This window comes from Streptomyces sp. NPDC019396 (assembly GCF_040632375.1).
GTDB lineage: Bacteria > Actinomycetota > Actinomycetes > Streptomycetales > Streptomycetaceae > Streptomyces.
Window position 1 is genome coordinate 1 of the sequence record NZ_JBEYBS010000018.1, and the last position, 112373, is coordinate 112373.

General features: G+C 70.8%; 110 protein-coding genes, 7 tRNA genes and 1 pseudogene (1 of these 118 running past the window's edge). 82 read left to right on the forward strand and 36 right to left on the reverse strand.

Going from position 1 to position 112373, the window contains the following annotated elements:
- Positions 1–154: 154 nt before the first annotated feature.
- Complete coding sequence (locus ABZ532_RS20810; RefSeq protein WP_361285526.1) at positions 155–826, reverse strand: response regulator transcription factor; 672 nt, start codon at positions 824–826, stop codon at positions 155–157.
- A 94-nt stretch (positions 827–920) separates the two neighbouring features.
- A complete protein-coding gene (locus ABZ532_RS20815) occupies positions 921–1892 on the reverse strand; it encodes a RecB family exonuclease (RefSeq protein ID WP_361285529.1) in 972 nt (323 codons plus the stop codon).
- A 148-nt stretch (positions 1893–2040) separates the two neighbouring features.
- Between ABZ532_RS20815 and ABZ532_RS20820 the strand changes: the two genes are divergently transcribed.
- The 3 genes from ABZ532_RS20820 to ABZ532_RS20830 all read left to right on the forward strand — a co-directional run bounded on the left by ABZ532_RS20820 (position 2041) and on the right by ABZ532_RS20830 (position 5006).
- Positions 2041–3324 (forward strand): site-2 protease family protein, encoded by a 1284-nt coding sequence (locus ABZ532_RS20820; RefSeq protein ID WP_361285945.1) that lies wholly within the window; start codon positions 2041–2043, stop codon positions 3322–3324.
- A gap of 23 nt (positions 3325–3347) precedes the next feature.
- Positions 3348–4235: a tRNA (adenine-N1)-methyltransferase gene (locus tag ABZ532_RS20825; protein WP_361285532.1), complete on the forward strand. Its 888-nt coding sequence runs from the start codon at positions 3348–3350 to the stop codon at positions 4233–4235.
- A 189-nt stretch (positions 4236–4424) separates the two neighbouring features.
- Positions 4425–5006 carry a hypothetical protein gene (locus ABZ532_RS20830; protein ID WP_361285535.1) on the forward strand — a complete coding sequence of 194 codons (582 nt, stop codon included), beginning with the start codon at positions 4425–4427 and terminating at the stop codon, positions 5004–5006.
- 27 nt (positions 5007–5033) lie between these two features.
- On the opposite strand, the gene ABZ532_RS20835 is transcribed toward ABZ532_RS20830, so the two are convergent.
- Positions 5034–5312 (reverse strand): ferredoxin, encoded by a 279-nt coding sequence (locus ABZ532_RS20835; protein ID WP_361285538.1) that lies wholly within the window; start codon positions 5310–5312, stop codon positions 5034–5036.
- A 242-nt stretch (positions 5313–5554) separates the two neighbouring features.
- Between ABZ532_RS20835 and arc the strand changes: the two genes are divergently transcribed.
- The 5 genes from arc to prcA all read left to right on the forward strand — a co-directional run bounded on the left by arc (position 5555) and on the right by prcA (position 11270).
- Positions 5555–7321, forward strand: a complete 1767-nt coding sequence (gene arc / locus ABZ532_RS20840; RefSeq protein ID WP_361285541.1) for a proteasome ATPase — start codon at positions 5555–5557, stop codon at positions 7319–7321.
- A gap of 271 nt (positions 7322–7592) precedes the next feature.
- Positions 7593–9104 (forward strand): depupylase/deamidase Dop, encoded by a 1512-nt coding sequence (dop, locus tag ABZ532_RS20845; protein WP_361285544.1) that lies wholly within the window; start codon positions 7593–7595, stop codon positions 9102–9104.
- 134 nt (positions 9105–9238) lie between these two features.
- Positions 9239–9457 carry a ubiquitin-like protein Pup gene (locus ABZ532_RS20850; protein ID WP_093657191.1) on the forward strand — a complete coding sequence of 73 codons (219 nt, stop codon included), beginning with the start codon at positions 9239–9241 and terminating at the stop codon, positions 9455–9457.
- 170 nt (positions 9458–9627) lie between these two features.
- Positions 9628–10473, forward strand: coding sequence for a proteasome subunit beta (gene prcB / locus ABZ532_RS20855; RefSeq protein ID WP_361285547.1), 846 nt, complete (start codon positions 9628–9630; stop codon positions 10471–10473).
- A 35-nt stretch (positions 10474–10508) separates the two neighbouring features.
- A complete protein-coding gene (gene prcA / locus ABZ532_RS20860; RefSeq protein WP_361285550.1) occupies positions 10509–11270 on the forward strand; it encodes a proteasome subunit alpha in 762 nt (253 codons plus the stop codon).
- A gap of 129 nt (positions 11271–11399) precedes the next feature.
- Here prcA and ABZ532_RS20865 read toward each other — a convergent pair whose 3' ends face one another.
- On the reverse strand, positions 11400–12458 hold the full coding sequence (locus ABZ532_RS20865) for a LacI family DNA-binding transcriptional regulator (RefSeq protein ID WP_361285553.1): 1059 nt from the start codon (positions 12456–12458) through the stop codon (positions 11400–11402).
- A 57-nt stretch (positions 12459–12515) separates the two neighbouring features.
- Here ABZ532_RS20865 and ABZ532_RS20870 point away from each other — a divergent pair, with 57 nt between their 5' ends.
- From ABZ532_RS20870 to ABZ532_RS20920, 11 genes are all read left to right on the forward strand, one after another.
- Complete coding sequence (locus tag ABZ532_RS20870) at positions 12516–13787, forward strand: MFS transporter (RefSeq protein ID WP_361285557.1); 1272 nt, start codon at positions 12516–12518, stop codon at positions 13785–13787.
- Between the two features lie 9 nt (positions 13788–13796).
- On the forward strand, positions 13797–15158 hold the full coding sequence (gene pafA / locus ABZ532_RS20875; protein WP_361285560.1) for a Pup--protein ligase: 1362 nt from the start codon (positions 13797–13799) through the stop codon (positions 15156–15158).
- 154 nt (positions 15159–15312) lie between these two features.
- Complete coding sequence (locus tag ABZ532_RS20880) at positions 15313–16284, forward strand: FKBP-type peptidyl-prolyl cis-trans isomerase (RefSeq protein WP_361285562.1); 972 nt, start codon at positions 15313–15315, stop codon at positions 16282–16284.
- Positions 16285–16353: 69 nt separating this feature from the next.
- Positions 16354–16728, forward strand: a complete 375-nt coding sequence (locus ABZ532_RS20885) for an FKBP-type peptidyl-prolyl cis-trans isomerase (protein WP_361285565.1) — start codon at positions 16354–16356, stop codon at positions 16726–16728.
- Between the two features lie 146 nt (positions 16729–16874).
- Entirely contained in the window at positions 16875–17834 is a 960-nt protein-coding gene (locus tag ABZ532_RS20890) for a WYL domain-containing protein (protein ID WP_361285568.1), read from the forward strand.
- Positions 17835–17851: 17 nt separating this feature from the next.
- Positions 17852–18856, forward strand: coding sequence for a WYL domain-containing protein (locus ABZ532_RS20895; protein ID WP_361285570.1), 1005 nt, complete (start codon positions 17852–17854; stop codon positions 18854–18856).
- A 44-nt stretch (positions 18857–18900) separates the two neighbouring features.
- Positions 18901–19167, forward strand: coding sequence for a hypothetical protein (locus tag ABZ532_RS20900; RefSeq protein WP_361285572.1), 267 nt, complete (start codon positions 18901–18903; stop codon positions 19165–19167).
- A 28-nt stretch (positions 19168–19195) separates the two neighbouring features.
- Positions 19196–19393 (forward strand): hypothetical protein, encoded by a 198-nt coding sequence (locus ABZ532_RS20905; protein ID WP_361285575.1) that lies wholly within the window; start codon positions 19196–19198, stop codon positions 19391–19393.
- Positions 19394–19599: 206 nt separating this feature from the next.
- A complete protein-coding gene (gene tatA / locus ABZ532_RS20910; protein WP_361285578.1) occupies positions 19600–19887 on the forward strand; it encodes a Sec-independent protein translocase subunit TatA in 288 nt (95 codons plus the stop codon).
- 67 nt (positions 19888–19954) lie between these two features.
- Positions 19955–20917, forward strand: coding sequence for a twin-arginine translocase subunit TatC (tatC, locus tag ABZ532_RS20915; RefSeq protein ID WP_361285581.1), 963 nt, complete (start codon positions 19955–19957; stop codon positions 20915–20917).
- 85 nt (positions 20918–21002) lie between these two features.
- Positions 21003–23834, forward strand: coding sequence for a DEAD/DEAH box helicase (locus ABZ532_RS20920; protein ID WP_361285584.1), 2832 nt, complete (start codon positions 21003–21005; stop codon positions 23832–23834).
- Between the two features lie 135 nt (positions 23835–23969).
- Here ABZ532_RS20920 and ABZ532_RS20925 read toward each other — a convergent pair whose 3' ends face one another.
- The 4 genes from ABZ532_RS20925 to ABZ532_RS20940 form a co-directional block, all read right to left on the reverse strand.
- Positions 23970–24821: an anti-sigma factor gene (locus ABZ532_RS20925; RefSeq protein WP_361285587.1), complete on the reverse strand. Its 852-nt coding sequence runs from the start codon at positions 24819–24821 to the stop codon at positions 23970–23972.
- Positions 24818–25402: a sigma-70 family RNA polymerase sigma factor gene (locus tag ABZ532_RS20930; RefSeq protein ID WP_361285590.1), complete on the reverse strand. Its 585-nt coding sequence runs from the start codon at positions 25400–25402 to the stop codon at positions 24818–24820. Before ABZ532_RS20930 ends, ABZ532_RS20925 begins: the two co-directional genes overlap by 4 nt.
- A gap of 116 nt (positions 25403–25518) precedes the next feature.
- Positions 25519–26367, reverse strand: coding sequence for a siderophore-interacting protein (locus tag ABZ532_RS20935; RefSeq protein ID WP_361285593.1), 849 nt, complete (start codon positions 26365–26367; stop codon positions 25519–25521).
- A gap of 91 nt (positions 26368–26458) precedes the next feature.
- The gene (locus tag ABZ532_RS20940; protein WP_361285948.1) at positions 26459–27364 is read right to left on the reverse strand and encodes a 5'-3' exonuclease; all 906 of its coding nucleotides are present in this window, start codon (positions 27362–27364) and stop codon (positions 26459–26461) included.
- Between the two features lie 284 nt (positions 27365–27648).
- On the opposite strand from ABZ532_RS20940, the gene ABZ532_RS20945 reads away from it, so the two are divergent.
- From ABZ532_RS20945 to ABZ532_RS20960, 4 genes are all read left to right on the forward strand, one after another.
- Positions 27649–28785, forward strand: coding sequence for a glycine betaine/L-proline ABC transporter ATP-binding protein (locus ABZ532_RS20945; protein WP_361285596.1), 1137 nt, complete (start codon positions 27649–27651; stop codon positions 28783–28785).
- Complete coding sequence (locus tag ABZ532_RS20950) at positions 28778–30574, forward strand: ABC transporter permease/substrate binding protein (RefSeq protein WP_361285599.1); 1797 nt, start codon at positions 28778–28780, stop codon at positions 30572–30574. The genes ABZ532_RS20945 and ABZ532_RS20950 overlap by 8 nt, the downstream gene beginning before the upstream one ends.
- 135 nt (positions 30575–30709) lie before the next feature.
- The gene (locus ABZ532_RS20955; RefSeq protein WP_361285602.1) at positions 30710–31258 is read left to right on the forward strand and encodes a cupin domain-containing protein; all 549 of its coding nucleotides are present in this window, start codon (positions 30710–30712) and stop codon (positions 31256–31258) included.
- Positions 31255–31968, forward strand: coding sequence for a helical backbone metal receptor (locus ABZ532_RS20960; protein WP_361285605.1), 714 nt, complete (start codon positions 31255–31257; stop codon positions 31966–31968). Before ABZ532_RS20955 ends, ABZ532_RS20960 begins: the two co-directional genes overlap by 4 nt.
- A gap of 231 nt (positions 31969–32199) precedes the next feature.
- Here ABZ532_RS20960 and ABZ532_RS20965 read toward each other — a convergent pair whose 3' ends face one another.
- From ABZ532_RS20965 to ABZ532_RS20975, 3 genes are all read right to left on the reverse strand, one after another.
- Positions 32200–32883 carry a gamma-glutamyl-gamma-aminobutyrate hydrolase family protein gene (locus ABZ532_RS20965; RefSeq protein WP_361285608.1) on the reverse strand — a complete coding sequence of 228 codons (684 nt, stop codon included), beginning with the start codon at positions 32881–32883 and terminating at the stop codon, positions 32200–32202.
- A 30-nt stretch (positions 32884–32913) separates the two neighbouring features.
- Positions 32914–34362 carry an ethanolamine permease gene (gene eat, locus ABZ532_RS20970; RefSeq protein ID WP_361285611.1) on the reverse strand — a complete coding sequence of 483 codons (1449 nt, stop codon included), beginning with the start codon at positions 34360–34362 and terminating at the stop codon, positions 32914–32916.
- Positions 34363–34478: 116 nt separating this feature from the next.
- Positions 34479–35216 (reverse strand): FCD domain-containing protein, encoded by a 738-nt coding sequence (locus ABZ532_RS20975; RefSeq protein WP_361285614.1) that lies wholly within the window; start codon positions 35214–35216, stop codon positions 34479–34481.
- A 77-nt stretch (positions 35217–35293) separates the two neighbouring features.
- Here ABZ532_RS20975 and ABZ532_RS20980 point away from each other — a divergent pair, with 77 nt between their 5' ends.
- The 3 genes from ABZ532_RS20980 to ABZ532_RS20990 are packed head-to-tail and all read left to right on the forward strand — an operon-like array spanning position 35294 to position 38840.
- Positions 35294–36673 (forward strand): glutamine synthetase family protein, encoded by a 1380-nt coding sequence (locus ABZ532_RS20980; protein ID WP_361285617.1) that lies wholly within the window; start codon positions 35294–35296, stop codon positions 36671–36673.
- A gap of 8 nt (positions 36674–36681) precedes the next feature.
- Positions 36682–38052 carry an aldehyde dehydrogenase family protein gene (locus tag ABZ532_RS20985; RefSeq protein ID WP_361285620.1) on the forward strand — a complete coding sequence of 457 codons (1371 nt, stop codon included), beginning with the start codon at positions 36682–36684 and terminating at the stop codon, positions 38050–38052.
- A 5-nt stretch (positions 38053–38057) separates the two neighbouring features.
- The gene (locus ABZ532_RS20990) at positions 38058–38840 is read left to right on the forward strand and encodes a 3-oxoacyl-ACP reductase (RefSeq protein WP_361285623.1); all 783 of its coding nucleotides are present in this window, start codon (positions 38058–38060) and stop codon (positions 38838–38840) included.
- Positions 38841–38914: 74 nt separating this feature from the next.
- Here the strand turns inward: ABZ532_RS20990 and ABZ532_RS20995 are convergent, their stop codons facing one another.
- Complete coding sequence (locus ABZ532_RS20995) at positions 38915–40117, reverse strand: amino acid deaminase/aldolase (RefSeq protein WP_361285626.1); 1203 nt, start codon at positions 40115–40117, stop codon at positions 38915–38917.
- Between the two features lie 402 nt (positions 40118–40519).
- On the opposite strand from ABZ532_RS20995, the gene ABZ532_RS21000 reads away from it, so the two are divergent.
- The 17 genes and pseudogenes from ABZ532_RS21000 to ABZ532_RS21080 all read left to right on the forward strand — a co-directional run bounded on the left by ABZ532_RS21000 (position 40520) and on the right by ABZ532_RS21080 (position 56360).
- Positions 40520–41419: a hypothetical protein gene (locus tag ABZ532_RS21000; RefSeq protein WP_361285629.1), complete on the forward strand. Its 900-nt coding sequence runs from the start codon at positions 40520–40522 to the stop codon at positions 41417–41419.
- Positions 41416–42621 (forward strand): type VII secretion-associated serine protease mycosin, encoded by a 1206-nt coding sequence (mycP, locus tag ABZ532_RS21005; RefSeq protein WP_361285632.1) that lies wholly within the window; start codon positions 41416–41418, stop codon positions 42619–42621. The genes ABZ532_RS21000 and mycP overlap by 4 nt, the downstream gene beginning before the upstream one ends.
- A gap of 82 nt (positions 42622–42703) precedes the next feature.
- Positions 42704–42895, forward strand: a pseudogene (locus ABZ532_RS21010) (response regulator); the annotation flags it as partial.
- Between the two features lies 1 nt (position 42896).
- The gene (locus ABZ532_RS21015) at positions 42897–43418 is read left to right on the forward strand and encodes a response regulator transcription factor (protein WP_361285635.1); all 522 of its coding nucleotides are present in this window, start codon (positions 42897–42899) and stop codon (positions 43416–43418) included.
- Positions 43419–43421: 3 nt separating this feature from the next.
- Positions 43422–44321 (forward strand): HAMP domain-containing protein, encoded by a 900-nt coding sequence (locus ABZ532_RS21020; protein WP_361285639.1) that lies wholly within the window; start codon positions 43422–43424, stop codon positions 44319–44321.
- A gap of 19 nt (positions 44322–44340) precedes the next feature.
- On the forward strand, positions 44341–44874 hold the full coding sequence (locus tag ABZ532_RS21025; protein ID WP_361285642.1) for a YHYH protein: 534 nt from the start codon (positions 44341–44343) through the stop codon (positions 44872–44874).
- A gap of 98 nt (positions 44875–44972) precedes the next feature.
- Entirely contained in the window at positions 44973–45704 is a 732-nt protein-coding gene (locus tag ABZ532_RS21030) for an SseB family protein (protein WP_361285645.1), read from the forward strand.
- Between the two features lie 24 nt (positions 45705–45728).
- The gene (locus ABZ532_RS21035) at positions 45729–46124 is read left to right on the forward strand and encodes a DUF1844 domain-containing protein (RefSeq protein WP_361285649.1); all 396 of its coding nucleotides are present in this window, start codon (positions 45729–45731) and stop codon (positions 46122–46124) included.
- A 344-nt stretch (positions 46125–46468) separates the two neighbouring features.
- Positions 46469–47155, forward strand: coding sequence for a translation initiation factor IF-3 (gene infC / locus ABZ532_RS21040; protein ID WP_361285653.1), 687 nt, complete (start codon positions 46469–46471; stop codon positions 47153–47155).
- Between the two features lie 105 nt (positions 47156–47260).
- Positions 47261–47455 (forward strand): 50S ribosomal protein L35, encoded by a 195-nt coding sequence (gene rpmI / locus ABZ532_RS21045; protein ID WP_017945471.1) that lies wholly within the window; start codon positions 47261–47263, stop codon positions 47453–47455.
- Positions 47456–47562: 107 nt separating this feature from the next.
- Entirely contained in the window at positions 47563–47955 is a 393-nt protein-coding gene (gene rplT / locus ABZ532_RS21050; protein WP_361285657.1) for a 50S ribosomal protein L20, read from the forward strand.
- A gap of 172 nt (positions 47956–48127) precedes the next feature.
- Positions 48128–48976 (forward strand): RNA methyltransferase, encoded by an 849-nt coding sequence (locus ABZ532_RS21055; protein WP_361285660.1) that lies wholly within the window; start codon positions 48128–48130, stop codon positions 48974–48976.
- A gap of 107 nt (positions 48977–49083) precedes the next feature.
- Positions 49084–50274, forward strand: coding sequence for an ATP-binding protein (locus tag ABZ532_RS21060; RefSeq protein WP_361285663.1), 1191 nt, complete (start codon positions 49084–49086; stop codon positions 50272–50274).
- A 138-nt stretch (positions 50275–50412) separates the two neighbouring features.
- Positions 50413–51555, forward strand: a complete 1143-nt coding sequence (gene pheS / locus ABZ532_RS21065) for a phenylalanine--tRNA ligase subunit alpha (RefSeq protein ID WP_361285666.1) — start codon at positions 50413–50415, stop codon at positions 51553–51555.
- Positions 51555–54089 (forward strand): phenylalanine--tRNA ligase subunit beta, encoded by a 2535-nt coding sequence (pheT, locus tag ABZ532_RS21070; RefSeq protein ID WP_361285670.1) that lies wholly within the window; start codon positions 51555–51557, stop codon positions 54087–54089. The genes pheS and pheT overlap by 1 nt, the downstream gene beginning before the upstream one ends.
- Before the next feature lie 341 nt (positions 54090–54430).
- Positions 54431–55774, forward strand: coding sequence for a transcriptional regulator (locus ABZ532_RS21075; protein ID WP_361285673.1), 1344 nt, complete (start codon positions 54431–54433; stop codon positions 55772–55774).
- 55 nt (positions 55775–55829) lie between these two features.
- Positions 55830–56360: an NUDIX hydrolase gene (locus ABZ532_RS21080; RefSeq protein WP_361285676.1), complete on the forward strand. Its 531-nt coding sequence runs from the start codon at positions 55830–55832 to the stop codon at positions 56358–56360.
- A gap of 79 nt (positions 56361–56439) precedes the next feature.
- Here the strand turns inward: ABZ532_RS21080 and ABZ532_RS21085 are convergent, their stop codons facing one another.
- Entirely contained in the window at positions 56440–57300 is an 861-nt protein-coding gene (locus ABZ532_RS21085) for a 3-hydroxybutyryl-CoA dehydrogenase (RefSeq protein WP_361285951.1), read from the reverse strand.
- A gap of 199 nt (positions 57301–57499) precedes the next feature.
- Here ABZ532_RS21085 and ABZ532_RS21090 point away from each other — a divergent pair, with 199 nt between their 5' ends.
- Complete coding sequence (locus ABZ532_RS21090) at positions 57500–58759, forward strand: family 10 glycosylhydrolase (RefSeq protein ID WP_361285679.1); 1260 nt, start codon at positions 57500–57502, stop codon at positions 58757–58759.
- An 8-nt stretch (positions 58760–58767) separates the two neighbouring features.
- Here ABZ532_RS21090 and ABZ532_RS21095 read toward each other — a convergent pair whose 3' ends face one another.
- Positions 58768–58959: a DUF1918 domain-containing protein gene (locus ABZ532_RS21095; protein WP_361285682.1), complete on the reverse strand. Its 192-nt coding sequence runs from the start codon at positions 58957–58959 to the stop codon at positions 58768–58770.
- 233 nt (positions 58960–59192) lie between these two features.
- Here ABZ532_RS21095 and ABZ532_RS21100 point away from each other — a divergent pair, with 233 nt between their 5' ends.
- Positions 59193–59768 carry a histidine phosphatase family protein gene (locus ABZ532_RS21100; RefSeq protein ID WP_361285685.1) on the forward strand — a complete coding sequence of 192 codons (576 nt, stop codon included), beginning with the start codon at positions 59193–59195 and terminating at the stop codon, positions 59766–59768.
- On the opposite strand, the gene ABZ532_RS21105 is transcribed toward ABZ532_RS21100, so the two are convergent.
- On the reverse strand, positions 59745–60767 hold the full coding sequence (locus tag ABZ532_RS21105) for a pyridoxal-phosphate dependent enzyme (RefSeq protein WP_361285688.1): 1023 nt from the start codon (positions 60765–60767) through the stop codon (positions 59745–59747). The genes ABZ532_RS21100 and ABZ532_RS21105 overlap by 24 nt on opposite strands.
- Positions 60768–60900: 133 nt before the next feature.
- On the opposite strand from ABZ532_RS21105, the gene ABZ532_RS21110 reads away from it, so the two are divergent.
- Both ABZ532_RS21110 and ABZ532_RS21115 read left to right on the forward strand, forming a co-directional pair.
- Positions 60901–61398, forward strand: coding sequence for a DUF2975 domain-containing protein (locus ABZ532_RS21110; RefSeq protein WP_361285691.1), 498 nt, complete (start codon positions 60901–60903; stop codon positions 61396–61398).
- Positions 61398–61619 carry a helix-turn-helix transcriptional regulator gene (locus tag ABZ532_RS21115; RefSeq protein WP_361285694.1) on the forward strand — a complete coding sequence of 74 codons (222 nt, stop codon included), beginning with the start codon at positions 61398–61400 and terminating at the stop codon, positions 61617–61619. The genes ABZ532_RS21110 and ABZ532_RS21115 overlap by 1 nt, the downstream gene beginning before the upstream one ends.
- A 111-nt stretch (positions 61620–61730) precedes the next feature.
- On the opposite strand, the gene ABZ532_RS21120 is transcribed toward ABZ532_RS21115, so the two are convergent.
- A complete protein-coding gene (locus ABZ532_RS21120) occupies positions 61731–62204 on the reverse strand; it encodes a carboxymuconolactone decarboxylase family protein (protein WP_361285697.1) in 474 nt (157 codons plus the stop codon).
- A 164-nt stretch (positions 62205–62368) separates the two neighbouring features.
- Here ABZ532_RS21120 and argC point away from each other — a divergent pair, with 164 nt between their 5' ends.
- The 6 genes from argC to ABZ532_RS21150 all read left to right on the forward strand — a co-directional run bounded on the left by argC (position 62369) and on the right by ABZ532_RS21150 (position 68446).
- Positions 62369–63397: an N-acetyl-gamma-glutamyl-phosphate reductase gene (gene argC / locus ABZ532_RS21125; RefSeq protein WP_361285700.1), complete on the forward strand. Its 1029-nt coding sequence runs from the start codon at positions 62369–62371 to the stop codon at positions 63395–63397.
- Positions 63394–64548, forward strand: coding sequence for a bifunctional glutamate N-acetyltransferase/amino-acid acetyltransferase ArgJ (argJ, locus tag ABZ532_RS21130; RefSeq protein ID WP_361285703.1), 1155 nt, complete (start codon positions 63394–63396; stop codon positions 64546–64548). Before argC ends, argJ begins: the two co-directional genes overlap by 4 nt.
- Positions 64549–64568: 20 nt before the next feature.
- Positions 64569–65498: an acetylglutamate kinase gene (argB, locus tag ABZ532_RS21135; RefSeq protein ID WP_361285706.1), complete on the forward strand. Its 930-nt coding sequence runs from the start codon at positions 64569–64571 to the stop codon at positions 65496–65498.
- The gene (locus ABZ532_RS21140; RefSeq protein WP_361285709.1) at positions 65495–66712 is read left to right on the forward strand and encodes an acetylornithine transaminase; all 1218 of its coding nucleotides are present in this window, start codon (positions 65495–65497) and stop codon (positions 66710–66712) included. The genes argB and ABZ532_RS21140 overlap by 4 nt, the downstream gene beginning before the upstream one ends.
- Positions 66713–66719: 7 nt before the next feature.
- The gene (locus tag ABZ532_RS21145) at positions 66720–67283 is read left to right on the forward strand and encodes an arginine repressor (protein WP_361285712.1); all 564 of its coding nucleotides are present in this window, start codon (positions 66720–66722) and stop codon (positions 67281–67283) included.
- Positions 67284–67678: 395 nt separating this feature from the next.
- Positions 67679–68446, forward strand: a complete 768-nt coding sequence (locus ABZ532_RS21150) for an alpha/beta fold hydrolase (RefSeq protein ID WP_361285715.1) — start codon at positions 67679–67681, stop codon at positions 68444–68446.
- Between the two features lie 12 nt (positions 68447–68458).
- Here the strand turns inward: ABZ532_RS21150 and ABZ532_RS21155 are convergent, their stop codons facing one another.
- From ABZ532_RS21155 to ABZ532_RS21175, 5 genes are all read right to left on the reverse strand, one after another.
- On the reverse strand, positions 68459–69214 hold the full coding sequence (locus tag ABZ532_RS21155) for an FAD:protein FMN transferase (RefSeq protein ID WP_361285954.1): 756 nt from the start codon (positions 69212–69214) through the stop codon (positions 68459–68461).
- 41 nt (positions 69215–69255) lie between these two features.
- Positions 69256–70038 carry an FMN-binding protein gene (locus ABZ532_RS21160; protein WP_361285957.1) on the reverse strand — a complete coding sequence of 261 codons (783 nt, stop codon included), beginning with the start codon at positions 70036–70038 and terminating at the stop codon, positions 69256–69258.
- A gap of 38 nt (positions 70039–70076) precedes the next feature.
- On the reverse strand, positions 70077–71444 hold the full coding sequence (locus tag ABZ532_RS21165; protein WP_361285960.1) for a ferredoxin reductase family protein: 1368 nt from the start codon (positions 71442–71444) through the stop codon (positions 70077–70079).
- Between the two features lie 132 nt (positions 71445–71576).
- A complete protein-coding gene (locus tag ABZ532_RS21170; protein WP_361285718.1) occupies positions 71577–72158 on the reverse strand; it encodes a pyridoxamine 5'-phosphate oxidase family protein in 582 nt (193 codons plus the stop codon).
- A gap of 347 nt (positions 72159–72505) precedes the next feature.
- Positions 72506–73072 (reverse strand): hypothetical protein, encoded by a 567-nt coding sequence (locus ABZ532_RS21175; RefSeq protein ID WP_361285721.1) that lies wholly within the window; start codon positions 73070–73072, stop codon positions 72506–72508.
- A gap of 130 nt (positions 73073–73202) precedes the next feature.
- Here ABZ532_RS21175 and ABZ532_RS21180 point away from each other — a divergent pair, with 130 nt between their 5' ends.
- From ABZ532_RS21180 to ABZ532_RS21190, 3 genes are all read left to right on the forward strand, one after another.
- The gene (locus tag ABZ532_RS21180; protein WP_361285724.1) at positions 73203–74396 is read left to right on the forward strand and encodes an argininosuccinate synthase; all 1194 of its coding nucleotides are present in this window, start codon (positions 73203–73205) and stop codon (positions 74394–74396) included.
- Positions 74397–74500: 104 nt separating this feature from the next.
- The gene (gene argH, locus ABZ532_RS21185; protein ID WP_361285727.1) at positions 74501–75928 is read left to right on the forward strand and encodes an argininosuccinate lyase; all 1428 of its coding nucleotides are present in this window, start codon (positions 74501–74503) and stop codon (positions 75926–75928) included.
- A 162-nt stretch (positions 75929–76090) separates the two neighbouring features.
- Positions 76091–78310 carry an NADP-dependent isocitrate dehydrogenase gene (locus tag ABZ532_RS21190; RefSeq protein ID WP_361285730.1) on the forward strand — a complete coding sequence of 740 codons (2220 nt, stop codon included), beginning with the start codon at positions 76091–76093 and terminating at the stop codon, positions 78308–78310.
- Positions 78311–78395: 85 nt separating this feature from the next.
- On the opposite strand, the gene ABZ532_RS21195 is transcribed toward ABZ532_RS21190, so the two are convergent.
- Positions 78396–78902, reverse strand: coding sequence for a hypothetical protein (locus ABZ532_RS21195; RefSeq protein WP_361285733.1), 507 nt, complete (start codon positions 78900–78902; stop codon positions 78396–78398).
- An 84-nt stretch (positions 78903–78986) separates the two neighbouring features.
- On the opposite strand from ABZ532_RS21195, the gene ABZ532_RS21200 reads away from it, so the two are divergent.
- Both ABZ532_RS21200 and ABZ532_RS21205 read left to right on the forward strand, forming a co-directional pair.
- Positions 78987–79538, forward strand: coding sequence for a helix-turn-helix domain-containing protein (locus tag ABZ532_RS21200; RefSeq protein ID WP_361285736.1), 552 nt, complete (start codon positions 78987–78989; stop codon positions 79536–79538).
- On the forward strand, positions 79535–81082 hold the full coding sequence (locus ABZ532_RS21205) for an MFS transporter (RefSeq protein WP_361285739.1): 1548 nt from the start codon (positions 79535–79537) through the stop codon (positions 81080–81082). The genes ABZ532_RS21200 and ABZ532_RS21205 overlap by 4 nt, the downstream gene beginning before the upstream one ends.
- Before the next feature lie 184 nt (positions 81083–81266).
- Here ABZ532_RS21205 and ABZ532_RS21210 read toward each other — a convergent pair whose 3' ends face one another.
- The gene (locus tag ABZ532_RS21210) at positions 81267–82001 is read right to left on the reverse strand and encodes a lysophospholipid acyltransferase family protein (RefSeq protein ID WP_361285963.1); all 735 of its coding nucleotides are present in this window, start codon (positions 81999–82001) and stop codon (positions 81267–81269) included.
- A 174-nt stretch (positions 82002–82175) separates the two neighbouring features.
- Between ABZ532_RS21210 and ABZ532_RS21215 the strand changes: the two genes are divergently transcribed.
- From ABZ532_RS21215 to ABZ532_RS21225, 3 genes are all read left to right on the forward strand, one after another.
- Positions 82176–83339, forward strand: a complete 1164-nt coding sequence (locus tag ABZ532_RS21215; RefSeq protein ID WP_361285742.1) for a glycerophosphodiester phosphodiesterase — start codon at positions 82176–82178, stop codon at positions 83337–83339.
- Between the two features lie 75 nt (positions 83340–83414).
- The gene (locus ABZ532_RS21220; RefSeq protein WP_361285745.1) at positions 83415–83960 is read left to right on the forward strand and encodes a sigma-70 family RNA polymerase sigma factor; all 546 of its coding nucleotides are present in this window, start codon (positions 83415–83417) and stop codon (positions 83958–83960) included.
- Between the two features lie 35 nt (positions 83961–83995).
- Positions 83996–84526, forward strand: coding sequence for a GNAT family N-acetyltransferase (locus ABZ532_RS21225; protein WP_361285748.1), 531 nt, complete (start codon positions 83996–83998; stop codon positions 84524–84526).
- Positions 84527–84554: 28 nt separating this feature from the next.
- Here ABZ532_RS21225 and ABZ532_RS21230 read toward each other — a convergent pair whose 3' ends face one another.
- Together ABZ532_RS21230 and ABZ532_RS21235 are read right to left on the reverse strand one after the other, a co-directional pair.
- Positions 84555–85019: a hypothetical protein gene (locus ABZ532_RS21230; protein WP_361285752.1), complete on the reverse strand. Its 465-nt coding sequence runs from the start codon at positions 85017–85019 to the stop codon at positions 84555–84557.
- 2 nt (positions 85020–85021) lie between these two features.
- The gene (locus tag ABZ532_RS21235; RefSeq protein ID WP_361285755.1) at positions 85022–85381 is read right to left on the reverse strand and encodes a hypothetical protein; all 360 of its coding nucleotides are present in this window, start codon (positions 85379–85381) and stop codon (positions 85022–85024) included.
- Between the two features lie 562 nt (positions 85382–85943).
- Here ABZ532_RS21235 and ABZ532_RS21240 point away from each other — a divergent pair.
- The 8 genes from ABZ532_RS21240 (at position 85944) to ABZ532_RS21275 (ending at position 97106) form a co-directional block, all read left to right on the forward strand.
- Positions 85944–87011, forward strand: coding sequence for an ATP-binding cassette domain-containing protein (locus ABZ532_RS21240; RefSeq protein WP_361285966.1), 1068 nt, complete (start codon positions 85944–85946; stop codon positions 87009–87011).
- The gene (locus ABZ532_RS21245; RefSeq protein ID WP_361285758.1) at positions 87008–87676 is read left to right on the forward strand and encodes a methionine ABC transporter permease; all 669 of its coding nucleotides are present in this window, start codon (positions 87008–87010) and stop codon (positions 87674–87676) included. The genes ABZ532_RS21240 and ABZ532_RS21245 overlap by 4 nt, the downstream gene beginning before the upstream one ends.
- 111 nt (positions 87677–87787) lie before the next feature.
- A complete protein-coding gene (locus ABZ532_RS21250; protein ID WP_361285761.1) occupies positions 87788–88660 on the forward strand; it encodes a MetQ/NlpA family ABC transporter substrate-binding protein in 873 nt (290 codons plus the stop codon).
- Between the two features lie 234 nt (positions 88661–88894).
- Positions 88895–89530: a GNAT family N-acetyltransferase gene (locus tag ABZ532_RS21255; RefSeq protein WP_361285764.1), complete on the forward strand. Its 636-nt coding sequence runs from the start codon at positions 88895–88897 to the stop codon at positions 89528–89530.
- 135 nt (positions 89531–89665) lie between these two features.
- A complete protein-coding gene (gene cbiE / locus ABZ532_RS21260) occupies positions 89666–90928 on the forward strand; it encodes a precorrin-6y C5,15-methyltransferase (decarboxylating) subunit CbiE (RefSeq protein ID WP_361285768.1) in 1263 nt (420 codons plus the stop codon).
- A gap of 439 nt (positions 90929–91367) precedes the next feature.
- Positions 91368–94730, forward strand: coding sequence for a nicotinate-nucleotide--dimethylbenzimidazole phosphoribosyltransferase (cobT, locus tag ABZ532_RS21265; protein WP_361285771.1), 3363 nt, complete (start codon positions 91368–91370; stop codon positions 94728–94730).
- A 164-nt stretch (positions 94731–94894) separates the two neighbouring features.
- A complete protein-coding gene (cobA, locus tag ABZ532_RS21270) occupies positions 94895–96190 on the forward strand; it encodes a uroporphyrinogen-III C-methyltransferase (protein WP_361285774.1) in 1296 nt (431 codons plus the stop codon).
- A 97-nt stretch (positions 96191–96287) separates the two neighbouring features.
- Positions 96288–97106, forward strand: coding sequence for an RNA methyltransferase (locus ABZ532_RS21275; protein ID WP_361285778.1), 819 nt, complete (start codon positions 96288–96290; stop codon positions 97104–97106).
- Positions 97107–97140: 34 nt separating this feature from the next.
- Here ABZ532_RS21275 and ABZ532_RS21280 read toward each other — a convergent pair whose 3' ends face one another.
- The gene (locus ABZ532_RS21280) at positions 97141–98400 is read right to left on the reverse strand and encodes a serine/threonine-protein kinase (RefSeq protein WP_361285969.1); all 1260 of its coding nucleotides are present in this window, start codon (positions 98398–98400) and stop codon (positions 97141–97143) included.
- Between the two features lie 631 nt (positions 98401–99031).
- On the opposite strand from ABZ532_RS21280, the gene ABZ532_RS21285 reads away from it, so the two are divergent.
- The 3 genes from ABZ532_RS21285 (at position 99032) to ABZ532_RS21295 (ending at position 100731) form a co-directional block, all read left to right on the forward strand.
- Positions 99032–99238, forward strand: a complete 207-nt coding sequence (locus ABZ532_RS21285) for a hypothetical protein (RefSeq protein ID WP_361285781.1) — start codon at positions 99032–99034, stop codon at positions 99236–99238.
- A gap of 246 nt (positions 99239–99484) precedes the next feature.
- The gene (locus ABZ532_RS21290) at positions 99485–100399 is read left to right on the forward strand and encodes an aminoglycoside phosphotransferase family protein (protein WP_361285972.1); all 915 of its coding nucleotides are present in this window, start codon (positions 99485–99487) and stop codon (positions 100397–100399) included.
- 50 nt (positions 100400–100449) lie between these two features.
- Positions 100450–100731 (forward strand): zf-TFIIB domain-containing protein, encoded by a 282-nt coding sequence (locus ABZ532_RS21295; protein WP_361285784.1) that lies wholly within the window; start codon positions 100450–100452, stop codon positions 100729–100731.
- Positions 100732–100826: 95 nt separating this feature from the next.
- On the opposite strand, the gene ABZ532_RS21300 is transcribed toward ABZ532_RS21295, so the two are convergent.
- From ABZ532_RS21300 to ABZ532_RS21320, 5 genes are all read right to left on the reverse strand, one after another.
- Positions 100827–100898: transfer RNA gene (locus ABZ532_RS21300), tRNA-Val, on the reverse strand.
- A 37-nt stretch (positions 100899–100935) separates the two neighbouring features.
- Positions 100936–101007, reverse strand: a tRNA-Val gene (locus tag ABZ532_RS21305).
- Positions 101008–101044: 37 nt separating this feature from the next.
- Positions 101045–101116 (reverse strand) — tRNA-Val (locus ABZ532_RS21310).
- Position 101117: 1 nt separating this feature from the next.
- Positions 101118–101191: transfer RNA gene (locus ABZ532_RS21315), tRNA-Cys, on the reverse strand.
- A 34-nt stretch (positions 101192–101225) separates the two neighbouring features.
- Positions 101226–101298, reverse strand: a tRNA-Gly gene (locus tag ABZ532_RS21320).
- Between the two features lie 290 nt (positions 101299–101588).
- On the opposite strand from ABZ532_RS21320, the gene ABZ532_RS21325 reads away from it, so the two are divergent.
- The 3 genes from ABZ532_RS21325 to ABZ532_RS21335 all read left to right on the forward strand — a co-directional run bounded on the left by ABZ532_RS21325 (position 101589) and on the right by ABZ532_RS21335 (position 104397).
- Positions 101589–102638, forward strand: a complete 1050-nt coding sequence (locus ABZ532_RS21325) for a chorismate-binding protein (protein WP_361285787.1) — start codon at positions 101589–101591, stop codon at positions 102636–102638.
- Entirely contained in the window at positions 102635–103465 is an 831-nt protein-coding gene (locus ABZ532_RS21330) for an aminodeoxychorismate lyase (RefSeq protein ID WP_361285790.1), read from the forward strand. The genes ABZ532_RS21325 and ABZ532_RS21330 overlap by 4 nt, the downstream gene beginning before the upstream one ends.
- Before the next feature lie 86 nt (positions 103466–103551).
- Complete coding sequence (locus ABZ532_RS21335) at positions 103552–104397, forward strand: GNAT family N-acetyltransferase (protein WP_361285793.1); 846 nt, start codon at positions 103552–103554, stop codon at positions 104395–104397.
- Here ABZ532_RS21335 and ABZ532_RS21340 read toward each other — a convergent pair.
- Positions 104394–104930 (reverse strand): DsbA family protein, encoded by a 537-nt coding sequence (locus ABZ532_RS21340; protein WP_361285796.1) that lies wholly within the window; start codon positions 104928–104930, stop codon positions 104394–104396. The two genes, ABZ532_RS21335 and ABZ532_RS21340, sit on opposite strands and share 4 nt — an antisense overlap.
- Before the next feature lie 207 nt (positions 104931–105137).
- Between ABZ532_RS21340 and ABZ532_RS21345 the strand changes: the two genes are divergently transcribed.
- Both ABZ532_RS21345 and ABZ532_RS21350 read left to right on the forward strand, forming a co-directional pair.
- Positions 105138–105581 carry a hypothetical protein gene (locus ABZ532_RS21345; protein ID WP_361285975.1) on the forward strand — a complete coding sequence of 148 codons (444 nt, stop codon included), beginning with the start codon at positions 105138–105140 and terminating at the stop codon, positions 105579–105581.
- Positions 105582–105695: 114 nt separating this feature from the next.
- Positions 105696–105854 (forward strand): hypothetical protein, encoded by a 159-nt coding sequence (locus ABZ532_RS21350; protein ID WP_361285799.1) that lies wholly within the window; start codon positions 105696–105698, stop codon positions 105852–105854.
- Between the two features lie 9 nt (positions 105855–105863).
- Here the strand turns inward: ABZ532_RS21350 and ABZ532_RS21355 are convergent, their stop codons facing one another.
- Both ABZ532_RS21355 and ABZ532_RS21360 read right to left on the reverse strand, forming a co-directional pair.
- On the reverse strand, positions 105864–106421 hold the full coding sequence (locus ABZ532_RS21355; RefSeq protein WP_361285802.1) for a CGNR zinc finger domain-containing protein: 558 nt from the start codon (positions 106419–106421) through the stop codon (positions 105864–105866).
- 190 nt (positions 106422–106611) lie between these two features.
- Entirely contained in the window at positions 106612–107025 is a 414-nt protein-coding gene (locus tag ABZ532_RS21360) for an SsgA family sporulation/cell division regulator (RefSeq protein WP_003959770.1), read from the reverse strand.
- Between the two features lie 189 nt (positions 107026–107214).
- Between ABZ532_RS21360 and ABZ532_RS21365 the strand changes: the two genes are divergently transcribed.
- Both ABZ532_RS21365 and ABZ532_RS21370 read left to right on the forward strand, forming a co-directional pair.
- Entirely contained in the window at positions 107215–107694 is a 480-nt protein-coding gene (locus ABZ532_RS21365; RefSeq protein ID WP_361285805.1) for a TIGR02611 family protein, read from the forward strand.
- Between the two features lie 108 nt (positions 107695–107802).
- Positions 107803–107877 (forward strand) — tRNA-Val (locus ABZ532_RS21370).
- A 92-nt stretch (positions 107878–107969) separates the two neighbouring features.
- Here the strand turns inward: ABZ532_RS21370 and ABZ532_RS21375 are convergent.
- The gene (locus ABZ532_RS21375) at positions 107970–110438 is read right to left on the reverse strand and encodes a hypothetical protein (RefSeq protein WP_361285807.1); all 2469 of its coding nucleotides are present in this window, start codon (positions 110436–110438) and stop codon (positions 107970–107972) included.
- Between the two features lie 104 nt (positions 110439–110542).
- On the opposite strand from ABZ532_RS21375, the gene ABZ532_RS21380 reads away from it, so the two are divergent.
- Together ABZ532_RS21380 and ABZ532_RS21385 are read left to right on the forward strand one after the other, a co-directional pair.
- Positions 110543–111004 carry an SRPBCC family protein gene (locus ABZ532_RS21380; RefSeq protein WP_361285809.1) on the forward strand — a complete coding sequence of 154 codons (462 nt, stop codon included), beginning with the start codon at positions 110543–110545 and terminating at the stop codon, positions 111002–111004.
- Between the two features lie 39 nt (positions 111005–111043).
- Positions 111044–111115, forward strand: a tRNA-Val gene (locus ABZ532_RS21385).
- 79 nt (positions 111116–111194) lie between these two features.
- Here ABZ532_RS21385 and ABZ532_RS21390 read toward each other — a convergent pair.
- Positions 111195–111923: a 3'-5' exonuclease gene (locus tag ABZ532_RS21390; protein WP_361285811.1), complete on the reverse strand. Its 729-nt coding sequence runs from the start codon at positions 111921–111923 to the stop codon at positions 111195–111197.
- Between the two features lie 240 nt (positions 111924–112163).
- On the opposite strand from ABZ532_RS21390, the gene ABZ532_RS21395 reads away from it, so the two are divergent.
- Positions 112164–112373 carry the 5' end (the start) of a DUF4365 domain-containing protein gene (locus tag ABZ532_RS21395; protein WP_361285814.1) on the forward strand. Its footprint extends 354 nt past the window's final position, so only the first 210 of its 564 coding nucleotides appear in the window; the start codon lies at positions 112164–112166; the stop codon falls past the right edge of the window.

Here is a 112373-nt window from a genome sequence, read left to right on the forward strand (position 1 = left end):
CCCGGGTCGGCCCCCCCCCCCGCCCCCCGTTTCTCCGTTTTCGGTCAAAACAACCCGGGGTGCGGGCCTCCGCCCCCCCCCCCGGGGGAGGGGCTCGGACCGCGCGGTCCGAGCCCCTCCCCAGTGGCCGTCCGTGTGCCAGCCTGGCCGAAAACTACTGCGCGCCCGGGCGCACCAGACCGCTTTCGTAGGCGTACACCGCGGCCTGCACCCGGTCCCGCAGGCCCAGTTTCGTCAGCACATGGCCCACGTGGGTCTTGACCGTCGTCTCACTGACGAACAGATCCGCGGCGATCTCCGCGTTCGACAGGCCCCGGGCGACCAGCTTCAGCACCTCGACCTCGCGCTCGGTCAGTGTGTGCAGGGTGTCCGATACGGGCTCCTCGCCCGATGGCAGATGCCCCGCGTACTTGTCCAGCAGCCGGCGCGTGATGCTCGGCGCGAGCATCGCCTCACCCGCCGCGACCACCCGGATCGCCTGCACCAGCTCGTTCGCGGGCGCGTCCTTCAGCAGAAAGCCGCTCGCCCCCGCCTTCAGCGCCTCCACCACGTACTCGTCCAGGTCGAACGTGGTCAGCACCAGCACCTTCGCCGGGCCGTCCCGTCCGGGACCGGTGATCTGCCGCGTGGCCTCGACTCCGTCCATCCGCGGCATACGGATGTCCATCAGCACCACATCGGGCTGGAGCGCCCGCACCTGATCCAGCGCCTGAAGACCGTCCCCGGCCTCGCCGACCACCGCGAGGTCCTGCTCCGCCTCCAGGATCATCCGGAAGCCGGTGCGCAGCAGCGGTTGATCATCGACCAGTAGGACGCGGATAGCCACGGGATCTCCTTCGCTAGACCGGCCCCATTCTGCCCTGCTCGCCGGACGAGCAGGGCTTCGGGCACTTTCCGGCCATCTTCGGGAGCCGTACCGGCTAGGCCTCTCCACCGGGCGAGGGCTGAGGCGGCACCAGCGGCAGCGGGTAGACGGGCGGGGTGCCGCCGAACTCCGGGCACAGTGCCTGGTGGTCGCACCACCCGCACAGCTTCGACGGCCGCGGCCTCCAGTCACCGGATTCCGTGGCCCGGACGATCGCGTCCCACAGAGCCAGCAGCTTGCGCTCCACCCGCTCCAGGTCCGCCGCGACCGGGTCGTAGGTCAGCACCTCACCGCTGCCCAGATACACCAGCTGGAGCCGCCGCGGCACGACGTGCTTCAGCCGCCACACCACCAGCGCGTAGAACTTCATCTGGAACAGCGCGCCCTCGCTGTACTCGGGCCGGGGCGCCTTGCCCGTCTTGTAGTCGACGATCCGCACCTCGCCCGTCGGAGCCACATCGACCCGGTCGATCACCCCGCGCAGCCGCAGCCCCGAATCCAGCTCCGCCTCGACGAACAGCTCGCGCTCCGCCGGCTCGAGCCGCGTCGGATCCTCCAGCGAGAACCAGCGCTCCACCAGCCGCTCGGCATCCGACATCCAGCGCGCCAGCCGCTCGCCGTCCGGATCGTCGGCGAACAGCCCGCCGAGCTCAGGACGCGACTCCAGCAGCCGGTCCCACTGCCCCGGGATCAGGGATTTCGCCCTCGGCGGTGTGCGCTCGGCGGCCGGCGCGTCGAACAGCCGCTCAAGGACGGCATGCACCAGGGTGCCCCGGGTCGCCGCCTCGCTGGGCTTCTCCGGCAGCCTGTCGATCACCCGGAAGCGGTACAGCAGCGGGCACTGCATGAAATCGCTCGCCCGCGAGGGCGACAGCGAGGCAGGCGGCCGGCTCTCGGGCACCGAAGGGCCGGAATCCGGCGGCGACGGGTGGCCGTCCGCCGCCGGCGGCTGGTCCTCCAGGACAGGCGCGGGAGCCTGCTGGGCGGGCGGTGGCCCTTCCGGAACGGGCGGCTGACTCGTACTCATGACGAAGACCCTACGGCTCGCCACTGACAGCGAGCGGCATACCATCGACGGCAGACCTTCTCGCCCCGCATGATCGGGTGAGCGACGGCAACACCTGCAACGCCCGCAACGACTGTCACGACCGTAACGAAGGGACCCCGTGAACCCCGTGAACAGGGACGACGAGAGCGGCGAGCACACGCGCCCGCGGTCCGGCACGGGGAAAGCCGGAGAAGCCGGGGGAGCGGGGCGGGCCGACGGGGCTGCCCCCACGGGGAAGGGGCAGCGGCGCTCCGAGGAGCCCGGAGGCGGCATCCTCATGGGCCGCCCCTTCGGCGTGCCCGTCTACGTCGCCCCCAGCTGGTTCCTGGTCGCGGCCCTCATCACCTGGGTCTTCGGCGGCCAACTGGAGCGCGTGCTGCCCGAACTGGGCAACACACGCTACCTCGTCTCACTGTTCTTCGCCGTCGCCTTCTACGCCTCCGTGCTCGTCCACGAGCTGGCCCACACCGTCGTCGCGCTCCGCTACAAACTGCCGGTGCGCCGTATCCAGCTCCAGTTCTTCGGCGGTGTCTCCGAGATCGAGAAGGAGTCCGAGACACCCGGCCGGGAGTTCGTGCTCGCCTTCGTCGGCCCGCTGCTCTCGCTGGTGCTCGCCGGGATCTTCTACGCCGCCGTCCGGGCCGTGCAGCCCGGCACCGTCCCGGGAGTGCTGCTCGCCGGGCTGATGATCTCCAACCTGATCGTCGCCGCCTTCAACCTGCTGCCCGGGCTCCCCCTGGACGGCGGCCGGATGCTGCGCGCGGTCGTCTGGAAGATCACCGGAAAGCCGATGAGCGGCACCATCGCCGCCGCCTGGGTCGGCCGGGCGCTCGCCATCGCGGTGCTGGTCGGTCTCCCGTTGCTCACCCACACGGGAGCCCTCGGCAACCCCACCGAGGACATCGGCGGCATGGAGACCGTCACAGACGCCCTGCTGGCCGCCATCCTGGCCGCCATCATCTGGACCGGGGCAGGCAACAGCCTGCGCATGGCCCGGCTCCGCGAGCACCTGCCCGAGCTGAGCGCCCGCACCCTCACCCGCCGCGCGGTCCCGGTCGAGTCCGGCACCCCGCTGTCCGAGGCGCTCCGCCGCGCCAACGAGGCCGGAGCCCGTGCCCTGGTGGTCGTCGACGGTCACGGCAACCCCACCGCCCTGGTCCGCGAGACCGCGATCGTCGGCGTCCCCCAGCACCGCCGGCCCTGGGTTGCCGTCAGCAGCCTGGCCCAGGACCTCACCGACGGCATGCGGGTCCCCGCCGAACTCGCCGGCGAGGCCCTCCTCGACCGCCTCCGCGCGGCGCCCGCCACCGAGTACCTCGTGGTGGAGGTGAGCGGCGAGATCTACGGCGTCCTCTCCACGGCGGACGTCGAACGCGCTTTCGTCAAGGCGATGGCCCGTCCATCCGGCTGAGAAACAGCCGGTAGTCTTGTTACATGTCCGAACCGACCGGTGCCGCCCGCCGTCGCGGGCCCTTCAAGGTCGGGGACCAGGTCCAGCTCACCGATCCCAAGGGACGCCACTACACGTTCACGCTCGAGGCTGGGAAGAATTTCCACACCCACAAGGGTTCCTTCCCACATGACGAGCTGATCGGCGCCCCCGAGGGCAGTGTCGTCCGTACCACGGGAAACGTCGCCTATCTGGCGCTGCGCCCCCTGCTCCCCGACTACGTCCTGTCCATGCCCCGCGGCGCCGCCGTGGTCTACCCCAAGGACGCGGGGCAGATCCTGGCGTTCGCCGACATCTTCCCCGGCGCACGCGTCGTCGAGGCCGGTGTGGGCTCAGGCTCACTGAGCAGCTTCCTGCTGCGGGCCATCGGCGACGAGGGCATGCTGCACTCGTACGAGCGCCGGGAGGACTTCGCCGAGATCGCCCAGGCGAACGTCGAGCGCTACTTCGGGGGGCCCCACCCCGCCTGGACGCTCACCGTCGGCGACCTCCAGGACAACCTCTCGGACGCGGACGTCGACCGCGTGATCCTGGACATGCTGGCGCCCTGGGAGTGCCTGGAGGCCGTCTCCAAGGCCCTCGTCCCGGGCGGCATCCTGTGCTGCTACGTGGCCACGACCACCCAGCTCGCCAGGACCGTGGAGTCCATCCGCGAGATCGGCTGCTACGCCGAGCCGCAGCCGTGGGAGTCCATGATCCGCAACTGGCACGTGGAGGGCCTCGCGGTGCGTCCGGACCACCGGATGATCGGCCACACCGGCTTCCTGGTGACCGCCCGCCGGCTCGCGGACGGGGTGGAGCCCCCGATGCGCCGCCGTCGCCCCGCCAAGGGTGCGTACGGCGAGGACTACGAAGGCCCCAACAAGGGCTGAAACCACCCGCAACGCACGGCCGCCGCCGTCGAGTTCCCGACCGCCCGGGAGAACTCGACGGTGGCGGCTTTACGTTGGCATTGCCTGCCCCGATGTTCCCGGCCCCTGTGACGTGTGGCACGATGCGTACGCCTCCCCGTGCCGGTTCGCACCGGCACAGCCCGTACAGCCGCTCAGGAGACACCTCGCGTGCAGCCCTCCGCGACGCTTCCGGACCTCGCGCACACCGCCACCCGCCCGGTGCACTGGCTCGCCACAGCGACGGCGATGGCCGCTGTGGTCGCGGGTGCGGGCCTGCTCGAGCCGGGCACCGCGAAAGCGAACCAGTCCGGCACGGAGACGATCACCGCCGCGGCGCCTGCCGCGGCGCCTGACCCTGGCATGGTGGACCTGCCTCTCGAGTGCGGCGGAGCGGGTGCGGCAGTCGTGCGGAAGGCGTCGGGGGATCTCGACGGCGACGGCGGCCCCGAGACCGCCGTGGTGGCCCGCTGTGAAGCGGGCTCGGGCACCCCGCCGAGCGGTGTCTACGTCATCGCACGGTCGTCCACCGGTGCCCCACGCGTCGTGGCCACCCTGCTCGACCCGGCCGAGCGCCTCAGCGTGAGCGCGTTCGCCGTTCGTGACGGCGTCGTCACGGCCACCGTCCTCGGCTACTCGTCGCCCGACGTCCCGCGCTGTTGCCCGGACGAGCAGGAGCAGGTCAAGTGGCGGTGGCGGGGCGGGAAGTTCGTGGAGTCCCGGCAGCCCGCCTCTGTGACGGACGGCGCCTGACCGGTCGCTCTCCGTGTCGCCCGGGGGCTACTCGGCGTCGGGTCCGTACACCTCGACCTTGTCGGTGACCCGCCGCACGTGGATGCAGTCGCCCGGGCACTCCTTGGCGGAGTCGATGACATCCGTCAGCAGCGGCAGCGGCACGGGCGTTGTGGCCCCCTGGTCCTGCAGCAGCTCGTCGTCCGCGCTCTTCACGTACGCGAGTCCGTCGATGTCCAGCTCGAAGACCTCGGGGGCGTACTGCACGCAGATCCCGTCGCCGGTGCAGAGGTCCTGGTCGATCCAGACTTCGAGAGCCTCGTTCATGTCGCCTGCCGTTCCTGCGCGGTGTGTATCAATAGGTGCCAGCCCTGACGGGTGTTGACCGTTCCGACGATACAACCGCCCGCTTTCCGATGTTGATGGGTGGGTATTCACCTGGCGTGAGGGGAAGCGCAAGGGTGAAGATCGGACACACCCCTTCCGTCTTTGTGATCTAGGGGTTTCAATCTCCACCCACCCAGGTAGGGTCAGGAAGCGTCCAGCTCCCCTTGGAGGAGGTGAGGACCGTGGCAGCCCACGACGACGACAACAACCGCGGCTTCCGGCCGGGACGGGGGTCTGATGACCCTGCCGGCCAGGTTGCCTATCTTGAGCAGGAGATCGCCGTCCTGCGCCGCAAGCTCGCCGACTCTCCGCGGCATACGAGGATTCTCGAAGAGCGGATCGTCGAGCTGCAGACAAACCTGGCCGGCGTTTCCACTCAGAACGAACGCATGGCGAACACGCTCCGTGAGGCCCGCGATCAGATCGTGGCCCTCAAGGAGGAGGTCGACCGGCTCGCGCAGCCACCGGCCGGCTTCGGTGTCTTCCTGCACGCCAATGAGGACGGAACCGCGGACATCTTCACCGGGGGCCGTAAGCTCCGGGTGAACGTCAGCCCCAGCGTCGAGCTCGACGAGCTCCGGCGCGGCCAGGAAGTCATGCTCAACGAGGCGCTCAACGTGGTCGAGGCCATGGAATTCGAGCGCACCGGGGACATCGTCACCCTCAAGGAGATCCTCGAGGACGGCGAGCGCGCCCTGGTGATCGGGCACACCGACGAGGAGCGGGTGGTACGGCTCGCCGAGCCGCTGCTGGACGCCACTATCCGCCCCGGCGACGCCCTGCTGCTCGAGCCCAGGTCCGGCTACGTCTACGAGGTCGTGCCCAAGAGCGAGGTCGAGGAGCTGGTCCTCGAAGAGGTCCCGGACGTCGACTACGACAAGATCGGCGGTCTGGGCAACCAGATCGAGATGATCCGCGACGCGGTCGAGCTTCCGTACCTCCACCCGGACCTCTTCCGGGAGCACGAACTGCGCCCGCCGAAGGGCATCCTGCTCTACGGCCCGCCCGGCTGCGGGAAGACGCTGATCGCCAAGGCGGTCGCCAACTCTCTTGCCAAGAAGGTCGCCGAGGTGACCGGGCGGCCGCAGGGGAAGAGCTACTTCCTCAACATCAAGGGGCCGGAGCTTCTCAACAAGTACGTCGGCGAGACCGAGCGGCACATCCGCCTGGTCTTCCAGCGTGCGCGGGAGAAGGCCAGCGAGGGCACACCCGTCATCGTCTTCTTCGACGAGATGGAGTCGCTGTTCCGGACCCGTGGCTCCGGTGTCAGTTCGGACGTGGAGAACACCATCGTCCCGCAGCTGCTCGCCGAGATCGACGGTGTCGAGGGCCTGGAGAACGTCATCGTGATCGGTGCGTCCAACCGAGAGGACATGATCGACCCCGCGATCCTGCGGCCGGGACGGCTCGACGTCAAGATCAAGATCGAGCGGCCCGACGCCGAGGCGGCGAAGGACATCTTCGCGAAGTACCTCACGCCGACGCTGCCCCTGCACGCGGACGACGTCTCGGAGCACACCGGCTCCAAGGAGGCGGCGGTGCAGGGCATGATCCAGTCCGTCGTCGAGCAGATGTACGCGGAATCCGAGGAGAACCGCTTCCTGGAGGTCACGTACGCCAATGGCGACAAGGAAGTCCTGTACTTCAAGGACTTCAATTCCGGCGCCATGATCCAGAACATCGTCGACCGGGCCAAGAAGATGGCGATCAAGGCATTCCTCGACCAGAACCAGAAGGGTCTGCGGGTCGCCCACCTCCTCCAGGCGTGCGTGGACGAGTTCAAGGAGAACGAGGACCTGCCGAACACCACCAACCCGGACGACTGGGCCCGGATCTCCGGAAAGAAGGGCGAGCGGATCGTGTTCATCCGCACCCTTGTCACCGGAAAGCAGGGCGCGGACACCGGACGCTCCATCGACACGGTGGCCAACACCGGTCAGTACCTGTAAAACGCAGCTCGGCTGCGGATGTCCTCAGGCTCCCCCGCCGAAAGTGGGGGAGGGCATCCGCAGCCGCCTGCTTTCCCAGGGGCCGCGGGCGGGTAATCGCACCACACAGAGCAATACCGAATTGATCTCCCCACCAGCGCAGAGGCGTTCTAGGCTCGTCGGTACCGCCGGGCCCGCGCGGTGCGGGGACGGGCACCGCACACGCACCGGAGACCGAGCGGTACTTGAGCGCCGCCCCCAGACGGGAGCGCCGCCGGGCAAGGAGGGCCGCATGACCGTACGGCGAGTAATGGGCATCGAGACGGAGTACGGGATCTCCGTCCCCGGCCACCCGAACGCCAATGCCATGCTCACCTCGTCCCAGATCGTCAACGCCTACGCGGCGGCGATGCACCGGGCACGGCGTGCCCGCTGGGACTTCGAGGAGGAGAATCCGCTGCGGGACGCCCGCGGCTTCGACCTCGCCCGCGAGGCCGCCGACTCCAGCCAGCTCACGGACGAGGACATCGGTCTGGCCAATGTCATCCTCACCAATGGAGCCAGGCTCTACGTCGACCATGCGCACCCCGAGTACAGCGCCCCCGAGGTGACCAATCCCCGTGACGCCGTCCTCTGGGACAAGGCCGGCGAGCGGATCATGGCGGAGGCGGCGGAGCGGGCCGCCCAGCTCCCCGGTGCCCAGCCGATCCACCTGTACAAGAACAACACCGACAACAAGGGCGCGTCCTACGGCACGCACGAGAACTACCTGATGAAGCGGGAGACCGCGTTCTCGGACATCGTGCGGCACCTCACGCCGTTCTTCGTGTCCCGGCAGGTGGTCACCGGCGCGGGACGGGTGGGAATCGGCCAGGACGGCCGTGAGCACGGCTTCCAGATCAGCCAGCGGGCCGACTACTTCGAGGTCGAGGTCGGCCTGGAGACCACGCTCAAGCGCCCGATCATCAACACCAGGGACGAGCCGCACGCCGACGCCGAGAAGTACCGCCGACTGCATGTGATCATCGGCGACGCCAACCTCTCCGAGATCTCCACCTACCTCAAGCTCGGCACGACCGCGCTGGTGCTGTCCATGATCGAGGACGGCTTCATCAACGTGGACCTTGCGGTCGACCAGCCCGTCCGCACCCTGCACCAGGTCTCCCACGACCCCACCCTGAAGCGGGTGATCACTCTGCGCAGCGGTCGGACACTCACCGGTGTCCAGTTGCAGATGGAGTACTTCGAGCTCGCCAGGAAGTATGTCGAGGAGCGCTTCGGCGTGGATGCCGACGAGCAGACCAAGGATGTGCTGTCCCGCTGGGAGGACACCCTCAACAGGCTCGAGAACGATCCGATGAGCCTGTCGGGAGAGCTGGACTGGATCGCCAAACGGGAGATCCTCGAGGGTTACCGGCGCCGTGACGGTCTCAACTGGGACGCCGCGCGCCTGCACCTCGTCGACCTCCAGTACGCGGACGTACGACCCGACAAGGGCCTCTACAACCGCCTGGCGGCCCGCGGCAAGATGAAGCGGCTCCTGGGCGAGGCCGATGTCGAGCGGGCCGAGAGCAAGCCCCCTGAGGACACCAGGGCCTACTTCCGCGGTCGCTGCCTCGAACAGTACGCGGACGATGTCGCCGCGGCCTCCTGGGACTCCGTGATCTTCGACCTGCCGGGTCGTGACTCTCTGCAACGAGTCCCCACGCTGGAGCCCCTCAGGGGCACCCGAAACCATGTGAAAGAGCTGCTTGACCGGTGCCGCACCGCCGAAGACCTGGTCCGGGTCCTGTCGGGGGGCTGAAATGGTCGCCGTCCGGGAATCATTGCGGTAACCCCCGGACGTTGAGGGAAGTGCGGGGCCGATGTCAGACCCTGCTTGTAGGGTCTGATCTTGAGTGGGCCAACCAAACGGGCAAACCGAGCGGGGTGAGGGATATGGCAACCAAGGACACCGGCGGCGGACAGCAGCGGGCCACACGCTCCACCGAGGAGGTCGAGGAGCAGGCGCAGGACGCGCAGGCCTCCGAGGACCTCAAGGAGCGCCAGGAGAAGCTGTCGGACGATGTCGACTCCGTGCTGGACGAGATTGACGACGTTCTGGAGGAGAACGCCGAGGACTTCGTGCGCTCCTTCGTCCAAAAGGGCGGCGAGTAGCACCCCCTGAAACGGTCGGGGGCACCCCCGATCGTCCGTCCTTCGCGGCCGGCCCCAGGGTCGGCCGCACCCGGACGGATGACCGGCGACGGCACGGGTAGGGTCCGTGCACAGCGTGCAAGATCGGCCCGGCCCCGGTGGCGGGCCGCCGCCAATTCGGAAGGAAACGCGTGGAAGCCAACACTCGTAGCACCGGGCGTCTGCCGGCAGCCTTCCTGACGCCCGGATCCTCGTCGTTCATGGACTTCCTGGGCGACCACTCCCCGGAGCTTCTCCCGGGCAACCGTGTCCTGCCCCCGGTGCAGGGCGTGGTCGAAGCACCCCACGGCACGACGATCGTCGCCACGTCCTTCCCCGGTGGCGTGGTGCTCGCCGGTGACCGGCGGGCGACCATGGGCAACATGATCGCCCAGCGGGACATCGAGAAGGTCTTCCCCGCGGACGAGTACTCGGCGGTGGGCATCGCGGGCACCGCGGGACTCGCGGTCGAGATGGTGAAACTCTTCCAGCTCGAGCTGGAGCACTTCGAGAAGGTCGAGGGCACACAGCTCTCCCTGGAGGGCAAGGCGAACCGCCTCTCCACGATGATCCGGAGCAACCTCGGCATGGCCATGCAGGGCCTCGCCGTGGTGCCGCTCTTCGCCGGCTGGGACATCGACCGCGAGAAGGGCCGCATCTTCTCGTACGACGTCACGGGCGGCCGCTCCGAGGAGCACGGCTACGCGGCCACCGGCTCCGGCTCCATCTTCGCGCGCGGTGCCATGAAGAAGCTCTACCGCGAAGACCTGACGGAGCAGCAGGCCGTCACTCTGGTCGTCCAGGCCCTGTACGACGCGGCGGACGACGACTCGGCGACGGGCGGACCGGACGTGGCCCGCCGGATCTACCCGATCGTCACGGTCATCAATGACGAAGGCTTCCGCAGGCTCAGCGACGACGAGACGGGTGAGATCGCCCACGCCATCCTCGAGCATCGCCTCGCGCAGCCCGACGGCCCGCGCGCCTCGCTGCTCTGACCCACTTGCCCCTGACAGAAAGGGACGGATAGCCGGTGTCGACGCCGTTCTATGTCTCACCCCAGCAGGCCATGGCCGACCGGGCGGAGTACGCCCGCAAGGGCATCGCACGTGGCCGGAGTCTGGTGGTCCTCCAGTACACCGACGGCATCGTCTTCGTCGGTGAGAACCCGTCCCGTGCCCTGCACAAGTTCAGCGAGATCTACGACCGGATCGGCTTCGCCGCCGCCGGGAAGTACAACGAGTACGAGAATCTGCGGATCGGTGGTGTGCGCTATGCCGATCTGCGTGGATACACCTACGACCGCGACGATGTGACGGCCCGTGGACTGGCCAACGTCTACGCCCAGACCCTCGGCACGATCTTCTCCAGCGCCGGCGAGAAGCCCTACGAGGTGGAGCTGGTCGTCGCCGAGGTCGGCACCTCACCCGAGGGCGACCAGATCTACCGGCTCCCGCATGACGGCTCGATCGTGGACGAGCACGGCTCGGTGGCGGTCGGCGGCAACGCGGAGCAGATCAGCACCTTCCTGGACCAGCGGCACCGCGACGGGATGTCCCTCGCGGAGGCCCTGAAGCTGGCGGTGCAGGCGCTGTCCCGGGACACCAACGGCTCGGAGCGGGAGATCCCCGCTGAGCGGCTGGAGGTGGCGATCCTGGACCGCACACGGCCGCAGGCGCGGAAGTTCAAGCGGATCGTGGGGCGGCAGTTGTCGCGGCTGCTCCAGGCGGACGACGCGGCCTCGGCGCCCACGGAGATCCCCTCCGACGCGGAGGGCGCCGAGGGCGAGGCGTAACCGCCTCACCCTGTCCCCCCGCACCGGTGTGCCCGCACCCGGTGCGGGGCGGGCGTCCCACGGTGTGCCGCACTCCGGTCCGCAAAGCGGGGGCGCGGACACCGCGAAGCCCGCTCCCGTTGGTGTCCGTCAGCGGGGCGCCGGGCCCGTGGAGGCACGGGGGACCAGGGTGACCGGGAGGTCTCCGGGCACGGGGGTGCGGCCCGCGAGGACGGACAGCAGCGCGGACATGCCCGCCGCGCCCACCTGTTCCGCGGGCAGGCGGACGGTCGTGAGCTCGGGCTCCAGCGCCGTCGCCAGCGTCATGTCGTCGAAGCCGGTCACCGAGACATCCTCCGGCACCCGCAGACCCAGCCGCCGTGCCGCCTTGCAGGCGCCTGCGGCGACGATGTCGTCGTCGCAGACGAGGGCCGTCGGTCGGGGGCGGCCCGGGACGGTCAGGGCGCGCTCGGCCGCCGCGCGGGCGCCGTCCACGTCGAGCGGCGACGGGACCCGCAGCAGCGAGGCCCCGGGTACCTCGCGTGCCGCCTCGTCCAGCGCGCGGGCGCGTACTTCGAAGGTCCAGGACGGGATCGCCGATGCCAGGTGCACGAACTCCCGGTGCCCCAGGGCCAACAGATGGTCCGTCACCTGCCGCATACCACCGGCGATATCGAGATTGACCTGTGCCGCGGAGCCGGGATCGGCCGGATCGCTGTCGAGCATCACCAGTGGCAGATCGGTGCCGCGGATCGCCTTCAGTGCCCCCGCCGCCATCGAGGACGCGATCACCCCGTCCAGCGCGGACCGGGCCGAGGCGAAAGGGTCCTTCGCGGGGCCGATCCCTTCGGGCGAGGGATAGAGCACGACGCCGAAGTCGTGCTCCGCCGCGACACCGGCCGCGCCCGCGTGCACCCGGGCGAAGAACTCGTTGGTCAGCGCGGGCACCACGAGCAGGGCCGTGCGGGTGCGGCCGAGCCGCAGGCTGCGCGCCGCCAGGTTGGGGCGGTAGCCGAGTTCCTGAGCCGCCTGCCGCACCAGGAGGGCGGTGCGCTCGGACACCCGGCCCCGCCACTTGTCGCCCAGGACGAGGGAGACCGTGGCCTGTGAGACCCCTGCGGCCCGTGCCACATCCCTGCTGGTCGGCCGCTGCACACTCGCCTCCGCCTGATGTCGTGCGCCACGGGTGGACTCGTGGCCTGGGCTCATGGTACGTATGACGGAGCGAGAGTTATACGTAAAACTCCCTGAACGAAAAGGCGGGACATGGCCGCGGGAGCCTCCGGGTACGCAGAGATCCTCAAGGCGCCGCATGCCGCACGCCTCCTCACGGGCACCCTTGTGGGCCGCCTGCCGAACGCCACCGCGCATGTGGCGATCGTCCTGTTCATCCGTGCCGAGGGCGGGAGCTACGCGCTCGCGGGGGCACTGACCGCCGTCTACGGCCTGGCCACCGCGGTGGGGCAGCCCCTGCTCGGCCGGCTGGTCGACCTGCGCGGACAGCCACGTGTCCAGCTGCCGTCCGCGATCGTCTCCGCGCTGGGCATGGCGCTCCTCGCCGTCGCCGGCCTCGGCTCGCTGCCGGTGGCGTACGCGGCGGTGACCGTCGCGGGCGTGTTCACCCCGCCGCTCGAGGGCGGACTGCGCGCCCTGTGGCCGGGTGTGCTGGGCCACCGCGAGGAGAGGGTGCACCGGGCCTACGCGATGGACGCGATAGCCCAGGAAATCATGTTCACCGTCGGTCCGTTGCTGGTGACGATGCTGGTGTGGCTCTTCTCGCCCGCCGCCGCGCTGCTCGCCATCAACGTCCTGGGGCTGGTGGGCACGGTCTCGGTCATCGTGTCCGTACCGTCCAGGAACTGGCGCTCAGCGCCCCGCGAGGCCCACTGGCTGGGCGCCCTGCGCTCGCCCGGTCTGCTCGCGCTGCTCGGCTCGTTCTTCTTCGTGGGCCTCGCCCTGGGTTCCATCACGGTCGCCGCCATCGCCTACGCCGACGACCACGGCGGTGACGCCGTGTACGGCTGGCTGATGGCGGCCCTCGGGCTCGGAGCCCTGGTCGGCGGGGTCGCCTACGGCGCCCGGCAGTGGGCCGGTGCCCCCGAACGGAGGCTGCGGGTCATCGTGGCGCTGCTCGCGCTCGGCTATCTGCCACTGATGCTCACCCCGGGTGTGCTGCCGATGGCCGTCCTCAGCGCGGTCGCCGGTGTGTTCCTGGCGCCCGCGATCGCGTGCGCGTTCATCGTGGTCGACCGGCACGCTCCCCAGGGGACCGTCACGGAGGCGTTCTCCTGGCTCGTGACCACGTTCGGCGTCGGCACGGCGGTGGGAACCGCCGCCGCCGGCCCCGCGGTGGAACTCGCCGGGACCGTCGCGGGCTTCGCGGTGGCGGGGGCCGGCGGGATCGCCGCGCTGCTCGTCCTGCTGGCCACCGGACGGGTCCTCGCAGTTCCCGGCCGGAGCGAGCACATCGCGTCAGGGGATGAAATTGATCTGAGCCGTGCTGTCGAACCCGGTTTCAGCACAGGGCATCAGGCGTAATGTTCAGTCATGGACCGCCGAATTTTCGGGCTGGAGAACGAGTACGGCGTCACGTGCACGTTCAGGGGACAGCGCCGACTGTCGCCTGACGAAGTGGCGCGGTACCTCTTCCGCCGTGTTGTGTCATGGGGCCGCAGCAGCAATGTCTTCCTGCGGAATGGGGCCCGTCTCTACCTCGACGTGGGGTCACACCCTGAGTACGCCACTCCGGAATGTGACAATGTGACCGAGCTGGTCACCCACGACAAGGCAGGAGAGCGGATTCTCGAAGGCCTGCTCGTCGACGCCGAACGCCGCCTGCACGAGGAGGGAATCGCGGGCGACGTCTACCTCTTCAAGAACAACACCGACTCGGCGGGAAACTCCTACGGTTGCCATGAGAATTACCTGGTGGCCCGGCATGGGGAGTTCTCCCGGCTCGCGGACATCCTGATTCCGTTCCTCGTCACCCGTCAGCTGCTCTGCGGTGCCGGAAAGGTACTCCAGACCCCGCGGGGCGCGGTCTACTGCGTCAGCCAGCGCGCGGAACACATCTGGGAGGGTGTCAGCTCCGCCACCACCCGGTCCCGACCCATCATCAACACCCGCGACGAGCCCCATGCGGACGCTGAGCGCTACCGCCGTCTGCATGTCATCGTCGGCGACTCGAACATGTCCGAGACGACCATGCTGCTCAAGGTCGGCGCCACCGACCTGGTGCTGCGCATGATCGAGGCGGGCACGGTGATGCGGGACCTGACGCTGGAGAACCCCATCAGGGCCATCCGGGAAGTCAGCCACGACATCACCGGCCGACGCAAGGTGCGCCTGGCCAGCGGGCGCGAGGCATCCGCCCTGGAGATCCAGCGCGAGTACTACGACAAGGCCGTGGACTTCGTGGACCGCCGCGGGATCCGCTCCGGCACGGTCGAGCAGGTGCTCGAGCTGTGGGGCCGCACGCTCGACTCCATCGAGCAGGAGGACCTGGACCGGATCGGGACCGAGATCGACTGGGTGATCAAGTACAAGCTCCTCGAGCGGTACCGCGCCAAGCACAACATGACGATGTCCCACCCGAGGGTCGCCCAGATAGACCTCGCCTACCACGACATCCACCGCCGCCGTGGCCTCTACTACCTCCTGGAGAAGAAGGGCCAGACGGCCCGGATCTGCAACGACCTGAAGATCTTCGAGGGCAAGTCCGTGCCCCCGCAGACCACCAGGGCGCGGCTTCGCGGTGACTTCATCCGCCGTGCCCAGGAGCAGCGCCGTGACTTCACCGTCGACTGGGTGCACCTCAAGCTCAACGACCAGGCCCAGCGCACCGTGTTGTGCAAGGACCCGTTCCGGTCGGTCGACGACCGGGTGGAGAAGCTGATCGCGGGGATGTAGCCGCCAGACCGAAGAGTTGCCGCCCGGTGCCCGGGGACGCTTTCCATCCCGGGATACCGGGCGGCTTCTCTTATGGCGGAGCTTCGAGGACCGCGGGGAGTGCACACCGTAGAGTGGCGGCCACTGCCCATGGCCTCGACTCCCAGTTGGACTGATGAACTACAACACCAAGCGACGTATCGCCTCCCTGCTGGCCGTGCCCGCCCTGCTTTTCGCAAGCGCGTGCGGTTCGGATGAATCGAACGACTCGGTGGCAGGTGTGGCCGAGGTCAAGGGGAAGTTCGGCGAGAAGCCCCAGATCTCCGTTCCCAAGGACGAGAAGCCCGCCGGCGAGACCGTGGTGAAGACCGTCACGGAGGGCAGCGGAGCCAAGGCCGCGAAGGGCGACTGGGTCCGTGTCGACTACACCGTGCGCAAGTGGGACGACCCGGCCGACCTCGGTGGGACGTACCCCGAAAAGGGCAGCGCGAGCACGGCGCACCGCCAGCCGGTGGAGCGGCTCGGCGAGCAGAGCCAGAACCTGCCCCCCAAGGTGATCGACGCAGTCCAGGGGAAGAAGGCGGGCAGCCGGGTCCTCGTCCAGGGCACCGCCGGCGACCTGATCGGAAAGAACCTCAACCCGCAGTCGGGCATCAAGGCGAGCGACACGCTGGTGTGGGTCGTCGATCTGGACGGTGCGGCCAAGGTCGACTCGAAGGCCGAGGTCAAGGGCACGCAGGCGGCACCCGCCCCCGGTATGCCCACGGTGAGCGCTCCCGCGCAGAAGGCTGCCACCATCACCATCCCGAAGGGTGAGAAGGCCCCCACCACGCTCAAGGAGCAGGTGCTCATCAAGGGCAACGGCCCCAAGGTCGAGGCTGGTCAGGGGCTGATCGCGCAGTACACCGGGGTCAAGTGGGAGGACGGCAAGAAGTTCGACTCCTCGTGGGACCACGGGGGCGCGACCGCCTTCCAGATCGGCACCGGGTCCGTTATCGAAGGCTGGGACAAGGGACTTGTCGGCAAGAACGTCGGGGACAGGGTCCTGTTGGTGATTCCGCCCTCCCTCGGCTACGGCGCCGACCCCTCCAGCGAACTCGCGAAGAACACGCTGGTCTTCGTGGTCGACATCGTCGGCGCGGTCTGAGGCGCGGTCCGTCCGCCGATCTGTGAGACTGTCCCGGTTGCGAAGTTCATCAGTTTGAGGAGCACAGCAGTGAACATCGAGAAGCCCGAGATCGATTTCCCGGGTGGCGAGCCGCCGGCCGACCTGGAGATCAAGGAAATCTGGGAGGGCGACGGCCCCGAGGCCAAGGCCGGTGACACGGTTGCCGTGCACTACGTGGGCGTGGCCTTCTCGACCGGCGAGGAGTTCGACGCCTCCTGGAACCGCGGCACCCCGCTCCGGTTCCAGCTCGGTGTCGGTCAGGTCATCCAGGGCTGGGACCAGGGTGTTCAGGGCATGAAGGTCGGCGGCCGCCGCCAGCTGATCATCCCCGCGCACCTCGCGTACGGCGAGCGCGGCGCCGGGGGCGGCCTCATCGGCCCCGGTGAGACGCTGATCTTCGTCTGCGACCTGGTCGGGATCTGATCGCAACCGGTCACAGTGGGCCTCCGCCTGACAAGGCGGGGGCCCGCGCTTTTGCCACGACAGCCCGTAGCGGTAGGTTCGACGATCACAGGACTCGGAGAACACTCAGGGCTCCGTGAGCTCCCTGGAAGGGCGGAAGGGCGTCGATGGCCATTGCCAAGGCCGAGCGGCTGATGAACCTGGCGCTGTGTCTGCTCGGTACACGGCGACCGCTCAGCAAGCGCGAACTGCGCGGATCCATCGAGGCTTACCTCGAGGCGGGCGGGGACGACGCCTTCAACCGCATGTTCGAGCGCGACAAGGACGACCTGCGCGAACTCGGCCTGATCATCGCCACCGTGGAGAACCTCGACGGAGAGGTGGGCTATCTCGCCCGCCGCGACTCCAACCGGCTGCCGCCCATCACCCTCGACGCAGAGGAGGCCGCGGCGCTGGGCCTGGCCGCCAAGGTCTGGCAGCAGGCCAGACTGGCCGGAGCCGCCAGCGGCGCCCTCCAGAAGCTGCGCGCCGCGGGAATGCCGGAGGCCGATGGCGCGTACGACGCGACGCAGCACAGCGCTCTCGAGCCGCGTATCCCCGTCCACGAGGCCGCTTTCGAACCCCTGATGCTGGCCTGCCGCGACCACCGTCCGGTCGTCTTCGACTACCGGAAGTCCAATGCCGTCCGCCCCGAGACCCGCCATGTCGAGCCATGGACACTGGAGTGCTGGCGCGGCCACTGGTATCTCGCGGGCTGGGACCGGGACCGCGGTGCCGAGCGGGTGTTCCGGCTGTCCAGGATCACCGGCAAGGTCCGTTCCCGCGCGGGCACGTACACCGCGTCGGTCCCGGACGTGGTGACGGTACGTGAGACCGTCGAGAGCTGGGCGGGGGAGGTCGCGACCCGGTCCGCGCTGATCAAGCTGCGGTCCGACGCCGGCTACCCGCTGCGCGCCCGTGCCACCGCGGCCCGGGAACTGGGAGACGGCTGGGACGAGTTGGAGATTCCGTACGGGCACGGCCTGGACGCCTGGCTGGTCGAGTTCGGCCCGGACGTCGTCGTGCTGGAGCCCGCGGACCTGCGGGCCGATGTGGCCGACCGGCTGCGTGCCGTGGCCAAGGGCTGAGGGGGACTCGTAGGACCATGGCCGCGAACGCCATTGACCAGACCCGGCGGATGCTCTCGCTGGTGACCTATCTGCGGGAACGCCCCGGCGCGCGGGTCGGGGACGTCGCCCGCGCCTTCGGGATCACCGAGGACGAGCTGATCTCCGACCTCGATGTGCTGCCCATGTGCGGGACGAGCTTCCGTGGCGGAGACCTGCTGGACATCGACACGGACGGCGACCGGATCTGGTGGCGCAACCCGGGTGCCCTCGCGGCGGAAGCAGCCGAACCACTGCGGCTCGCCGCGGACGAGGCGACCGCCCTCCTGGTAGCCGCGCGCGCCGTCGCCACCCTTCCCGGGCTGCGTGAGGGCGACCGCGAGGCGCTGCTGAGGGCCACCGCCAAACTGGAGGCGGCGGCCGGGGAGGCCGCGGGTGCCAGCTCGCGGCTGTCGGTCATCTTCGAGTCCGAGGGCGGGGTCTTCGCCGACGTCGACCGCGCCATCTCGGAGCGGCGCAGGCTGTGGCTGCGCTATTACTCACCGGCGCGCGACGAGCTCACGGAGCGCGAGGTGGATCCGATCCGGCTGTTCGCCGTCGGGCATACGTATATGGAGGCCTGGTGCTACCTGTCGGAGGCGCGCCGCACCTTCCGGCTGGACCGGGTCGCCGAGATCCGGCTGCTGGACGAGGCATCCGCGCCGCCGGAGATCGAACTGCGCGACCTCTCGGAAGGGCTGGTGCAGCCGTCGGCCGAGGACCCGGAGGTCGTGGTCGAGGTGGGTCCCGGCGGACGCTGGGTGGCCGAGTACTACCCCCACGACAGCGCGGAGGAGCTGCCGGACGGCGGGTTGCGGATCACGCTGCGCACCCCGGACCCGGCGTCGCTGCGACGGCTCGGGCTGCGGCTGGGCCGGGACGGCCGCATCGTCTCCCCGCCTGAGCTGGCCGCCAGTGCCCGGCGGGTGGCGGCCGAAGCGCTCGCCGCGTATGAGGGCCAGGGGTGGCAGGACTGCCCCGGCCGACAGCACGGCCAGGACTGACGACCGCGACCGAGTAGTGGAGTGATGTGGGAGTGAGGGGAGATATGTCCGTACTATCCGGAATCTCGTCGTCCAGGGCCCCGGTGTCGGTCCCGGTCCTGTTCAAGGCCGCCTGCCCCGACTGTCGCTCCCGTCTCGAGCTCTCCGCCGCCTCCCTGCGGCTCGCGATCGGCGGCAGCAGCCGGACCACTTTCTACTCCTTCACCTGCACCGAGTGCGGGGCGGCCGTGCGCAAGCCCGCGGGGGAGCGGATCGTCGAACTGCTCACCGGTGGCGGTGTGCGCACACTGCGCCTGCACTCCACCGTCTGATCTTCCTGCCATCCCTGAGGTTCCGCGTATGTTCTGGCCCATGCTCGCCATCGCCCTGGGATTCCTCGGCATCGCCGTCCTCGGGGTACTCGGTATCCGCGTCTTCCTGGAGGCCCAGCGTCTGGCCCGGCAGGTGACGAGGGCCACCGAGCGGATCGACCGCGCCGCACAGGACCTGGAGCAGTCGGCGGCCCGGCTGGCGCGTACCGGCGGCAGCTGGCGGTAGCAGCCCGCATATACGGTCGAACTGCCCGCGATGTACCCTTCCGATGGCGGGTCGGACGGCCAGTGCGGGTCGCGAATGTGAGTATGCACAGCCATTGCTCTGCGTTTACTTCGGCGGGTTACGATCGCATGGATCGTGGTGATCGGATGACTGTCCGATCAGGGCAGCCCCGCCCCCCAGCAGCCTCAGCGAGAAGGAAGTCAGACATGATCGGCAATCTGAAGCCCCTTGAGATCCTTCTGATCGTCGTGGTCATCCTGCTGCTGTTCGGTGCCAAGAAGCTGCCCGACATGGCCCGTTCGCTCGGCAAGTCCGCCCGGATCCTCAAGAGCGAGGCCAAGGCGATGAAGCAGGACGGCGAGCAGTCCGGCCCCAAGGCCACCACCGAGCAGACCGCCCAGCCGCAGGACGCGCCCCGCACGATCCAGGCCGCTCCCGGCGATGTGACGAGCAGCCGCCCGGTCTCCGAGCCGAACCGTACGACCCAGAGCTGACCCGGCCGGCCCGGCTCTCCGGGTTTCCCGAAATTTCGACGGTTTTCGCACGAGACGAGGAAGTGGGTTGCTCAAGTCTGCCCGCAAGCAGGAAAAGGACACCGAGGGGCGGATGCCTCTCGGAGAGCACCTGCGTGAGCTGCGCAACCGGCTGCTGAAGTCGGTTCTGGCGATCGCCGTGGCCACCATCGCCGCGGCCTTCTTCCAGAAGGAGATCTTCGAGTTCCTGATGCGGCCGATCCTGGTGTCGGTCGGCTGCGACGCGGGCCAGGTGCGCATGGTCAACGGCCAGCTGTGCGCCGAGATGACCACCAACGGCCTGCTCTCGCCGTTCACGATCGCACTCAAGGTCGCGCTGATGACGGGCGTCCTGGCCGCCACTCCCGTCTGGCTCTACCAGCTGTGGGCGTTTGTCGCGCCCGGACTGCACAGCCACGAGAAGCGCTACGCGATCAGTTTCGTCGTCGCCGGCGTCCCGCTCTTCCTGGGCGGCGCCTACCTGGCGTACTCGATCCTGCCGCAGACCGCCGAGATCATGCTGGGCTTCGCGCCGGCCGGCGCCAAGCCCCTGCTGCCGCTCGACGACTACCTGGACCTGATCAGCCGCATGGTGCTGGTCTTCGGGCTGGCCTTCGAGCTCCCGCTGCTGCTGATCCTGCTCAACATGACGAACGTCCTCAGCGGCCAGCGCATGCTCCGCTGGTGGCGCGGGATGATCGTCGGCCTCACCGCCTTCGCCGCGATCGCCACACCGGGCGGCGAGCCGATCTCGATGCTGCTGCTGGCCGGACCGCTGGCCCTCCTGTACTTCCTGGCCGTCGGCTTCTCGTTCCTCAACGACGCCCGTCGCCGGCGCAGGAGCCCGGACGCCGAGCTGAGCGACGACGAGGCGTCCGAGCTGGACCTCGTCCCCGAGGCCGTCGGCTCCGTCGAGGCCGTCCCGGCCCCCCGGGCACTTCCTGAGCAGTCCGGCGGCGAGGCCGACGGCGGCAGGGCACCCCGGGTCAACGGATACGACGACATCACCTGATCCGTAGGCGCCCGCGCGCGGTGCATCCCGCGTCGGATAATGATCGCGCTCACTGTCAGTGGGGGCGGGTAGTCTCGACAGCAAGATGACAGAGGACCTCTCACCAGCTGAGCGATATGCGGCGGCGCGGATCCGTGCCGCCGAGCAGGCCACCGCACTCGCTCCCTTCCGCGAGTTGTACGACTTCGGCCTGGACCCGTTCCAGATCGAGGCATGCCGGGCCCTGGAGGCCGGCAAGGGCGTGCTCGTCGCGGCACCCACCGGTTCGGGCAAGACCATCGTGGGCGAGTTCGCCGTGCACCTCGCCCTCGCCCAGGGGCGCAAGTGCTTCTACACCACGCCCATCAAGGCGCTGTCCAACCAGAAGTACTCGGACCTGGTGAAGCGGTACGGCCCCGAGAAGGTCGGCCTGCTCACCGGTGACAACAGCGTCAATTCCGAGGCCCCGGTCGTCGTCATGACCACCGAGGTCCTGCGCAACATGCTCTACGCGGGCTCCCAGTCGCTGCTCGGCCTCGGCTATGTGGTCATGGACGAGGTGCACTACCTCTCGGACCGCTTCCGCGGCGCCGTCTGGGAGGAAGTGATCATCCACCTCCCGGAATCCGTGACGCTGGTGTCGCTCTCCGCGACCGTGTCCAACGCGGAGGAGTTCGGTGACTGGCTGGACACGGTCCGTGGTGACACCGAAGTGATCGTCTCGGAGTCCCGCCCCGTGCCGCTGTGGCAGCACGTGCTCGCCGGGCGCCGGATGTACGACCTCTTCGAGGAGGAGACCGACCACGGAGGCCGCGGCGCATCACGCCGCGAGGTCAACCCGGATCTGGTCCGCCTGGCCAGGACGGAGAACTCGCGCACCTACAACCCCCGTGACCGCAGGCGCGGGAAGATGGTCCGGGAGGCCGACCGTGAGCGTGAGCGCAGACAGCGCAGCCGCATCTGGACGCCGTCCCGGCCCGAGGTGATAGAGCGCCTCGACGCAGAGGGGCTGCTCCCCGCCATCACCTTCATCTTCAGCCGCGCCGCGTGCGAGGCGGCCGTCCAGCAGTGCCTCCACGCCGGGCTGAGACTCAACGACGAGGAGGCGCGCCACAAGGTGCGCGAGATCGTCGAGCAGCGCACGGCCGCCATCCCCGGCGAAGACCTCCATGTGCTCGGCTACTACGAGTGGCTGGAAGGCCTCGAGCGGGGGATAGCGGCGCATCACGCCGGAATGCTTCCGACCTTCAAGGAAGTCGTCGAGGAGCTCTTCGTACGTGGCCTCGTCAAGGCCGTGTTCGCCACCGAGACCCTCGCGCTGGGCATCAACATGCCCGCGCGTTCGGTGGTGCTGGAGAAGCTCGTCAAGTGGAACGGTGAGCAGCACGCGGACATCACCCCGGGCGAGTACACCCAGTTGACCGGCCGGGCGGGACGACGCGGCATCGACGTCGAAGGCCACGCCGTGGTGCTGTGGCAGCGCGGTATGGACCCCGGGGCCCTCGCAGGCCTCGCGGGTACCCGCACCTATCCGCTCCGCTCCAGCTTCAAGCCCTCGTACAACATGGCCGTGAACCTGGTGCAGCAGTTCGGCCGGCACCGCTCCCGTGAGCTGCTGGAGACCTCGTTCGCCCAGTTCCAGGCCGACAAGTCGGTGGTCGGGATCTCGCGTCAGGTCCAGCGCAACGAGGAGGGCCTCAGCGGCTACCGGGAGGGCATGACCTGCCACCTCGGTGACTTCGAGGAGTACGCCGTGCTGCGCCGGGATCTCAAGGACCGCGAGACCGAACTGGCCAAGCAGGGCGCCGCGCAGCGCCGGGCCGCGGCGGCGGGCTCCCTGGAGAAGCTCAAGCCCGGCGACGTGATCCACGTCCCGACAGGCAAGTTCGCGGGCCTCGCGCTGGTGCTCGACCCCGGGCTGCCCGCAGGGCGGTCCAACGGCCACCGGGGCGGTTTCGAGTACCACGACGGGCCGAGGCCCCTAGTGCTGACCGCCGAGCGGCAGGTCAAGCGGCTTGCGGCGATGGACTTCCCGGTTCCCGTCGAGGCGCTGGAGCGGATGCGCATCCCAAAGTCCTTCAACCCCCGGTCGCCGCAGTCCCGCCGTGACCTGGCGTCGGCACTGCGGACGAAGGCCGGGCACATCGTGCCCGACCGGCACCGCAACCCCCGGTCCGCCGCGGCGGACGACCGCGAGATCGCCCGGCTCCGCAAGGACATCCGGGCCCACCCCTGCCACGGCTGCGACGAGCGCGAGGACCACGCGCGCTGGGCCGAGCGCTACCACCGCCTCCAGCGGGACACCCGGCAGCTGGAGCGCCGTATCGAGGGGCGCACCAACACCATCGCCCGCACCTTCGACCGGATCGTCGGCCTGCTCACCGAGATGGACTACCTCCGCGGAGACGAGGTCACCGAGCACGGCAGGCGCCTGGCCCGGCTGTACGGCGAGTTGGACCTGCTGGCCAGCGAGTGCCTGCGCGAGCGCGTCTGGGAGGGCCTGAGCCCAGCCGAACTGGCGGCGTGCGTCTCGGCGCTGGTCTTCGAGGCGCGGCAGGCCGATGACGCGGTGGCGCCGAAGCTGCCGACGGGGAAGGCAAAGGCCGCACTGGGCGAGATGGTGCGGATCTGGGGCCGCCTCGACGCACTCGAGGAAGAGTTCAAGATCAGCCAGACCGAGGGCGTAGGCCAGCGCGAACCCGACCTGGGCTTCGCCTGGGCGGCGTACCAGTGGGCCTCCGGGAAGAGCCTGGACGAGGTGCTGCGCGAGGCGGAGATGCCCGCGGGGGACTTCGTGCGCTGGTGCAAGCAGGTCATCGATGTGCTGGGCCAGATCGCCGCGGCGGCCCCGGGCGAGGGCACGACGGTGGCCCGTACGGCGCGCAAGGCGGTGGACGGATTGCTGCGGGGAGTCGTCGCCTACAGCTCCGTGGGGTAGGCCTCCGGCGGGTGCGGGGCGACTCTCGGGCGTGCCCCGCACCGTGTGGCCTCGTGGTCACGTGCCGGGCGGTTTCCGGTGTGCCGCACCCGCACCGAGTGCGGCACACCGACACCCCACCCACCCCACCACTCCCTACGGGAAGTTCAGCAGCGCCAGCGGTTGGGACGTCGGCTGGGACGAGCCCCCCGCGGGCTCCACCGTGACGCCCATGCCCGTCGCCGGGCCGACCGCGCCCTCCATGAGGATGGTCTCCGCCGAGCCCGAGGAGGCGAGGAGCCCCGCTGGGCGCATCGTCGTGCCGTCGGCGAACCAGAGCTGGTACACCTTGCCCGCATCCGGCCGCGGCAGCCCCGTCGCCAGGAACACCGCGCGGTCGCGGTCGTGGGAGAGGGCCACCGTGCCGGTGGCACCGGCGCTGCCGAGCGCCGTGGAACTGGTCCGGACGTCGGGCGCGGCCAGCACGTCTGCCAGGGCCTCCGACTGGTGCCCGGCCTGCTCCCGCGCCTGGCGCGTCGATGCCTCCGCCCGACGCGCCAACGCCTCCGCCCGGGACAGCGCGTCCTCCGCCAGACGCTGCTGCCATGTCGCATAGCCGCCGAACGCGGCCACGCCCGCGACACACGCCGCCAGTACGAACCGCGACAGCCTGCGTCGGCCGGCCGGTCTGACCCTGTGCACCGGGCGCCGGTCCCGCTCCCCACCGGGCCGCATCCCGGGAATGGTGGGCGGTTCCTGACGCACCGTCGCTATGCGCTGCAGTACCTGTGCCTTCATCGCGGTCGGCGGCGGCTCGCTGACCGCGAGCCCCAGCCGCCCCGCCGTCGCGCTCAGTTCCCGCACCTCCTGGGTGCAGGCTGTGCACTCCGTCAGGTGCCGCTCGAAACGGGCGCGTTCCCGTTCGCCGAGCGCGTGCAGGGCGTAGGCCCCGGTCAGCGTGTGCAGTTCGGCATCCCGCCCCGAGCTGCCGCGTGCAGTCGCGCTCATGCGCTCACCCCCAGGCAGTCGCGCAGTCGGATGAGCCCGTCGCGCATTCGGGTCTTCACCGTGCCCAGCGGCACGGACAGCAGTTCGGCCACCTCGCGATAGGCGAGTCCGCGGTAGTAGGCGAGGGTCACCGACTGCCGCTGGAGGTCGGTGAGGGTGCGCAGACAACGGCGTACCTGCTCACGCTCAAGCCTGGCCTCGACCTGCTCGACGACGTCGTCGAAGGCCGGGGTCGCGCCGAGCCGTGCCACCTTCTGTTCCCGCTCGGTCGCAGCCTGGGCCGACCGCACCCGGTCGACGGCGCGGCGATGGGCGAGGGTGAGCGTCCAGGTCAGTGCCGAGCCACGGGACGGCTGGTAGCGCGCGGCCGTACGCCAGAGCTCGACCAGCACCTCCTGCGCCACCTCGTCCGACTGCGCCGGGTCGCGCAGCACGCTGCGTACGACACCCAGCACGGGCCCGCAGACCGCGTCATACACCTGGGCAAAGGCCTCCTGGTCCCCCCGTGCCACCCGTACGAGCAGCTCGTCGAGTCCAGGACCGGCCGGCGGTGCCCCGGTGATGCGTACGGCTTCCTTCACGCGCTCGCTCTCCCCTCTCCCTGTCTTCCTTCAGATATACGGAGCGGGAGCGCGTTCTGACTGCCCTTCGGCAGGACTTTTTCAGGTGATCCGGCAGTGGGCGGGCGGGAGTGCCGTCAGGCGGCCCGGTCTTGCTCCTGCTCCCGCTCCACCTGTGCGTTCCAGTCGCGCTTGATGGCGCGCCAGGCCTCGTCCGACTTGCCGAGACGCCAGTACCCGGAGATCGACAGCCGGGCCGCGGGGATGCCCCGCTCCAGCCGCAGATGACGGCGCAGCTCCTTCACCGCGCCCGCCTCACCATGGACGAACGCGTGGACGTCGCCGTCCGGGAAGTCCAGCCCTCGAACCGCGGCGACCAGGGCTTCGCCGACCGCCTGGGCGCCCCGGTGCAGCCAGGTCACCGTGACCCCGTCAGGAGTCGCGATCTTCTGCTCGTCCTCGGGGCCCGACACCTCCACGAAGGCGTGCACGAGAGTCCCCGCGGGCATCTGCTCCAGCGAGGCGGCGATCGCGGGCAGGGCGCTCTCGTCGCCCGCAAGCAGATGCCAGTCCGCCGCTGTGTCGGGTGCGTAGCCACCGCCGGGGCCGAGCAGCCGGACCGGTTCACCCGGCTGCGCCCTGGCCGCCCACGGGCCCGCCAGACCCTCGTCCCCGTGCACCACGAAGTCGATCGTCAGCTCCCGGTGGACGGGGTCCCAGGCGCGCACCGTGTAGGTGCGGTTGCTCGGCCACTGCTCGCGCGGGAGCTCCGCGCGGATGCGGGCCATGTCGAAGGGCTCGGGGTAGCTCACTCCGGGTTGCGGGAAGACCACTTTGACGTACGCGTCCGTCGAGCCGTCCGTGCGGAACTCCGCGAGCCCCTCACCGCCGAGCACGACGCGCACCATGTGCGGAGCGATGCGCTCCGTGCGCACCACCCGCGCCTCGTGGGTCGTCGGTGCCTTGCGGGCGGGCGTGTCTGCCACCGTGGTCTCCCTCGCTACACAGCGTCCGGTCAGAGCTGGGTGCTTGTTAGGTTAACCTAAGTCACTGTCGCGTGCTGCTGATCTCCGCACGTCATGCGCCCAGTTCGGTCAGCAGCCGGTGCACCGCACGCCCCAGACCCCAGCGCACCGCAAGCTCCTCGAGCCGCTGCGGATCCCGTGCCCGCGTCGGCAGCGCCGGGTCGAAGTCGGGCATCGGCACGTCACCGGCGACCCGGACCACCTTCGGCGCCACGGCCACATAGGCCCGCGACTCGTCCAGCCGCTTGCGCTGCGACGGGGTCAGCCTGGACGCGGGGTCGTCCACGGCCGCCATGATCCCGGCCAGGTCCCCGAAGGCGTCCAGCAGCTTCGCGGCCGTCTTCTCACCGATACCGGGCACCCCGGGCAGACCGTCGCTCGGGTCCCCGCGCAGCAGTGCGAGATCGGCGTAACCGGGTCCGTCCACTCCGTATTTCTCGCGTAGTACGGCCTCGTCGGTGGTCTGCATCATGCCCACGCCCTTCAGCGGATACAGCACCCGGACCCCGCGTGCGTCGTCGACGAGCTGGTACAGATCACGGTCACCGGTCACGATGTCCACCGGGCCCGCCGCACACCCCGCCAGCGTGCCGATGACGTCGTCGGCCTCGTACCCGGCGACACCCACACGGGCGATCCCGAACGCGTCCAGCACCTCCTCGATGATCGGGACCTGCGGGGACAGCGTGTCCGGGACCTCCTCCTCGTCCGGGCCGGCCTCGGTCTCCACCGCCACCCGATGCGCCTTGTACGACGGGATGAGCTCCACCCGCCACTGCGGGCGCCAGTCGGCGTCCATGCAGGCCACCAGCTCGTCGGGGTGGTGGTCCTGGACCAGCCGGGTGATGAACTCCAGCAGCCCCCGCACCGCGTTGACGGGTGTGCCGTCGGGGGCGCGCACGGAGTCGGGGACCCCGAAATAGGCGCGGAAGTAGAGGGAGGCGGTGTCGAGGAGCATCAGGCGTCGCGTCACAGCCCTGATGATGCCGTACCGCACCGACAGCGACCGGCCCGGCGCAGCTTGTGGGGGTCGCGCGCGTGAACTGGGTCACTCGTGAGTTTGCCGTGGGCGGCCCGGGGCAGGCGGGGTGCCGGAGCGGAGCCCCCCGCAGCGCTCTGACCAGCGAAAACAGTCACAGCCGACAGGCTGCGGGAGGCCACGGCCCGAAGCCGCCCGCTCCAAGTCCGCCGAAGGGGGGCGCGGGCCGCCCGGTTCAGTCAGGTTCAACGCGAGAGGTATATGTGTCCAGGCTCCAGGCCGAGCACCTGTACAAGGTGTTCGGTAAACGACCCGGCGAAGCGGTACGCGAGCTCGAGAGCGGTGCCGACCGCGACGGGCTGCGCGCCGAAGGTACGACCGCGGCGGTGATCGACGCCTCCTTCACCGTCGAGGCCGGTCAGATCTTCGTCGTCATGGGCCTGTCCGGATCCGGCAAGTCCACGTTGCTGCGCATGCTCAACGGACTGCTGGAGCCGACCGCCGGACGCGTGCTCTTCGACGGCCAGGATCTGACCGCACTCAGCCCCCGCGAACTGCGTGCCGTGCGCTCCACCCGCATCAGCATGGTGTTCCAGCACTTCGCGCTGTTCCCGCACCGCAGTGTGCTGGAGAACGCCGCGTACGGTCTCGAGGTGCAGGGCGTGCCCCGCGCCGAGCGTGAGCGCCGTGCCACCGAGGCCCTGGAACTGGCGGGCCTGGCAGGCTGGGAGCAGTCCTGGCCGGACGAGCTCTCCGGTGGTATGCAGCAGCGCGTGGGCCTCGCCCGCGCCCTCGCCACCGACGCCGACCTGCTGCTGATGGACGAGTCCTTCAGCGCACTCGACCCGCTGATCCGCCGCGACATGCAGGATCAGCTCCTCGAGCTCCAGAAGCGGCTCAAGAAGACGATCGTGTTCATCACCCACGACCTCAACGAGGCCATGCGCCTCGGCGACCGGATCGCCGTGATGCGCGACGGCCGGATCGTCCAGCTCGGCACGGCCGAGGACATCCTGGTCGCCCCGGCCAACGACTACGTCGCCTCCTTCACCCAGGACGTCGACCGCTCGCGCGTGCTCACCGCTGGGGCGATCATGGCCGACCCCGCGACCGCCTTCGCGCAGGAGGGCGACGGCCGGGAGCCGCGTACCGCACAGGACGTGCTCGACGCCGCGCCCGCGACCGTCGGCGCCGACACACCGGTCGTCGAACTGTTCACCCCCTGCGCCGGCAGCGACGCCGCGGTCGCGGTCACCGATGACGACGGTGTGCTCATCGGTGTCGTAGCGCGTGAGCGACTGCTCGCGGTGCTCGGCGAACCCATGACTCCGCAGCCCCCCGCCCGGGGCGCCGCCGCCGAAGCGGGCGCCCCCACGGTGAAGGAGGCCGCCCATGCCTAGGATCCACCTCGGCCGGTGGGTCGACTCCGGTGTCGACTGGCTCCAGTCCCATCTGTCCTGGCTCTTCGACGCCATCACCTCGGTCGTCACCGGTATGTACGACGGCATCGACGCCGCGCTCTCCGCGCCCGAACCGCTGCTCTTCGCCGGCCTCCTCGCCGTCGTCGCCTGGTGGCTGCGCGGTCTGCTCGCCGGCGTACTCGCCTTCGCCGGATTCGCTCTGATCGACTCCGTCGAGCTGTGGGACGACGCCATGTCGACCATGTCGCTCGTGCTGGTCGCCACGATCGTCACCCTGGCCGTGGCGGTGCCCCTGGGCATCTGGGCCTCCCGCTCCAAGGCGGTCAGCGCGCTGCTCCGGCCGGTGCTGGACTTCATGCAGACCATGCCGGCCATGGTGTACCTGATCCCGGGCATCATCTTCTTCGGCGTGGGCGTGGTCCCCGGAATCATCGCCACCATCGTCTTCGCCCTGCCGCCCGGGGTGCGGATGACGGAGCTCGGCATCCGCCAGGTCGACAACGAACTCGTCGAGGCGGCCGAGGCGTTCGGCACCACTCCGCGCAACACCCTGCTGCGCGTCCAGCTGCCGCTCGCCCTGCCCACGATCATGGCCGGCATCAACCAGGTGATCATGCTGGGCCTGTCCATGGTCGTCATCGCGGGCATGGTCGGCGGCGGTGGCCTCGGCGGCGCCGTCTACCGCGCCATCGGCAACGTCGACATCGGACTCGGCTTCGAGGCCGGCATCTCGATCGTCGTCCTCGCCATGTACCTGGACCGGATGACCGGCGCGCTGGGCCGCCAGGTCTCCCCGCTGGGCCGCCGCGCCCTCGCCAGGGCCAGGAGCGCGGCCGGCGTCCTGCGGATCTGGAACCACCGGCCCCAGCCCGTGGTGGCCCTCACCGGCGTCGCGGTCCTCATGCTCGCCGCGGGCGGCATCGGGATGTACGGCGGTGGTTCCACCGCCACCGCGTCCGGCGCCGCCGACGTCGGCAAGGGGAAGAAGATCTCGCTGGGCTACATCCCCTGGGACGAGGGCATCGCCTCCACGTTCCTCTGGAAGGAAGTGCTGGAACAGCGCGGCTTCGAGGTCGACGCCAGGCAGCTGGAGGCCGGGGCGCTCTACACCGGTCTCGCCGGAGGACAGATCGACTTCCAGACCGACTCCTGGCTGCCGGTCACCCACGCCCAGTACTGGGACAAGTACCGGGACAGGCTGGAGGACATGGGGTCCTGGTACGGCCCGACCTCCCTCGAGCTCTCCGTTCCCGCCTACATGAAGGACGTCGACTCCCTCGACGACCTCGGGGGCAGGTCGGGGGACTTCAAGGGCCGCATCGTCGGCATCGAGCCGAGCGCCGGAATGATGGGCATCCTCAAGGACAAGGTGCTCAAGAAGTACGGCCTGGACGGCGAGTACAAGGTGGTCGACGGCTCCACGCCCGGAATGCTCGCCGAGCTGAAGCGCGCGTACGACAAGAAGGAACCGATCGTCACCACCCTCTGGTCGCCGCACTGGGCGTACAGCAAGTACGACCTGAAGAAGCTCAAGGACCCCAAGGGCACCTGGGGCAGGGGCGACGGCATCCACACCCTGGCCCGAAAGGGCTTCACCGGGGACAACCCGCAGGTCGGCACCTGGCTGAAGAAGTTCCGGATGAGCGAGAAGCAGCTCACTGACCTCGAGGCCACCATCCAGGAGACCGGAAAGGGCAAGGAGCAGGAAGCAGTCCGCGCCTGGCTCGAGAAGGACCCGGGCCTCGTCAACCGGCTGGCACCTCTGTAGACCATTCTCCATCCCCCCACCGGTCGGGGCCCCGTCACATACAGTGGCGGGGTCCTCACCGTTGCGCGGGAGGCGACGATGCGATTGGGTGCCGGGATCTGCGTAAGGTACTGAGTAAGGAGGGAGGGACTCGCGATGGCAGACAAGGAGACACTCCGCGTGGGCTCCGCTGTCCGAAGACGGCGCAGGGCTCTCGCGCTCACACTCGCTGCCGTGGCGGAGCGCAGCGGACTGTCGGTGCCCTTCCTCAGTCAGATCGAGAACGAACGGGCCCGGCCCAGCACGCGCTCCCTCGACAGGGTGGCTGTGGCCCTGGACACCACGGCAGCCGAGCTGCTGGCCGCGGCGGACTCCGCGCGCGTCGTGGACGTGGTCCGGGCCGACGAGCCCGGCGATCCCCTGGACGAGGGCATACGGTCCCTCGTGCGGGGCCACCAGCAGCTCCGCGCCGTCGAGTTCACCGGGGAACAGGAAGGCGACCGGGAGTACCAGCACCGCAACGACGAGTTGATGTACGTGGCCGACGGGGCCGCGGAGGTCGAGGCGGAAGGCCGTGCCTACCGCCTGGAGAAGGGCGACACCCTCTACCTGTCCGGAGGCGTACGCCACCGTTGGCGCGCCACTCTGCCGGGCACCCGGCTCCTCGTCGTCGCCGTCGGCGGCCACGTCGAGGCCGGGCCGTGAAGCGGGTCGTGTCCCTCGTCCCCTCCCTGACCGAGGCGGTCGCCGTCAGCGCGCCCGGACTGCTGGTGGGAGCCACCGACTGGTGCAGCCATCCGGCCGGCCTCGATGTCGTGCGCGTCGGCGGCACCAAGAACCCCGACGTCGCGACGATCACGGCTCTCGCGCCCGGCCTCGTCATCGCCAACGAGGAGGAGAACCGGGCTCCCGATGTCGCGGCCCTCCGGGCCGCGGGGCTCGATGTGCTGGTCACCGAAGTGCGCACGCTGCCGCAGGCGTTCGCCGAACTGGACAGGGTCCTGCGAGCATGCGGCGCAGGCCGGCCCCGCTGGCTCGACGAGGCCCGCGCCGCGTGGGACCCGGTGGCGCCCGCCGTGCCGCGTGGTCCCCGGCGGGCTGTCGTGCCGATCTGGCGGCGACCCTGGATGGTGCTGGGACGCGACACCTTCGCGGGGGACCTGCTCGCCCGCCTCGGCGTCGAGAACGTGTACGCGGCGCACTCAGAGCGGTATCCGCGCATACCGCTGGAGGAACTCAACGCGGTGGGCGCTGACCTGGTGGTGCTGCCGGATGAGCCGTACCGCTTCACCGCGGAGGACGGGCCCGAGGCGTTCCCGGGGGTGCGGTCCGCGCTGGTGGACGGGCGGATGCTGACGTGGTACGGGCCGTCGCTGGTGACGGCGCCTTCCGCGCTGACTGCGGCGCTGGGCTGAGTCTCCGGCGGGTGCGGGTGCGGGTGCGGGTGCGGGTGGGTGCGGTGGGGTGCCGCACCCCTGGCGGCGTCCGGAGCGTGCGCCCTCAGGCGCCGCACAGCCTGATACGTCCTGCCGCGACCGTCGGGTGACCGCCGGCCGGGGCTCGGCCCGGACGCCGCGACGGGGTGGGGGCGCACCGCGAGACCCCGCACCCCGTGGCCGCGGCACCAACCTGTCCGGACAACACACCTAGCGGGCCGTCGCAGCGCCGACCAGCCCCGACATCACGCGGGTGTCCTCCCCCATCTCCGGGTGCCACTGCACTCCCAGCACCCAGCCGCGCCCCGGCAGTTCCACCGCCTCCACCGTGCCGTCGTCCGCGTGGGCGGAGGCGATGAGGCCGGTGCCCAGCCGGTCGACGGACTGGTGGTGATAGGTGGGGACCGAGGAGACCTCCGGTACCAGGCCCGCGTAGAGCGTGTCCGGGACCGGGGCCACGGGATGGTGGCTGAAGACGCCCGGGGCCTTGGCGTGGCCCTCCATGTGCTGGACCAGCGTCCCGCCCAGGGCGACGTTCAGGAGCTGCATGCCGCGGCAGATTCCCAGAAGCGGGATGCCCGAATCCAGCGCCGCGTCGATCAGGGCGAGCTCCCAGGTGTCCCGTTCCCGGGCCGGGGGGCCCGTTCGGGGGTGGGGGGCGGCGCCGTAGCGGACGGGCTCCACATCCGGGCCGCCCGCCACGACCAGGCCGTCCAGCCGGGCCACCGTGCGCGCCGCGCGCTCCGGGTCGTCCGGCGGCAGCATCGCGGCGATGCCCCCGGCCGCCTGGACGAGGCGCGGATAGCCGAGCGGCAGCAGCGCGGCGGGCAGCTGCCAGACGCCCCACGAGGCGGTGTCCAGGTAGGTGCTGACGCCGATGAGCGGCTGGGTCACGGTGAGGTTCCTCCTGTTGTCCCGATGATGTCAGTCGCGTTCGAGTTCGGCCTCGGCAGCGGCCAGCGCCGCGAACTCCTCCTCCGGAGCCCGGGCCACCAGACGGTGCCGGCTGTAGAGGGCGAAGTACGCCAGGGCGACGCCGTACACCGCGAGCGCGATGAACGCCGCGTCCTTGTCCACCAGGAACGTCGCGACCAGCGCCGACAGCGCGAGGACGAAGGCCACGGACGAGGTGAGCACGCCACCGGGAGTGCGGTACGGCCGCGGGAGGTCAGGCTCGCGCCGCCGCAGCACGATGTGGGACAGCGCCATCAGCGCGTACGAGATGGTCGCGCCGAAGACCGCGATGTTCAGCATCCGCGCCCCGTCCCCGGTGCCCGCTGCCAGGGCGAAGCCGAGCGCGCCGGGGATCAGCAGCCCGAGGTACGGGGACTTGCGGCGGCTGGTCAGGGAGAGGAAGCGGGGCAGATAGCCGGCCCGGGAGAGGGCGAAGAGCTGCCGGGATCCGGCGTAGATCAGCGAGAAGAAGGAGGCGACCAGTCCCGCGAGGCCCGCGTAGTTGACGAAGCGGCTCAGCGCGGTCGGGTCGCCGTCGCCCTGCAATGCCACCACCAGCGGGTTTCCGGCCTCCTGGATGGCCGCCGAGCCCTGGGCCCCGGTGGCGGCGAAGAAGGTGACCAGGGCGAGCAGGGCCAGGATCGACATCGACAGGGCGAGTGCCTTCGGCATCGAACGCACCGGGTCCTTCGCCTCTTCGGCAGCCAGCGGCACGCCCTCGACGCCGAGGAAGAACCACATGCCGAAGGGGAACGCCGCCCAGATCCCGAGCAGCCCGAACGGCAGCCAGGAGCTGGACCCGAGCGCGTCCTTGTCCACCGGGATGTCGTCCAGTCCGCTGACGTGGAAGTCGGTGAACGCGCCGACCGCGAAGATCAGCAGCGCCGCGACCGCGATCGCGGTGACGATCAGGCTGAAGCGCAGGGCCTCGCCCACGCCCCACAGATGGATCCCGATGAAGATCACGAAGCAGGCGAGATACACCGGCCAGCCCGACTCCAGGCCGAAGAGCCCCAGCGACTCGACGTAGTCGCCGATGAAGATGGCGATGGCGGCGGGGGCGAGGATGTACTCGATGAGGATCGCCGTGCCGGTGAGGAAGCCGCCCCAGGTACCGAGCGCGCGGCGGGCGAAGCCGTAGCCGCCGCCCGCTGTCGGCAGGATCGCGGAGAGCTCGGCAAGCGCGAAGACGAGGCAGGCGTACATCAGCCCCATCAGCACGGTCGCCACGGCGAGGCCGCCGAACCCGCCCTTGGACAGGCCGATGTTCCAGCCGGAGAAATCACCGGAGACGACATACGCGACCCCGAGGCCGGTCAGCAGCAGCCAGCCCGCACTGCCGCGCCTGAGGGTCCGGCGCTGGAGGTAGTCGTCATCCGGTGGGGCGGTCTTGTTCCCTGTGGTGTCTTCGAGCGTCATGGCAGAGCTCCCGCGTAGGGCCCAATGGAATGACGCCATACCTTTGCGCTCGACTCGGGGTAACGCAAGGCCTGGGGGTTACGTTCGGGTTACGGCGTCGCGGTGGCCGGGCAGGGCTACGCCAGGAAGCCGCGCAGCAGCGCCGCCGTGCCCGCGCAGTGTTCGCGCATGACTTCGCGCGCCGTGTCGGCGTCCCCCTCCAGCACCGCGCCCACCAGCGCGATGTGCTGCTGCTGGGAGTGCTCCAGGTTGCGTACCAGCAGCGGGATGACGTCCAGCAGATCGTTCACCGTCGCCCGTACCGCCGCGTACTGCGTGGTCAGCGTGGGGGAGCCGGACAACTCGGCGAGGGTGAGGTGCAGCAGCGTGTCGCAGCGCCGGTAGTCGTCCAGGGTCGCGTCGTGGGTGGCAGCCAGTGCTCTCCGCAGCCGCTCGGCGGCCTCGGGTCTCAGTCCGTGGGCCGCGCACAGCCCCGCCGCGCCCACCTCGAGCACCTCGCGGAAGCGCAGGGTGTCCTCCAGGTCGACCGCGGCGACCCGGCGGCGCAGCTCCTCCTCGTCCGTGGTGCGCAGCCGCTGGCGGACGAACGTCCCCCCGTACCGGCCGCGGCGGCTCTCCACGAGGCCCTGCTCCTGGAGGACCTTGAGCACTTCGCGGAGTGTGACCCGGCTGATGCCCATGCGGTCGGCCAGCTCCCGCTCGGCCGGCAGCCGCTCGCCCCCCGGCACCAGCCCCAGCCGCACCACCTGGAGGACCTGCTCCAGAGCCTCCTCGAAGCCATTGCCCCCGCGCACCGGCCGCAGCACGGACGTCAGCCGGTCCGCCGACTCCGTCGACTCACTGTTTTCCGCCACCTTGCGGTTCCCCCTTCCCAATCAATGGTATTCGGCAATACCTTATGGCTTCCGGCTGACCTTAGGAGGCAGATCCCGTGGCAGACCGCACACCCCCGCTGACCGTCGAGGAGCTCAGGGCCCTCGTCGCGAGCGGTGAGATCGACACCGTAGTCCTGGCCTTCCCCGATATGCAGGGGCGCCTCCAGGGCAAGCGGTTCGCCGCGCCGTTCTTCCTCGACGAGGTGCTCGAGCACGGCACCGAAGGCTGCAACTACCTGCTCGCCGTCGACACCGAGATGAACACGGTGGACGGCTACGAGATGTCGTCCTGGGACCGCGGCTACGGCGACTTCGCCATGCATCCCGACCTGGGCACTCTGCGCCGCGTGCCCTGGAACGAAGGCACGGCGATGCTGATCGCCGACCTCGCCTGGAACGACGGGACCCCGGTCGTGGCCGCACCGCGCCAGATCCTGCGCCACCAGCTCGAGCGGCTCGCCACCTTCGGGTACACCGCACACGTCGGTACCGAGCTGGAATTCATCGTCTTCAAGGACACCTACGAGCAGGCCTGGGACGCGAACTACCGCGATCTGACGCCCGCCAACCAGTACAACATCGACTACTCCGTGCTCGGGACCGGCCGGGTCGAGCCACTGCTGCGCCGCATCCGCAACGAGATGGCCGCGGCCGGGCTGACCGTCGAGTCCGCCAAGGGCGAATGCAACCCCGGTCAGCACGAGATCGCCTTCCGCTACGACGAGGCCCTGCTTACCTGCGACCAGCACGCGATCTACAAGACCGGTGCCAAGGAGATCGCCGCGCAGGAAGGCGTCTCGCTCACCTTCATGGCGAAGTACAACGAGCGCGAGGGCAACTCCTGCCACATCCATCTGTCCCTCCAGGACGCGGATGGACGCAACGTCATGGCGGCGGACACCGACGGACATGACGCCGGGGACGGCATGTCGAAGACCATGCGGCACTTCCTGGCCGGACAGCTCGCCGCGCTGCGCGACTTCGCGCTGCTGTACGCCCCGAACATCAACTCGTACAAGCGCTTCCAGCCCGGCTCCTTCGCCCCCACCGCCGTGGCCTGGGGCCACGACAACCGGACCTGCTCCCTGCGCGTCGTCGGGCACGGCCGCTCCACCCGGTTCGAGAACCGGGTCCCGGGCGGTGACGTCAATCCGTATCTCGCCGTGGCCGGACTGGTCGCCGCCGGAATCTACGGCATCGAGAACGAGCTGGAGCTCCCCGAGGTCTGCGCGGGCAACGCCTACGCCGCCGACTACGCACACGTCCCGACCACCCTCAGCGAGGCCGCCGAGCTCTGGGAGAACAGCCCCATCGCCAAGGCCGCCTTCGGAGCCGAGGTCGTCGCCCACTACCGCAACATGGCGCGGGTCGAGCTCGCCGCCTTCGACGCCGCGGTGACCGACTGGGAGCTCCGCCGCTCCTTCGAACGTATGTGAGGCACCACTTGTCGCAACCGTACGAACTCGATGTGCTGAACCCGGCCACCGAGGAAGTCATCGCCACCGTACCCGGCGCCGCCGCACAGGACGTGGACACCGCCGTCGTACGGGCCGCCGCCGCCCAGCGCGCCTGGGCGGCAGCAGCCCCCGCCGACCGCGCCCGGCTGCTGCGCCGCTTCGCCGCCGTCGTGGACGACCACATCGGGGAACTCGCACGGCTCGAGGTGCGCGAGGCCGGACACACCATCGGCAACGCCCGCTGGGAGGCCGGGAACGTCCGCGATCTGCTCGACTACGCGGCCGGGGGAGTGGAACGGCTCACCGGCCGACAGATCCCGGTGCCCGGCGGTATCGACCTGACGATCCTGGAACCGCTCGGCGTCGTGGGCGTCATCGCTCCGTGGAACTTCCCGATGCCGATCGCGGCCTGGGGCACGGCCCCGGCACTCGCCGCGGGCAACGCCGTGATCCTCAAGCCGGCCGAGACCACCCCGCTGACCGCGCTGCGGCTCGCCGAACTAGCCCTGGAGGCCGGGCTCCCCGAGCACCTCTTCCAGGTGCTGCCCGGCCGGGGCGACATCGCGGGCGACGCACTCGTGCGCCACCCCGGGGTCGCGAAGATCGTGTTCACCGGCTCGACCCGGATCGGCAAGCAGATCATGTCGCTCTGCGCGGACCGGGTGAAGCGGGTCACCCTCGAACTCGGCGGCAAGAGCCCCAACATCGTCTTCGCGGACGCGGACATCGAGGCAGCGGCAGCGGCCGCGCCGATGTCCTTCCTCGACAACAGCGGCCAGGACTGCTGCGCCCGGACCCGCATCCTGGTGCAGTCCTCGGTGTACGACCGCTTCGTCGAACTGCTCGCCCCGGCGATCGAGTCTGTCGTGGTCGGCGACCCGGCCGACGAGCGTACCCAGATGGGCCCGCTGATCTCGAAGACCCAGCTGGAGCGGGTGCGTTCCTACGTGCCCGACGAGCTGCCGGGCATTCGCGGCACCTCCCCGGCGGGCCCCGGCTTCTGGTTCCCGCCGACCCTCCTGACCGGCCTCGCGCCCGATGCCCCCGCAGCGGTCGAAGAGGTCTTCGGCCCGGTCGCCGTCGTGCTGCCCTTCGATGACGAGGAGGAAGCCGTACGCCTCGCCAACGCCACCGAATACGGGCTCTCCGGCTCGATCTGGACCCGTGACGTCGGCCGTGCGCTGCGCATGTCCAGCGCCGTCGCCGCGGGCAACCTGTCCGTCAACTCCCACTCCAGCGTGCGCTACTGGACCCCCTTCGGCGGCTACAAGCAGTCCGGCCTCGGCCGTGAACTCGGCCCCGACGCACTCACCGCTTTCACCGAGACCAAGAACGTCTTCATCAGTACGGAGGCCTGACCACCATGACCGACACGTCCCAGTGCCGCCGCCTCGTCGGCCGCACCGCAGTCATCACCGGCGCGGGCAGCGGAATCGGCCTCGCCACCGCGCGCCGCCTGGCCTCCGAGGGCGCGAACGTCGTCTGCGGCGACATCGACGAGATCGCGGGCAAGGCCGCGGCCGACGAGGTCGGCGGTACGTACGCCAAGGTCGACGTCACCGACGCCGAGCAGGTCGAGGCGCTCTTCAGGACCGCCTTCGACACCTACGGCAGCGTCGACATCGCCTTCAACAACGCGGGCATCTCGCCGCCCGACGACGACTCGATCCTGGAGACCGGCCTGGACGCCTGGCGGCGGGTCCAGGAGGTCAACCTGACCTCCGTGTACCTGTGCTGCAAGGCGGCCATCCCCTACATGCAGCGCCAGGGCAAGGGCTCCATCATCAACACCGCCTCGTTCGTGGCACGGATGGGTGCGGCGACCTCCCAGATCTCGTACACGGCCTCCAAGGGCGGTGTGCTGGCGATGTCCCGCGAGCTGGGCGTGCAGTTCGCCCGCGAGGGCATCAGGGTCAACGCGCTCTGCCCGGGCCCGGTCAACACCCCGCTGCTCCAGGAGCTGTTCGCCAAGGACCCGGAGCGTGCCGCCCGGCGGATCGTGCACATCCCCGTCGGCCGGTTCGCGGAGGCCGAGGAGATCGCGGCTGCCGTGGCCTTCCTCGCGAGTGACGACTCGTCGTTCGTGAACGCGACCGACTTCCTGGTCGACGGCGGTATCTCGGGGGCGTACGTCACCCCGATGTAGCAGCCGGTCGCATGCGGTCCGGCACCCGGTCCCGGTGGGCATCGCGTCCGTCGGGACCGGGGACTCCGGCGCCGTCAGAGGAACGTGCGCCCCTCACCCCGATACGTCGGGACGGATGCGACCACCTGCTCGCCCTCCACCAGCCGCAGTTCGTCGAACCGCTCACACAGCTCACCGGCCTTCGCATGCCGGAACCAGACCTTGTCGCCGATCAGCAGATCGTCGGCGACGGGGCCGAGCAGTGGTGTCTGCACTTCCCCCGGACCCTCCATCGGGTCGTATCTGAGTCCCTCCGGCAGATACGGAACCGGCAGCCGGTCCTGCCCCGCGGCCCCGGATGCCGGGTAGCCGCCGCCGAGCACCGTCACCACCCCCACCCCCGGCCGTCGGACCACCGGCTGAGCGAACAGCGCCGCGGGACTGCCGTTGAAGGACGTGTAGTTGTCGAACAGCCGCGGCACATAGAGCCCCGAGCCCGCCGCGATCTCGGTGACCGCGTCCTCGGCCGCGGTGTGCTGCACACTGCCCGTGCCGCCGCCGTTCACGAATTCCAGGTCCGGCACCTCGCCGCGGACCGCGGCCACCACCGCCGACCTGCGCTGCGCCAGCTCGCGACGAGCCGCGGACTGCATCAGCCGGATCATGCGCGAACGCACCGGACTGCCCGCCACCGCGTCCCCCACCCCGGCCACATGCCCCTCGTAGGCCATCAGACCCACGAGCCGGAAGCCGGGCCGCCGGGCTATCTCCCGTGCCAGCGCAGCCAGTTGGGCCGGCTCGCGCAGCGGTGAGCGGCGTGCGCCCACACGCAGCCGCCCGCCCAGCAGATGCAGCGCGGTGTCCAGCTCCAGGCAGACCCGGATCTCCTCGTCGCCGCCGTCACGGGACCGGTCGATCAGGTCGAGCTGCGCGGGATCGTCCACCATCAGCGTGACGGCGGCGGCGAGTTTGGCGTCCCCCGCCAGCTCGGCGAAACCCGCGCGGTCGGCGGACGGATACGCGAGCAGCACATCGCCGAAGCCCGCACGGGCCAGCCAGACCGACTCGTCAAGGGTGAACGACATGATCCCCTTGAACCCGTCCATGGCGAGCACACGCTCCAGCAGGGCACGGCAGCGTACGGACTTGCTCGCCACCCTGATCGGCTTCCCGCCCGCCCTTCGGGCCAGGTCCGCCGCGTTCGCGTCGAAGGCTTCGAGATCGACGATGGCGAGCGGGGCGTCGAGATGGGCCGTTGCCCGGTCGTACCGGGCCCTGTCGGCGGCACGGGGAATCATGGACCGAGCTTGCCAGACCCGGTGTACCCAAGGGTAGGGGGACGTTCTGGGCAGATGCCCCGGGCCCGTCGTCCCGTGCCCTGAGCCCCTCGGCAAGCCGTAGAGTGACCGTCACACGGTGACGAACGGGCCTGCCTTGAAGGCCGATCCGAAGGCGTGCACGGACATCGGAATGGGGGGCGGATGAGCACCGAGGTACCACGCTCCTCCCGTGTCACGGAAGCTCTGCTCCCCCCTGTGCCTCCCCGGCCTCCCGTGACCCCTCAGCCTCCCGCGCCGCGCAGTGCGGCCGCGGGCGCCGACGGGCGGACGGAGCCGGCTCCGGTCCCTGCCCCGGTGCCACCGCCTCGGACGGACAGCGCAGCGAAGCCGCCCCTGCCCGCGGCGTGGTCATCCGCGACGGTGCCGCCGCCCCCGGTCCCACCCCTCGCCACCGGTCCCACGACCTGGCCGCCGCGCCACTGGGTGCCCGTCCCGGGCTCTCCGGGCTTCCACCCCGAAGGGCCCACCGAGATCACCACCCGGCTGCGCCCCGTGCGCACCCGGCACCCCGCGCGGACCTCGGCGGCCATCGCCTGCCTCGTCCTCGGGCTCGGGCTGATCGGGGGAGCCGCCGCCGGAAGCTGGCTCGCGGACGGGTCCGCCGCCGTCGCTCCCGCGGTCGCCACCGACTACGACGGCGTACGCCCCCTCTGGCACACCGTCCCCGTCGACGAGCTGTTCCCCCCTACCCTCAAGGGCACCGGAGCCGGTCCCGGTGGCGCCGACCGTGTGTGGAAGAGGGTCGGCGTCGCACCCGACGGAACCTGCGCCGAGGCCCTCGACCCGCTGCTGGCCAGGGTGGTGCGGCCGGTCGGCTGCGTTCGCGCGCTGCGCGCCACCTACACCGACGCCACCTCCAGCAGCGTCACCACCGTCGGCATGCTCTTCACACAGGCGGACCGGCAGGTCATGGCCACACTCCGCGGCAGGTTCGCGCAGGAGAACCTCGGCGAACGCGCCGACCTGATGCCCCGGGCGTACCCCGTCCCCGAAACCGCCGCCCAAGGCTTCGGCGACAAGCAGCGGGCCAGCTGGACGATCAGCGTCCTGAGTGACGCCCCGGTCATCGTCTACGCCGTGTCCGGCTTCGCCGACGGCCGCACGGTGGCCGACCCGAGCCCGGCGGCCGAGGCGACCGTCGCGGGCGCCGCCTCCGCGCCCGCGCAGGCGGGCCTCGGCCACGAGGCCAAGGGCCTGGCGGACGGCGTCGAACGAGCCCTGCGCGGCTCCGCGGCCACCTCGGCGGGGAAGCCCGGATGACCGCACAGCCACTGCGCCCGGTTCCCCTGCGCCGGCGGCTCGGACGCCGGCTGACCGGAGGCCTCGCCGCCGCCCTCGCCGTCGTCCTGGTGTCCGCCGCGCCCGCCCATGCCGACAGCATCCGGGCCCGCCAGTGGGCCCTCGACTCGCTGCACCTGGACCAGGCCTGGCGGAGCACCAAGGGCAAGGGCGTCACGGTCGCCGTACTCGACACCGGAGTCGACGACAGCCACCCCGATCTCACGGGTCAGGTGCTCCCGACCAAGGACCTCGTCGGCTTCGGGGCCGGGCGCGGCGACCGGGCGTGGGCACGGCACGGGACCGCCATGGCCGGGATCGTCGCCGGACACGGCCATGGGCCCGGGCGTGAGGACGGAGTGCTCGGCGTCGCACCGCTGGCGAAGATCCAGCCGGTCCGGGTGATCCTCGAAGGCACCGACCCGTCGCGTGCCCAGGCCCGCAAGACCCGTAACTCCGCGCTCGCGGAGGGAATCCGCTGGGCCGCCGACCACGGCGCCGACGTCATCAACCTCTCGCTCGGCGACGACAGCGAGTCCGCGCACCCGGAGAAGGGCGAGGACGCCGCCGTCCAGTACGCACTCGCCAAGGGCGCCGTGGTCGTCGCGTCGGCCGGAAACAGCGGCGAGAAGGGTGACCACATCTCGTACCCCGCGGCCTACCCGGGTGTCATCGCCGTCGCCGCCGTCGACCGCTTCGGCACCCACGCCTCCTTCTCCACCAGCCGCTGGTACGCCACGGTCAGCGCCCCCGGCGTGGACGTGGTCATCGCCGATCCCGACCGCAAGTACTACGAGGGCTGGGGCACCAGCGCGGCGGCCGCGTTCGTCTCCGGAGTCGTCGCGCTCGTACGGTCCGCCCAGCCCGGGCTCACCCCGGCCCAGATCAAGCGACTCCTCGCGGACACCGCCCGGGACGCGCCCAAGGACGGTCGCGACGACGCCAGGGGACACGGCACCGTGGACCCGGTGGCCGCGCTCAAGGCGGCGGGCAGGCTCGCGCAGGGCGAGCCGGAGGCCGCGTCCGCGCCGGGCTACCGGCAGCGCTACTTCGGCAGCGGCCCGGCGCCCGCGCCGGACACCACCGCGGCAGGCGGGCTGCTCGTGCCGCTCGCCGGGGGCGGCGGTGCGCTGCTGATCGTCTGCGCGGTGGTGCTGTGGCGCGGCGGACGCCGCCGTACCTGAACGGGGCCTGAAGAAGCGGACCCTGCCCGACGTGGGCACCGGCGTACCGGAGCTCACGGGTCGCCGTCCTACCATCGCGCGCATGAATGTGACGACCTCGGGGGCGGACCCCCGGCCGCCACGCGCCAGGATCCTCCTCGTCGAGGACGACGGGCCCTTGGCCGAGCTGCTGGAAGCGTCTCTGCGGCACGAGGGCTACGAGACCGTCACCATGACGAGCGCCCGCCAGTGCCTGGCCGCGGGCCCGGCCCACGAGTGCGATCTGCTGCTCCTTGATGTCACCCTGCCCGACATCGACGGGTTCGAGCTGTGCGGGCGGCTGCGAGCTGCCGGTCATCTTCCTCACCGCGCGGGACAGCCGTACCGATCTGCGTACGGGCTTCGCGCAGGGCTGCGACGACTACCTGACGAAACCCTTCAGCCTGGAGGAACTGACCCTGCGGATCGCCGCTGTACTGCGCCGCAGCGGGCGGTCCGGCCCGGTGGACCGGCCGCTGCTCCTCGCCGACCTCGCGCTCGACGACCGGGCCCACCGGGTCACCCGGGGCGGCCGGGAGATCGTCCTGTCGCCCACCGAGTACCGGCTGCTGCGCCACCTGCTCCGGTGGAGCGGCCGGGTGCTCTCGAAGGCGCAACTCGTCGAGGCGGTGTGGGGGCACGCCGACGCCGGTCGCGGCGACGGCGACCTGGTGGAGGTGCACATCAGCCAGCTCCGCAGAAAGATCGAGGCGGACGGTCCGGCGCTGATCCACACCGTGCGCGGATTCGGCTATGTGCTGCGCTCGGACGGGGGCTGAGACATGCCGCTACGCGCACGCCTCGCCCTCCTCGTGGCCGCCCTGCTGACGGGTTCGGTCGCCGTACTGGGCGGCGGCACGCTGTGGTGGACCCGGTCGAGCCTCGTCCACGAGGCCGACGCCCGGCTGCTGCGTGCCCGCGCCGAGCCGCAGCCGTCGGGCCCGACCGCAGCCGACCCGGCCGAACGGGCCGGACACCCGGTCAGGCGGGTTGCCCTGCTGCGCTTCGACGCGCGGGGACGACTCGAGGAGGCCAAGCCGTCGGAGCTGACCGGGGATCCGGATCCGCTGCCGGCCGTGTCCTGGGAGACCGCGCTGTCCGCGGCCCGGACCGGGCGCATCGCCGAGGCCGAGAGTGCGGACGGGGCGCTGGAGTACCACTGGACGGCGGGCCACCGGCCCGACGGCGGTGCGACCGTGTTCGCCGTGTCGCTGGGGGAAGTCGAGCAGACCACCGACCTCCTGCTGTGGAGCCTGGCGCTGGGCGGCGGCGCCGTCGCCGCCATCGGCGGTGGCGTCGGCTGGTGGATGATGCGCCGCGAGCTGCGCCCCCTGGACGACTTGGTGGACGCCACGGAGGCGGTGGCCGCCGGTGACTTGACGCGCCGTATCGAACCCCGGTCGGCACGCGACGAGGTCGGACGGCTGACCGCCGGGTTCGACCTGGGACTCCACCGCGAAGGTGCGCGTCCAGGGCGAGCACTCCTGGCCGGACGCCGACTACAACGAGAGCACCAAGGGCGACTCCCGGATCATCACTTCCAAGAACGTGCCGACCCAGCAGGTCACAGGCACCTTCCCGATCGAGCGGTCAGACCCCGCCTACCAGTACGACACCAACCCCAACGCCATCGAGCCGGAGACGGTCGAGTTCACGCTGCCGCTCAACCCGACTGGGGCTGACAGCCCCGGCTGCGTCGACATGGGAGCGATCGGTGTGCTCAAGAACGGGGTCTGCATATACAACTCCCTCGATGACGCGGGACGGGACGTGGCGGCGCACGAGACCCAGGACGTGTGCGACGGACATCCCGACGGCGCGGAGGCGTACCACTACCACAACATTCCGTCCTGTCTGCTCTCCGCGGCCGACAAGAAGGGCGCGACGCTGGTCGGATACGCCCTCGACGGCTTCGGCATCTACGTCGAGCGGGACGACAAGGGCAACCTCCCCACCAACGCCGACCTGGACGAGTGCCATGGCCGCACCAGCAAGGTGATGTGGAACGGCAGGGAAACGTCGATCTACCACTACAGCGCCACCCTGGAGTTCCCGTACACCGTCGGCTGCTTCCGCGGCACACCCGTCGAGCCCCCGGAACGCGACCGCACGGGGAACAACCAGCGGGGTCGGCAGCGTCCCGGGCAGGGCGGCCAGGACCAGGGGCAGCCACAGGGGCAGGGCCAGCGGCAGCGACCCGGTCAGGAGCAGGGCCAGAGCCAGGGGCACCACTGACCCGGCTGAAATCAGGCCACCACGCGGGCGCCCGGCCAACCACGCGGGCGCCCGGGCGGGCCGGCGGCACCGGAACAGCCCTGCACTAGGCTCATCACGTGGCGCTCAAGAACATCCCCGACTCCCCTTTCCCCGACGACGACGGCTCCGCCGACCCCGCCCTCACCGCGGCGCTCGCCGCCTGGGCCGAGGACAGGAACGCCGAACAGCCGCTCCTCGAGGCACTCAAGGGCGCCCGGCTGCTCGTCCCCGTCGTCGCGCTGCTCGGCGAGGTCGAGGTCGACGAGCAGGGGCTGCGCCACGAGAAGACCAGCGACATGGCCGTACCCACGCTGACCCTGGGGGACCGTCGCGCGCTGCCCGCGTTCACCTCCAACGAGACGCTCGCCCGGTGGGATCCACAGGCCAGGCCGGTCGCCGTCCCGCTGCACCAGGCGCTCGCCGCCGCTGTGCACGAGAAGGCGGACACGCTCCTGCTGGACCTCGCGGGCCCCGTCCCGTACCCCCTGACGGGACGGGCGCTGCTGGCCCTCGCGGAGGGGCGCACCAGCACCGACCCGCTGGCCGATCCGGCCGTACGTGAAGCGGTGCGCGCCGTGGTCGCGGCCGAGCCCGGGCTGGTCCGGGCCCATCTGGGCCCCGGCAGTGCCGACGGCACCCTCGCACTGGTGCCGGGGCCGGGCGTGGTGCCCGCCGAGGCGGCCCAGCGCGTGGCCCGCGCGCTCGCGGCGGACGAGACACTGCGCGCCCGCCTCGTCCGCGGTCTCGATCTCGCCGTGCTGCCGGCGGAAGCCGTGCCTCCGGGGGAACCCCTCTACGTACGCCCGTAGGCGGCACCGCATATCGTGTGGCACATGAGTGACGCGACCCCCAGCTATGAGACGCCGACCGGCGGGCCTTCCGAGTCTTCCGCGGCTCCCGACTTCGACGCCATGACCCGCGACATCGCGGAGGTGCCCGCGGTCGAAGTGATCGTCACGGTCGCGGTGAACCTGATGAGCGCCGCCGCGGTGAAGCTCGGACTGACCGAGGACGGCGAGGAGCACAAGGACCTCGACGAGGCGCGCAAGCTGGTGCACGCGCTGGCCGGTCTGCTCGACGCGGGTGCCACGGAGATCAGCTCCTTCCACGCGGCGCCGCTGCGTGACGGGCTGAAGTCGCTCCAGCTGGCCTTCCGTGAGGCGTCGCTCGTCCCGGACGAGCCGGGCCAGGGCCCGGGCGAGAAGTACACCGGCCCGGTCTACGGCTGATCGGGACACACCAGGTCCACGGCTGATCCGGACGCATCCGTATCCGCTCCCGCTCCTCCCGGTTCGCTCCCGCTGACCGGAGCTGCTAACCTGTTGTAACGACCGGTCGGGCACCTGTATGCCCGACCCACAAGTGGAGGCTCCGAACTCCCACCTACCGCCCCTCGTAGGGCGGCGGGTCACCGGTCAGGCGGCGCCCATCGTTCCGTACGGACGATGGAAGCCGCCCGATGCAGCGCCCCGCGGTTCGCCGTGCGGTGTTCCGGTAGTCCTGGAGCCCCGCCTGTGCCCGTCGGGGCATTTTTCATGAGCCGACGGGGTTGGTCCAACGAAAAAGACGTTGCGTGGCTGTCTGCCAGAGTGCCGCGCAGTGCTACCGAGGAGGATCCATCAGCGCCGAGCCCCGCATCAACGACCGGATTCGCGTTCCCGAAGTGCGACTTGTCGGTCCCAGCGGCGAGCAGGTCGGGATTGTTCCGCTTGCCAAGGCCCTGGAGCTTGCCCAGGAGTACGACCTCGACCTGGTCGAGGTGGCGGCGACCGCCCGCCCGCCCGTGTGCAAGCTCATGGACTACGGGAAGTTCAAGTACGAGTCGGCCATGAAGGCCCGTGAGGCGCGCAAGAACCAGGCGCACACGGTCATCAAGGAGATGAAGCTCCGGCCGAAGATCGACCCGCACGACTATGACACCAAGAAGGGTCACGTCGTCCGGTTCCTCAAGCAGGGCGACAAGGTCAAGATCACGATCATGTTCCGTGGTCGCGAGCAGTCCCGGCCGGAGCTCGGCTACCGGCTGCTCCAGCGGCTCGCGGAGGACGTCCAGGACCTCGGTTTCGTAGAGTCGAACCCGAAGCAGGACGGCCGGAACATGATCATGGTTCTGGGTCCGCACAAGAAGAAGACCGAGGCGATGGCCGAAGCCCGCGAGGCGCAGGCCGCCCGCAAGGCGGAGCGCCAGGGGCAGCCCCACTCGGTGGACTCCGCCGAGGAGCCTGCCGAGGTGCCTGCCGAGGAGCCCGCCGAGGCCTGATTCCGGGACAAACCGTCCTGGATATCAATCGATACATCTGACGCTTTCGCCTGCCGGTTTTCGAACCGGTGACGAAGGCGCCACTGACGAGGAGAGAACGGCGCTATGCCGAAGAACAAGACGCACAGCGGTGCCAAGAAGCGCTTCAAGATCACCGGCTCCGGCAAGGTGCTCCGCGAGCGCGCCGGCAAGCGCCACCTGCTCGAGCGCAAGTCGTCCAAGCTGACGCGTCGCCTCACCGGCAACGCCGAGATGGCCCCGGGTGACGCCGCCAAGATCAAGAAGATGCTGGGCATCTGAGCTTGATTTCGTGCCCCCGGGCGACGGGGGCCTCCGGGCAAGACCGGGACCCAATCGTTTCCGGGTCGTGTGAGCACAACCGCGACCCCGCTACAAGGAGTTAACAAGTGGCACGCGTCAAGCGGGCAGTCAACGCCCACAAGAAGCGCCGGGCGATCCTCGAGCAGGCCAGCGGATACCGCGGCCAGCGTTCCCGCCTGTACCGCAAGGCGAAGGAGCAGGTCACCCACTCCCTCGTCTACAACTACAACGACCGCAAGAAGCGCAAGGGCGACTTCCGTCAGCTGTGGATCCAGCGCATCAACGCCGCTGCCCGCGCCAACGGCATCACCTACAACCGCTTCATCCAGGGTCTGAAGGCCGCCAGCGTCGAGGTGGACCGCAAGATCCTGGCCGAGCTCGCGGTCAACGACGCCGCCGCGTTCGCCGCGCTGGTCGAGGTCGCCCAGAAGGCGCTCCCGAGCGACGTCAACGCCCCGAAGGCCGCGTCCGCGGCCTGACGGCCGCCTCTCGCGTCCTCCTCGGACCGTTCCGGACCCGCAGGCCCTCTGGCCTGCGGGTCCGGGTGCTTCGCGGGGCCGGATCACCGCCTGCTCGGTCATCCGGCCCTCCGGCTCCGGCCACCCGCCCACCGTGCGCCCGTGCGCAACAAGAGAAGTGAGTGTGCACCCCATGGGCACCTTCGAGCTGATCTCCCCGCGATCACCCCGTGTCGTAGCCGCCCACCGACTGGCCAAGCGGAACTTCCGGTCGAAGGAGCGCCGGTTCATCGCGGAGGGACCGCAGGCCGTACGGGAGGCGGTGGAGCACCGGGGCGGGGACGGGGAGCCGACGCTGGTGGAGCTGTTCACCACCGTCGAAGCCGCCGAGAGGTACGCGGACATCGTCGACGCCGCCCGGGCCGCCGGGGCGCGGATCCACCACGCCGCCGACAGGGTGCTGGCCGAGGTCTCGCAGACCGTCACCCCGCAGGGGATCCTCGGTGTCTGCCGCTTCCTCGACTCGCCGTTCGAGGAAATCCTCGCCGCCCGGCCCAGGCTGGTCGCCGTGCTCGCCCATGTCCGCGACCCTGGGAACGCGGGCACCGTGCTGCGCTGCGCGGACGCCGCGGGCGCCGACGCGGTCGTGCTCACCGACGCGTCGGTGGACCTCTACAACCCCAAGTCGGTTCGGGCCTCGGTCGGTTCCCTGTTCCATCTGCCCGTCGCCGTGGGCGTACCCGTCGAGCGGGCCGTCAGCGGGCTGAAGGAGGCCGGGGTCCGTGTCCTCGCCGCGGACGGGGCCGGAGACGACGACCTCGACGACGAGCTCGACGCCGGCACGATGGTCGGACCCACCGCGTGGATCTTCGGGAACGAGGCATGGGGCCTGCCCGAGGAGACCCGAGCGCTCGCGGACGCCGTCGTCCGGGTGCCGATCCATGGAAAGGCCGAGAGCCTCAACCTGGCGACGGCCGCCGCGGTGTGCCTCTACGCCTCCGCACGAGCTCAGCGCGCCTCCGGTGGCTGCCGGGCGCGCTGAGCCGGGCTCGTACGTCTCGGCGGCAGGACTGTCGCTCCCTCGCCGCCGCCTAGTAGGGTGACCAACTCGGGGACCCACTGCACCGGTTCGAGAGGTGGGGTACGGGGATGGCTGTCGGCACGAGCAGGCCGTCGAAGTCCGCTGCGGAGTTGGCCGGCAAGTCCGTCGGGAGTCCGGCCGCGCCGTCCGCCGCGTCGGCGTACAGCGCCCCCGCCGGCCCGCCGCTGGGCCTCGGCGACCTGGGCATCGACCCCGATGACCTGCCCGACGGGCTCGTCGTCGCCGACGAGGCCGGCCTGGTGGTCTGCTTCAACGCCGCGGCGGTCCGGATCACGGCCACCTCCAGAGCCCAGGCCATGGGACTCCCGCTGGAGCACGTCCTGCCCCTGGAGGACCTCAAAGGACGCCGCTGGTGGCCGCTGACCGATCCGTACGGCGGCCTCGCCACCCGAGTCGGCCAGCCCGAGCGCAATCTGCTGCTGCCCGGTGTCCGCGAGGTGCTCGTCTCCGCGCGGTACATCCGGGAGACCCCCACCGGACCGGTCCGCCGGGTCGTGGTCACCCTGCGTGGCACCGAGGCCCGGCGCCGTACCGAACGCAGTCATGCCGAGCTGATCGCGACCGTCGCCCATGAGCTGCGCTCCCCGCTGACCTCGGTCAAGGGCTTCACCGCCACCCTGCTCGCCAAGTGGGAACGATTCACCGACGACCAGAAGCGGCTGATGCTGGAGACCGTCGACGCCGACGCGGACCGCGTCACACGGCTGATCGCCGAGCTCCTCGACATCTCCCGGATCGATTCCGGGAGGCTGGAGGTCCGCCGTCAGCCCGTCGACATAGCCGCGGCCGTCAGCCGTCACATCCAGGCGCAGACCGCCCGCGGCCAGTCGCCCGACCGCTTCTTCGTGCGCGTGGAGCAAGGGCTGCCGGCGTTGTGGGCCGATCCTGACAAGATCGACCAGGTGCTCGGCAACCTGCTGGAAAATGCCGTGCGCCACGGCGAGGGAACGGTCACCATCGAGGTGGCACCAGCGTCCGGAGAGCCCGGAGAGCGCGAGGCGAAGGGAACGGCCGTCACCGTGAGCGATGAAGGCCCCGGTATTCCCGAGGAGTCGATGGGCCGTGTCTTCACCCGCTTCTGGCGGGGGAGCAAGCGCGGTGGTACCGGTCTTGGCCTGTACATCGTCAAGGGCATCGTCGAGGCGCACGGCGGGACGATCACCGTCGGCCGCGGGCCCCGCGGCGGTGCCGAGTTCCGATTTATCCTGCCCGTCGGCGCCCCGGCGTACCTCGGCTGAGCACCCTCGCCGAGTCCCGCCCCGTGGACCACGGGCTCTCTCGTATACCTCACCCCGCTAAACTCGACCTTTGGCACCTTTGCGTCCTCGGTCGTCGAGCGGGGTCCCCCAGCCAGCCCATCGGAAGCACGGGAAGAAATGTCGGCACCCAATAAGTCGTACGACCCAGTAGAGGTCGAGACACTGAAACCGGAAGAGATCGAGCGCATGCGGGACGAGGCGCTTGCCGCCTTCGCCGCCGCCGGTGACCTCGACGCCCTCCACGAGGCGAAGATCGCGCACACCGGTCCCGCCTCGCCGCTCGCCCTCGCCAACCGGGAGATCGGCGCCCTGCCACCGCATGCCAAGGCCGAAGCCGGAAAGCGTGTGGGCCAGGCCCGCGGCGCCGTGAACAAGGGCCTGGCCGCCCGGCAGACCGAGCTGGAGGCCGAGCGGGACACCCGTGTGCTGGTGGAGGAGGCGGTGGACGTCACCCTGCCGTACGACCGCACCACCGGCGGCGCCCGGCACCCGCTGACCACGCTCATGGAGCGCATCGAGGACGTCTTCACGGCGATGGGCTACGAGGTCGCCGAAGGCCCTGAGGTGGAGTCCGAATGGCTGAACTTCGACGCGCTGAACATCGCGGCGGACCATCCCGCCCGCGGTGAACAGGACACCTTCTTCGTCCGCGGCACCGGAGCCCCGGTGGGCGCCGACGCGGCGGACCAGGGCTCCGGTGTCGTCCTGCGTACCCACACCTCACCCGTACAGGTCCGCTCGATGCTGGACCGCGAGCCGCCGCTGTACGTGATCTGCCCCGGCCGCGTCTACCGCACCGACGATCTCGACGCCACCCACACCCCGGTGTTCCACCAGGTCGAGCTGCTCGCCGTGGACGAGGGCCTCACCATGGCCGACCTGAAGGGCACCCTCGACCACATGGTCCAGGCGCTCTTCGGCGAGGGCATGAAGACCCGGCTGCGACCCAACTTCTTCCCGTTCACCGAGCCGTCCGCAGAGATGGACATGGTGTGCTACGTGTGCCGCGGCGAGTCCGTCGGCAACCCGGACCGCCCCTGCCGCACCTGCTCCAGCGAGGGCTGGATCGAGCTCGGCGGCTGCGGGATGGTCAACCCGAAGGTGCTGGTCGCCTGCGGTGTCGACCCGGAGAAGTACAGCGGGTTCGCCTTCGGGTTCGGCATCGAGCGGATGCTGATGTTCCGCCACAACGTCGACGACATGCGAGACATGGTCGAGGGTGACGTCCGGTTCACCCGGCCCTTCGGGATGGAGATCTGATGCGGGTCCCGCTTTCATGGCTGCGGGAGTACGTCGACCTGCCGGCGACGGAGACCGGCCGTGACGTACAGGCCAAACTGATTGCCGCCGGGCTCGAGGTCGAGTCCGTCGAGCAGCTCGGGGCCGGGCTCACCGGTCCCCTCGTCGTGGGCCAGGTGGCCACCATCGAGGAGCTGACCGAGTTCAAGAAGCCGATCCGCTTCTGCACCGTCGACGTGGGCCAGGCCAACGGCACCGGGGAGCCGCAGGAGATCATCTGCGGCGCCCGGAACTTCGCCGTCGGCGACAAGGTCGTCGTGGCCCTGCCCGGCGCCGTGCTGCCCGGTGACTTCCGTATCGCCGAGCGCAAGACCTACGGACGGGTGTCCCGCGGCATGATCTGCTCCAGCGACGAGCTGGGCATGGGCGAGGACAGCACGCACGGGATCATCGTGCTGCCGCCCGAGATCGAGGTGGGCACCGTCGCCACCGAGCTGCTCGAGCTGTACGACGAGGTCCTCGACATCGCCGTCACACCCGACCGGGGCTACTGCCTGTCGATGCGCGGTGTCGCCCGCGAGGCCGCCATCGCGTACCGACTGCCGCTGCGCGACCCCGCGCTGCTCGACGTGCCCGCGCCCAACTCGTTCGGCTACGCGGTACGGATCAGCGACCCGATCGGCTGCGACCGCTTCACCGCGCGCACGGTGGTCGGTCTCGACCCCGAGGCCCGCTCCCCGATCTGGATGCAGCGCCGCCTGCAGAAGGCGGGCATGCGCCCGATCTCGCTGGCCGTCGACATCACCAACTACGTGATGCTGGAGCTGGGGCAGCCCCTGCACGCCTACGACCGGGCCCGCCTTGACGGACCGATCGGTGTGCGCCGCGCCGAGGCCGGCGAGAAGTTCACCACCCTCGACGGCGTCAAGCGTGTCCTGGACGCCGGGGACCTGGTCATCACCGACGACCGTGGACCGATCGGCCTCGCCGGTGTGATGGGCGGCGCCAACACCGAGATCGCCGACTCCGTCGCCGACCCGGAGACCGGCGAGGTGCGCGGTACCACCGAAGTCGTCATCGAGGCCGCCCACTTCGACCCGGTGTCCATCGCCCGCACGGCGCGCCGCCACAAGCTCTCGTCCGAGGCGTCGCGGCGCTTCGAGCGCGGTGTCGACCCGCAGGCCGCCTCGGCGGCCGCACAGCGCACGGTGGACCTGCTCGTGCTGCTCGCGGGCGGCACCGCCGAGGCCGGGGTCACCGAGGTGATCGCCCCGTCCGCGCCACGCACGATCACGATGCCCGCCGACCACCCCGACCGGGTCGCGGGTGTCGCGTACGGGCGTGAGACCGTCGTGCGCCGCCTCCAGGAGGTCGGCTGCGACGTCTACGGACAGGACGAGCTCGTCGTCACCGTCCCGTCGTGGCGGCCCGACCTGCACGCGCCGAACGACCTCGCCGAAGAGGTCATCCGGCTGGAGGGCTACGAGAACCTGCCGTCCACCCTGCCCACGCCGCCGTCCGGGCGCGGACTCACCGCCCGCCAGCGGCTGCACCGCCGGGTCGGCCGGGCGCTGGCCGGAGCGGGCTATGTCGAGGCGCTGAACTACCCGTTCATCGGGGCCGCCGTGCTCGACCAGCTCGGGTTCGAGGCGGACGACCCGCGGCGCACCGTCGTCACGCTGGCCAACCCGATCTCGGACGAGGAACCGGCGATGCGGACCACGCTGCTGCCGGGACTGCTCACCGCTCTGCGGCGCAATGCCGGCCGCGGCGCGCATGATCTGGCCCTGTTCGAGACCGGACTGGTCTTCCGCCCGACGGGCGAGGAGGCGACCGCGTTCCCGGAGAACCTCTCTGCGGACCGCCGCCCCACGGACGAGGAGGTCGCCCTGCTGAACGCGGCCCTGCCGCGTCAGCCGAGGCGCGTCGCCACCGTGCTCGCCGGTGCCCGCGAACAGGCCGGCTGGTGGGGCGAGGGACGCCCGGCTGACTGGGCGGACGCGGTCGAGTCCGCCCGTACGGTGGCCCGCGAGGCCGGCGTCGAGCTCGTCATCCGCGCCGACCAGCACGCCCCGTGGCACCCCGGCCGCTGCGCCGCGCTGTACGCCACGGTCGACGGCGAGGAGACCCTCGTCGGCCACGCCGGTGAGCTGCACCCCCGCGTCATCAAGGCGCTCGGAGTGCCCGAGCGCACCTGCGCGATGGAGATGGAGCTGGACCTGCTCGAGCGCGCCGGCGAGGGTGCGGTCCAGGCCCCGCGTATCTCCACCTTCCCGGTGGCCACGCAGGATGTCGCCCTGGTCGTCTCCTCCGACGTGCCGTCGGAGGAGGTCGAGCGGGTGCTGCGGGAGGGCGCGGGCGGACTGCTGGAGTCCATCCGGCTGTTCGACGTGTTCGCCGGCGCGCAGATCGGCGAGGGCAAGAAGTCGCTGGCCTACGCCCTGCGCTTCCGTGCCCCCGACCGCACCCTGACCGTCGACGAGGCCTCCGCCGCGCGTGACGCCGCGGTCGCCCTCGCGACGGAACGCGTCGGGGCGGTGCTGCGCGGCGCCTGACGGCCGCCTTGTGTGAGGGCCCGTACCCGGAGGTCATCCGGGTGCGGGCCCTTCTGCGTGAGCGGGTTGCCGCCGCACCCCCGTGCGGCACACGGCGAAAGCGCCGCCCGTCCTGCTGCGGAGTATCGGGCAGATCAGCAGGACGGACGGCGCGGAAGCGGGCCGCCGCACTTACGAGGGGGAGCCGGCGGCCCGGCCGCCTCCTTGAGAGGGAAGTTCAGTCAACCGGCCGCGGCGCGGCGGCGGCAGAGCGTGTGCGGCACGGGCATACGCACTTGTTTCACACCCCGTGCGAACCGCGCTGCACTACGCTGGCCCACACCGAGCCAACGGAGGGCCCCATGCAGCCCAACACCCTGCTCGACGCCCTGCTGGACGAGGCCGGAATATCGCACGCGGGTCTTGCGGCCCGGGTGAACCACGCCGGCCGGGCGCGGGGTCTGGCGCTGCGGTACGAACACACGGCCGTGGCCCGATGGCTGAAGGGGCAGCGCCCCCGGGGACAGGTGCCCGATCTCATCTGCGAGGTCCTCGCGGCCCGGTTGCGCAGGGCGGTCACCCTCGACGACATCGGTCTGGGCGTGCCCGACGGATCCCCGGGCCCCGCGCACGGTTCGCAGCTCTCCGGCTTCGTCGAGCGGGCCACCGCCCTGTGGCGCTCCGACGAGCAGCGGCGCCCGCATGTCATCGGCGCGGCGGCGTTCACCGGCACGCCCGCCGTCATGCCGGTATGGGAGTGGGAAAACCCCCCGGAGGACGCGGATGTCTCGCGCGACGGCCGTACCCGGGTCGGCCCGGCCGACATCACCATGCTGCGGGCAGCCCGTGCGCACTACGAGCTCATGTACCGCAAGGCGGGCGGGATCGCGACCCGGTCCAGGATCGTCGGCTTCCTCAACACCGAGACCGCACCGCTGCTGCGCGGTGCCTATGGCGACGCCCTGGGGAGACGGCTGCACCGCGCCACCGGGGGACTGGTCGCCATCGCGGGTATCTGCGCCTATGACTCGGACGCGCACGGGCTCGCGCAGCGCTACTTCCACCAGGCGCTGCGCCTCGCCAAGGCGAGCGATGACCGGGGCTTCGGCGCCTATGTCGTCGCGTTGCTGGTCAACCAGTCGCTGTTCATGGCGGAGTACCGGCAGGCGGTCGCCTTCGCGGAGGCCGCGCTGCGGGCGGCGGGGGAGCAGATCACCCCGGCACTGGCCGCCGATCTCTCCGCGATGCAGGCGAAGGCGTACGCCCGGATCGGCGACGGCGGCAGCGCGCTGGTCTGCATCGGGCGCGCCGAGGCTGAGGCGGAGCGGATACGCCCGGGCAGCGAGCCGGACGAGACGGGGTACGTACAGCCCGGTCTGGTGAACGTGCAGGTGGCGGAGGCGCTGCTGAGCCTCGGGGATCTCGCGGCGGCCCGTGAGCACGCCGCCGCCGCGGCCCGGGCACCGGCCCATGACCGGGGCCGGGTGCACCGGCTCGCCCTGCTGAGTCAGATCGAGCTGTGCCAGGGCGAGGCCGACCGTGCCGCGGTGACGGCGACCGAAATGGCCGAGCTGGCGCGGGGGATGGAGTCGCAGCGGCTCAGGGACCGGCTGCGGGAGGTACGGCGGCATCTCGTGGCGAACGGGTCCACGCCTGCCGCCGAGGCGGCCGAGCGCATCGACGGAGCCATGCGCGTTCCCCTGTGAGGCGGCAACTGCTGCGATATTGCCATCAACTTGTCGGTCGGAAGGTGGCAGAGACGTGCAGTGGACGAACTTAGGCGAACAAACCGTGTATCAGAACCGCTGGTTCAGGGTCGCTCTGGCCAATGTGGCCCTGCCCGACGGCCGGCACCTGGACCACTTCCTCATCCGCCTCCGCCCGGTCGCCGTGGCGACGGCCGTCAACGAGGCCAACGAGGTCCTGCTGCTCTGGCGGCACCGGTTCATCACCGACAGCTGGGGGTGGGAGCTCGCCGCCGGTGTGGTGGAGGACGGGGAGGCCATCGAGACCGCCGCGGCCCGCGAGATGGAGGAGGAGACCGGCTGGCGGCCGGGGACGCTCCGGCATCTGCTGACCGTCGAGCCGTCCAACGGACTCACCGACGCCCGGCACCACCTCTACTGGTCCGACGGGGCGACCTATATCGGTCACCCCGAGGACGACTTCGAGTCCTCGCGCCGCGAGTGGGTCCCGCTGAAGCTGGTCCCCGACATGATCGCCAGGGGCGAGGTCCCGGCAGCCGGGATGGCGGCCGGTCTGCTGATGCTGCACCATATGCGGCTGGGCTGACCACCGTCCGAGGGGCGGCCGGGAGCGTGTGCGCGCGCAAGGGCGGACACGCTCCGAACACCCCAGGTCTCAGCAGGGTTCAGGAGTACGGGTAGAAGCCCGAGCCCGTCTTCCGGCCCAGCCGGCCCGCGTCCACCATCCGCTGAAGCAGCGGCGGCGCCGCGTACAGCGGTTCCTTGAACTCGGCGTACATCGAGTCGGCCACCGACGCGACCGTGTCCAGACCGATGAGGTCGGAGAGCTTCAACGGACCCATCGGGTGGGCGCAGCCCATCTCCATGCCGTTGTCGATGTCCTCGCGGCTCGCGATCCCCGACTCGAACATCCGGATGGCGGACAGCAGATACGGGATCAGGAGCGCGTTCACCACGAAGCCCGAGCGGTCCTGGGCGCGGATCGCGTGCTTGTCCAGCACCTGCTGGACCACGGCCTCCGCGCGCTTGATCGTCTCCTCGGACGTCGTCAGCGCCGGGATCAGCTCCACCAGCGCCTGCACGGGTGCGGGGTTGAAGAAGTGGATGCCGATGACCTGGTCGGGCCGCGAGGTGGCGACGGCCAGCTTCACCAGCGGAATGGAGGAGGTGTTCGATGCCAGAATGGCGTCCTGACGGGTGACCACCTGGTCGAGCACCTGGAAGATCTCCGTCTTGACCTGCTCGTTCTCCACGACGGCCTCGATGACGAGATCGCGGTCGGCGAACTCGCCGAGATCCGTCGTGAAGCTCAGCCGGGCCAGCGTGGCATCGCGCTCCTCCTCGCTGATCTTTCCGCGCTCGGCGGCCTTGGCGAGGGAGTTGTGCAGACGGGTACGGCCGATCTCGAGGGCTTCGCCGGTGGTCTCCGCGACCTTGACCTCGAGCCCGCTGCGGGCGCACACCTCGGCGATACCCGCGCCCATCTGGCCACAGCCCACCACTCCGACGCGGGTTACGTCGGCCACAGTTTCGGTCACTTCGTGCCTTTCGCTGGTTTTCGTGGCATTTCGCCCGGCAGGTCTCCGTATGGTTCCGGCTGCCCACCTCGACCCCACGACGTTACTCCGAGGGTGCGTGTGCTCGGGGGGCCGGGGCGGCATGCTGTTCGAGGACAAGTAGTACGGCGAGTGAGCAATCGGCACAGAGAGGTGCGCTGGGTCACTTATGGGACAGATCAGCAGAAGAGGATTCGTCACGGCGGCTGGTGCGCTCACCGCGCTGACCGTGACCGGTGAGACTCCGATCCAGGCCGCCCCCGCCACCGGGGCGGCGCCCGCCCGCCGGGGGGCTCCCGCCGCCCGGGAGTTCCGTGGGATGTGGCTCGCCACCGTCGCGTGTCGCGACTGGCCGTCCGCACCGGGGCTGTCCGCGGCCAAGCAGCGCGCCGAACTGCTGCGCCATCTGGATGTGGCGGTCGCCAGGCGGCTCAACGCGGTGGTCTTCCAGGTCCGGCCCGCAGCCGACGCCCTGTGGCCCTCGCCGTACGAGCCCTGGTCGCAGTGGCTCACCGGCGTCCAGGGCCGCAACCCGGGCTGGGATCCGCTGGGCACGGCGGTGAAGGAGGCCCATGCCCGCGGTCTCGAGCTGCACGCCTGGTTCAACCCGTACCGGGTCGCCAATCATGGGGATCTGTCGAAGCTGGCCGCCACGCACCCCGCGCGACGCAACCCCGGGTGGGTCGTCGCATACGGCGGAAAGCTCTACTACAACCCCGGGCTCCCCCAGGTCAGGAAGTTCGTCCAGGACGCGATGCTCGACGCCGTGGCGCGCTACGAGATCGATGCGGTCCACTGGGACGACTACTTCTACCCGTACCCCGTGGCCGGGCAGCAGTTCGCCGACGGGGCCGCGTACCAGCGCTACGGAGCGGGCTTCTCCAGCAGGGCCGCTTGGCGGCGCGACAACATCAACCGTCTGGTGCGGGAGACGGCGGTACGGATCAAGGCGCTGAGGCCCGGTGTCCGTTTCGGTATCAGCCCCTTCGGGGTCTGGCGCAACGCCGACACCGACCCCCTCGGTTCGAACACCGCGGCAGGTGTGGAGACATTCGACGACCTGTACGCGGACACCCGGACCTGGGTGCGCCAGGGGTGGATCGACTACATCGTGCCGCAGCTGTACTGGCACATCGGCTTCACCGCGGCCGACTACGCGCGCCTGGTGCCCTGGTGGGACGCGCTGGTGCGGGGAACCGGTGTGGACCTCTACATCGGCGAGGCACTGTACAAGGCGGGTGACCCGGCACAGGCCAAGGCCTGGCAGGACCGCCGGGAGCTGTCGCGTCATCTCACCTTCGCCGACCGGTACCCCAACGTGCGCGGTCACTGCTTCTTCTCGGCGAAGGAAGTGGCGACGGACCGGATCGGAGCGATGGCCGCCGTGGTGGCGGATCACTATCCGACCCGGGTCCGGTCCCCACGATGACCTGTTGATCAGCCCTTATCGTGGCGTACGACGGTGTCGGGACCTGGGGACATCAGGCACTCGTGGCCGTCGTCCTCGAAACGGACGCGATACGGGGGGGTGCCGTGATCGCCCAGGACCTCCATGACTTCGGCGAGCCGGTCGTGCTGGCCGACGACCCGGCCGTGTACGAGCAGCTTGTCGCCCACACTCGCTTCCATCGGGCGTGACCTCCTTGAGGGGGGCGCGATCGGTATTTCGAGTTTACGTCCGGGAGCGTGACGCGCATCACTCCGGAGCGATGGTGGAACGGTGGCGCCCCGGCGCCGCCGTTCCATCGGAGTCGCGGGCCCGGAAGGGGCGGTTGCCGAGGTCGGCCGAGGTCTGGGGTGAACTTCACTAACGGTGAGTAACCTCTCTTGACCTGGGGCGCCCGCGGCCTCACGATCCCGCCATGAGTGTTCGGGTCACCCTCCTCACCGCCGCGCGCTGCTGCCCGCGGCTGGCCGAGCGCTTCGACGACGACCGGCCGCTTGACGAGGCCGGCTGGTACGAGGTCCAGCTCGCCGCGCGCCAGCTCGTGCCGCTCGGCGCCGCGGAACTGCGCTACTGCTCGCCCACGGCCCGGAGCAGGGCGACCGCCGACGCGCTCGGCTACGCCCCCCTCGCGCAACCCGCGTTGAGCGACTGCGACATGGGCCGCTGGCGCGGCTACACGCTGACCGAGGTGGCTGCCAGGGAGCCCGGCGCCGTCGACGCCTGGCTCACCGATCCGCGCTCCGCTCCGCACGGGGGAGAGCCGCTGCTCGGCTTCATCAACCGGGTGGGCGGCTGGCTGGACACCCGCCCCGTGGACGACGGCGGATCGGTGCTGGCCGTCGCCGAACCCGCCGTCGTACGGGCCGCGCTGGTCTACGCGCTGAAGGCCCCGCCGTCGATGTACTGGAACGTCGACGTGCGCCCGCTGTCCACCGTGGTGCTCACCGGACGGTCGGGCCGCTGGAACCTACGCCTGGAGACTGGCGGCTGAGCAGGACCGGGGCGCCCGCTCCCCAGCCACCATCACGACACTGCCCGGGTCGCCGGATTCCTTCATGCGGGTCAGCAGATGGCGCACCGCCCAGCCCACCGCCCCGGTCGCGAGGCCGAGGCCGCCCTCGCTCCCGTATGCCGCCTCCGTGCGCAGCCAGTGCAGACCGTCTTCCGCGGCCTCCTCGCCGACCGGGATCACCAGGTCGAGCAGCTCCGGGCGGAACGCGGGCTCCGTGCGGGGCCGGCCGAGCCCGGGGATCGCGGACGGAAGCCCGGTCGTGTAGTCGGCGCAGCCATTCGCCCAGGCCGGGAAATACGCCGAGTACTCCGCGTCCACACCCGCCACGCGTGGCCGGCTGCCGTCCCCGCCGAGCGCGCTCGCATAGCGGCCGAGCGTCGCGGTGGTCGTGCCCGTGCCCATGCCCGCCACCAGCCAGGTCGGCTCGGACGCCGCCGTATCGGCGAGCTGGCCGAACAACTCCCGGGCGAGATCCGGCAGCGGACAGCGGGCGATCGCCCGCTCCGAGTCGGCGAAGTGGTCCAGAAAGTGGCCACCGAGGCGGGCCGCGAGCCCGCGGGCCTCTTCCTGGAGGTCGGCGGGCACCGTCGCGATACGCCAGCGGCCGCCGTGACGCTCGACCGACTCCCGTACGGACGGGGGCGTCTTGGCGGGCACCAGGGCGACGAACGGCACGCCGACCCGGTGCGCGCAGTACGCGCCCGCCACCGCGGCGGGCCCGCCCGTCCCCATCACCACCGTCATGTCCTCGCGCACGGCGCCGTCCAGGATCGCCTCGCAGAGCAGCGCCCGTACCAGCCGGTGCTTGAGGGTCCCCGAGGGGTGAGCGGACTCGTCCTTGACGTACAGCTCGGCCGCCCAACCGGGTGACCCGGTCTCACCGGCGGCGCCGCCCGCCCGGAGCAGCGGCGTCGGTCGCGCGTCCGCGCACAACTCACGTACCGCCTCAGCCGCCCAGCCGTTCTCCGCACGCACCATGCGCCTATGATCCCCGCCCGCCCCGGGGCTCGCCTGGTCGGTTCGTCCACACGGACCTCATACGACCCCTTGCTGAACCTATCGACTGTCGATAAATTCACATCGTGATTCGATTGATAGTGGGGGAGTGGTGATGGGGAAGATGACCGTGCTCGCACTGCGGGGCGTGATGGTCGCGCTCCTCGCCGGCTCGCTGTTCGTGCAGGCCGTGATGGTGCCGCTGCTGGCCATCGACATGGAGGGACTCGACGCGGAGGTTGCCCACCTGCGCACGCCGGCCCTCGTGATCACGGTCCTGGGGCTGGTGGCGGCCCAGATCGTCCTGGTCTGCGTGTGGCGTCTGCTGACGATGGTGCGGCGGGGGACCGTGTTCTCCCGCGGTGCCTTCCGGTACGTGGACGTCGTGACCGGCGCGTTCTGCGCCGCTGCGCTCCTGGTCTTCGCGTTCGGGGTGGTCCTGGCGCCGGGTGAGGCCGTCCCGCCGGGCGTCGTCCTGCTGGTCGGCGGGGTGGGGCTGGCCGTCCTCGGTGTCGCGCTCGTCGTCCTCGTGCTGCGGATGCTGCTCGCCCAGGCCGTCGCGCGCGATGTCGAGGCGAAGCGGATGCGGGTCGAGCTGGACGGGGTGATCTGATGCCCATCACGGTCGACATCGACGTGATGCTGGCCAAGCGCAAGATGTCCGTCGGTGAACTCGCGGAGCGCGTCGGCATCACGCCCGCCAACCTGGCGGTGCTCAAGAACGGCCGGGCCAGGGCCGTCCGCTTCGCCACCCTCGCCGCGCTCTGCGGGGCGCTCGAATGCCAGCCGGGTGACCTGCTGCGCTGGGAGGCCGAGGGTGCCGAGGGCGGGTGACATGCGCCGACGTGACGCGGTGGAGGGCCGGCAGGGCTCGGCCCCGACGCGCGGAGCGCTCTGCCCGGGCGTGGTCGCCAGGCGGAGCGCCCGGGCGTGCGGCGAGTCAGCTCACCCGAACTGGCCGGGCTGGTAGTCGCCGGCGGGCATCCTGAGCATGACGTTCACGCGGTTGAAGGTGTTGATGAGGGCGATGACACCCACCAGTGCGGCGAGCTGCTCCTCGTCGTAGTGCTTGGCGGCATCGGCCCAGACCTCGTCCGGGACGCCCCCGGCCGCGTCGGCGACGCGGGTTGCCTCCTCGGTGAGCTCGAGCGCCGCGCGCTCGGCCTCGCTGAACACCGTGGCCTCCCGCCAGGCGGCGACCAGGTTGAGGCGCTCCGCGGACTCCCCGGCGTGCACGGCGTCCTTGAAGTGCATGTCGGTGCAGAAGCCGCAGCCGTTGATCTGACTGGCGCGGAGCTTCACCAGCTCCTGTGTCGGGAGGGGCAGCGTCGATTCCCCGAGCGCCTTGCCCGCGGCGACAATGTGCTTGACGGCCTTGCTCAGGACCGGGCTGGCGAAGGGGTTCAGACGGGCTTCCATGGTGTGCTCCTCTGCGGTGTCCGGCGGTTGCACCCTTCTGACGGAGCGACTCGGGTGGTTGTGACAGGAACCCCTGTGGCGTGTGCCACAGCCACCACGCGAGAACGCGTTGCATAGATCTGCGAAGATACGTATAGTCATGCCATCGAGCGCGGAGGATTCCGATGGTGGTACGTACAGCAGTCGCGGGAGCGAGCGGATACGCGGGCGGAGAGCTGCTCCGGCTGCTGCTCACCCATCCCGCCGTAGAGATCGGCGCGCTCACGGGCCACTCCAACGCCGGACAGAAGCTCGGGACCGTCCAGCCGCACCTGCTGCCACTGGCCGACCGGGTGCTCGAACCCACCACGGCCGAGGTGCTCGCCGGACACGATGTCGTCTTTCTCGCGCTGCCGCACGGCCAGTCCGCCGCCGTGGCCGAACAGCTCGGCGACGAGGTGCTCGTCATCGACATGGGTGCCGACTTCCGGCTCACGGACCCCGATGACTGGGAGCGGTTCTACGGCTCCGCCCATGCCGGCACCTGGCCCTACGGCCTCCCCGAGCTGCCGGGCGCCCGCGCCGCGCTGGCGGGGGCCAAGCGCATCGCGGTTCCCGGCTGCTACCCGACGGCCGTCTCGCTCGCCCTCTTCCCGGCGTACGCGGGCGGTCTCGCCGAGCCCGAGGCGGTGATCACCGCGGCGAGCGGCACCTCGGGTGCCGGAAAGGCGCTCAAGCCGCATCTGCTCGGCTCCGAGGTGATGGGCTCCATGAGCCCGTACGGAGTCGGTGGCGGGCACCGCCACACACCCGAGATGATCCAGAACCTCAGCGCGGTCGCGGGCGAGCCGGTCACTGTGTCCTTCACCCCGACCCTCGCGCCCATGCCCCGCGGCATCCTCGCCACATGCAGCGCCAAGGCCAGGCCCGGGACCACGGCCGACGCGGTGCGCGCCGCGTACGAGAAGGCGTTCGCGGACGAACCATTCGTCCGTCTGCTTCCCGAGGGGCAGTGGCCCGCAACGGCGTCCGTCCACGGTTCCAACGCCGTTCAGATCCAGGTCGCCCATGACGCCGCCGCGGGACGCATCATCGCGATCAGCGCCATCGACAACCTCACCAAGGGCACGGCGGGCGGCGCCGTCCAGAGCATGAACACCGCCCTCGGACTCGACCAGACCACAGGCCTTTCCACGATCGGAGTCGCACCATGACGGTGACGGCAGCAAAGGGATTCACCGCCGCGGGTATCGCCGCCGGAATCAAGGAGAACGGCAACCCCGACCTCGCCCTCGTGGTCAACAGCGGACCGCGCCACGCCGCCGCCGGAGTCTTCACCTCCAACCGGGTCAAGGCCGCACCGGTCCTGTGGTCCGAGCAGGTGCTCAAGGGCGGCGAGGTCTCCGCCGTCGTCCTCAACTCGGGCGGCGCCAACGCCTGCACGGGACCCAAGGGCTTCCAGGACACCCACGCCACCGCCGAGAAGGCCGCCGAGGTACTCGAAGGCCACAGCGCGGGCGAGATCGCCGTCGCCTCCACCGGGCTCATCGGCATCCTGCTGCCGATGGACAAGCTGCTCCCCGGTATCGAGAAGGCCGCGGCCGAGCTCAGCACCCGTGGTGGCGAGAAGGCGGCGATCGCCATCAAGACCACGGACACCGTGCACAAGACCGCCGTGTACGAGGGCGACGGCTGGACCGTCGGCGGCATGGCCAAGGGAGCCGGCATGCTCGCTCCCGGCCTCGCCACCATGCTCGTCGTCCTCACCACCGACGCCGACCTCGACAGCGGGATCCTGGACCGCGCGCTGCGTGACGCCACCCGCGTCACCTTCGACCGGGTCGACTCCGACGGCTGCATGTCCACGAACGACACCGTGCTGCTGCTGGCCTCCGGCGCCTCGGGAGCCACCCCCGGGTACGACGACTTCGCCACCGCGGTACGGACCGTCTGCGACGACCTCGCCCGCCAGCTCATCGGCGACGCCGAGGGCGCGTCCAAGGACATCCGTATCGAGGTCGTCAACGCCGCGAGCGAGGACGACGCCGTCGAGGTGGGCCGCTCGATCGCCCGCAACAACCTCCTCAAGTGCGCCATCCACGGCGAGGACCCCAACTGGGGCCGTGTGCTGTCCGCGATCGGCACCACCGGGGCAGCGTTCGAACCCGACCGGCTGAACGTGGCCATCAACGGTGTCTGGGTGTGCAGGAACGGCTCCGTCGGCGAGGACCGCGAACTGGTCGACATGCGCTACCGCGAGGTGCGGATCACCGCGGACCTGGCGGCGGGCAGCGAGTCGGCCGTCATCTGGGCCAACGACCTCACCGCCGACTACGTCCACGAGAACAGCGCCTACTCATCCTGAGAACCAGGGACAAGGGACCGATGAGCACTCGTAAGCACACCGCACTTCCCAAGGCGCAGACCTTGATCGAGGCGCTGCCGTGGCTCACCCGGCACCACGGCAAGACGGTAGTCATCAAGTTCGGCGGAAACGCCATGGTGGACGACGAGCTCAAGGCGGCCTTCGCCCAGGACGTGGTCTTTCTGCGGCACGCCGGCCTGAAACCCGTCGTGGTGCACGGCGGCGGGCCCCAGATCAGCGCCCAGCTCGACAGGCACGGGCTGATCAGCGAATTCAAGGCCGGGCTGCGGGTGACCACCCCCGAGGCGATGGACGTCGTACGGATGGTGCTCGCCGGTCAGGTCCAGCGCGAGCTGGTCGGGCTGCTCAATCAGCACGGTCCGTTCGCCGTCGGCCTCACCGGCGAGGACGCCCACACCATCACCGCCACCAAGCACCGCCCCACCATCGACGGTGAACTCGTCGACATCGGCCGGGTCGGCGAGATCACCACGATCGACACCGGGGCGATCAAGGCGCTGCTGGAGGACGGCCGGATCCCGGTGATCTCGTCCATCGCCCGCTCAGCCGACGACGGCCATGTCTACAACGTCAACGCCGACACCGCGGCGGCGGCCCTCGCCGCCGCGCTCGGCGCCGAGACCCTGATGGTCCTCACCGATGTCCAGGGCCTCTACGAGGACTGGCCCCACAGCGACGAGGTGATCAGCCGACTCACCGCGAGCGAGCTGGAGAAGCTGCTGCCGGACCTGTCCAGCGGCATGGTGCCCAAGATGCAGGGCTGCCTGCACGCCGTGCGGAACGGTGTCAACACCGCCCGGGTGATCGACGGCCGGGTGCAGCACTCCATCCTGCTGGAGATCTTCACGGACGAAGGCATCGGCACGATGGTCGTGCCCGACGGAACCGAACCCGACGTACCCGACGCGATCGAAGGGGCAGCCGCATGACCGACGCCAAGGCCCGGGCCCAGCAGGCGGAGCAGGGGCTTTCGCAGCGCTGGCGGGGCGCGATGATGGACAACTACGGCACCCCGCAGCTCGCCCTGGTACGCGGCCGGGGCGCGAAGGTCTGGGACGCCGAAGGCACCGAGTACCTCGACTTCGTCGGCGGTATCGCCGTGAACGCACTCGGGCACGCCCACCCCGCCATCGTCGAGGCCGTCTCGCACCAGATCGCCTCCCTCGGCCATGTCTCCAACCTGTACGCCGCCGAACCGCCCATCGCCCTCGCCGAACGGCTGCTCCAGCTCTTCGGCCGCCCCGGACGGGTCCTCTTCTGCAACTCGGGAGCCGAGGCCAACGAGGGTGCGTTCAAACTGGGCAGGCTCACCGGGCGCACCCATATGGTCGCCACCGCGGGCGGCTTCCACGGCCGCACCATGGGCGCCCTGGCACTCACCGGCCAGCCGGGCAAGCAGCAGCCGTTCCTCCCGCTGCCCGGCGACGTGACACACGTGCCGTACGGGGACGCCGACGCGCTGCGCGCCGCGGTCACCACCGACACCGCCCTGGTGATCATCGAGCCGGTCCAGGGCGAGAACGGTGTGGTCGTCCCGCCCGCGGACTACCTGAAGGCCGCCCGCGAGATCACCCGGGCCACCGGAACCCTGCTCGTCCTCGACGAGGTCCAGACCGGCATCGGGCGCACCGGTCACTGGTTCGCCCACCAGGCGCACGGCATCGAGCCGGACATCGTCACCCTCGCCAAGGGCCTCGGCGGCGGGCTGCCGCTAGGCGCGGTCGTCGCCTTCGGTGAGGCCGCCGATCTGTTCAAGCCGGGACAGCACGGCACGACCTTCGGTGGCAACCCGGTCGCCTGCGCCGCCGGACTCGCCGTGCTCACCACCCTCGACGGCAGGCTCGACGAGGTGAAGCGGACCGGTGAGCGTCTCAGGGACGGAATCGAGTCGCTGGGCCACCCTGTGGTCTCCCACGTCCGCGGTGCGGGCCTGCTGCTGGGTATCGTGCTCAACGAGCCGCTCGCGTCCTACGTGCAGCAGGCGGCTCAGGATGCCGGTCTGCTGGTCAACACGCCCGCCCCCGATGTCGTCAGGATCATGCCGCCGCTGATCATCGGCGACGCGGAGGTCGACGCCTTCCTCCGGGTCTTCCCCGGCATCCTCGACGAAGCACGGCACGGGGATGGACGATCCGGGGAATGAGACGACGATGACCGAGGCGCAGCACACCGAGAACTGGGGTTCCCCCCAGGCGGAGTCCGGGGGAGGGCCCTCCGTGCCGCAGACCCGCACGGCCCGCCACCGCCGGATCGTGGACATCCTCAACCGGCAGCCGGTGCGCTCGCAGAGCCAGTTGGCGAAGCTCCTCGCGGACGACGGACTCAGCGTCACCCAGGCCACCCTCTCCCGGGACCTGGACGAACTCGGCGCGGTCAAGATCCGCAACACCGGCGGCGAGCTCATCTACGCGGTGCCCAGCGAGGGCGGATTCCGCACCCCGCAGGCACCGCTGGGCGAGTCCGCCAAGGAGGAGCGGATGCGCCGCCTCTCCGGGGAACTGCTGATCTCGGCGGAGGCATCGGCGAACCTGGTGGTGCTGCGCACCCCACCGGGCGCGGCCCAGTTCCTCGCATCAGCCATCGACCAGGCCGAACTGCACGCCATCCTGGGCACGATCGCGGGCGATGACACTCTGCTGCTCATCTCACGCGATCCGGCCGGTGGGCAGGCGCTCGCCGACCATCTGCTGCGGTTGGCACAGAAGGCGCGCTAGGGCGTGTTTCGAAAGTAGCGCCGTCCGCCCGGAGGGCGGGCACCGCGGCGTCTGGTGCGTGCGATCGCAAGGCGGAGGGTCGCCCTCGTACTGGGCGTACTTGGGCGATTCCGACAACGCTGCGAGCGTGCGTGCCAGGCGTCGCGGGGCAGGCGGGACTTTCGAAACACGCCCTAGAACCGGGGGTTCCTCAGCAGCCGCCTCGGAGCCCTGCGTGAACCCACCCGCACCCCTCCCCAGCACCAGGAGCTCATGATGGCACGTCAGAACCCCTGAAGGGGCGGCAAGAGGGCGGGAAGAGGCTGCGAAGAACCCAGGTGCGAAGCGAGCCCGGCGATGGCTACTCTCGTCGCTCCGCCGACGGACACGCCGGGGGGAAAGAGGGGGAGCTGACTGTGCACAACGCCGTGGTGACACCCGAAGGCGACCGGATGCGCTGGGTCGAGTTGCCGGGGCAGGAGCCGCCCCGCGTCTACGTGCACGGGCTGGGCGCCAGCGCACCCGCCTACTTCACCCAGGTGGCGGTCCATCCTCTGCTGGCCGGGCACCGCTCGCTGCTGATCGACCTGCTGGGGCACGGCATCAGCGACCGCCCGACCGGCTTCGACTACACGCTGGAATCGCATGCCGACGCGCTCGCCGCGGCCCTGACCAGCGCGTCCGTCCGCGGTGCGGAGCTGATCGCGCACAGCATGGGCGGCTCGGTCGCCATCGTGCTGGCCGCCCGGCACCCGCACCTGGTTTCCCGGCTGGTCCTGGTCGACGCCAACCTCGACCCGCTCCGGCCGCTGCGCGGCACCGGGGGCAGCAGCGACATCGCCTCCTATACCGAGCGGGAGTTCCTCGCGGGAGGCTGGAAGGAGTTCCGTGAGCGGGCGGGCGCACACTGGTGGGCAACGATGCGCCTGACCGGGCGTACGGCCCTGCACCGCAGCGCCGTCCACCTCGTCCGTGGCACGGATCCCACCATGCGGGAGCTGCTGCTGGGCCTGAGGATTCCCCGCAGCCACCTCCTGCCCGGGGCCGACGGCCCGCCGCCAGGGGCCGGCGAGCTCACCGCAGCCGGGGTGCCCGTCGTAGCGGTACCGGACTGCGGGCACAACATCATGCTGGACAACCCGGAGGCCTTCGCGAGCGCCACCGCGGCGGCGCTCGCGCACTGAATCCAGGACCGGTCAGGCGGCCTTGCCGTCAGGGCGGAGCGGGGCCGCCGCGAGGTGGCGGGCGAATCCGCTGGTCTGCCAGATGGCGCCGTCGGTGGTGACGGCGAAGCCCTCCGTGTCGGGGAGCCCCTCCAGCCAGTCGCGTGCCCGCTCGCCCATGGCGTACGCCGCCGTGGCCCGGGCGTCGGCCTGGGTGAGCCCCGGGCACACCACGGTCAGGGACGCGACGGCGCCCTTGGGGGGCCTGCCGGTGCCCGGGTCCACGATGTGGCAGCCGCGTTCGGCCGGGCCCGAAGTCGCGACGGCGAGGGTGCGGTGCGCCTCGACCACCGCGACGAGACCGCCGGGACCCAGCGGGTCGGAGATGCCGACCCGCCACGGACCGCCGTGGAGCTGGATGTCACCGCCGCCGTTGAGGCAGACCGCCGCGGCGCCGGACGACGCGAGCATCCGCACGGCGCGCTCCACCGCCCAGCCCTTGACCAGCCCGGTCGGGTCAAGGCCGCCGCCATAGCGCGTGGTGAAGTAGCCCTCGCTGAGCCGCTCCTCGACGGCGCAGTGCCGCAGCACCTCGGTCACATCCGCGTCGCAGTCCTCCAGCGCGATCTCGCCCCGGCCCAGCCTGCTGATCTGGCTCTGCGCCCGATAGGTCGAGAACACCTCGTCCACATGGTGCAGTCCCGCGAGCGCGGCCGTCAGTCCGGCCCGTACACGCTGCTCGTCGGCCGCGCCGAAGGTGCGGACATCGAACGAGAACACCGTGCCCATCGCATGCTCGACATGGCGCAGCCGCCCCTGGCCCGCCGCCGTCACAGGCCGGCCTTGTCGATCGCGCTCTGGAGGGACTTGACGTAGCCCTGGCTGGTGTAGGTGGCGCCGGAGACGGTGTCGATCCGTGCGCTCTGGGTGGCGACGGCGGCTTTGTTGAGCTGGGGGATGGCGTTGGCGGCGATCTTGCGGCTGTTGGGGTCGGTGTCGGGGGCTTTGACGGCCTCGGCCGAGGTGATCCGGCCGCCGTTCATGGTCAGCCTGACTTGTACCGGGCCGTACTGGGTCTGCGCCTCGTCGCCCACCACCGTCGCGGGGGCCGCGCCGGCACCGGAGCCTGATCCGGTGTCGCCGCCCGCACCCTGCTGCTGTTCCGGAGCGCCGGCCGCCGGCCCCGCCGCCGCTGCCTTGTCGATCGCGCTCTGGAGGGACTTGACGTAGCCCTGGCTGGTGTAGGTGGCGCCGGAGACGGTGTCGATCCGTGCGCTCTGGGTGGCGACGGCGGCTTTGTTGAGCTGGGGGATGGCGTTGGCGGCGATCTTGCGGCTGTTGGGGTCGGTGTCGGGGGCTTTGACGGCCTCGGCCGAGGTGATCCGGCCGCCGTTCATGGTCAGCCTGACTTGTACCGGGCCGTACTGGGTCTGCGCCTCGTCGCCCACCACCGACTGACCGCCCGCGGGTTCGGCCCCGCCGCCTGCGGGTGCCGACACCCCAGGCGCTTGAGCCCCACCGGCCTGCGACGACGCGCCCGCCAGTGGTGCGCCCGGCTGTTTCATGGCGAGCAGGAGTACCACCGCGGAGGTGGTGCCGGCGACGGCGATCATGATCCGGCGCAGGGGATGCTTCCTCTTCACGGAGGACCTCACATCTCGAAGGACTCGTGATGGATACGGCGGGCCGGTACGCCCGCCGCGCGCAGTGCGGAGTAGGTCTCCTCGGCGAGCCCGGGCGGTCCGCAGAGGTAGACGTCGTGCTCATCGATGTCCGGGAGGACCTGCTGGAGCCGCTCGGTGCTGATCTCGGGTCGCGCACCGTCCGGGCCGTTCACGGCGTACATCAGCCTGGCGCCCCGTACCTCGGCGATCTCCCGCAGCTCGCTCCACAGCGCCAGGTCCTCGGTGCGTCCGGCCCGGTAGAGCAGGGTCAGATCGCCCGGGCCTCCGGGCAGGGTCTCGAACAGGGCCCGCATCGGGGTGATGCCGGCACCGCCGGCGATCAGCAGCACCTTGTTGCGGCTCCGCCGCGCGGCGGTCATGGCGCCGTACGGGCCCTCCGCCCACACTCTCGTGCCGGGCTCCAGCCGGGACAGCGCGGTGCTGTGGTTGCCGGCCGCCTTGACGGTGATACGCAGCAGGTCAGGGCGCGGCGGAGCGGAGAGCGAGTACGGATTGGCGCTCCAGCGAAGGCTCTTGGTGAGGAACCGCCAGCGGAAGAAGTGGCCCGCCTCCGCGCCGAGCCGGTGCAGCCGCCGCCCGGTGATCAGCACGGACACCACCCCGGGCGCCTCCTCCACCACCGCCTCCACCTCCATGCGGTGCCAGAGGTTCAGCCGGACGGGGGCGAGCACCCGGTACCAGAGCAGCAGTGCCCCGACGGTTCCGTACATCACGTACCAGACGGTGCGTGCGGTCGGACTGGCAACGAACTCGGCGCCCGTGGCGAGCTGGTGCCAGAACGTCAGGTACACGGCGACATAGGTGAGCAGATGCAGGTAGTACCAGGCCTCGTAGCTCATCCGGCGGCGCACCATGCCGGCCGAGACAAAGCCGATCAGGAGGAAGAGCCCGGTGCCGATCGCGGCCTTGACCATCTCGGGGAAGTCGACCACGACGGTGACGGACTGTTCGACGAACCCGGTACGGGCCTGGACCGCGTAACCCCAGACGGTCAGCACGACGTGGGCGACGATCAGACTGATCGCGTACCGCCCGCTCATCGCATGCCAGCGGGTGGCCCGGTCGGAGCCCACACGCCGCTCCAGCGCCGGTACACGGGCCATCTGGAGCACCACGAGCGCGATCATGTAGCCGCCGAGCAGCCCGGTGATCCGGCCTCCTCCGATCAGCCACTGCGCCGTGTCCATCTGTACGACCGCGGTGTTGTCCCACCACAGCCACAGCACGGCGAGCGCTCCCGCCCACGCCAGCCCCAGCAGCACCGCTGCCGGATTCCGGCGCGGCTGGATCGCGCGCATGGTCTGGCGTCTTGCGGCCCGACCGCTCTGAATCATCGTCGCCACGGCTGCTCCTCGGCTCCTCCGTATCGCTCACGTGAATACGGAGCAGGGCACCGAGAAGTTCAATCACGGCGGACGGTGCGCCGCGAATCCCGGCCGGCCTGGTATCGGCCGGCCGGGGAGGGCTCAGCTGGTGCGTGCCGGGAGGGGGAGCGGCAGCGCGGGCAGTCCGTCGAGGCTGACGCCGACGTGCGGCTTCTGCTCGCAGTACGCCGCGAACTCCTCGTCCGTCTTGCGTGCGAGGTGTTCCGCGTGCTGGGTGCGCTCCTCGCGGTAGTCCATGAACGGGACGGCGAAACCGCAGGCATCGCCGATCCGCAGGGCGCGTACGACGATGACCGCGCGGGCACCGGCGCCGTCGGCCTCCCCGAAGAGCGGGATCAACCCGGCCCACCGTGGATCGTCACGGAACACCGCTTCCCCCTCGCCGTGCACCCGCAGCACCTTCGGCGCCCCGCTGAAGGCGCACCACATCAGCGTGATGCGGCCGTTCTCCCGGAGGTGTGCGATGGTCTCGGCGCCGCTGCCGCCGAAGTCCAGATAGGCGAGCGTCAGCTCGTCGATGACGACCAGGGTGCCCTTGCGGCCCTTGGGGGAGAGATTGATGTGACCGTCGCCCGTGAGCGGCGCGGTGGCGGTGAAGAACACGGGCTGCCCTTCGATGAACGTGCGAATGCGGCCTTCGATGCGTTCATACGTCTGTCCCATGGATTCAAGTATCCGCGAGGGGAGCGCGCGGGCAGGCGCGAGCTCTGATCGCGTACGGCCACTGAGAGCGTCGGGCTCACGCGTCCAGGACTCACGGGTAGGCGGTGCACGTGGCGTCGTCGGGCAGCCGGAAGGGAACGCCCGTGAGTTTCTCGGACAGTTCCCACAGCTCGCGTGCGGTGGTGGTGTCCCGGATGGCGCATTCCCCGGTGCGCAGGATGGGCTCGCCGCGCAGCCGCAGGGGTCCGTCGTGGCCGGGTCGTAGCGGGCGAACCGCCGGCCTTCGCTGCTGACGGTGACCACTCGCGGATCCGGCGAGGCGAGCGGGTGGGGCAGCATCGGCCCGGTCAGGGCGAAGGTGCCCAGGTGGTTGATCCCGAACTGCGAACCGTGGCACGGTGCCTGGCCTGGCGCAGGTGCCGGTCGACGAGCTCCCGCGCGAACTCCCCGTGCCAGCGCCGGGCGAGGCGTACGACGAGCACGGTGAGGTTCTCCAGAGCCCCGCCTTCGACGGATTCCAGCTCGTCCGTCAGCAGTGCGCGGGCCCTTTCGCGTACGGGCCCGGCCCAGTCCGAGCAGCGGACCGCGACCAGCGGCAGCAGTGCCGGCCGGCCGGCGGCCCAGGTCAGCGCGGCGTACCGGATGCGCTCCTTCGGGTGGCACAGCCCGAGGACGACCTCGCACTCGCCGGGCGGGCGCGGCCTCCACAGCGGTCTGCGTCCGTCCATGCGGGCCGCCGACGGCAGCGTTCCGGGCCTGGTGATCGCGCACTCGCGCACCACACGGTCAAGCCCGGTCCAGACCCGCTCGTCGGCCACATCCAGCGCCAGCCGGACCGGTACCCCGGCCGTCAGCCGTTCCACCGCCGCCCAGGCCGGATGCCTCGTCTCCGCCGCGCACCCCCCGTTGTGCATGCCGCGGAGCATAAGCCGGTGCGAGGGGCCCGCGCCTCCGCGATCCCGCGAGGGACCTGCCTGCATTGACAAAACATACGGAGCTCTGCATAGTTATACCCATCACGTCATGCACCGTAAGGAGAAACCCGTGACCGAGCGCGTCGTACTCGCCTACTCGGGCGGTCTGGACACCTCCGTCGCCATCGGCTGGATCGCCGAGGAGACGGGCGCCGAGGTCATCGCCGTTGCCGTGGACGTCGGCCAGGGCGGCGAGGACCTGGACGTCATCCGCAAGCGTGCGCTCGCCTGCGGTGCCGTCGAGGCGGAGGTCGCGGACGCCAAGAACGAGTTCGCCGATGAGTACTGCCTTCCGGCGATCAAGGCGAACGCCCTGTACATGGACCGCTACCCGCTGGTCTCCGCCCTCTCCCGGCCGACCATCGTCAAGCACCTCGTGGCCGCCGCGAAGAAGCACGGCGCTTCGATCGTGGCCCACGGCTGCACCGGCAAGGGCAACGACCAGGTCCGCTTCGAGGCCGGCATCGCCTCCCTCGCGCCCGACCTGAAGTGCATCGCCCCGGTCCGTGACTACGCCATGACCCGGGACAAGGCGATCGCCTTCTGCGAGGAGAAGCAGCTCCCGATCGCGACCACCAAGAAGTCCCCGTACTCCATCGACCAGAACGTCTTCGGGCGCGCCGTCGAGACCGGCTTCCTCGAGGACATCTGGAACGCGCCGATCGAGGACATCTACGAGTACACCTCCAACCCCGCGGTCTCGCGTGAGCCCGACGAAGTGATCGTCTCCTTCAAGGAAGGCGTCCCGGTCGCCATCGACGGCAAGCCCGTCACCGTGCTGCAGGCCATCCAGCAGCTCAACGACCGTGCCGGCGCCCAGGGCATCGGCCGGATCGACATGGTCGAGGACCGTCTCGTCGGCATCAAGTCCCGCGAGGTCTACGAAGCCCCGGGCGCGATCGCGCTGATCACCGCCCACCAGGAGCTGGAGAACGTCACGGTCGAGCGGGAGCTCGCCCGCTACAAGCGGCAGGTCGAGCAGCGCTGGGGCGAGCTCGTCTACGACGGCCTGTGGTTCTCGCCGCTCAAGCGGGCCCTGGAAGGCTTCATCGATGAGGCCAACCAGCACGTCACCGGCGACATCCGGATGACCCTGCACGGTGGCCGTGCCGTTGTCACCGGCCGGAGGTCCGAGCAGTCGCTGTACGACTTCAACCTCGCCACCTACGACTCGGGCGACACCTTCGACCAGTCCAAGGCGCAGGGCTTCATCGACATCTTCGGCCTGTCGTCGAAGATCGCCGCGAAGCGCGACCTCGCCTGATTCCATACGCGTACCGCCGCCGCCTCCCCGCCGGTCAGTGGCAGGGAGGCGGCGGCATATCCAAAGCCCGGCACGGGTCCGGCACGTCTTGAGGAGCAACAGCTGTGAGCAGCAACAACGGTGACGTCCGGCTCTGGGGCGGCCGGTTCGCCGACGGTCCGTCCGAGGCGCTGGCCCTGCTGTCCGCGTCGGTTCACTTCGACTGGCGTCTCGCGCCGTACGACATCGCGGGTTCCCGTGCCCACGCCCGTGTCCTGCGCAAGGCGGGCCTGCTCACCGCCGACGAGCTGGAGAGCATGCTCGCCGGGCTCGCCCGGCTCGAAGCGGACGTGGCATCCGGCGCGTTCACCGGCACCGTCGCCGACGAGGACGTCCACACCGCCCTGGAGCGCGGCCTGCTGGAGCGGCTCGGCCCCGACCTGGGCGGCAAGCTGCGGGCCGGCCGGTCCCGCAACGACCAGGTCGCCACCCTCTTCCGGATGTATCTGCGCGACCACGCCCGGATCATCGGCGGACTGATCGCCGACCTCCAGGACGCGCTGGTCGGGCTCGCCGAGGCGCACCCGGACGTCGCCATGCCCGGCCGCACCCACCTCCAGCACGCCCAGCCCGTGCTGTTCGCCCACCATGTGCTGGCCCATGTCCAGGCACTCTCCCGGGACGCCGAGCGGCTGCGGCAGTGGGACGAGCGTACGGCGGTCTCCCCGTACGGCTCCGGCGCGCTCGCCGGGTCCTCGCTGGGGCTCGACCCCGAGGCGGTCGCCCGGGACCTCGGCTTCGAGCACGGCTCGGCCGGCAACTCGATCGACGGCACGGCATCCCGTGACTTCGTCGCCGAGTTCGCCTTCATCACGGCGATGATCGGTGTGAACCTGTCCCGGATCGCCGAGGAGATCATCATCTGGAACACGAAGGAGTTCTCCTTCGTGACCCTCCACGACGCCTTCTCCACCGGCTCGTCGATCATGCCGCAGAAGAAGAACCCGGACATCGCCGAGCTGGCCCGGGGCAAGTCCGGCCGCCTCATCGGCAATCTGACCGGGCTGCTCGCCACGCTCAAGGCACTCCCGCTCGCGTACAACCGCGACCTCCAGGAGGACAAGGAGCCCGTCTTCGACTCCTGCGACCAGCTGGAAGTGCTGCTCCCCGCCTTCACCGGGATGATGGCGACACTGACCGTCAACCGGGAGCGAATGGAAGAGCTCGCTCCCGCGGGGTTCTCGCTGGCCACCGACATCGCCGAGTGGCTGGTCAGGCAGGGTGTGCCGTTCCGGGTCGCGCACGAGGTCGCGGGCGGGTGCGTCAAGGAGTGCGAGGCGCACGGAATCGAGCTCGACCAGCTCACCGACGACCAGTTCGCCAAGATCTCCCCGTATCTGACGCCCGAGGTCCGCACCGTGCTGAACGTCCCGGGCTCGCTGGCCTCCCGCAGCGGGCGGGGCGGCACCGCGCCATCGGCCGTCGCCGTCCAGCTCGCCGAGGTCAAGGCGGACCTGGCCACCCAGCACGCCTGGGCCGCCGCCAGGCGGTAGCCGGGGTGCCCGGCACGCCGGCGACAGGATGTCGACATGCCGGCGACATGAGGTGACGCGTTCCGGCCGCATGGGCAGGGCCCTGTCGGAGAGCGGGCGGACGCGAGATATCTTGATGTCGAGCAATGTTGCAGAACGTGGAGACGTGGAGCGGAGCGCACGGTGACTGACTCGACCATCATCTATACGCACACTGACGAGGCTCCGGCCCTCGCGACGTATTCGTTCCTGCCGGTGATCCAGGCGTACGCCGAGGCCGCCGGGGTCACTGTGGAGACCCGTGACATCTCCCTGGCCGGACGGATCATCGCCGCGTTCCCGGAGCGCCTCGACGAGAGCCAGCGGGTCGGCGACGCCCTCGCCGAGCTCGGTGAGCTGGCCAAGACGCCCAGTGCGAACATCATCAAGCTGCCGAACATCTCGGCCTCGATCCCGCAGCTGAAGGCGGCCGTCGCCGAGCTCCAGCAGCAGGGCTACGCGCTGCCGGACTACCCGGACGACCCGAAGTCGGACGAGGAGCGCGACGTCCGCGCCCGTTACGACAAGATCAAGGGCAGCGCCGTCAACCCGGTCCTGCGCGAGGGCAACTCGGACCGCCGCGCCCCCGCGTCGGTCAAGAACTACGCCAAGGCCCACCCGCACCGCATGGGCGCCTGGACCCCCGAGTCCAAGACCAACGTCGCCACCATGGGCGTGGACGACTTCCGGTCCACCGAGAAGTCCGTGGTGATCTCCGCGGCCGGCTCGCTGCGTATCGAGCTCAAGGGCGACGACGGCTCCACCACGGTGCTGCGTGAGTCCGTGCCGGTCCAGGCGGGCGAGGTCGTGGACGCCTCCGTGATGCGGGTCGCCGCGCTGCGCGAGTTCCTCACCGCGCAGATCGTCAGGGCCAAGGCGGAGGGCGTGCTGTTCTCCGTGCACCTCAAGGCCACGATGATGAAGGTCTCCGACCCGATCGTCTTCGGTCACGTGGTGCGGGCCTTCTTCCCGAAGACCTTCGCGAAGTACGGCGAGGTGCTCGCCTCAGCGGGCCTCACCCCCAACGACGGTCTCGGCGGAATCTTCAAGGGCCTGGAGGGGCTTCCCGAGGGCGCCGAGATCAAGGCGTCCTTCGACGCCGAGCTCGCCGAGGGCCCGGAGCTGGCCATGGTCGACTCCGACCGCGGCATCACCAACCTGCATGTCCCGTCCGACGTGATCGTGGACGCCTCCATGCCGGCAATGATCCGCACCTCCGGCCACATGTGGGGACCGGACGGTCAGGAGCACGACACCCTCGCCGTCCTCCCGGACAGCAGCTACGCCGGTGTCTACCAGGTCGCCGTCGACGACTGCCGCGCCAACGGCGCCTACGACCCGTCGACCATGGGCTCGGTCCCGAACGTCGGTCTGATGGCGCAGAAGGCCGAGGAGTACGGCAGCCACGACAAGACCTTCGAGATCCCGGTGACAGGCACCGTCCGCCTGGTCGACGAGGCCGGTAACGCCCTCATCGAGCAGACGGTCTCCGCCGGCGACATCTTCCGCGCCTGCCAGACCAAGGACGCCCCGATCAAGGACTGGGTGAAGCTGGCCGTCACCCGCGCCCGCGCCACCGGCGACCCGGCGGTGTTCTGGCTGGACGAGACCCGCGCGCACGACGCCAACCTGATCGCCAAGGTCAAGCAGTACCTGACCGAGCACGACACCGAGGGCCTGGACATCAGGATCCTTTCCCCGGTCGAGGCGACCAAGCTGTCCGTGGAGCGCATCCGCCGCGGCGAGAACACCATCTCGGTGACCGGCAACGTGCTGCGTGACTACCTCACCGACCTCTTCCCGATCCTGGAGCTGGGCACCAGCGCCAAGATGCTGTCGGTCGTCCCGCTGATGGCGGGTGGCGGCCTCTTCGAGACCGGCGCCGGCGGCTCCGCCCCGAAGCACGTCCAGCAGCTGGTCAAGGAGAACTACCTGCGCTGGGACAGCCTGGGCGAGTTCTTCGCCCTCGTGCCCGCCCTGGAGCAGTACGCGAAGGCCACCGGCAACGCCCGCGCCCAGGTGCTGGCCGACACGCTCGACCGCGCCACCGGCAGCTTCCTCAACGAGGACAAGTCGCCGAGCCGCCGCCTCGGTGGCATCGACAACCGCGGCAGCCACTTCTACCTGGCCCTCTACTGGGCCCAGGAGCTGGCCAGGCAGACGGACGACGCGGAGCTCGCCAAGGCGTTCGCCCCGCTCGCCCGGACGCTGACCGAGCAGGAGTCCGCGATCGTCGACGAGCTGATCGCGGTCCAGGGCTCCCCGGTCGACATCGGCGGCTACTACCAGCCCGACCCGGCCAAGGCCGCCGCCGTCATGCGGCCGTCGGCGACCTTCAACGAGGCGCTCGCCGCCCTCGTCTGACCCTGGGGCCGCGGACACCTCCGCAGACCCGAACCGCCCCCGGCCAGGCTCTCCGCCCGGCCGGGGGCGGTCCTGTCACCGCGGGCTACAGTGCCTCAGCCCAGTCCGCCAGGGCGGCGAAGTCCGGCCGGGCAAGCCCGATGCGGTGGTCGATGTGCAGCAGCAGGGCGCCGGACGGGTGGCGCCGGTCCACGTACTCCCGGTCCAGCCCGGTGATCTCGTCATCGATCCAGGCGAAGGGCCGCCCCGCCGCGTAGTCGAGCACGTACTGCGTCTTCCAGAACGTGCCGCGCGGCGAGGCGCCGTGCATCGCCGGCCAGTCGATGTACGGCAGCTCGGGCAGCCCGAGATGCGGGCCGACCCAGACATTCGCCTCGTCCTTCCAGGTGGTCGCCCACACCAGTTCGTACCACCGCGACAGCGCCAGCAGTTCCTCGCCGTGCCCGTGGTTGAGCCACACCCGCAGCGGCTTCGGGCCCGACCAGCCGCTGGGCTGCATGCGGTGCGTCGTATAGCCGTCGGGCCGTCGCTCGGGTTTCCCCCCGTACGGATTCAGCGGTCCATCGATGTCGATCAGCAGCAGCGGTTTCATTTTCTTATGATCCTCTTCAGTCCTCGGTGAGGCGTCGAAATATCGAGTGAGACATCAACGTCTCATTTGGTGTATGCTTGTCTCATGGCCATGGATCGTGAACAGGTGCTGCGCGCTGCCGCCGCCCTCCTCGCCCGAAAGTCGACCGCCACGATGGACGAGGTCGCACGCGCGGCGGGTATCGGGCGCGCCACCCTGCACCGGCATTTCGCTGGGCGCAGCGCCCTGGTCAAAGCCCTCGAATCGCTTGGTATCCAGGAATTCGAGGCGGCGATCGACCGGGCCGGGATCGACCGGGGGGACACGGTCGACGGGCTCCGCCGGCTGATCGCCGAGATGGAGCCGGTCGCGGACCTCCTCGCCTTCCTCGTCACCGAGAACGAGCTGTTCGAAGGGGACGAGATGGACGAAGGTTGGGCGAGGCTCGACGCCCGCGTATCCGCTCTCTTCCGGCGAGGCCAGGAGGAGGGCGCTTTCCGGATCGACCTCTCGGCCGCATGGCTCACCGAGGCGCTCTACGGCCTCATCGGCAGCTGCGCCTGGGCCGCGATGGACGGCCGGGTCGCCAAGAACGACTTCCAATTCATGATCGCCGAGCTGCTGCTCGGCGGAGCACGACGGAGTGTGCAGAAATGACCACCAGTACCGCCCAGCGCACGAGCGGGACGGACAACACCGTATACCGCCCGGGGCGTTGGCTCGCGCTGGCGGTCCTGGTGCTGGCCGTGCTGCTGGTCGCCGTCGACGCGACCGTGCTCGGCCTCGCGACCCCCTTCCTCAGTGAGGACCTCGAGCCCTCCGGCAACCAGCTCCTGTGGATCGGCGACGTCTATTCGTTCGTCATCGCCGGACTGCTGGTCTCCATGGGCAGCCTCGGCGACCGAATAGGCCGCAAGAAGCTGCTACTGACCGGGGCCACCGCCTTCGGCGCGATCTCCGTCCTCAACGCGTACGCGACCACCCCCGAGATGATGATCTTCGCCCGGGCGCTGCTCGGTGTCGCCGGTGCCACGCTGATGCCGGCCACCCTCGCCCTGATCCGCAACATCTTCCACGACCCGCGCGAGCGCAGTATCGCCATCGGTATCTGGGGCGCCATGGCATCGGCGGGCGCCGCGGTCGGCCCCGTCGTCGGCGGATTCCTGCTGGAGCACTTCTGGTGGGGCTCTGTCTTCCTCATCAACCTTCCGGTGATGGCCGTCCTGGTCCTCGTCGGCATCAAACTCCTGCCGGAGTCCAGGAACCCGGTCGCCGGGCCCTGGGACCTGATCAGCGTCGCGCTGTCCCTCATCGGCATCGTCGGCGTCGTGTACGCCATCAAGGAAGCCGCGAGCGAGGGCCCCACCTGGGGTGCCGCAGCCGCCCTGCTCATCGGTGCGGTCGCGCTCCACGGCTTCGTCCGCAGGCAGCTCTCCCTGCCCGCGCCGCTGCTCGACATGCGGCTGTTCCGCCACCGGGGCTTCTCCGCCGCGGTGCTCGCCGACCTGCTGACCATCCTCGGGCTGTCCGGACTGGTCTTCTTCCTGTCCCAGTTCCTCCAGCTCGTCCAGGGCAGGCAGCCGCTCGAAGCGGGACTCGCGGAACTCCCCGCCGCGATCGGCGCGGTGGTCACCGGTCTGCTCGCGGGCCGGTTCGCCCGGCGGTTCTCCGTACGGTCCGTGGTCGCCGGCGGACTCGGCGCCGTGGGCCTCGCGCTCGCCGTGCTGACCGTCATCGGCCAGTCCACCGGCTACCCGGTGCTCGGCGCCGCCCTGCTCGTGGTGGGTGCCGGCGCGGGATTCTCCTTCACCGTCACGGCCGACGTCATCCTCTCGGCCGTACCCAAGGAGCAGGCCGGCGCCGCGTCCGCGGTCTCCGAGACGGCGTACGAACTCGGCGCCGCCCTCGGTATCGCGCTGCTCGGCTCGATCGTGACGGGCGTCTACCGCGGCTTCACCGTTCCGGCCGGAGTGCCGTCGGACGCGGCGTCCGCGGCTCATGAGTCGCTCGGCGGCGCCGTCGAGACCGCGGCCTCGCTGCCGCACGAGCAGGGCGCCGCGCTCGTCGGCGCTGCCCAGGACGCGTTCGTCGAGGGGCTCAGGCTGGCCTCGGGCGTGGGCGCGGCGGTCCTGGTGGCCACCGCGGTCGCGGCGTGGTTCCTGCTGCGCGGCCAGAAGCTGTCCGACGGCGTCGAGCACTGACGCCCGGTCGTATACGAGAGACGCCTGTTCGTATACGGGAGCGGAACACGCGGAACAGACGGACACGCGGGCACACGGCTCCGCACCACGCGGCTCCCCGGCGCACACAGGCGCCGGGGAGCCGCGTCGTCCGCCGTTCCCGCCGTTCCCGCCGTTCCCGCCGGGGCTCCGGGGCTCCGGGGCCTCAGGCCGCCTTCGCCTTGGTGGCGTACATGTCCACGTACTCCTGGCCGGACAGCTGCATCACCTCGGTCATCACCGAGTCCGTCACGGCTCGCAGCACATAGCGGTCGCGGTCCATGCCCTCGTAGCGGGAGAACTCCATCGGCTCGCCGAACCGGATCGTCACGCGGCCCGGGCGCGGGATGCCCGCGCCACCCGGCTGGAGCTTGTCCGTGCCGATCATCGCGAACGGCACCACCGGCGCACCCGTCATCAGGGTGAGCCGGGCGATACCCGTACGGCCCCGGTAGAGGCGGCCGTCGGGGGAGCGGGTGCCCTCCGGGTAGATACCGAAGACCCTGCCCTCCTCCAGCACCCGGCGGCCCGTCATCAGGGCCGCGACCCCGCCGTTCGCGCCGTCCCGGTCCACCGGGATCATGCCGACCCCGGTGAAGAACCAGGCCATCAGCCGGCCCTTCAGGCCCTTGCCGGTGACGTACTCGTCCTTGCCGATGAAGAACACCGGCCGGTCGCACACGAGGGGCAGGACCATCGAGTCGATGAACGTGAGGTGGTTGCCGGCGAGGATGACGGGACCGTCCGCTGGGATGTGCTGGACGCCTTCCACCCGTGGGCGGAACATCAGGCGCAGGAACGGTCCTAGCACTGCCTTGATGAGCGACAAGCGGGACAACGGGTCCTCCGAAGTCGTGGAGCAGTCGGTGCGGCCGACAAAGTCCTTGCAGGTGAGGACGATACTCGCGAGTCAGGGTCGGACGCACATGGGGTTCACGGACCAGATACACAGTGTTGACCTGAGTTTGGGACGCGTTTGCCCTGGGTCTCCCTCATGTCACGCCCAGCGACCTAGGTTGGAGTGCCTCATATCCGATTTCCCGATTCCCCCCGAGGGCCCCACGGAGGATCACTCATGGCTCAGGTCGAAGGCACGACTCCCGGACGCCGGACCGTACTCGGTGCGGCGGTGGCCGGTTCAGCGACTCTCGGCGCGGTCGGTATCGGCGGGGCCATGGCGACCGGAGCCGAGGCCGCCGAACCCGCCGGACGCCACGGTCACCGGCAGCTCCCCGTCCCCACGGTCATCGCGCACCGCGGTGCCAGCGGCTACCGCCCCGAGCACACACTCGGCTCGTACCAGCTCGCCCTCGACATGGGCGCGCACGTCATCGAGCAGGACCTCGTGCCCACCAAGGACGGCCATCTGGTCTGCCGCCACGAGAACGACATCACCGGCACCACGGACGTCGCCACCCACCCCGAGTTCGCCTCCCGCAAGACCACCAAGACCGTCGACGGCATCAGCGTCACCGGCTGGTTCACCGAGGACTTCACGCTCACGGAGCTCAGGACCCTGCGGGCCAAGGAACGGATCCCCGCCACCCGTCAGGAGAACACCCTCTACGACGGGCGCTGGCAGATCCCCACCTTCGAGGACGTCCTGCGCTGGGCCGACAAGGAGGGCCGCAGGCGGGGCCGTCCGGTATGGCTGCATGTGGAGACCAAGCACCCCTCGTACTTCCGCGGCATCGGCCTCGGACTCGAGGAACCGCTCGCGAAGCTGCTGCGCCGCTACGGCCGCCACCGCGCCGACTCTCCCGTCTTCCTCCAGTCGTTCGAGCCCAGCAGCGTCCAGAGGCTCGCGCGGCTGGTCTCGTCGCCGCGCGTCGTGCTGCTCTCCGGCGCCACCACTCGGCCCTGGGACTTCGTACTGGCGGGCGACCCGCGTACGGTCGCGGACCTGGTCAGGCCCGATGGCCTGGAGTGGATGGCCTCGTACGCCCAGGGGATCGGCCCCACGCTCGACCTGATCATCCCGAGGGACGCCGAAGGCAGGCTCGGCACGCCGACCACCCTCGTCCGGGACGCGCACGCCAAGGGCCTGATCCTGCACCCGTACACGATGCGGAACGAGAACGCCTTCCTGCCCGCCGACTTCCGGCGCGGCACCGATCCCAACGCCTACGGTGACGCGTTCGGCGCCTTCCGGGTCTACTTCGAGCAGGGCATAGACGGCATCTTCACCGACAACGCGGACACCGGACTGCTGGCCCGGGCGGACTTCGTCAGCGGCTGACGGCGTCGCTCATTCGGTCGGGTGAGAACGCGGCACGGCCGAAACCCGGGACCTCGCGGTGACGTCACGCCGGGCATGACCCCCTATCCCTCCACGTCCCCGTCCCGCTCCGGAGCACTGGTGGAGCTGCTGCGGCCGCTCGTCGCCGCGGAGGCCGACGCCGAGGCACAGGACGGTGCCCTGGAGCCCGCGGACCTCGAACAGGACGTGTGGGTACGCCTCCTTGAGCGGCTCGCCGCCGTGGGACCGCCCCGGGACGCGGCGGCCTGGGTCCGGGGCGCCGTTCGCGACGAGGCGCGCAGGGCCCGCCTGAGGGCCCTGCGCGAGCGGGCCTTCACCGACGAACCGGCAGCGGGCCCCGCCGGCTGCCCCGAACGGGCCCTGCTCGTCGCCGAGGGGCACCGTACGCTCCGGGCCGCGGTGGCCCGTACTCCCGGACCCTGTCCACGGCTGCTGACGGCCCTCCTGTCCCCGGCGGACCCCACATACCGGGAGATCGCAGGGCAGTTGGGTATCTCACAGGGAAGTCTGGGACCGACTCGTTCCCGTTGCCTGGGATGTCTGCGCAGAATGCTCGCGGCAGAGGTTGCAGCTCCTGAACTCCGGGGAAAGGAGCGGTAGACAACCGGGTGAAGGTGAGTGGAGGCGCGCCACACATGGGCATGAGCGTGAGCATCACAGCGGCGGCGGTTCAGGACGCCGAGCACATCCTCAAGCTTCAGTACCTGTGCTATCAGAGCGAGGCGGCACTCTACGGCGACTACGGCATCGAGCCCCTCACCCAGACCCTCGAGGACCTCAGGGCCGAGCTGGCCCGGGGCCACGCGCTGGTGGCCCGCCTCGGCGACGAGGTGATCGCGTCCGTGCGCGGTGAGGTCGACGAGGCGGGCGTCGCACGCATCGCCAAGCTCATCGTCCATCCCCGTATGCAGCGCCACGGCCTGGGGGGCCGGCTGCTCGGCGCGATCGAGACGCACTTCGCGGCGGAGGCGGCGGCCAAGCGCTTCCAGCTCTTCACCGGGCACCGCAGCGACCGCAACCTGCGCCTCTACCGTCGCCACGGCTACGCACCGGTGTCGGAGCTGTCCGCGGGGCCCCGGCTGACCGTGATCACGCTGGAGAAGAGAGTCGGTACGGCGGAGGGCGCTCCGGGACGGAGCGCGGGGGAGTACACCACCAGCGCGTGACGCCGCTGTGCGACGGTTGACAGTCGTCTCAGCGCCTGGACGTGCGCAGCCAGACCATTCCGGTGATCGGCAGCAGCACCGGAATGAAGAGGTAGCCCATGCCGTAGTCGGTCCACACCGTGGCGTCCGGGAACGCGGCCGGATCCGCCAGCGTCCAGGTGCCCACCGTCAGCACGCCGACCAGCTCGGCGGCGCACGACAGCAGCGCCGCCCTGCGGGCCGTCTCACCCCCGCGCACCAGGGTGTACGTGATGAACGCGTAGACCACGGCGGCCATCGCCGACAGGGAGTAGGCCAGCGGCGCGTGCTCGTACTCGGTGGCGATCTGGTAGATGGAGCGGGACACGGCGCCCACCGACATCACCCCGTACAGCCACACCACGAGCAGTCCGGGCCCGTGGACCAGCCGGGTCCGCGAGCCGTCCGGCCGCTCTCCGGCGTTGTCCCCGGTGCCGGTGCCGGTGCCTGCCGCGGAGCGGGTCGGGTCCGTCATGCTCAGGCCTTCCAGATGTCGTAGAGCCGCACTTCCAGCACCGCGAGCACCACCGCGCCCGCCGCGACCGTCACCGAACCCCAGCGGGTCCGCTCGCTCAGGGAGAGGAAGCCGGCCGCCGGAATCGCCACGAAGGCGCCGATCAGATACGAGATGAAGATCACCGAACCCTGATCGGCCTCCTCGCCGAGGGCGAGCTGCACGATGCCCGTGACCAGTTGGGCCAGCGCCAGGACCGTCACCACGGCCATGCCGATGAAGTGCCAGTCCTTCGTCGGCTGGTCCCGGAACGCGGCATAGCCGCACCAGGCGGCGAGGGCGAGGGCGGCCACCGAGAGGGCGACCGTCAGGGCGTCGAGCATGCAGCCGAGAGTATTACGGGCCGAAATGCGCGGAGCGCTCGGCCCCCGTGGCCTCTGCAACGCCGGAGGAGCATGGACCACGCATCCGTGGCCTTGACTACAGAGAATCAGTGGCACCGTCGTGAGGGCAGGGCGTACCGCCAGGGATTCTCGGGCATCGGAGCAGGTCAACGGTCTGGGGCACACGCTGCCGGGACGACACAGGTATTCCGCTATCTGGACGTTTGAGTCCCGAAATGCGGACAGCCGAGATCGGCTCGGATGCTTGTCTGCTTTACTGGGCCGCATGACCACGACGAGCAGCCGCACCCTTGCGACCGAGGCGCACATGACGCCCGGTGCTCGCTGTATGTGTCGAATGTGCGCTTTCTGAGGGCCCCTGACTGAGCCTCGCGCCCCGAAGCGAGGCCACCGCCCTGCGCACACCGCCCACCGGCCGAATGTGCGGTGTCTCTGCGCCCGTCTGTCTCTGCTGCCTGCTGCCAGGACGACACACAACGACGACACACCACCCATGTCCGGCGCGTCATCGCGCCACGCACTCGACAGTGACGGAATTCCTGTGATCACCACCAAGGGCCTCACGAAGGTCTACCAGTCGCGAGGCCGCGACGTCACCGCTCTGGACGGAGTCGATCTGCACGTCCGGGAGGGCGAGGTCTTCGGCGTCATCGGCCGCAGCGGCGCCGGAAAGTCCTCCCTCATCCGCTGCGTCAACCTGCTCGAGCGGCCCACGGCGGGCACCGTGACCGTCGACGGCGTCGACCTCACGGCCCTCACCGGACGCGGCAACCGCACGGGCAGGGAACTGCGCCAGGCCCGCAGCCGTATCGGCATGGTCTTCCAGCACTTCAACCTGCTGTCCTCGCGGACAGTGAAGGACAACATCGAGCTCCCCCTGGAGATCCTCGGTGCCACCGGCGCCGAGCGTTCCCGGCGCGCCCTCGAACTGCTCGACCTCGTCGGTCTCGCCGACAAGGCCAGGGCTTACCCAGGACAGCTCTCCGGCGGCCAGAAGCAGCGCGTCGGCATCGCCCGCGCGCTGGCAGGGAACCCGAAGGTGCTGCTCTCCGACGAGGCCACCAGCGCTCTCGACCCCGAGACCACCCGGTCCATCCTCGAGCTGCTGCGCGACCTCAACCGGCAGCTCGGTCTGACCGTCCTGCTCATCACGCACGAGATGGACGTCGTGAAGTCCGTCTGCGACTCGGCAGCCCTGATGGAGCACGGCCGGATCGTGGAGTCCGGCACGGTGAGCGAACTGCTCGCCACACCGGGGTCGGAACTCGCCAGGGAGCTGTTCCCGGTGACCGGCGACGCCACCGGCCCGGACCGTACGGTCGTTGATGTCACCTTCCAGGGCGACACCACCACCCAGCCCGTGATCTCTCAGCTCTCGCGCACCTACAACATCGACATCTCGATCCTCGGCGCCGCGATGGACACCGTCGCCGGGAGGCAGATCGGCCGGATGCGCATCGAACTGCCGGGGCGCTACGAGGACAACGTCGTGCCCGTCGGCTTCCTGCGCGAACAGGGTCTCCAGGTCGAGATCGTCGAGCACGGACCCGACGAGGCCGGTGGGGTCCCCACGCCGCGCCCCGAACTGGTGAAGGAGACCGCGCAGTGACCTGGCCGGAGATGCAGCCGCTGCTGACCCAGGGCACCATCGACACCCTCTACATGGTGTTGTGGTCCACGGTCGTCACCGTCATCGGCGGACTTCCGCTGGGAGTCCTGCTGGTCCTCACCGACAAGGGCGGACTGCTCCAGAACACCCCGGTGAACAAGGCCGTCGGCGTGGTCGTGAACATCGGGCGCTCGCTGCCGTTCATCATCCTGCTCATCGCGCTGATCCCCTTCACCACCGCGGTGGTCGGCACCTTCATCGGCCCGACGGCCATGATCGTGCCGCTCGCCGTCGGGGCCATCCCCTTCTTCGCGCGGCTCGTCGAAACGGCGATCCGCGAGGTCGACCACGGACTGGTCGAAGCGGTCCAGTCCATGGGCGGCTCCATACCGACGATCATCCGCAAGGTGCTGCTCCCACAGGCCCTGCCCTCGATCGTCGCCGCCGTCACCACCACCGTGATCGTCCTCGTCGGCTATTCGGCGATGGCGGGCGCGGTCGGCGGCGAGGGGCTCGGATCCAAGGCCGTCACCTACGGCTTCCAGCGGTTCGAGACCTCGTTCATGCTCATCACCGTCGTCATCCTGATCGCCATCGTCACGGCCGTTCAGCTGATCGGTGACGGAGTCGTACGGCTGCTGGCCCGCCGGGGCCGCACCGCCTGATCTGCCCGATCCGACCGAGCGCAGCTCCGCTTCACCTTTCCCCGGCACACCCGCGCGCCCGCACTCCTTGTCCGGGCGTCAGTACTGCACCATCAGAAAGAGGCACTTTTCGTGCGCAACCACCGCAAGTACACCAAGCTCACCGCCACCGCGGCAGCCGCCGCCGCGCTCACCCTCGGCCTGACCGCCTGCGGCACGGCCTCCGACCCGGGCACGAAGTCCGGCTCCGGTGACAAGGCCGCGGCAGCGAACGAGCCGCTCGTCGTCGCGGCGTCCCCGACCCCGCACGCCGACATCCTCGAGTACGTCAAGAAGAACCTGGCCGCCAAGGCCGGGCTCACGCTGGAGATCAGGGAGTTCACGGACTACGTCCTGCCCAACAACGCCACCCAGCAGGGCCAGGTCGACGCCAACTTCTTCCAGCACAAGCCGTACCTGGACGACTTCAACAAGAAGAACAAGACCACCATCGTCCCGGTCGTCAACGTGCATCTGGAGCCCCTCGGCCTCTACTCCGGCAAGGCCAAGTCCCTCAAGGACATCAAGGCAGGCCAGACCGTCGCCGTACCCAACGACACCACCAACGAGGGCCGCGCGCTCAAGCTGCTGGCCGACAACGGCCTGATCACCCTCAAGGCGGGCGCCGGTGCCGACGCCAGGCTCTCCGACATCACCGACAAGAAGGGCCTGGAGTTCAAGGAGCTGGAGGCCGCCACGCTGCCCCGCGCCCTGAACGACGTCGATGCCGCCGTCATCAACGGCAACTACGCCATCGAGGCCGACCTCGCGCCCGCCAAGGACGCCCTGGCACTGGAGAAGGCGGATGGCAACCCGTACGCCAACTTCCTCGCAGTCAAGGAAGGCAACGAGAAGGACGTGCGGGTGCAGAAGCTCGCGAAGCTCCTCAACTCCCCTGAGGTGAAGAAGTACATCGAGGACACGTACAACGGCTCGGTCATCCCCGCCTTCGGTCCCGTCGCGTAGACCGTTCTGCCAACCGTGCGCGGCGGTAAGGCACTTGCCGCCTCGCCGGGAGCGGAAGGCCCCGTGCACCCACAGGGCGAATTCCAGGGGTGCGCGGGGCCTTCGGTGTGTCCCCGACGGGTTCCCGGCGTATCCCAGGCGTACGCACCCCGGCCATGCGCATCCGTCAGTCGATGTTGCATGCTGGGCCTTTACGCGTACGGCCTTTACGACGGTCTCGGCATGGAGCTGCGCATGACTACCCCCTTCCCGGACATCTCCATCAGCACGGAGCGGCTGGTGCTGCGTGCGCTCGAACCCGCCGATGCCCCAGCCCTCGCCGAGATGATGAACGACGAGCAGGTCGCCTCCTGGACCGCCGTTCCCCAGCCCTACACCGAGGCTGCCGCCCGGGAATGGATCAGCGGGTACGCGCCCGCCGAGCGCACCGCGGGACGCGGCCTGGACCTGGCCATCACCGAGTTCCTCACCCAGCGCCTGGTCGGCGTGATCCAGCTCGCCCACACCGACTGGCGGGTGCGCTCCACCGAGATCTCCTACATCGTCGCTCCGTGGGCCCGTGGCGAGGGCTATGCCTCCGAGGCGACGCTCGCCACCGCCCAGTGGCTCTTCCGCGACCAGGGTTTCGAGCGTCTGGAGCTGCGCACCGCCGCCGACAACACCGCGTCCCAGCAGGTGGCCCAGAGGATCGGCTGCATCAGCGAGGGCGTGCTGCGGGGAGCCTGTATAGCCCGCACCCGCACCGACGACGGGGGCTGGGCCGACCAGCGCACCGACTTCATCGTCTGGAGCCTTCTCCCCGAGGATCTCGAAGGCGTAGTCGACCAGGTGACCGATACCGGATATTCCTCCTTCGCCGACTGGAGCTGAGACCGGGTACGCTCACGCTCACGACCTGCGCGACCTGCGGCGACGCGGTGAGCACAGCGAGCATGACGAGTACGGCGACCAGAGCGTCGTCACGCACCCCAACTCACCTCAGCGAAGACCGGGAGACTGACGACGATGGCCGACCGGGTCACGGTGATCGGCTGGGACGGTTCCCCCCTGACCTCGGCAGCCAGGTCCGCCCTGTCCGCCGCCACGCTCGTCGCCGGAGCCGCCCACCACCTGGCGCTTCCCGAGGTACCGGCGAATGCGGAGCGGATACGGCTCGGCAGCCTCGACCTGGCCGCGCGGAGGATCGCGGGGCACCGTGGCAGCCCCGTCGTCATGGCGGACGGCGACCCCGGCCTGTTCGGCGTCGTACGCACCCTGCGAGCACCCCAGCACGGACTCGAGGTCGAGGTCGTGCCCGCGGTCTCTTCCGTCGCCACGGCCTTCGCCCGGGCCGGTATGCCCTGGGACGACGCCCAGCTCGTCGTGGCCCAGAGCCGCACCCTGCGGCGGGCCGTCAACGTCTGCCGGGCACACCCCAAGGTCGCCGTCCTCACATCACCGGGAGCAGGGCCAGCGGAGCTGGCCCTGCTGCTGGAGGGGGTCCACCGCACGTTCGTGATCTGCGAGGAGCTCGGCACCGAACGCGAGCAGGTCACCGTGCTCACCTCCGACAAGGTCGCCGACCACACCTGGCGCGACCCCAACGTCGTCATCGTCATCGGTGGCGCCGCCGCGGTGTCCAGGAGCGGCTGGGCTGCGGGCCGTGACCCCGGCTATCCGCCCGCCGTACGCGGCTGGGCGCTGGCCCCGGAGCCCGGCGGCCCGTCAGCCGGGGAAGGCGAGTCGGTCCAGCTCCGCGCCGCCCAGCTCGCCCGCCTCGGTCCGCGCCTCGGCGACCTCGTCTGGGACATCGGCTGCGGCGGCGGGGACCTCGCCGTCGACGCGGCGCGCTTCGGCGCCGCGGTGATCGCCGTCGACGCCGGCCTGGGCGCATGCGACCGCACGGCCGCAGCGGCCCGCCGCGCCGGCGTCCAGCTCCAGATCGTGCACGGCCGCGCGCCGCATGTGCTGGAGCGGCTGCCCGAACCGGACGTGGTCCGCATCGGTGGCGGGGGAGTACCGGTGGTCACCGCCTGCGTCGACCGTCGCCCCGAACGCATCGTCACCCACGCCTCCACCCGCGACGAGGCCGAGGCGATCGGAGCCGCACTCGCCGACGGCGGCTACAGCGTCGAATGCGCCCTGCTCCAGTCCGTCCAGCTGGATCCCGGCGACTGGTCCGAGCGGGAACGCTCCGTCGTCTTCCTGCTTTCCGGGGAGCAGACGCGCCGAGACCCGGTCCGCCCCGCCCATCAGGGGCCGGACACGGTCCGGGACGACTCCCGCTGAACGCCCTCCGGCCGTCGGCGCGTGCCGCCCGGGGCCTGCCTGATCGCGCCCCCCGCCCCGGTTGGCATGGCCCGGCGCGGTAGGCTGGCCGATCGTTGTACCGCACTGGTGGGGCGTCGAATTCTCTCCCCAGGGCTTCTCCCCCGCTACCGCGGGGGGACCCCAGGGGAGGTCCAGCCAAAGTCCGCAACAGGGGGCCGATTTGGGCCCCGGTGTGGTACGGCGCGACCGGGGGACGCGCAACGTGGCGCAGTCCACAGCCGACCATGGCGGATCCTGCTGCCGTGGACGCGAATGACCAGGACAATGCTGGTGTCTGCGGGCTTTCGTGCCGCGCGGCGCACACGCTCGTTCTTGTTATAGACGGGTGCTTGTGTGCCGCGATCGGGCGCCCCGGGCGAAAGTCTGAAGGAGCACAACCGATGGGCGAGGGGAACGCATGACTGACACCGGCCAGATCCCGGGCGAGGGGCTGCCGGAGAACGCAGGCATGGTGGAGCAGCCGGGCATCCCCGCTCCGGGCGCGTACACCTTCCTCGATCCCTCCGAAGGCGCAGCCGTCGCCGACGACGACGACCTGCTGTTGATGCCGGGCGCGCAGGGCGCCTGGAGCGAACCGCTGCCGGCGGCTCCCGGAAGCGGGCACACGGCCTCTGGGGCGCAGGCCGTCCCACCGGTCGCGCCCGTGGCGTCGCAGCAGGTTCCGGTCGCACGGGCCGTGGCTCCGGACGCCGCCGCGGCGGCCGTACGGGCCGCGGTGCAGCACGCGTCACCGCAGGCGCCGGCGCCCTCCGCGCCTGCGACCCAGGTCCAGGAGGCCGTGGCTGCTCCGGTGCCGCCCGCCGAATCCGTCCTGCCCGAGGTCCAGGCGCCCCTGGCCCCGGAGCCGGTTGCGGCCGAGCCGGTCGTACCCCAGCAGACGGCGCCCCAGCAGCCCGCGCCCCAGCCCGCGGTGCCTCAGCAGGCCGCTGCGCAGCCCGTGCCGCAGCAGATGTCCGCAGCCCCGGAGCCGGTCGTGCCCCAGCAGGTCGCACCGCAGCCGGGACCTGAGACCGGCGCGCACGAGGCCGGCGGCCGGGACTCGGGTTCGCTCGACCTCGGCGGCGTACGAGTCCCGCCGACCTCGTCCACTCCCACCCCGCCGCCCGGACGCCGTCCGCTGCACATGGGGCCCCCGATGCCGGACGCCACCGGTGGTGTGGTGCGCTCGCTCGCGGACCGGGGACCCGCCAGCGCGGCCGGCACTCCCTCGGGGCACACACCGCCGCACCCCATCCCCGTGCGGCAGGCGGGGCCGCCGACCACCGGCCCCGAGTACCTCGACATTCCCCGCGATGAGCCCGCGGAGTTCACCCCGCCTGCGCAACCCGCTGACGCCGCACCGCAGGACGCCACCCCGTGGACGCCCGTCCCTGTGCCGACCTTCACCCCCGCGGAGACGGCGGAACCAGCAGAGACGGCAGAAACCTTCGTCCCGGAAACGCCCGTCGAGGCGCCCGGGCCCGAGATTCTCGCCCCCGAACCCGTCGCATCCGAGCCGGTGGTGCCGCAGGCCGCCGCACAGGAGCCCGCGCAGCCCCTGCCCGCACCGGAACCGGTGGAGCATGTGGCCGCCGCACCCGCGCCGGGGCCCGTGGTCGCCGCTGGTCCCGCGCCGGAGCCCGTGTTCGCGGTTGTCCCGGGACCGCGCGACGGCAGCGCCGGTGATCATGGCGTCGCGCCCCAGGAAGCGTCTGTGGCGGTGGAGCCCGTGGCAGCGGAGCCCCTGGTGGCCGAGCCGCAGCCGGTCGCCGAGCTCCTCGCGGAGCCGGCCACCGCTGGCGAGGGCGCAGTGAACGAAGTGCACACCGAGATCAGCGTGACCACAGAGACGAGCGCGAACATCGAGACCAACGCGCACACCGAGGCGAGCGTGAACGCGGACACCGGCGTGCACAGTGCCGTCGCCGGGACCGGCGCCGACGTCGCGGCGGTCATGGCCGAGCCGGCCGCCGCCGAAGCCCCGGTCGCCGTGACCGCTGCCACTGACACGGCCGCCGCCGAGACGGCGGGCGACGCCGAACCGGTCTCCGCCGCCGCCCCGGGCTACGACGACGCCGAACGCGAGGCGGTTCTGCGTGTGATGCGCGAGCGGCGGGACATCCGCAACGGCTTCCGCAGTGACCCGATCCCGCACGAGGTCCTGCTGCGCGTGCTCGAAGCCGCGCACACCGCGCCCAGCGTGGGGCACTCCCAGCCCTGGGACTTCGTGGTCATCCGCTCCGCCGAGACCCGGCGCACGATGCACGAGCTCGCCCAGCGCCAGCGCGAGGCCTACGCCAAGTCGCTGCCCAAGGGCCGGGCGAAGCAGTTCAAGGAACTCAAGATCGAGGCCATCCTCGAGACCCCGGTGAACATCGTCGTCACCGCCGACCCCACCCGCGGGGGCCGTCACACCCTCGGCCGGCACACCCAGCCGCAGATGGCGCCGTACTCCTCCGCGCTCGCCGTCGAGAACCTCTGGCTCGCCGCGCGCGCCGAGGGCCTCGGCGTCGGCTGGGTCAGCTTCTTCGACGAGCGCGAGATGGTGCGCGCCCTGGGACTGCCCGAGCACCTCGAGGTCGTCGCGTATCTCTGCGTCGGATACGTCGACGAGTTCCCCGAGGAACCCGAACTGATGCAGGCGGGCTGGTCCAAGCGCAGGCCTCTGTCCTGGGTGGTCCACGAGGAGACCTACGGCCGTCGCGCCCTGCCCGGCGAGGAGCCGCACGACCTGCTCCAGGAGACCGTCTCCAACATCCGCCCGCTGGACGCGAAGGCGCTCGGCGAGGCGTGGGAGCGGCAGAAGAGGATGACCAAGCCCTCGGGCGCGCTGGGCATGCTGGAGATCATCTCCGCGCAGCTCGCCGGGCTGTCCCGGATGTGCCCTCCGCCGATCCCGGAGCCCGCCGCGGTCGCGATCTTCGCGGGCGACCACGGGGTGCACGCCCAGGGCGTCACCTCCTGGCCCCAGGAGGTGACCGGCCAGATGGTCGCCAACTTCCTCGGCGGCGGAGCGGTGTGCAACGCCTTCGCCAACCAGGTCGGCGCTGAAGTGTGCGTCATCGACGTGGGCGTCGCGTCCGAGCTGCCGGCCACTCCCGGACTGCTGCCGAGGAAGGTCCGTCCGGGCACGGCCGACTTCACCACGGGTCCCGCGCTCAGCCGCGAGGATGTCATCGCCGCGATCGAGGTCGGCATCGAGACCGCCCGTGATCTGGTCGCCGCGGGCAACAAGGCCCTGCTCACCGGCGAGATGGGCATCGCCAACACCACCGCGTCGGCCGCCCTGATCGCCGTGTACACCGGTGCGGAACCAGCGGAGGTCACCGGCCGCGGCACCGGCATCAACGACGAGATGCACGCCCGCAAGGTCGACGTCGTCCGGCGCGCCCTGGAGCTCCACCAGCCGGACCCGGCCGACCCGGTCGGTGCCCTCGCGGCGGTCGGCGGTCTGGAGCACGCGGCGCTGGTCGGCTTCATCCTCGGCGGTGCCTCGCTGCGTACGCCGGTCATCCTGGACGGGGTCTCCGCGGGCGCCGCGGCACTGGTCGCCCGGGCGGTCGCGCCCGAGGCCCTCGCCGCCTGCATCGCGGGTCACCGCAGTGCCGAGCCCGGCCATGTGGCGGCGCTCAACAAGCTGGGCCTGCGGCCCCTGGTGGATCTGGACCTCCGCCTCGGCGAGGGCACGGGCGCGCTGCTGGCGTTGCCGCTGGTGCAGAGCGCTGCGCGGGCCATGCACGAGGTGGCGACCTTCGACTCCGCGGGCGTCACGGAGAAGTAGCCGGTTGCGCTGTGCGGCACGGGACCTCCGCCGTGTCCCGTGCCGCACAGCGCTGTCCGACCATTCGGGCACGGGGAACCACGCCCCCGTAAAGTAATCACCGTCCCACCAGCCGCTCCACCGTCGCAGCGGCCAGCACCGCCGCACCGAGGAGCCGCACCGCCATGGCCGAGCACGCTGAAGGCACCCCGCGAGCCGAGCAGGCCGAGCACGCCGCGAGCACAGAGCCGGCCGCGAGCGCCGGGCGCCCCGCCTACCCCGTGGGACTGCGCCTCTCGGGGCGCCGCGTCGTCGTCGTCGGCGGCGGCCAGGTGGCCCAGCGCCGCCTCCCGGCCCTCGTCGCGGCCGGTGCCGACGTCATCCTGATCTCCCCCTCCGCCACCGCGTCGGTCGAGGCCATGGCCGAGGCCGGCGAGATCACCTGGACCAGGCGGCGCTACGAGGACGGCGATCTCGCCGACACCTGGTACGCCCTCGTCGCCACCAGCGACCCGCTCGCGAATGAGGCCGCGTCGGCGGAGGCCGAGCGGACCAGGACCTGGTGCGTACGCTCCGACGACGCCGAGGCGGCCACCGCCTGGACCCCGGCCACGGGCCGGAGCGAGGGCGTGACCGTCGCCGTCCTCACCGGCAACGACCCCCGGCGTTCCGCCTCGGTGCGCGATGCCATCGTGGAGGGCCTGCGGGACGGCTCGCTCACCGCCCCGCACCATCGCTCGCGTGAACCCTTCGTCGCCCTGGTCGGCGGGGGTCCCGGTGACCCGGACCTGATCACCGTGCGGGGACGCCGGCTGCTCGCCGAGGCGGATGTCGTCATCGCCGACCGCCTCGGACCGCGCGATCTGCTCGATGAACTGCCGCCGCATGTCGAGGTGATCGACGCGGCCAAGATCCCGTACGGCCGCTTCATGGCCCAGGAGGCCATCAACAACGCCCTCATCGAGCACGCGAAGGCGGGCAAGTCGGTCGTCCGGCTCAAGGGCGGCGACCCGTTCGTCTTCGGACGGGGGATGGAGGAGGCCCAAGCGCTCGCGCAGGAGGGCATCGCCTGCACGGTCGTGCCCGGGATCTCCAGCTCCATCTCGGTGCCGGGTGCCGCGGGCATCCCGGTCACACACCGGGGGGTCGCTCACGAGTTCACGGTCGTCAGCGGGCATGTCGCACCCGACGACGAGCGCTCCCTGGTCGACTGGAAGTCGCTCGCCAAGCTGCGTGGCACCCTCGTGATCCTCATGGGGGTGGACAAGATCGGGGCGATCGCCGAGGCGCTGATCGCACACGGCAAGTCTCCCGAGACCCCGCTGGCGCTGATCCAGGAAGGCACCACCGCCGCCCAGCGCAGGGTGGACGCCACGCTCGCCACGGTCGCCGAGGCCGTCCGTACGCACGACGTCAGGCCGCCCGCCGTCATCGTCATCGGGGACGTGGTCGCCGTCGGTGCCGGGCGCCCCCGCTCGTAGGCCGGCAGCCCCCTCGGCACCCGCCAGCGTAACCACTGGTAACCAATTACCCGCCCGGGCCGTTGGCACCATCACCCGGAGAAGGCAGTATCACCCTGTGGCTGAACTCATCACCGTCGACGACCCCGACGACCCGCGTCTGCGCGACTACACGGGACTGACCGACGTCGAGCTCCGGCGCAGGCGTGAGCCCGCCGAGGGCCTGTTCATCGCCGAGGGCGAGAAGGTCATCAGACGGGCCAAGGACGCGGGTTACGAGATGCGTTCCATGCTGCTCTCGGCCAAGTGGGTGGACGTCATGCGGGACGTCATCGACGAGATCCCGGCCCCCGTGTACGCCGTGACCCCCGAGCTCGCCGAACGCGTCACCGGCTACCACGTGCACCGCGGCGCCCTCGCCTCGATGCAGCGCAAGCCGCTCCCCGCGGCCGAGGAGCTGCTGCGCAGCGCGCGCCGGATCGCCGTCATGGAATCGGTGAACGACCACACCAACACCGGTGCGATCTTCCGCAGCGCCGCCGCACTCGGCATGGACGCCGTACTGCTCTCGCCGGACTGCGCCGACCCGCTCTACCGGCGCTCGGTGAAGGTTTCCATGGGTGCGGTCTTCTCCGTCCCCTACACCCGTCTCGACCACTGGCCCAAGGGGCTGGAAACGGTCCGCGAGGCGGGCTTCAAGCTGCTGGCCCTCACCCCCGACGAGAAGGCCTCACCCATCGACGAGGCGGCCCCGCACCGCCTCGACCGGGTCGCGCTGATGCTCGGTGCCGAGGGCGACGGTCTGTCACGGCAGGCCCTGGTGGCCGCCGACGAGTGGGTGCGCATCCCGATGGCGCATGGCGTGGACTCGCTCAATGTGGGCGCGGCGGCCGCGGTCGCCTTCTACGCGGTCGCAACGGGCCGCCCGGAAAGCTGAGCGGGTCTCCGGCTCCGCCGACCGCCCCCGGACCTCAACCCCGCAGGCTCTGAGCCACGGTGATCCCGAGCGCCACCACGAGCGTCACGACCACGAACACGAAGATGCGCTGACGCAGCAGCCGGGGGTTGGCCGGCCTGCGCCCTGTGGACGTCGTGCGCACACCGGCTCGTGACGGTGTGCGCCCCGCTCCCGTGCCACCCCGGGACGGAGCGGGACGTGAACCACCCGTACGGGACGCCGAGGGACGGGACCCCCGCTCACGCGCGGGTGCCTGGCGTCCCTGCCCCTGCGTACTGCGGCTCTGGCCCTGGGTGTTGCGCCCCTGCGCCTGTCCCTGCCCCTGGGTGCTGCGCCCCTGGCCCTGGGTGTTGCGCGCCGTGTACCGGACGGTGCTCTGGCGCCCTGACGACAGATCCTGCTCGATCCGCTCACGCTGGGCAGGAGGCCGCAGCGCCGGCAGGCCCTGAGCCTCACGTGCCGCGATCTCCTTCAGCCGCATCGACAGCTGGAGCGTGCTCGGACGCTGCTCGGGGTCCTTGGCCAGACACGCCCGCAGCAGCGGTGCCAGCGCGTCCGGCACCCCCCACAGCTGCGGCTCCTCGTGTACGACGCGGTAGAGCATGACCTCGGAACTGCCCTGACCGAAGGGTGAGTCACCGGTGGCGGCGTAAGCGAGCGTCGCGCCGAGCGAGAACACGTCGGTCGCGGGGGTGACCGCCGCCCCCCTGACCTGCTCGGGCGCAAGAAAGCCCGGCGAGCCCACGGCTGTGCCGACGTGGGTGAGCGTGGAGGCCCCGGTCGCCCAGGCGATACCGAAGTCGATGATCCTCGGGCCCTTCGGGGACAGCAGGATGTTCGACGGCTTCAGATCACGATGCACGACACCGGCCTCGTGCACGGCCACCAGGCCCTCCGACAGCGCCGCCCCGATAGCCGCGGTCTCGGCCGCCGGCAGCGCGCCGTCCTCGGCCACCTTGTCGTGCAGCGACGGGCCGGGGACGTACTGCGTGGCGAACCACGGGCGGTCCGCTTCGAGGTCCGCCGCCACCAGCCGGGCCGTGCAGCCGCCCCGGATACGCCGGGCGGCGGACACCTCGCGGGCGAACCGTGACCTGAACTCCTGGTCCTCCGCCAGATCCGGTCGGATCACCTTCAGCGCGACGCGCTGACCACGGCGGTCGGAACCGAGATAGACGACCCCCATACCGCCGGCGCCGAGCCGCCGGTGCAGCCTGAACGAGCCGACGACCCGCGGATCCTCGCGCCGGAGCCGCATCAACGCCATGTTTATCCCCGCCGGCTGGTCGTCCGATATCCGTTTGACGTGGCACAGCTTACGTATCTGTGGGCCGGTGTGCTCATAGGCCGCGCCCTCAGGAGCCGATCGATCGTCAGTGCCACCCACGGCACCTGAAGGGCAATCAGGGTGCCGTCGCCCACGGGGTGCAGCCGCCCGGACGTCCCCAAGGCGGCTTTGCCGAAGGGGCGTTGAGTCGGCGGAATCATCCTCGGTGCCGTGCCCCGCCAGGGTGACGCGGAGCCTTCGCCACGGTGGCCGGCGCCCTCCGGCGGGTGGTCAGGCCCTTGCCGCCACACGGGGACAGGAATGACGTGACCGAAGTCACGCGCGCAGGCCCCTGCCCCTGCTCCTGCCCCTGGTCTCGGCGGTCCCGCGGGCGGGCGGGCGGCCCGGGCCGTGCGGGGCATCCCCTCCGGGAAGACCCGCAGATCAGGTGCAGCGTCTCCACCCAGGGGAGTACACCGCCGGCGCCCGGCTCATCCTCCGGGAGGCCCGCGATTCGGTACGCGGGCATGACGCCCGGGCCCGCCCGCGTCCCTAGCCTTGAAGTCAAGCGGTGGGTGCAGCTCTCGTCCCCCGAGGTCGGACACCCGCCGCTGCCAACGATGACAGGAGAGGACTCATGGCGGACACGGCATCGCGGACCATGATCCGCGCGCAGGGACGCAGGGCGTTCGCCGCGTTCGGCGTCCGCCCGTCCGGCCGCCGCCACCCGCTGGTGGCGACGGCGATGGTGCTCCCTCTCGCGGCCCTGCTCGTCGTCGCCTTCGGCGGCTGGGATGCAGTGGTCACACAGGCGTCGTCCGTGGGCGTGATGCTGGGGCGCTGAGCGGCGCTCCGGTCCGGGAGAGCGGCCCGGGTCTCACGACATCCCACCCAAAGCCCCGTGGGGACGGGGGTGCGGCGGACGGCACGCGCTGGGCCGGTCAGCTGGGGAGCTGACCGGCCAGCGCCATGTACGGCCCCGGCGGGCGTGTTCCGCGCCCTGCGGGCCACCCCTTAGGCTCGCCGGGTGGACCAGGGCAATGCCACGCTCGTGCGTGCGCTTTCGGAGACCGCGCGGTCGGCGGCTCATGTGCCGGGGCGGGCGGGTTCCTGCCGGGCCTGCGGGAGGGGCGCCGACGTGCTGGCCCAGCGCGCCGACGGGGTGGTGGTGCGCCACGGCGCAGCCGTCGCGAAGGCGCACGCCCCCGGCACCGACCCGGAAGGTCACCGGCTACGTCTCGCCGTGGCGGCGCACCCCGAGCTGGACGGGATACTCCTGGCGCCGATCGGCGGCGTCGACGGTGCGGGGGCCCAGGTCGCCGGGCGCCCCGTCACGGCCTGGCCGTACGGCAGCCCCGTGGATCCCACAGCCCCGGAGGACGCCCCCTGGGAGGCGGTCGCGCACCTCCTCGCCCGGCTGCACCGCGTGCCGTTGGAGCGACTGCCCGGGCCGCTGCCGCCCATGCGTGGGCCGCTGAAGGCCGCGGCGGCGGTCGAGCGCCTGCCGCGCCACCCCGCCGCCCGGCCCGTGCTGGCGGCCTGGCGGAGCCTGCCGGCCTGGGCCAGGGGCGAAGCACCGGCACCGTGCCACCCGCCCCGGCTCTGCCACGGGGACCTTCATCTCGGTCAGCTGGTGCGCCATCCCGCCCACCAAGGCCCCTGGCTGCTGATAGACGTCGACGACCTCGGCCTCGGAGACCCGGCGTGGGACCTCGCTCGTCCCGCCGCCTGGTTCGCCGCAGGGCTGCTGGCACCCGACGACTGGAACCGCTTCCTCACCGCGTACCGCGAGGCCGGCGGCCCTGCGGTCCCGCCGGCTCCCGGCGACCCCTGGCCCCAACTCGACGTACCCGCCCGTGCCCTGACCGTGCAGACCGCGGCTCTCGGGCTGGCCAGGAGCGCCCGGGAGGGCAGGGAGCCCGACGAGGCGGAGCAGCTGATGATCGGATCCTGTGCCCGAATTGCGTCCCTCCCGACCGACTTGGACGGCAGCCGCCCGTCGTAGGGTTGTCGCAGCCGTGCACACCAACCGACCGGCGAGGAGCTGAGCAGAACATGCAGTGTCCCAAGTGCCATGCGCCCATGCACACGTACAACCGCAATGGCGTCCAGATCGAGCAGTGCAGCGGGTGCCGGGGGATATTCCTCGACTACGGCGAGCTGGAGGCGCTTACCCGCATGGAGTCCCAGTGGGTCCAGCAGGCTCCGCCCGCACCGGCCCCCGGCGGCTACCCCGCGCCCGCGCCCGCCGCCCCGGCGTGGGGCGCTCCGCACCACGGTCACCATGGTGGCCACCACCGCAACAAGAGCTTCGGACGGATGCTCTTCTCCTCCTGACGCCTCCCGCCGGTTCCTGTCCCGGCCCTCTGCTCCTGGCAGGGAGAACGACGACGGAACCCCCGGCCGCATCGGCGGCCGGGGGTTCCGGGCTGTGGACGATACTGGGATTGAACCAGTGACCTCTTCCGTGTCAGGGAAGCGCTCTCCCGCTGAGCTAATCGTCCTCGGGACCACGATCCGAAGGCCGTGGGTGGTGCTGAGTGGACGATACTGGGATTGAACCAGTGACCTCTTCCGTGTCAGGGAAGCGCTCTCCCGCTGAGCTAATCGTCCTCGGGACCACGATCCGAAGATCGCGGGTGGTGCTGAGTGGACGATACTGGGATTGAACCAGTGACCTCTTCCGTGTCAGGGAAGCGCTCTCCCGCTGAGCTAATCGTCCTTGGAGGTGGAGACGGGATTTGAACCCGTGTAGACGGCTTTGCAGGCCGTTGCCTCGCCTCTCGGCCACTCCACCCCGGAGTGCGGGGGTCGGGAAGATCCCCCTCTCGAGCGGACGACGAGATTCGAACTCGCGACCCTCACCTTGGCAAGGTGATGCTCTACCAACTGAGCCACGTCCGCCTGTCGTTTCCCGGTCCGCTCTCGCGTCCCGGCGACGTGTTGAACTCTAGCGGATTCCTGGGCCAGCACAAAAACGCGTTTCCGCAGCGTGCTGAGCTGTGGTCACCGCGGGTTCACCACCGGGTGCGCTGCCGATACCCTCCGGAAGGTGAGGGGCCTCAGCCCCGGACGCCGCCGAGGTGTGACCAGGACCGCACCTGACGATCATCGGGACGTTGCTTCCCGGCCACCGGACCAGGTCCGGCGACCGCCCGGAGCGGCGGGCCACGCCCCGCCATAGACTCACAGCCGTGCACGACCTCGCTCCTCTGGCCCGCTTCGGCGGCCTCGTCGCCACCGACCTCAGGGATGTCACCTCCGACCCCGAGGCCCTCGAGTCGTCCGGCTTCTGGGCCGTCGCCGCGGACTTCGAGGGACGCCTCACCTGCGCCCGCTTCGGCGACGTGCGCAACGCGCCGGTGCCCGCACCCGAGCCGGGGTGCTGGCGGGGCCCCGCGGCCGGGGACTGGAGCTCGTCCCTGGACCGTGCCGCCTACACCGCTGGCGTGCGCCGGATCCGTGAGCACATCGCGGCCGGCGAGGTCTACCAGGCGAACCTCTGCCGAGTGCTGTCCGCACCCCTGCCGGACCCGGAAGCCGCCGATGTCGACGCTCTGACGGCACTGCTGGCGCGCGGCAACCCGGCCCCGTACGCGGGGACGATCCGGCTGCCCGCGCACGGTGTGGAGATCGCCACCGCTTCGCCCGAGCTGTATCTGCGCCGCGACGGTGGGACGGTGGAATCGGGGCCGATCAAAGGGACCGGTCGCACCCCCCTGGACCTGCTGGAGAAGGACCACGCGGAGAACGTCATGATCGTCGACCTGGTCCGCAACGACCTGGGGCGGGTCTGTGCCACCGGTTCCGTCACGGTCCCGGCCCTCTGCGCCGTCGAGGCACACCCCGGTCTCGTCCATCTCGTGTCCACGGTGTGCGGCGAACTGGCCAGGGGAGTGGGCTGGCGGGAGCTGCTGGACGCCACCTTCCCGCCCGGATCGGTCACCGGAGCACCCAAGTCCAGCGCTCTCAGGATCATCGAGTCGCTGGAGCCCTCGCCCCGTGGTCCCTACTGCGGCGGCATCGGCTGGGTGGACGCCGACCGCCGCACCGCCGAGCTGGCCGTCGGCATACGCACCTTCTGGATCGACCGGGCCCAGGGCCTGCTGCGTTTCGGCACCGGCGCCGGCATCACCTGGGGATCCGAACCCGAGCGCGAGTGGGACGAAACCGAACTGAAGGCCTCCCGGCTGCTCGCTGTAGCGTCGGGAAGCTACGCACGGACTGGAAGGACCGCGTCATGAGGATCTGGGTGAACGGCGGACTGAGGGATGCCGGCACCGCGCTTGTCTCCGTACTCGACCACGGGATAACGGTGGGCGACGGCGTGTTCGAGACCGTCAAGGCGACCGAAGGGCGTCTCTTCGCCCTCACCCAGCACCTCGACCGGCTCACGCGCTCGGCCCGTGGTCTCGGCCTGCCCGACCCGGACCTCGACGAGGTGCGCCGCGCCTGCGACGCAGTGATCGAGGCCAACCCCGTGGCCCTGGGCAGGTTGCGGATCACGTACACCGGCGGGCTCTCCCCGCTCGGCTCCGACCGCGGCGACGCCGGTCCCACCCTCGTCGTCGCGCTCGGCGAGTCCGCCCGCCGCCCCGACTCCACCGCCGTGATCACGGTCCCATGGGTCCGCAACGAACGCGGCGCGCTGAGCGGGCTGAAGACCACTTCCTACGCCGAGAACGTCGTCGCCCTCGCCCGCGCCCATGAGCAGGGCGCGTCCGAGGCTCTGTTCGCCAACACAGTGGGGCAGCTCTGCGAGGGCACGGGGTCCAATGTCTTCGTGGTCGTCGACGGTCATCTGCACACTCCGCCGCTCTCCTCCGGCTGCCTGGCCGGGATCACCCGCGCCCTGGCCGTGGAGTGGACCGGGGCGCAGGAGACGGAGCTGCCGCTGGACGTCCTGGACCGGGCCGAGGAGATCTTCCTGACCTCCACCCTGCGCGATGTGCAGGCCGTGCACCGGGTGGACGGCCGCACGCTGTCCTCGGTGCCGGGGCCGGTGACCGCCAAGGCCATGCGGATCTTCGAGGAGCGCGCCGCCGCCGATCCGGATCCGCAGGCGCCCTGATGCCGTGGCTTCTGTCTGGTCGGAGATGCCCGTAAACCCTGTGAAACGTGGTGACGGCGGGCCGCCGGACAGGTAGAACACCCCTGATGACCACCACTCTGCGGCCGTCCGGGCCGCTCCAGCGGGACGACCGGGGCGCCCGGTCACGAACCTACGACGTGTGCGTGAACAGCAGACGCGTCGGCAGCATCGAGCTGGGCACCCATCCGTCGCTCGGGCCTGCGGCGGGGGTCCTGCGCTCTCTGGCGATCGACGCGGGCGACCGACACCGCGGGCGGGCCACGGTCGCGGCGCTCGCGGCGGAGGAGGTGCTGCGTGACTGGGGCTGCACTCGGATCAGCGCCTCGATCCCGGTGGGGGCGACGGCCGCGCTGCGGCTCGCGACGGCGCTCGGATACGTCGAGCAGGACCGCATCATGCTCAAGGAGCTGACCGCCGAGCCCCTGCCCGGGCTGCCCGGGGGTGCCGAGTGGCGGCCCATGGACGAGGCGGAGTTCCGCGACTGGTCGGCCGCGGAAACCGAGCACTACGCGCAGACCATGGTCGGCCTCGGCCTGCCGACCGAGCAGGCCCGCGCACGTTCCGTGGCCGACCAGCGCGAGTTGCTCCCCGACGGGCTCGCCACCCCCAGGACCTGGTTCAGGGTGCTGGAGGCGGAGGGCTGTGTGGTGGGGCACGTCTGGGTGGGCGAGCGTGAGGTGCGCCCGGGAGAGCGGGGGGCCTACGTGTACGACATCAGGGTCGCCGAGCGCCACCGCGGGCAGGGCCATGGGCGCACCCTGATGCTGCTGGCGGAGCGGATCGCCCGGACGGAAGCCGGGGCGGGCCTGCTCGGACTGCGTGTCCTCGCGGGCAACACCCCGGCGCTGCGCCTCTATGAGTCGCTCGGCTACCGGGCGACCCGCATCAACGTGGGCAAGCGGCTGTTTTAGGAGCCGTAGGAGTTCGGGAAGAGGTCCTGCTCCGCGAGGAGCCGGTCGGTGATCTCCTCGATGCGCGCGCGCAGCCCCTCCTGGCTCTTGCCGCCGTCCAGCCGCTCGCCGCCGATGACATAGGTGGGGGTGCCCGTGACGCCGATGGCCTTGCCCTCGGCCTGGTCGGCGTCGACGATCAGGATGTGCCGTCCGTCGACGAGGGCGGTGTCGAACTCCTCGGCGTCCAGACCCAGTTCACGAGCCACGTCGACGAGCAGCGGCTCGCCCTGGGTGTCCAGCTCGTCGACCCGGCCGAGGACAGCGGCCACGTACTCCCAGCCCCGGCCCTGGACCGTGGCCTCCTCCGCTGCCTGCGCGGCGGCGAAGGCGTGCTTGTGCTTCTCCAGCGGGAAGTGGCGCAGACGCGGCTCCAGCCGGTCTCCGTAGCGCTCCCGGAGGGCGTGGAGGTCGGTGAGGGCGGTGCGGCAGTCGGGGCACTGCAACTCGCACCAGACGTCCAGGACGATCGGCGGTGAGGAGGTCTCGCTCATGCGCACAGTCTCCCAGCCGTGCCTGACGCATCCCAACCGGTACCGGCCTGGGGCCGGGGTATCCCGGAGATCTCCCTGACATGCGCCCGGATCATGGCCCGTACCGGTCGCGGCGGTGCAGGATGGGAGGAGAGCGGGAAGGAGAAGGGGGAGAGGAAGGCGCGACAGAGGGCGCGCACCACTGCTTCGCTGGCCATGGAGGACGGGATGCTTGCCGAGACCATTTGTTCCGCGGCTGCCGCGGCCGGGCTGGGCATCGCCGCGGTCACGGCGTACCGCAAGCGCTATCTGACCGCGGCCCGTATAGCCGCGTATGCGCTCGTGCCCCTGGGGCTTGTGCTGACGGGCGCGGTGGGGTGGCTGGCCGGTACGGCGTTCAGCCCCGTGGCCTGGTTGGGCGTCGGGCTCCTGGGCTTGTCCTGGGTGCTCTTCTCGACGACCCGCAGGATGGAGCGCCGTGCGCTGGAGAAGCAGGCGCAGGAGGATCCGGCGATACCGGGGTCAGAGACCGCCGGCAAGCAGTCCGGGCAGATCAGCCCGGGTAGGCGGGGCAAACCGGTCAAGCGGAGCAAGCAGTCCACGACGGGTGCCGCAGCCGGTGGGGACGACTTCAGTGATGTCGAGGCGATCCTCAAGAAGCACGGCATCTGATCCGCGGCCTCCGGCCGCAGTGGTGTGAAACGCCACGGGATCCGGTGAACTCGCCGCACCAAAGGGCGTGTTGCCCGATCACCGCGCTCCGGGCTGCGTCATCATCGCCCCGAGATGCTCGATACCCCCGCGGGTCAGACCCCCGCCTCAACCCCCGCCGACGAGCCGCGTGGCTGCCTCTTCGCGCTGTCCCAGCCGCCGCTGATGATCTTCCTCGCGGTGATCGGCTGCCTACTTCTCATGGCCGCGATCCATGATCTGTTCCTGCTGTGAGGGTGGTGGTCAGCCGGCCGCTTCCTTGCGGCGCGCACGGTACGCGGCGACATGCAGTCGATTGCCGCAGGTGCGGCTGTCGCAGTAGCGGCGTGAGCGGTTGCGGGAGAGGTCGACGAAGGCGTTTCCGCAGTCCGGCGCCTCGCAGCGGCGGAGCCGCTCCTGCTCGCCGGAGACCACGATGAAGGCGAGGGCCATTCCGCAGTCGGCCGCGAGGTGGTCGGCGACCGACGCGCCGGGTGCGAAGTAGTGGACGTGCCAGTCGTAGCCGTCGTGGTCGGTGAGCTGCGGCGTGGTGCCCGCCGCGGCGACGAGCTGGTTGATGAGTTCGGCTGCGGAGCGCGGGTCCGGAGTGGCGAAGACCTCGGCGAAGCGGGTGCGTACCGCGTGCACCGCCGCGAGGTCGGTATCGGTCAGAACGCCCACGTCACTGACCTTGTGGCTTCGTACGAAGTCGTACAGCGATGGGATGTCCTTGAGCTCGTCGCTCCCCGCGCGCTCGGGCGCGGTGTTCACCAGATCGACGACGGTGTCGAGGGCGCTGCGGGTGTCGTGGGGGATCAGCACGATTCGCTCCCTGGCTGCTGCGGGCGGGTGCCCGCCGAATTGCGCTGACTCTAGCGTCTCGCCAAAACACGCGACGGCGCCGTCACCGCGGGATGCGGTGACGGCGCCATCGCCTGCTGCGCGCCCTACGCGCCCTCCGTGCGGTGCCGTCTCCCCGAGTCGGACGGCGCCGTGCGGTTCCCGGCCAGGTTCAGCTCTCGGCCAGGATGTGCGAGAGCTCGGTGTCAAGATCGAAATGGCGGTGCTCGGTGCCCGGTGGCACCGCTGCGTCGGTGCGCTTCAGGAAGGACTCCAGAGCCCGCGCAGGCGCTTCGAGGAGGGCTTCGCCCTCCGGGGAGCTCAGCGCGATGCAGACGACGCCCTGGCCGTGACTGCGCGACGGCCAGACTCGGACGTCACCGGTGCCGGTGGGCCGGTGCAGGCCCTCGGCGAGGAGATCGCGGGCGAACACCCATTCGACCGTCTCCTCGGCTCCGGTGTGGAAGGTGGCGTGCACGGCATAAGGATCGGCCGTGTCATACCGCAGGCCCGCGGGTACAGGCAGTGAGGACTCGCTCGATACAACGAGGCGCAGGTGCAGCTCGCAGCTGACCGTGGTGTTCATAAGCGCCAGGGCCTTTCGCTCAGTGTGCGCTCGGGGATTCGCACGTCGGCGAAATCGACATGCCACCTACGGTGCCGTTGTAAACCCCTCTGTCCGTTTTGTGATCCTCCGGGTACCCCGTACGGAGGAGTGTGATGTCCGACTCTGTGGTCATTCCCGCAGGGGCTCCCGTCAGGTACTTTGGGCTTCATGAATGCGGAGAGTGACGAGCGGGCGAAGGGTGGCGCGGCTCTGGCCCCCGGACCCGTCACGGGGGATGCGGCCGAGGGTGCGGTGGGTGCTGAGCGGGCTGCCGAGCAGCCCCTGGGATCCAGGGCGCCGGAATTCGTGAAGGCGCGCCGGACGCTGCATCTCAGCTGGCAGGTCGGCGTGTTCATTCTGGGTCTCGCCGTCGTTGTGGCGGGCGTGATCATGCTGCCCCTGCCGGGCCCTGGCTGGCTGGTGATCTTCGGCGGCATGGCCATCTGGGCGACCGAGTTCGTCTGGGCGCAGCTGGTGCTGCGCTGGACGAAACGCAAGGTGACAGAGGCCGCACAGCGGGCCCTCGACCCCAAGGTGCGCAGGCGGAACATCATCCTCACGTCCGTCGGCCTGGTGATCATCGGCGTGTTGGCCGGCATCTACCTCTGGAAGTTCGGGCTCGCCATGCCCTGGAAGATCGATGAGTAGCGACGAACCGTGACTCACGGTGACGGAGGTGTCGGCGGGTGACCGCGCGATGATCGTCGCGATGGTCATGGAGTGCCGCTGACATGGGGTAACGTTTGCGGTGCGCCCGGGCGATTAGCTCAGTGGGAGAGCGCTTCGTTCACACCGAAGAGGTCACTGGTTCGAACCCAGTATCGCCCACCACCCGGACCGAAGGCCCCGGAGACAGCCGTCTCCGGGGCCTTCGGAATTTCACCCGTTCGGCTCAGCTCTCGGGCGACCGGGACAGGCTCCCCTCAGCGCATCCGGCTCAGCGTCTCGCGCAGCCTGCGCGCATCGTGCAGCCGCCGCTCGTATGTCGCCCCGACCGCGAGGAGCAGCAGCCCAGCGACAGCGGGTGGCAGCCAGCGGGGCAGGGCCCCGACGACCTGGACGACATAAGGGGCGAGCTCATGCAGCGCGTCCAGCCCCAGAGCCAGCCCGCCGAGCACCATCGGCGCCTGGAGGCGAAGCCGGGCACCGGCGAGCGTGAGCGCCAGCGCGGCCACACCGAGGAGCAGCGGTCGCAGCCAGTGCACGTCGCCCCAGGCCGCGATCAGACTCGGCACCAGTGTCGCGGCCAGCCCGGCACCGTACGCCGTCCACGACGACGCCTCCGGGTCGCGGCGCCGCCGCAGCAGACCCACGGCGAGCGCCGGAACGGTCACGGGGATCGTGTACGCCTCCGGCGCCGACACGTCGGAAGCGGCCAGACGTACCCAGGTGGCCACCACGAACAGCACGACGGCGGCGTACCCGGCGAACGGGCGCCGGTCGGCCCGCAGCGCCGTACCCGCGGCGATGACACCCGCGAGGGCCAGCGCCAGCGCCAGGGTCGGCGCGTGCGGCACCGCGAGACCGAGCGCGACCAGACCGGCCGCGGCCCCCGTGAGCTCTACGGGAAGCGCCACAGGGTGAGGGCGCAGCCGGGCCGCGAGCAGCGCGGTGGCGGCCGGTACCGCGAGCAGAGCGAGACCGGCCTGACGGGCGGGCAGCCCTGCGGACGCCGCCGTCGCACCGACGAGCCCCGCACCCCACACCACGGCGGCGCACGCGGTCACGGCGGCCGGGGCGACCCCACGGCTCGCCACCGCCGCCACGGCGGACACCACGCCGAGCACCGCGAGCACGGTGAAGGTCGCCGGGCGGGAGGCCAGGCTCAGCGCGGCCACACTCAGCGCCCCGGCCACGGCGCAGACGAGCCCGGTCAGCGCGAGCGGGCCCCCGGCCCGGGGCGGGGCTGCCGCCTCCGTGGCCGGGCGGCCAGCGACCGGCACGACACCGGCACGCCCGGCCCCGAACGAGCCGCGATCGGCCAGGACGGCCACCGTGAGCATCGCCGTCACCAGCAGCACCCGGAGAGCCAGCGTGCCCCCATAAGGCAGGGAGGGGTGGGCGGTCAGGGCGAACCCGGCGCAGCACGTCAGGACGAGGGCAGCGCAGGTCACGGCGGCGCGGGGGAGCGGGAGGGCCGGAAGCAGGCGGGGCGCCGCCCAGAGGACCACCGCGACCATGACCAGGATCGGCAGTGCCGTGGACAGGCCGGGCAGGGCCGTCTCAGAGGTAGGGGCGCCGGACCAGACCGAGCCGATACCGGACAGCGGACGTGCCGCCGTGAGGAGCGCGAACGGCAACGCCAGGACCGTGGCCATGGCATGTACCAGACCCGACGCGACGCAGAAGCCGGTACGCACACCGCGCGGCACCGGTATCCGTACGACAGCCAGCAGGGCCACCGCACACAGCAGGAAGCCGGGCACCACCCAGGAAGCGGGCACCATGGTCCGCACCACACCACCTGCGGCCGCCACCCCGGCGAGACCCGCCACCGCGGCCGTCACCGGGGCCGTCGACGGCTCCCGCCACGCGGCGCCGAGAGCCAGGCCGCCGGCCGCGAGCAGCAGCAGCCCCGGTTCCAGCGCGAGCGCCGGGGAGTCCGCCATCAACGACAGCCAGCCCGCCGCCAGCAGTGACCACCCACCGGTCAGTACGGCGCCGGTGGCCGCTGTCGCGCGCACGGCCACCGGCTTCGCCATGAGTGCGAGGGCGACATCGAACGCAGCCGTGGCCAGCGTCGCCCACACCGTCGCCGCCAGGCTCGCGTCCGTCCCCAGCGCCCAGAGCGGCAGCGGGAGTTGCGCGGCCACCACGGCCACCGGCAGCGGGGTGCGCAGCCTGCGCAGCAGCAGCCCGTAACCCGACCACACCGCGGCGAGCACACCGGCGGCGACGGCCGCATACCGCACGGCATCCGTGTCCGGCAGCGCGGCGCGGCGCAGGGCGTACGCGTCGAGCACCGTCAGCACCAGCCCCAGCACCGCGACCGCCTCGGCGGTCGCCGTGAGCCCGCGCCGCAGAAGCAGGACCGGCGTCGCCAGTGCCGCCGCCGTCACCAGGCCCAGCACCACGGACCGTCCGCCGATACCGAGATGCCCCCAGCTGACCACGGTGAACGCGATCGCGGCGATCGTCAGCAGGATTCCGCCCAGCGTGAGCAGCACGTTCTGGGCGCTCGGCCCGGACGCCGGTGCGGCCCAGGGCGCCGGTTCCGCGGGCCACGCCGGTCCGTGCGCACCCGCCTGGCCCGCGCCGAGAGTCCCGAGCGCCTGGAGGGTGTGCACCAGCCAGGCCCTTCGGTTCAGCAACTGGGCCCTTCGTGCATCGAGTTGGGCGAGCTCGCCGTCGATGAGCCGCAGCTCGTCGGCGGGCGGCAGTGCGTTATTCATGGGGGGAGTGTGGTCCCGGGCACATCCGGCCGGTATGCGCGTACGTACTCAGATCACCTGTGAGTACGTACATGCAGGGCGCGCGTCCGGCGCACACTCGGGTTATGGACTGGCATCACTACCGCTTCCGAAGCCGCTGGCAGCTCCCGGCACCGCCCGCGCGCGTCTACGACGTGCTGGAGCAGGCCGAGAACTACCCCCGGTGGTGGCCCCAGGTCCGTGAGGCCATCCCACTCGACGACCGGTCCTACACGGCCCGCTTCCGCTCGTTCCTGCCCTACGACCTCGTGGTCACCGTCAGCAGCAGCCGGAGGGATCCCGAAGCGGGTGTCCTGGAGGCGCGGCTGGAGGGAGACCTCGTCGGCTGGGCCCGCTGGATCCTCGCGCCGGGCGTGGGCGGCGGCACCCGCCTCCGCTACGACCAGGAAGTGGTGGTGCACCGCCCGCTGATGCGGCGCCTCGCACTGATCGGGCGACCGGCCTTCCGGGTCAATCACGCGGCGATGATGCGCGCGGGGCGCCGTGGGCTCACCGCGTATCTGGTGCGGGACGCGGAAGGGGTTTGAAGGGAACCCGCCGCTACCTGTATGGTTCGGTGCGTTCCCGGGCGATTAGCTCAGTGGGAGAGCGCTTCGTTCACACCGAAGAGGTCACTGGTTCGAACCCAGTATCGCCCACCGGGAGAGGCCGGTCCGTCAAATGACGGACCGGCCTCTGTGCGTTTCTGTGCAATCCGGCTTCACCGCATTCCGGAACTCACGCCGCCTGCGCCGGCATCTCGGGACGCAGCGGCCAGGCCGGATCCACCGCCTCCTCCGATCCGTTGCGCGCGAACCACGCCTGGAGGCCCCGGGCCTGCGCGGCGTGCCACACCGCCTGAAGCGTGTGCAGCTCCGCGGGCGACAAGCGCTCCAGACGCCCGGCGAACCGCCGTCCCAGAGCCCGTATGACCTCCAGCGCCGCGGTCGCGTCGGCTGCCGCGTCATGCGCTCCTTCCAGCGCGACACCGTAGTGGGCACACAGATCGGTGAGCGTGCGCCGGCCCTTGCGATAGCGGTCCAGATGCTTGTCCAGGACCCGGGGGTCCAGGACGCACATCGACACATGCTCCAGGTAGTGCGCCAGCGACGAGGCACGGTGCCGCCGCAGTTCGCGGTCCAGCAGTGTCAGGTCGAACGGCGCGTTCATCACGACGAGCGGCCTGCCCGCCGCACACTGCTCGGCCAGCGCCCGGCCTATCTCCTCCATGACCGGAGCGGGCCAGCGGCCGTTGTGCTGGAGGTGCTCCTCGGTCAGACCGTGCACGGCGATGGCCTCCGCCGGTACCGGAATGCCCGGATTGACCAACCAGGCGGTGACACGCGCACGTCCACCCGCCGAATCCTGGACGACCAGCGCCGCGGAGACTATCCGGTCTCCATCGACGTCCACGCCCGTTGTCTCGGTGTCAAATGCGGCCAGGGGCCCCTCAAACCATTGCGTCATCCCCGAACTCCTCGCCCAAGCCGGGCAGATGGCGTGATCCCCTGCCCGAACCGGTGATACCCGCCCTGTTTGCGCGGTACGCAGGTGGGTGACAACACAGATGGCGGGACAGGGATCTGACATCCCGTCGCGGACTCGGGCGAGTGATCCGAAGTGGGTCTCCGCTCGCCGAAGGCAGGGGGCGGCGACCGAGCCCCGCAACGAGACAGAATCGGCACAGCCGGGAAGGCAGACGGAGCCATGACGCTCGCGCAGCCGGAACCGGGTGCGCTGCCCGAGCGGACCGCACCGCTGCGCGGAGCACTCGCCACCACCGCCTGCATGGAGACCCTTCAGGTGGGGTATCTCCACGCGGTGGCGGCAGCCGCGGGCTGCTCGCTGTCCCAGCCGTTCCCCGACAACGGGATCGACTGGCATGTAAGCCACAGCGCTCCCGGACACACCGTCGAC

What these genes read in the sequence shown, in the direction of transcription:
- ABZ532_RS20990 (WP_361285623.1), top strand. Translation starts at nt 38,058, where the DNA reads ATGACCGACACGTCCCAGTGCCGCCGCCTCGTCGGCCGCACCGCAGTC.
- ABZ532_RS21255 (WP_361285764.1), top strand. Translation starts at nt 88,895, where the DNA reads ATGACTACCCCCTTCCCGGACATCTCCATCAGCACGGAGCGGCTGGTG.
- ABZ532_RS20815 (WP_361285529.1), bottom strand. Translation starts at nt 1,892, where the DNA reads ATGAGTACGAGTCAGCCGCCCGTTCCGGAAGGGCCACCGCCCGCCCAG.
- ABZ532_RS21360 (WP_003959770.1), bottom strand. Translation starts at nt 107,025, where the DNA reads ATGAACACCACGGTCAGCTGCGAGCTGCACCTGCGCCTCGTTGTATCG.
- ABZ532_RS21365 (WP_361285805.1), top strand. Translation starts at nt 107,215, where the DNA reads ATGAATGCGGAGAGTGACGAGCGGGCGAAGGGTGGCGCGGCTCTGGCC.
- ABZ532_RS20940 (WP_361285948.1), bottom strand. Translation starts at nt 27,364, where the DNA reads ATGCTCCTCGACACCGCCTCCCTCTACTTCCGCGCCTATTTCGGGGTC.
- dop (WP_361285544.1), top strand. Translation starts at nt 7,593, where the DNA reads ATGACCGTACGGCGAGTAATGGGCATCGAGACGGAGTACGGGATCTCC.
- ABZ532_RS21295 (WP_361285784.1), top strand. Translation starts at nt 100,450, where the DNA reads ATGCAGTGTCCCAAGTGCCATGCGCCCATGCACACGTACAACCGCAAT.
- ABZ532_RS20905 (WP_361285575.1), top strand. Translation starts at nt 19,196, where the DNA reads ATGTTCTGGCCCATGCTCGCCATCGCCCTGGGATTCCTCGGCATCGCC.
- ABZ532_RS21285 (WP_361285781.1), top strand. Translation starts at nt 99,032, where the DNA reads ATGGCGGACACGGCATCGCGGACCATGATCCGCGCGCAGGGACGCAGG.
- cobA (WP_361285774.1), top strand. Translation starts at nt 94,895, where the DNA reads ATGGCCGAGCACGCTGAAGGCACCCCGCGAGCCGAGCAGGCCGAGCAC.
- tatA (WP_361285578.1), top strand. Translation starts at nt 19,600, where the DNA reads ATGATCGGCAATCTGAAGCCCCTTGAGATCCTTCTGATCGTCGTGGTC.
- ABZ532_RS20850 (WP_093657191.1), top strand. Translation starts at nt 9,239, where the DNA reads ATGGCAACCAAGGACACCGGCGGCGGACAGCAGCGGGCCACACGCTCC.
- ABZ532_RS20870 (WP_361285557.1), top strand. Translation starts at nt 12,516, where the DNA reads ATGGCCGCGGGAGCCTCCGGGTACGCAGAGATCCTCAAGGCGCCGCAT.
- argJ (WP_361285703.1), top strand. Translation starts at nt 63,394, where the DNA reads ATGACGGTGACGGCAGCAAAGGGATTCACCGCCGCGGGTATCGCCGCC.
- ABZ532_RS21120 (WP_361285697.1), bottom strand. Translation starts at nt 62,204, where the DNA reads ATGGAAGCCCGTCTGAACCCCTTCGCCAGCCCGGTCCTGAGCAAGGCC.
- ABZ532_RS20955 (WP_361285602.1), top strand. Translation starts at nt 30,710, where the DNA reads ATGGCAGACAAGGAGACACTCCGCGTGGGCTCCGCTGTCCGAAGACGG.
- ABZ532_RS20925 (WP_361285587.1), bottom strand. Translation starts at nt 24,821, where the DNA reads ATGAGCGCGACTGCACGCGGCAGCTCGGGGCGGGATGCCGAACTGCAC.
- pafA (WP_361285560.1), top strand. Translation starts at nt 13,797, where the DNA reads ATGGACCGCCGAATTTTCGGGCTGGAGAACGAGTACGGCGTCACGTGC.
- ABZ532_RS20880 (WP_361285562.1), top strand. Translation starts at nt 15,313, where the DNA reads ATGAACTACAACACCAAGCGACGTATCGCCTCCCTGCTGGCCGTGCCC.
- ABZ532_RS21075 (WP_361285673.1), top strand. Translation starts at nt 54,431, where the DNA reads ATGCAGCCCAACACCCTGCTCGACGCCCTGCTGGACGAGGCCGGAATA.
- ABZ532_RS20995 (WP_361285626.1), bottom strand. Translation starts at nt 40,117, where the DNA reads ATGATTCCCCGTGCCGCCGACAGGGCCCGGTACGACCGGGCAACGGCC.
- ABZ532_RS20900 (WP_361285572.1), top strand. Translation starts at nt 18,901, where the DNA reads ATGTCCGTACTATCCGGAATCTCGTCGTCCAGGGCCCCGGTGTCGGTC.
- ABZ532_RS21235 (WP_361285755.1), bottom strand. Translation starts at nt 85,381, where the DNA reads ATGCTCGACGCCCTGACGGTCGCCCTCTCGGTGGCCGCCCTCGCCCTC.
- ABZ532_RS21145 (WP_361285712.1), top strand. Translation starts at nt 66,720, where the DNA reads ATGACCGAGGCGCAGCACACCGAGAACTGGGGTTCCCCCCAGGCGGAG.
- ABZ532_RS21160 (WP_361285957.1), bottom strand. Translation starts at nt 70,038, where the DNA reads ATGATCGCCGTCGCCGGCACCACCTCCGCGGTGGTACTCCTGCTCGCC.
- ABZ532_RS21215 (WP_361285742.1), top strand. Translation starts at nt 82,176, where the DNA reads ATGGCTCAGGTCGAAGGCACGACTCCCGGACGCCGGACCGTACTCGGT.
- ABZ532_RS21020 (WP_361285639.1), top strand. Translation starts at nt 43,422, where the DNA reads ATGCCGCTACGCGCACGCCTCGCCCTCCTCGTGGCCGCCCTGCTGACG.
- ABZ532_RS21165 (WP_361285960.1), bottom strand. Translation starts at nt 71,444, where the DNA reads ATGATTCAGAGCGGTCGGGCCGCAAGACGCCAGACCATGCGCGCGATC.
- ABZ532_RS21105 (WP_361285688.1), bottom strand. Translation starts at nt 60,767, where the DNA reads ATGGTGCGTGCGGAGAACGGCTGGGCGGCTGAGGCGGTACGTGAGTTG.
- ABZ532_RS21115 (WP_361285694.1), top strand. Translation starts at nt 61,398, where the DNA reads ATGCCCATCACGGTCGACATCGACGTGATGCTGGCCAAGCGCAAGATG.
- ABZ532_RS21205 (WP_361285739.1), top strand. Translation starts at nt 79,535, where the DNA reads ATGACCACCAGTACCGCCCAGCGCACGAGCGGGACGGACAACACCGTA.
- pheS (WP_361285666.1), top strand. Translation starts at nt 50,413, where the DNA reads ATGTCGGCACCCAATAAGTCGTACGACCCAGTAGAGGTCGAGACACTG.
- ABZ532_RS20825 (WP_361285532.1), top strand. Translation starts at nt 3,348, where the DNA reads ATGTCCGAACCGACCGGTGCCGCCCGCCGTCGCGGGCCCTTCAAGGTC.
- ABZ532_RS21330 (WP_361285790.1), top strand. Translation starts at nt 102,635, where the DNA reads ATGAGGATCTGGGTGAACGGCGGACTGAGGGATGCCGGCACCGCGCTT.
- ABZ532_RS21025 (WP_361285642.1), top strand. Translation starts at nt 44,341, where the DNA reads ATGGGAGCGATCGGTGTGCTCAAGAACGGGGTCTGCATATACAACTCC.
- ABZ532_RS21230 (WP_361285752.1), bottom strand. Translation starts at nt 85,019, where the DNA reads ATGACGGACCCGACCCGCTCCGCGGCAGGCACCGGCACCGGCACCGGG.
- ABZ532_RS20950 (WP_361285599.1), top strand. Translation starts at nt 28,778, where the DNA reads ATGCCTAGGATCCACCTCGGCCGGTGGGTCGACTCCGGTGTCGACTGG.
- ABZ532_RS21060 (WP_361285663.1), top strand. Translation starts at nt 49,084, where the DNA reads ATGGCTGTCGGCACGAGCAGGCCGTCGAAGTCCGCTGCGGAGTTGGCC.
- argC (WP_361285700.1), top strand. Translation starts at nt 62,369, where the DNA reads ATGGTGGTACGTACAGCAGTCGCGGGAGCGAGCGGATACGCGGGCGGA.
- ABZ532_RS21090 (WP_361285679.1), top strand. Translation starts at nt 57,500, where the DNA reads ATGGGACAGATCAGCAGAAGAGGATTCGTCACGGCGGCTGGTGCGCTC.
- ABZ532_RS21110 (WP_361285691.1), top strand. Translation starts at nt 60,901, where the DNA reads ATGGGGAAGATGACCGTGCTCGCACTGCGGGGCGTGATGGTCGCGCTC.
- ABZ532_RS21200 (WP_361285736.1), top strand. Translation starts at nt 78,987, where the DNA reads ATGGCCATGGATCGTGAACAGGTGCTGCGCGCTGCCGCCGCCCTCCTC.
- ABZ532_RS21035 (WP_361285649.1), top strand. Translation starts at nt 45,729, where the DNA reads ATGAGTGACGCGACCCCCAGCTATGAGACGCCGACCGGCGGGCCTTCC.
- mycP (WP_361285632.1), top strand. Translation starts at nt 41,416, where the DNA reads ATGACCGCACAGCCACTGCGCCCGGTTCCCCTGCGCCGGCGGCTCGGA.
- ABZ532_RS21345 (WP_361285975.1), top strand. Translation starts at nt 105,138, where the DNA reads ATGCTTGCCGAGACCATTTGTTCCGCGGCTGCCGCGGCCGGGCTGGGC.
- ABZ532_RS21225 (WP_361285748.1), top strand. Translation starts at nt 83,996, where the DNA reads ATGGGCATGAGCGTGAGCATCACAGCGGCGGCGGTTCAGGACGCCGAG.
- ABZ532_RS21155 (WP_361285954.1), bottom strand. Translation starts at nt 69,214, where the DNA reads ATGGGCACGGTGTTCTCGTTCGATGTCCGCACCTTCGGCGCGGCCGAC.
- rpmI (WP_017945471.1), top strand. Translation starts at nt 47,261, where the DNA reads ATGCCGAAGAACAAGACGCACAGCGGTGCCAAGAAGCGCTTCAAGATC.
- ABZ532_RS20895 (WP_361285570.1), top strand. Translation starts at nt 17,852, where the DNA reads ATGGCCGCGAACGCCATTGACCAGACCCGGCGGATGCTCTCGCTGGTG.
- ABZ532_RS21170 (WP_361285718.1), bottom strand. Translation starts at nt 72,158, where the DNA reads ATGGGACAGACGTATGAACGCATCGAAGGCCGCATTCGCACGTTCATC.
- cobT (WP_361285771.1), top strand. Translation starts at nt 91,368, where the DNA reads ATGACTGACACCGGCCAGATCCCGGGCGAGGGGCTGCCGGAGAACGCA.
- argB (WP_361285706.1), top strand. Translation starts at nt 64,569, where the DNA reads ATGAGCACTCGTAAGCACACCGCACTTCCCAAGGCGCAGACCTTGATC.
- ABZ532_RS21095 (WP_361285682.1), bottom strand. Translation starts at nt 58,959, where the DNA reads ATGGAAGCGAGTGTGGGCGACAAGCTGCTCGTACACGGCCGGGTCGTC.
- ABZ532_RS21015 (WP_361285635.1), top strand. Translation starts at nt 42,897, where the DNA reads ATGTCACCCTGCCCGACATCGACGGGTTCGAGCTGTGCGGGCGGCTGC.
- ABZ532_RS21220 (WP_361285745.1), top strand. Translation starts at nt 83,415, where the DNA reads ATGACCCCCTATCCCTCCACGTCCCCGTCCCGCTCCGGAGCACTGGTG.
- ABZ532_RS21390 (WP_361285811.1), bottom strand. Translation starts at nt 111,923, where the DNA reads ATGACGCAATGGTTTGAGGGGCCCCTGGCCGCATTTGACACCGAGACA.
- ABZ532_RS21055 (WP_361285660.1), top strand. Translation starts at nt 48,128, where the DNA reads ATGGGCACCTTCGAGCTGATCTCCCCGCGATCACCCCGTGTCGTAGCC.
- cbiE (WP_361285768.1), top strand. Translation starts at nt 89,666, where the DNA reads ATGGCCGACCGGGTCACGGTGATCGGCTGGGACGGTTCCCCCCTGACC.
- ABZ532_RS21350 (WP_361285799.1), top strand. Translation starts at nt 105,696, where the DNA reads ATGCTCGATACCCCCGCGGGTCAGACCCCCGCCTCAACCCCCGCCGAC.
- ABZ532_RS20920 (WP_361285584.1), top strand. Translation starts at nt 21,003, where the DNA reads ATGACAGAGGACCTCTCACCAGCTGAGCGATATGCGGCGGCGCGGATC.
- ABZ532_RS21195 (WP_361285733.1), bottom strand. Translation starts at nt 78,902, where the DNA reads ATGAAACCGCTGCTGCTGATCGACATCGATGGACCGCTGAATCCGTAC.
- ABZ532_RS21100 (WP_361285685.1), top strand. Translation starts at nt 59,193, where the DNA reads ATGAGTGTTCGGGTCACCCTCCTCACCGCCGCGCGCTGCTGCCCGCGG.
- ABZ532_RS21140 (WP_361285709.1), top strand. Translation starts at nt 65,495, where the DNA reads ATGACCGACGCCAAGGCCCGGGCCCAGCAGGCGGAGCAGGGGCTTTCG.
- ABZ532_RS21335 (WP_361285793.1), top strand. Translation starts at nt 103,552, where the DNA reads ATGACCACCACTCTGCGGCCGTCCGGGCCGCTCCAGCGGGACGACCGG.
- ABZ532_RS20835 (WP_361285538.1), bottom strand. Translation starts at nt 5,312, where the DNA reads ATGAACGAGGCTCTCGAAGTCTGGATCGACCAGGACCTCTGCACCGGC.
- ABZ532_RS21375 (WP_361285807.1), bottom strand. Translation starts at nt 110,438, where the DNA reads ATGAATAACGCACTGCCGCCCGCCGACGAGCTGCGGCTCATCGACGGC.
- ABZ532_RS20865 (WP_361285553.1), bottom strand. Translation starts at nt 12,458, where the DNA reads ATGAGCCCAGGCCACGAGTCCACCCGTGGCGCACGACATCAGGCGGAG.
- ABZ532_RS21340 (WP_361285796.1), bottom strand. Translation starts at nt 104,930, where the DNA reads ATGAGCGAGACCTCCTCACCGCCGATCGTCCTGGACGTCTGGTGCGAG.
- ABZ532_RS21175 (WP_361285721.1), bottom strand. Translation starts at nt 73,072, where the DNA reads ATGCACAACGGGGGGTGCGCGGCGGAGACGAGGCATCCGGCCTGGGCG.
- ABZ532_RS21380 (WP_361285809.1), top strand. Translation starts at nt 110,543, where the DNA reads ATGGACTGGCATCACTACCGCTTCCGAAGCCGCTGGCAGCTCCCGGCA.
- ABZ532_RS20890 (WP_361285568.1), top strand. Translation starts at nt 16,875, where the DNA reads ATGGCCATTGCCAAGGCCGAGCGGCTGATGAACCTGGCGCTGTGTCTG.
- eat (WP_361285611.1), bottom strand. Translation starts at nt 34,362, where the DNA reads ATGACGCTCGAAGACACCACAGGGAACAAGACCGCCCCACCGGATGAC.
- pheT (WP_361285670.1), top strand. Translation starts at nt 51,555, where the DNA reads ATGCGGGTCCCGCTTTCATGGCTGCGGGAGTACGTCGACCTGCCGGCG.